The sequence below is a fragment of the Enterobacter cloacae complex sp. IR5412 genome (assembly GCF_049237385.1).
Lineage (GTDB): Bacteria > Pseudomonadota > Gammaproteobacteria > Enterobacterales > Enterobacteriaceae > Enterobacter > Enterobacter intestinihominis.
Window position 1 is genome coordinate 138904 of the sequence record NZ_JBMKHQ010000006.1, and the last position, 113885, is coordinate 252788.

General features: G+C 57.2%; 106 protein-coding genes and 6 tRNA genes (1 of these 112 running past the window's edge). 41 read left to right on the plus strand and 71 right to left on the minus strand.

The features are described 5' to 3' along the window. Positions 1 to 35: 35 nt before the first annotated feature. The 11 genes from ACOTX2_RS13090 to mltB all read right to left on the minus strand — a co-directional run bounded on the left by ACOTX2_RS13090 (position 36) and on the right by mltB (position 9855). A tRNA-Arg gene (locus ACOTX2_RS13090) sits at positions 36 to 112 on the minus strand. 4 nt (positions 113 to 116) lie between these two features. Beyond that, positions 117 to 209 (minus strand) — tRNA-Ser (locus tag ACOTX2_RS13095). Positions 210 to 551: 342 nt separating this feature from the next. Further along, a complete protein-coding gene (gene csrA / locus ACOTX2_RS13100; protein WP_000906486.1) occupies positions 552 to 737 on the minus strand; it encodes a carbon storage regulator CsrA in 186 nt (61 codons plus the stop codon). Positions 738 to 978: 241 nt separating this feature from the next. Next, the gene (gene alaS, locus ACOTX2_RS13105; protein ID WP_032676479.1) at positions 979 to 3606 is read right to left on the minus strand and encodes an alanine--tRNA ligase; all 2628 of its coding nucleotides are present in this window, start codon (positions 3604 to 3606) and stop codon (positions 979 to 981) included. Positions 3607 to 3737: 131 nt separating this feature from the next. Further along, the gene (recX, locus tag ACOTX2_RS13110; RefSeq protein WP_017382782.1) at positions 3738 to 4238 is read right to left on the minus strand and encodes a recombination regulator RecX; all 501 of its coding nucleotides are present in this window, start codon (positions 4236 to 4238) and stop codon (positions 3738 to 3740) included. Positions 4239 to 4306: 68 nt separating this feature from the next. Then, a complete protein-coding gene (gene recA / locus ACOTX2_RS13115) occupies positions 4307 to 5365 on the minus strand; it encodes a recombinase RecA (RefSeq protein WP_022649140.1) in 1059 nt (352 codons plus the stop codon). A gap of 89 nt (positions 5366 to 5454) precedes the next feature. Next, complete coding sequence (gene pncC / locus ACOTX2_RS13120) at positions 5455 to 5952, minus strand: nicotinamide-nucleotide amidase (RefSeq protein ID WP_003862172.1); 498 nt, start codon at positions 5950 to 5952, stop codon at positions 5455 to 5457. A 130-nt stretch (positions 5953 to 6082) separates the two neighbouring features. Further along, positions 6083 to 6961 (minus strand): metal ABC transporter substrate-binding protein, encoded by an 879-nt coding sequence (locus ACOTX2_RS13125; RefSeq protein ID WP_063147467.1) that lies wholly within the window; start codon positions 6959 to 6961, stop codon positions 6083 to 6085. 14 nt (positions 6962 to 6975) lie between these two features. Further along, entirely contained in the window at positions 6976 to 7836 is an 861-nt protein-coding gene (locus ACOTX2_RS13130; protein ID WP_045621628.1) for a metal ABC transporter permease, read from the minus strand. Next, entirely contained in the window at positions 7833 to 8486 is a 654-nt protein-coding gene (locus tag ACOTX2_RS13135; protein ID WP_063147466.1) for a metal ABC transporter ATP-binding protein, read from the minus strand. Before ACOTX2_RS13135 ends, ACOTX2_RS13130 begins: the two co-directional genes overlap by 4 nt. 268 nt (positions 8487 to 8754) lie before the next feature. Next, on the minus strand, positions 8755 to 9855 hold the full coding sequence (gene mltB, locus ACOTX2_RS13140; protein ID WP_022649145.1) for a lytic murein transglycosylase B: 1101 nt from the start codon (positions 9853 to 9855) through the stop codon (positions 8755 to 8757). Between the two features lie 251 nt (positions 9856 to 10106). On the opposite strand from mltB, the gene srlA reads away from it, so the two are divergent. The 7 genes from srlA (at position 10107) to gutQ (ending at position 15041) form a co-directional block, all read left to right on the plus strand. Next, positions 10107 to 10670: a PTS glucitol/sorbitol transporter subunit IIC gene (srlA, locus tag ACOTX2_RS13145; protein WP_003862164.1), complete on the plus strand. Its 564-nt coding sequence runs from the start codon at positions 10107 to 10109 to the stop codon at positions 10668 to 10670. Then, positions 10667 to 11626 carry a PTS glucitol/sorbitol transporter subunit IIB gene (gene srlE / locus ACOTX2_RS13150; protein ID WP_063147465.1) on the plus strand — a complete coding sequence of 320 codons (960 nt, stop codon included), beginning with the start codon at positions 10667 to 10669 and terminating at the stop codon, positions 11624 to 11626. Before srlA ends, srlE begins: the two co-directional genes overlap by 4 nt. 12 nt (positions 11627 to 11638) lie before the next feature. Next, positions 11639 to 12001 carry a PTS glucitol/sorbitol transporter subunit IIA gene (srlB, locus tag ACOTX2_RS13155; protein WP_063147464.1) on the plus strand — a complete coding sequence of 121 codons (363 nt, stop codon included), beginning with the start codon at positions 11639 to 11641 and terminating at the stop codon, positions 11999 to 12001. Between the two features lie 14 nt (positions 12002 to 12015). Beyond that, positions 12016 to 12795: a sorbitol-6-phosphate dehydrogenase gene (gene srlD, locus ACOTX2_RS13160; protein WP_023298456.1), complete on the plus strand. Its 780-nt coding sequence runs from the start codon at positions 12016 to 12018 to the stop codon at positions 12793 to 12795. Positions 12796 to 12886: 91 nt separating this feature from the next. Then, positions 12887 to 13246, plus strand: a complete 360-nt coding sequence (gene gutM / locus ACOTX2_RS13165) for a transcriptional regulator GutM (protein WP_063137603.1) — start codon at positions 12887 to 12889, stop codon at positions 13244 to 13246. 63 nt (positions 13247 to 13309) lie between these two features. Then, the gene (gene srlR / locus ACOTX2_RS13170) at positions 13310 to 14083 is read left to right on the plus strand and encodes a glucitol operon DNA-binding transcriptional repressor SrlR (protein WP_015571676.1); all 774 of its coding nucleotides are present in this window, start codon (positions 13310 to 13312) and stop codon (positions 14081 to 14083) included. After that, positions 14076 to 15041: an arabinose-5-phosphate isomerase GutQ gene (gene gutQ, locus ACOTX2_RS13175; RefSeq protein ID WP_023298458.1), complete on the plus strand. Its 966-nt coding sequence runs from the start codon at positions 14076 to 14078 to the stop codon at positions 15039 to 15041. The genes srlR and gutQ overlap by 8 nt, the downstream gene beginning before the upstream one ends. Here gutQ and norR read toward each other — a convergent pair. Beyond that, positions 15038 to 16552, minus strand: coding sequence for a nitric oxide reductase transcriptional regulator NorR (gene norR, locus ACOTX2_RS13180; protein WP_023298459.1), 1515 nt, complete (start codon positions 16550 to 16552; stop codon positions 15038 to 15040). The two genes, gutQ and norR, sit on opposite strands and share 4 nt — an antisense overlap. A gap of 187 nt (positions 16553 to 16739) precedes the next feature. Between norR and norV the strand changes: the two genes are divergently transcribed. Both norV and norW read left to right on the plus strand, forming a co-directional pair. Beyond that, on the plus strand, positions 16740 to 18188 hold the full coding sequence (gene norV, locus ACOTX2_RS13185; protein WP_022649152.1) for an anaerobic nitric oxide reductase flavorubredoxin: 1449 nt from the start codon (positions 16740 to 16742) through the stop codon (positions 18186 to 18188). Then, the gene (gene norW / locus ACOTX2_RS13190; protein WP_063147463.1) at positions 18185 to 19318 is read left to right on the plus strand and encodes an NADH:flavorubredoxin reductase NorW; all 1134 of its coding nucleotides are present in this window, start codon (positions 18185 to 18187) and stop codon (positions 19316 to 19318) included. The genes norV and norW overlap by 4 nt, the downstream gene beginning before the upstream one ends. Positions 19319 to 19431: 113 nt before the next feature. Here the strand turns inward: norW and ACOTX2_RS13195 are convergent, their stop codons facing one another. The 4 genes from ACOTX2_RS13195 to ACOTX2_RS13210 form a co-directional block, all read right to left on the minus strand. Continuing rightward, on the minus strand, positions 19432 to 20454 hold the full coding sequence (locus tag ACOTX2_RS13195) for a HoxN/HupN/NixA family nickel/cobalt transporter (RefSeq protein ID WP_063843668.1): 1023 nt from the start codon (positions 20452 to 20454) through the stop codon (positions 19432 to 19434). A gap of 1 nt (position 20455) precedes the next feature. Continuing rightward, entirely contained in the window at positions 20456 to 22672 is a 2217-nt protein-coding gene (hypF, locus tag ACOTX2_RS13200) for a carbamoyltransferase HypF (protein ID WP_063147461.1), read from the minus strand. 6 nt (positions 22673 to 22678) lie between these two features. Continuing rightward, complete coding sequence (gene hydN / locus ACOTX2_RS13205) at positions 22679 to 23224, minus strand: electron transport protein HydN (RefSeq protein ID WP_017382793.1); 546 nt, start codon at positions 23222 to 23224, stop codon at positions 22679 to 22681. 133 nt (positions 23225 to 23357) lie between these two features. Then, entirely contained in the window at positions 23358 to 24371 is a 1014-nt protein-coding gene (locus ACOTX2_RS13210) for a LacI family DNA-binding transcriptional regulator (RefSeq protein ID WP_063147460.1), read from the minus strand. Between the two features lie 214 nt (positions 24372 to 24585). Here ACOTX2_RS13210 and ascF point away from each other — a divergent pair, with 214 nt between their 5' ends. Both ascF and ACOTX2_RS13220 read left to right on the plus strand, forming a co-directional pair. Continuing rightward, positions 24586 to 26037: a PTS cellobiose/arbutin/salicin transporter subunit IIBC gene (gene ascF / locus ACOTX2_RS13215; protein WP_022649157.1), complete on the plus strand. Its 1452-nt coding sequence runs from the start codon at positions 24586 to 24588 to the stop codon at positions 26035 to 26037. 18 nt (positions 26038 to 26055) lie between these two features. Further along, positions 26056 to 27480 carry a 6-phospho-beta-glucosidase gene (locus tag ACOTX2_RS13220; RefSeq protein ID WP_023298466.1) on the plus strand — a complete coding sequence of 475 codons (1425 nt, stop codon included), beginning with the start codon at positions 26056 to 26058 and terminating at the stop codon, positions 27478 to 27480. A 59-nt stretch (positions 27481 to 27539) separates the two neighbouring features. Here the strand turns inward: ACOTX2_RS13220 and hycI are convergent, their stop codons facing one another. From hycI to hycA, 9 genes are all read right to left on the minus strand, one after another. Then, positions 27540 to 28025, minus strand: a complete 486-nt coding sequence (gene hycI, locus ACOTX2_RS13225; protein ID WP_022649159.1) for a hydrogenase maturation peptidase HycI — start codon at positions 28023 to 28025, stop codon at positions 27540 to 27542. Continuing rightward, entirely contained in the window at positions 28018 to 28428 is a 411-nt protein-coding gene (locus ACOTX2_RS13230) for a formate hydrogenlyase maturation HycH family protein (RefSeq protein WP_063147459.1), read from the minus strand. The genes hycI and ACOTX2_RS13230 overlap by 8 nt, the downstream gene beginning before the upstream one ends. After that, positions 28425 to 29192 carry an NADH-quinone oxidoreductase subunit B family protein gene (locus tag ACOTX2_RS13235; protein WP_022649161.1) on the minus strand — a complete coding sequence of 256 codons (768 nt, stop codon included), beginning with the start codon at positions 29190 to 29192 and terminating at the stop codon, positions 28425 to 28427. The genes ACOTX2_RS13230 and ACOTX2_RS13235 overlap by 4 nt, the downstream gene beginning before the upstream one ends. Further along, positions 29192 to 29734 (minus strand): formate hydrogenlyase complex iron-sulfur subunit, encoded by a 543-nt coding sequence (locus tag ACOTX2_RS13240; RefSeq protein WP_003862138.1) that lies wholly within the window; start codon positions 29732 to 29734, stop codon positions 29192 to 29194. The genes ACOTX2_RS13235 and ACOTX2_RS13240 overlap by 1 nt, the downstream gene beginning before the upstream one ends. A 9-nt stretch (positions 29735 to 29743) precedes the next feature. Next, positions 29744 to 31453: a formate hydrogenlyase subunit HycE gene (gene hycE / locus ACOTX2_RS13245; RefSeq protein ID WP_421625922.1), complete on the minus strand. Its 1710-nt coding sequence runs from the start codon at positions 31451 to 31453 to the stop codon at positions 29744 to 29746. Positions 31454 to 31468: 15 nt separating this feature from the next. Next, complete coding sequence (locus tag ACOTX2_RS13250; protein ID WP_022649164.1) at positions 31469 to 32392, minus strand: respiratory chain complex I subunit 1 family protein; 924 nt, start codon at positions 32390 to 32392, stop codon at positions 31469 to 31471. 1 nt (position 32393) lies between these two features. Continuing rightward, positions 32394 to 34208 carry a formate hydrogenlyase subunit 3 gene (gene hycC / locus ACOTX2_RS13255; RefSeq protein WP_063147458.1) on the minus strand — a complete coding sequence of 605 codons (1815 nt, stop codon included), beginning with the start codon at positions 34206 to 34208 and terminating at the stop codon, positions 32394 to 32396. Beyond that, positions 34205 to 34813: a 4Fe-4S dicluster domain-containing protein gene (locus tag ACOTX2_RS13260; protein ID WP_022649166.1), complete on the minus strand. Its 609-nt coding sequence runs from the start codon at positions 34811 to 34813 to the stop codon at positions 34205 to 34207. Before ACOTX2_RS13260 ends, hycC begins: the two co-directional genes overlap by 4 nt. Before the next feature lie 73 nt (positions 34814 to 34886). Then, positions 34887 to 35351 carry a formate hydrogenlyase regulator HycA gene (gene hycA, locus ACOTX2_RS13265; protein WP_022649167.1) on the minus strand — a complete coding sequence of 155 codons (465 nt, stop codon included), beginning with the start codon at positions 35349 to 35351 and terminating at the stop codon, positions 34887 to 34889. A gap of 210 nt (positions 35352 to 35561) precedes the next feature. Here hycA and hypA point away from each other — a divergent pair, with 210 nt between their 5' ends. From hypA to flhA, 6 genes are all read left to right on the plus strand, one after another. Next, positions 35562 to 35912, plus strand: a complete 351-nt coding sequence (gene hypA, locus ACOTX2_RS13270; protein WP_022649168.1) for a hydrogenase maturation nickel metallochaperone HypA — start codon at positions 35562 to 35564, stop codon at positions 35910 to 35912. A gap of 3 nt (positions 35913 to 35915) precedes the next feature. Continuing rightward, positions 35916 to 36779, plus strand: a complete 864-nt coding sequence (hypB, locus tag ACOTX2_RS13275) for a hydrogenase nickel incorporation protein HypB (RefSeq protein WP_023298470.1) — start codon at positions 35916 to 35918, stop codon at positions 36777 to 36779. After that, positions 36770 to 37042, plus strand: a complete 273-nt coding sequence (locus ACOTX2_RS13280; protein WP_063147457.1) for a HypC/HybG/HupF family hydrogenase formation chaperone — start codon at positions 36770 to 36772, stop codon at positions 37040 to 37042. The genes hypB and ACOTX2_RS13280 overlap by 10 nt, the downstream gene beginning before the upstream one ends. A 3-nt stretch (positions 37043 to 37045) precedes the next feature. Then, complete coding sequence (gene hypD, locus ACOTX2_RS13285; RefSeq protein ID WP_063147456.1) at positions 37046 to 38167, plus strand: hydrogenase formation protein HypD; 1122 nt, start codon at positions 37046 to 37048, stop codon at positions 38165 to 38167. Next, positions 38164 to 39174: a hydrogenase expression/formation protein HypE gene (gene hypE, locus ACOTX2_RS13290; protein ID WP_063147455.1), complete on the plus strand. Its 1011-nt coding sequence runs from the start codon at positions 38164 to 38166 to the stop codon at positions 39172 to 39174. Before hypD ends, hypE begins: the two co-directional genes overlap by 4 nt. A gap of 63 nt (positions 39175 to 39237) precedes the next feature. Further along, complete coding sequence (gene flhA, locus ACOTX2_RS13295; protein WP_023330179.1) at positions 39238 to 41310, plus strand: formate hydrogenlyase transcriptional activator FlhA; 2073 nt, start codon at positions 39238 to 39240, stop codon at positions 41308 to 41310. Positions 41311 to 41440: 130 nt separating this feature from the next. Here the strand turns inward: flhA and ACOTX2_RS13300 are convergent, their stop codons facing one another. Further along, positions 41441 to 41785 carry a nitrous oxide-stimulated promoter family protein gene (locus ACOTX2_RS13300; RefSeq protein ID WP_074134664.1) on the minus strand — a complete coding sequence of 115 codons (345 nt, stop codon included), beginning with the start codon at positions 41783 to 41785 and terminating at the stop codon, positions 41441 to 41443. Positions 41786 to 41950: 165 nt separating this feature from the next. Between ACOTX2_RS13300 and ACOTX2_RS13305 the strand changes: the two genes are divergently transcribed. Beyond that, positions 41951 to 42181 (plus strand): SymE family type I addiction module toxin, encoded by a 231-nt coding sequence (locus ACOTX2_RS13305; RefSeq protein WP_022649175.1) that lies wholly within the window; start codon positions 41951 to 41953, stop codon positions 42179 to 42181. 113 nt (positions 42182 to 42294) lie between these two features. After that, complete coding sequence (gene mutS / locus ACOTX2_RS13310) at positions 42295 to 44856, plus strand: DNA mismatch repair protein MutS (protein WP_022649176.1); 2562 nt, start codon at positions 42295 to 42297, stop codon at positions 44854 to 44856. Between the two features lie 141 nt (positions 44857 to 44997). Here the strand turns inward: mutS and ACOTX2_RS13315 are convergent, their stop codons facing one another. The 3 genes from ACOTX2_RS13315 to ACOTX2_RS13325 are packed head-to-tail and all read right to left on the minus strand — an operon-like array spanning position 44998 to position 47249. Next, a complete protein-coding gene (locus ACOTX2_RS13315; protein WP_038416597.1) occupies positions 44998 to 45219 on the minus strand; it encodes a non-oxidative hydroxyarylic acid decarboxylases subunit D in 222 nt (73 codons plus the stop codon). A 10-nt stretch (positions 45220 to 45229) separates the two neighbouring features. Continuing rightward, positions 45230 to 46657 carry a non-oxidative hydroxyarylic acid decarboxylases subunit C gene (locus tag ACOTX2_RS13320; protein WP_421625924.1) on the minus strand — a complete coding sequence of 476 codons (1428 nt, stop codon included), beginning with the start codon at positions 46655 to 46657 and terminating at the stop codon, positions 45230 to 45232. Next, entirely contained in the window at positions 46647 to 47249 is a 603-nt protein-coding gene (locus ACOTX2_RS13325) for a non-oxidative hydroxyarylic acid decarboxylases subunit B (RefSeq protein ID WP_003862111.1), read from the minus strand. Before ACOTX2_RS13325 ends, ACOTX2_RS13320 begins: the two co-directional genes overlap by 11 nt. 172 nt (positions 47250 to 47421) lie before the next feature. Here ACOTX2_RS13325 and ACOTX2_RS13330 point away from each other — a divergent pair, with 172 nt between their 5' ends. Further along, positions 47422 to 47829 carry a MarR family winged helix-turn-helix transcriptional regulator gene (locus tag ACOTX2_RS13330; protein ID WP_022651767.1) on the plus strand — a complete coding sequence of 136 codons (408 nt, stop codon included), beginning with the start codon at positions 47422 to 47424 and terminating at the stop codon, positions 47827 to 47829. Here the strand turns inward: ACOTX2_RS13330 and ACOTX2_RS13335 are convergent. Next, the gene (locus ACOTX2_RS13335) at positions 47826 to 48713 is read right to left on the minus strand and encodes a LysR family transcriptional regulator (RefSeq protein ID WP_063147453.1); all 888 of its coding nucleotides are present in this window, start codon (positions 48711 to 48713) and stop codon (positions 47826 to 47828) included. The genes ACOTX2_RS13330 and ACOTX2_RS13335 overlap by 4 nt on opposite strands. Before the next feature lie 109 nt (positions 48714 to 48822). On the opposite strand from ACOTX2_RS13335, the gene ACOTX2_RS13340 reads away from it, so the two are divergent. Together ACOTX2_RS13340 and ACOTX2_RS13345 are read left to right on the plus strand one after the other, a co-directional pair. Then, positions 48823 to 50025 (plus strand): MFS transporter, encoded by a 1203-nt coding sequence (locus ACOTX2_RS13340; protein ID WP_063147452.1) that lies wholly within the window; start codon positions 48823 to 48825, stop codon positions 50023 to 50025. Then, on the plus strand, positions 50022 to 50399 hold the full coding sequence (locus tag ACOTX2_RS13345) for a DUF4440 domain-containing protein (RefSeq protein WP_063147451.1): 378 nt from the start codon (positions 50022 to 50024) through the stop codon (positions 50397 to 50399). The genes ACOTX2_RS13340 and ACOTX2_RS13345 overlap by 4 nt, the downstream gene beginning before the upstream one ends. A gap of 50 nt (positions 50400 to 50449) precedes the next feature. On the opposite strand, the gene rpoS is transcribed toward ACOTX2_RS13345, so the two are convergent. Together rpoS and nlpD are read right to left on the minus strand one after the other, a co-directional pair. Next, on the minus strand, positions 50450 to 51442 hold the full coding sequence (gene rpoS / locus ACOTX2_RS13350; RefSeq protein WP_022649182.1) for an RNA polymerase sigma factor RpoS: 993 nt from the start codon (positions 51440 to 51442) through the stop codon (positions 50450 to 50452). A 60-nt stretch (positions 51443 to 51502) separates the two neighbouring features. After that, positions 51503 to 52576 (minus strand): murein hydrolase activator NlpD, encoded by a 1074-nt coding sequence (gene nlpD / locus ACOTX2_RS13355; RefSeq protein WP_306307778.1) that lies wholly within the window; start codon positions 52574 to 52576, stop codon positions 51503 to 51505. Here nlpD and ACOTX2_RS13360 point away from each other — a divergent pair. Then, on the plus strand, positions 52518 to 52649 hold the full coding sequence (locus tag ACOTX2_RS13360; protein ID WP_306173474.1) for a peptidase: 132 nt from the start codon (positions 52518 to 52520) through the stop codon (positions 52647 to 52649). The two genes, nlpD and ACOTX2_RS13360, sit on opposite strands and share 59 nt — an antisense overlap. 94 nt (positions 52650 to 52743) lie before the next feature. On the opposite strand, the gene ACOTX2_RS13365 is transcribed toward ACOTX2_RS13360, so the two are convergent. The 11 genes from ACOTX2_RS13365 to cysG all read right to left on the minus strand — a co-directional run bounded on the left by ACOTX2_RS13365 (position 52744) and on the right by cysG (position 61452). After that, positions 52744 to 53370 (minus strand): protein-L-isoaspartate(D-aspartate) O-methyltransferase, encoded by a 627-nt coding sequence (locus ACOTX2_RS13365; RefSeq protein WP_022649184.1) that lies wholly within the window; start codon positions 53368 to 53370, stop codon positions 52744 to 52746. After that, positions 53364 to 54125 (minus strand): 5'/3'-nucleotidase SurE, encoded by a 762-nt coding sequence (gene surE / locus ACOTX2_RS13370; RefSeq protein ID WP_017382816.1) that lies wholly within the window; start codon positions 54123 to 54125, stop codon positions 53364 to 53366. The genes ACOTX2_RS13365 and surE overlap by 7 nt, the downstream gene beginning before the upstream one ends. Next, positions 54106 to 55155: a tRNA pseudouridine(13) synthase TruD gene (gene truD, locus ACOTX2_RS13375; protein ID WP_100148756.1), complete on the minus strand. Its 1050-nt coding sequence runs from the start codon at positions 55153 to 55155 to the stop codon at positions 54106 to 54108. Before truD ends, surE begins: the two co-directional genes overlap by 20 nt. Next, positions 55152 to 55631 carry a 2-C-methyl-D-erythritol 2,4-cyclodiphosphate synthase gene (ispF, locus tag ACOTX2_RS13380; RefSeq protein ID WP_003862097.1) on the minus strand — a complete coding sequence of 160 codons (480 nt, stop codon included), beginning with the start codon at positions 55629 to 55631 and terminating at the stop codon, positions 55152 to 55154. The genes truD and ispF overlap by 4 nt, the downstream gene beginning before the upstream one ends. Continuing rightward, positions 55631 to 56341 (minus strand): 2-C-methyl-D-erythritol 4-phosphate cytidylyltransferase, encoded by a 711-nt coding sequence (gene ispD / locus ACOTX2_RS13385; protein WP_000741569.1) that lies wholly within the window; start codon positions 56339 to 56341, stop codon positions 55631 to 55633. The genes ispF and ispD overlap by 1 nt, the downstream gene beginning before the upstream one ends. A 19-nt stretch (positions 56342 to 56360) precedes the next feature. Further along, positions 56361 to 56672 carry a cell division protein FtsB gene (gene ftsB, locus ACOTX2_RS13390; protein WP_003862095.1) on the minus strand — a complete coding sequence of 104 codons (312 nt, stop codon included), beginning with the start codon at positions 56670 to 56672 and terminating at the stop codon, positions 56361 to 56363. A 79-nt stretch (positions 56673 to 56751) separates the two neighbouring features. Then, the gene (locus tag ACOTX2_RS13395) at positions 56752 to 57078 is read right to left on the minus strand and encodes a DUF3561 family protein (RefSeq protein ID WP_006811767.1); all 327 of its coding nucleotides are present in this window, start codon (positions 57076 to 57078) and stop codon (positions 56752 to 56754) included. A 58-nt stretch (positions 57079 to 57136) separates the two neighbouring features. Continuing rightward, positions 57137 to 57742, minus strand: coding sequence for an adenylyl-sulfate kinase (cysC, locus tag ACOTX2_RS13400; protein WP_022649188.1), 606 nt, complete (start codon positions 57740 to 57742; stop codon positions 57137 to 57139). Further along, on the minus strand, positions 57742 to 59166 hold the full coding sequence (gene cysN, locus ACOTX2_RS13405; RefSeq protein WP_063147449.1) for a sulfate adenylyltransferase subunit CysN: 1425 nt from the start codon (positions 59164 to 59166) through the stop codon (positions 57742 to 57744). The genes cysC and cysN overlap by 1 nt, the downstream gene beginning before the upstream one ends. 9 nt (positions 59167 to 59175) lie before the next feature. Beyond that, positions 59176 to 60084, minus strand: coding sequence for a sulfate adenylyltransferase subunit CysD (gene cysD, locus ACOTX2_RS13410; RefSeq protein ID WP_006811770.1), 909 nt, complete (start codon positions 60082 to 60084; stop codon positions 59176 to 59178). A gap of 9 nt (positions 60085 to 60093) precedes the next feature. Continuing rightward, positions 60094 to 61452 carry a siroheme synthase CysG gene (gene cysG, locus ACOTX2_RS13415; protein WP_063147448.1) on the minus strand — a complete coding sequence of 453 codons (1359 nt, stop codon included), beginning with the start codon at positions 61450 to 61452 and terminating at the stop codon, positions 60094 to 60096. A gap of 237 nt (positions 61453 to 61689) precedes the next feature. Between cysG and ACOTX2_RS13420 the strand changes: the two genes are divergently transcribed. After that, positions 61690 to 62733, plus strand: a complete 1044-nt coding sequence (locus ACOTX2_RS13420) for an aminopeptidase (protein ID WP_063147447.1) — start codon at positions 61690 to 61692, stop codon at positions 62731 to 62733. A 93-nt stretch (positions 62734 to 62826) separates the two neighbouring features. Here the strand turns inward: ACOTX2_RS13420 and cysH are convergent, their stop codons facing one another. The 3 genes from cysH to cysJ all read right to left on the minus strand — a co-directional run bounded on the left by cysH (position 62827) and on the right by cysJ (position 67178). Further along, positions 62827 to 63561, minus strand: a complete 735-nt coding sequence (cysH, locus tag ACOTX2_RS13425) for a phosphoadenosine phosphosulfate reductase (protein ID WP_063147446.1) — start codon at positions 63559 to 63561, stop codon at positions 62827 to 62829. A gap of 99 nt (positions 63562 to 63660) precedes the next feature. Next, a complete protein-coding gene (cysI, locus tag ACOTX2_RS13430) occupies positions 63661 to 65373 on the minus strand; it encodes an assimilatory sulfite reductase (NADPH) hemoprotein subunit (RefSeq protein ID WP_023298486.1) in 1713 nt (570 codons plus the stop codon). After that, positions 65373 to 67178 carry an NADPH-dependent assimilatory sulfite reductase flavoprotein subunit gene (gene cysJ, locus ACOTX2_RS13435; protein WP_063147445.1) on the minus strand — a complete coding sequence of 602 codons (1806 nt, stop codon included), beginning with the start codon at positions 67176 to 67178 and terminating at the stop codon, positions 65373 to 65375. The genes cysI and cysJ overlap by 1 nt, the downstream gene beginning before the upstream one ends. 303 nt (positions 67179 to 67481) lie before the next feature. Between cysJ and queD the strand changes: the two genes are divergently transcribed. Further along, a complete protein-coding gene (gene queD / locus ACOTX2_RS13440; RefSeq protein WP_006811776.1) occupies positions 67482 to 67847 on the plus strand; it encodes a 6-carboxytetrahydropterin synthase QueD in 366 nt (121 codons plus the stop codon). Here the strand turns inward: queD and ACOTX2_RS13445 are convergent. Further along, positions 67832 to 70186: a helix-turn-helix domain-containing protein gene (locus tag ACOTX2_RS13445; protein WP_063147443.1), complete on the minus strand. Its 2355-nt coding sequence runs from the start codon at positions 70184 to 70186 to the stop codon at positions 67832 to 67834. The genes queD and ACOTX2_RS13445 overlap by 16 nt on opposite strands. A gap of 171 nt (positions 70187 to 70357) precedes the next feature. Between ACOTX2_RS13445 and ACOTX2_RS13450 the strand changes: the two genes are divergently transcribed. Together ACOTX2_RS13450 and ACOTX2_RS13455 are read left to right on the plus strand one after the other, a co-directional pair. Then, positions 70358 to 71527 carry a M20 aminoacylase family protein gene (locus ACOTX2_RS13450; protein WP_022649197.1) on the plus strand — a complete coding sequence of 390 codons (1170 nt, stop codon included), beginning with the start codon at positions 70358 to 70360 and terminating at the stop codon, positions 71525 to 71527. Between the two features lie 27 nt (positions 71528 to 71554). Next, positions 71555 to 72952 (plus strand): MFS transporter, encoded by a 1398-nt coding sequence (locus ACOTX2_RS13455; RefSeq protein WP_063147442.1) that lies wholly within the window; start codon positions 71555 to 71557, stop codon positions 72950 to 72952. A 17-nt stretch (positions 72953 to 72969) separates the two neighbouring features. On the opposite strand, the gene queE is transcribed toward ACOTX2_RS13455, so the two are convergent. Genes queE through ACOTX2_RS13470 form a run of 3 tightly spaced genes read right to left on the minus strand, consistent with a single transcriptional unit; the run spans position 72970 to position 75962 of the window. Further along, entirely contained in the window at positions 72970 to 73641 is a 672-nt protein-coding gene (gene queE / locus ACOTX2_RS13460; RefSeq protein WP_006811780.1) for a 7-carboxy-7-deazaguanine synthase QueE, read from the minus strand. 54 nt (positions 73642 to 73695) lie between these two features. After that, positions 73696 to 74403, minus strand: a complete 708-nt coding sequence (locus ACOTX2_RS13465; protein WP_023298492.1) for an N-acetylmannosamine-6-phosphate 2-epimerase — start codon at positions 74401 to 74403, stop codon at positions 73696 to 73698. Continuing rightward, on the minus strand, positions 74403 to 75962 hold the full coding sequence (locus ACOTX2_RS13470) for a maltose/glucose-specific PTS transporter subunit IIC (RefSeq protein ID WP_063147486.1): 1560 nt from the start codon (positions 75960 to 75962) through the stop codon (positions 74403 to 74405). The genes ACOTX2_RS13465 and ACOTX2_RS13470 overlap by 1 nt, the downstream gene beginning before the upstream one ends. A 166-nt stretch (positions 75963 to 76128) precedes the next feature. Between ACOTX2_RS13470 and ACOTX2_RS13475 the strand changes: the two genes are divergently transcribed. After that, complete coding sequence (locus tag ACOTX2_RS13475; protein ID WP_063147441.1) at positions 76129 to 76953, plus strand: MurR/RpiR family transcriptional regulator; 825 nt, start codon at positions 76129 to 76131, stop codon at positions 76951 to 76953. Between the two features lie 52 nt (positions 76954 to 77005). Here ACOTX2_RS13475 and eno read toward each other — a convergent pair whose 3' ends face one another. From eno to rlmD, 5 genes are all read right to left on the minus strand, one after another. Next, the gene (eno, locus tag ACOTX2_RS13480) at positions 77006 to 78304 is read right to left on the minus strand and encodes a phosphopyruvate hydratase (RefSeq protein WP_022649201.1); all 1299 of its coding nucleotides are present in this window, start codon (positions 78302 to 78304) and stop codon (positions 77006 to 77008) included. A gap of 82 nt (positions 78305 to 78386) precedes the next feature. Continuing rightward, positions 78387 to 80024, minus strand: a complete 1638-nt coding sequence (gene pyrG / locus ACOTX2_RS13485) for a glutamine hydrolyzing CTP synthase (RefSeq protein WP_022649202.1) — start codon at positions 80022 to 80024, stop codon at positions 78387 to 78389. Positions 80025 to 80247: 223 nt separating this feature from the next. After that, positions 80248 to 81039 (minus strand): nucleoside triphosphate pyrophosphohydrolase, encoded by a 792-nt coding sequence (gene mazG / locus ACOTX2_RS13490; RefSeq protein WP_003862720.1) that lies wholly within the window; start codon positions 81037 to 81039, stop codon positions 80248 to 80250. A 66-nt stretch (positions 81040 to 81105) separates the two neighbouring features. Further along, positions 81106 to 83337: a GTP diphosphokinase gene (relA, locus tag ACOTX2_RS13495; RefSeq protein WP_022649204.1), complete on the minus strand. Its 2232-nt coding sequence runs from the start codon at positions 83335 to 83337 to the stop codon at positions 81106 to 81108. Between the two features lie 51 nt (positions 83338 to 83388). Next, positions 83389 to 84687 (minus strand): 23S rRNA (uracil(1939)-C(5))-methyltransferase RlmD, encoded by a 1299-nt coding sequence (rlmD, locus tag ACOTX2_RS13500; protein WP_063147440.1) that lies wholly within the window; start codon positions 84685 to 84687, stop codon positions 83389 to 83391. 57 nt (positions 84688 to 84744) lie between these two features. Between rlmD and barA the strand changes: the two genes are divergently transcribed. Continuing rightward, complete coding sequence (barA, locus tag ACOTX2_RS13505) at positions 84745 to 87504, plus strand: two-component sensor histidine kinase BarA (RefSeq protein ID WP_022649206.1); 2760 nt, start codon at positions 84745 to 84747, stop codon at positions 87502 to 87504. A gap of 49 nt (positions 87505 to 87553) precedes the next feature. Here barA and ACOTX2_RS13510 read toward each other — a convergent pair whose 3' ends face one another. The 8 genes from ACOTX2_RS13510 to syd form a co-directional block, all read right to left on the minus strand. Then, complete coding sequence (locus tag ACOTX2_RS13510; protein ID WP_063147439.1) at positions 87554 to 88699, minus strand: glycerate kinase; 1146 nt, start codon at positions 88697 to 88699, stop codon at positions 87554 to 87556. Between the two features lie 77 nt (positions 88700 to 88776). Further along, positions 88777 to 90114, minus strand: coding sequence for a glucarate dehydratase (gene gudD, locus ACOTX2_RS13515; RefSeq protein ID WP_063147438.1), 1338 nt, complete (start codon positions 90112 to 90114; stop codon positions 88777 to 88779). 15 nt (positions 90115 to 90129) lie between these two features. Beyond that, entirely contained in the window at positions 90130 to 91470 is a 1341-nt protein-coding gene (locus ACOTX2_RS13520; protein ID WP_023298498.1) for an enolase C-terminal domain-like protein, read from the minus strand. After that, entirely contained in the window at positions 91470 to 92825 is a 1356-nt protein-coding gene (gene gudP / locus ACOTX2_RS13525) for a galactarate/glucarate/glycerate transporter GudP (RefSeq protein ID WP_003862734.1), read from the minus strand. Before gudP ends, ACOTX2_RS13520 begins: the two co-directional genes overlap by 1 nt. A 308-nt stretch (positions 92826 to 93133) precedes the next feature. Further along, a complete protein-coding gene (locus ACOTX2_RS13530) occupies positions 93134 to 93583 on the minus strand; it encodes a flavodoxin (RefSeq protein ID WP_022649212.1) in 450 nt (149 codons plus the stop codon). A gap of 15 nt (positions 93584 to 93598) precedes the next feature. Next, on the minus strand, positions 93599 to 94384 hold the full coding sequence (gene truC / locus ACOTX2_RS13535) for a tRNA pseudouridine(65) synthase TruC (protein ID WP_058646255.1): 786 nt from the start codon (positions 94382 to 94384) through the stop codon (positions 93599 to 93601). Further along, complete coding sequence (locus ACOTX2_RS13540; RefSeq protein ID WP_022649214.1) at positions 94381 to 94710, minus strand: YqcC family protein; 330 nt, start codon at positions 94708 to 94710, stop codon at positions 94381 to 94383. The genes truC and ACOTX2_RS13540 overlap by 4 nt, the downstream gene beginning before the upstream one ends. Positions 94711 to 95342: 632 nt before the next feature. After that, positions 95343 to 95888, minus strand: a complete 546-nt coding sequence (syd, locus tag ACOTX2_RS13545; protein ID WP_022649215.1) for a SecY-interacting protein — start codon at positions 95886 to 95888, stop codon at positions 95343 to 95345. Positions 95889 to 95957: 69 nt separating this feature from the next. On the opposite strand from syd, the gene queF reads away from it, so the two are divergent. The 5 genes from queF (at position 95958) to xni (ending at position 102373) form a co-directional block, all read left to right on the plus strand. Next, positions 95958 to 96800: an NADPH-dependent 7-cyano-7-deazaguanine reductase QueF gene (queF, locus tag ACOTX2_RS13550; protein ID WP_023298501.1), complete on the plus strand. Its 843-nt coding sequence runs from the start codon at positions 95958 to 95960 to the stop codon at positions 96798 to 96800. A gap of 116 nt (positions 96801 to 96916) precedes the next feature. Beyond that, entirely contained in the window at positions 96917 to 98281 is a 1365-nt protein-coding gene (ppnN, locus tag ACOTX2_RS13555; protein WP_023298502.1) for a nucleotide 5'-monophosphate nucleosidase PpnN, read from the plus strand. Positions 98282 to 98785: 504 nt separating this feature from the next. Further along, positions 98786 to 100075, plus strand: a complete 1290-nt coding sequence (locus ACOTX2_RS13560; protein WP_022649218.1) for an HAAAP family serine/threonine permease — start codon at positions 98786 to 98788, stop codon at positions 100073 to 100075. A gap of 62 nt (positions 100076 to 100137) precedes the next feature. After that, positions 100138 to 101505, plus strand: coding sequence for an L-serine ammonia-lyase (locus ACOTX2_RS13565; RefSeq protein WP_022649219.1), 1368 nt, complete (start codon positions 100138 to 100140; stop codon positions 101503 to 101505). 112 nt (positions 101506 to 101617) lie between these two features. Beyond that, positions 101618 to 102373 (plus strand): flap endonuclease Xni, encoded by a 756-nt coding sequence (gene xni / locus ACOTX2_RS13570; RefSeq protein ID WP_063147436.1) that lies wholly within the window; start codon positions 101618 to 101620, stop codon positions 102371 to 102373. Positions 102374 to 102430: 57 nt separating this feature from the next. Here xni and rlmM read toward each other — a convergent pair whose 3' ends face one another. The 4 genes from rlmM to ACOTX2_RS13590 all read right to left on the minus strand — a co-directional run bounded on the left by rlmM (position 102431) and on the right by ACOTX2_RS13590 (position 105454). After that, entirely contained in the window at positions 102431 to 103531 is a 1101-nt protein-coding gene (gene rlmM / locus ACOTX2_RS13575; protein WP_022649221.1) for a 23S rRNA (cytidine(2498)-2'-O)-methyltransferase RlmM, read from the minus strand. After that, entirely contained in the window at positions 103524 to 103919 is a 396-nt protein-coding gene (locus ACOTX2_RS13580; protein ID WP_003862756.1) for a DUF423 domain-containing protein, read from the minus strand. The genes rlmM and ACOTX2_RS13580 overlap by 8 nt, the downstream gene beginning before the upstream one ends. 39 nt (positions 103920 to 103958) lie before the next feature. Continuing rightward, entirely contained in the window at positions 103959 to 104876 is a 918-nt protein-coding gene (gene gcvA, locus ACOTX2_RS13585; protein WP_022649222.1) for a glycine cleavage system transcriptional regulator GcvA, read from the minus strand. A gap of 350 nt (positions 104877 to 105226) precedes the next feature. After that, positions 105227 to 105454: a YgdI/YgdR family lipoprotein gene (locus ACOTX2_RS13590; RefSeq protein ID WP_015571738.1), complete on the minus strand. Its 228-nt coding sequence runs from the start codon at positions 105452 to 105454 to the stop codon at positions 105227 to 105229. 192 nt (positions 105455 to 105646) lie between these two features. On the opposite strand from ACOTX2_RS13590, the gene csdA reads away from it, so the two are divergent. Next, a complete protein-coding gene (gene csdA, locus ACOTX2_RS13595) occupies positions 105647 to 106852 on the plus strand; it encodes a cysteine desulfurase CsdA (RefSeq protein ID WP_063147435.1) in 1206 nt (401 codons plus the stop codon). Further along, positions 106852 to 107298, plus strand: a complete 447-nt coding sequence (csdE, locus tag ACOTX2_RS13600) for a cysteine desulfurase sulfur acceptor subunit CsdE (RefSeq protein WP_023298505.1) — start codon at positions 106852 to 106854, stop codon at positions 107296 to 107298. Before csdA ends, csdE begins: the two co-directional genes overlap by 1 nt. On the opposite strand, the gene tcdA is transcribed toward csdE, so the two are convergent. Further along, on the minus strand, positions 107289 to 108095 hold the full coding sequence (gene tcdA / locus ACOTX2_RS13605; RefSeq protein ID WP_006811804.1) for a tRNA cyclic N6-threonylcarbamoyladenosine(37) synthase TcdA: 807 nt from the start codon (positions 108093 to 108095) through the stop codon (positions 107289 to 107291). The two genes, csdE and tcdA, sit on opposite strands and share 10 nt — an antisense overlap. A 75-nt stretch (positions 108096 to 108170) precedes the next feature. Continuing rightward, positions 108171 to 109268 carry a murein transglycosylase A gene (mltA, locus tag ACOTX2_RS13610; RefSeq protein ID WP_022649225.1) on the minus strand — a complete coding sequence of 366 codons (1098 nt, stop codon included), beginning with the start codon at positions 109266 to 109268 and terminating at the stop codon, positions 108171 to 108173. Positions 109269 to 109476: 208 nt separating this feature from the next. Here mltA and ACOTX2_RS13615 point away from each other — a divergent pair. From ACOTX2_RS13615 to ACOTX2_RS13630, 4 genes are all read left to right on the plus strand, one after another. Next, positions 109477 to 109553: transfer RNA gene (locus tag ACOTX2_RS13615), tRNA-Met, on the plus strand. A 44-nt stretch (positions 109554 to 109597) separates the two neighbouring features. After that, positions 109598 to 109674: transfer RNA gene (locus ACOTX2_RS13620), tRNA-Met, on the plus strand. A 44-nt stretch (positions 109675 to 109718) separates the two neighbouring features. Next, positions 109719 to 109795: transfer RNA gene (locus tag ACOTX2_RS13625), tRNA-Met, on the plus strand. Positions 109796 to 109839: 44 nt separating this feature from the next. Continuing rightward, a tRNA-Met gene (locus ACOTX2_RS13630) sits at positions 109840 to 109916 on the plus strand. A gap of 89 nt (positions 109917 to 110005) precedes the next feature. Here ACOTX2_RS13630 and amiC read toward each other — a convergent pair. Next, a complete protein-coding gene (gene amiC, locus ACOTX2_RS13635) occupies positions 110006 to 111259 on the minus strand; it encodes an N-acetylmuramoyl-L-alanine amidase AmiC (RefSeq protein ID WP_022649226.1) in 1254 nt (417 codons plus the stop codon). A gap of 227 nt (positions 111260 to 111486) precedes the next feature. On the opposite strand from amiC, the gene argA reads away from it, so the two are divergent. Further along, entirely contained in the window at positions 111487 to 112818 is a 1332-nt protein-coding gene (argA, locus tag ACOTX2_RS13640) for an amino-acid N-acetyltransferase (RefSeq protein WP_022649227.1), read from the plus strand. Between the two features lie 33 nt (positions 112819 to 112851). Here argA and recD read toward each other — a convergent pair whose 3' ends face one another. Further along, a protein-coding gene (gene recD, locus ACOTX2_RS13645; protein WP_063843666.1) for an exodeoxyribonuclease V subunit alpha crosses the window boundary here: on the minus strand, positions 112852 to 113885 show its 3' portion. It continues 787 nt past the right edge of the window; 1034 of the gene's 1821 nt are visible here — the last part of the coding sequence; the start codon falls outside the window, past its right edge; it ends in the stop codon at positions 112852 to 112854.

Here is a 113885-nt window from a genome sequence, read left to right on the forward strand (position 1 = left end):
TTCATATCACTTCGAAAGCAATATGAAGTAATAGATGGTGCATCCGGGAGGATTCGAACCTCCGACCGCTCGGTTCGTAGCCGAGTACTCTATCCAGCTGAGCTACGGATGCAAAATGGCGGTGAGGCGGGGATTCGAACCCCGGATGCAGCTTTTGACCGCATACTCCCTTAGCAGGGGAGCGCCTTCAGCCTCTCGGCCACCTCACCACACAACGCCTCTTTCGAGTGCTTCGAGCAACTCGTTAAGAGCTTCTCGTCGCTGCGTGGCGCATATATTACTTTCTGGGACTTATAAGTCAAACAATTTTCCACATGCTTTTTTCGTTTGCACAATTCGCACCCAATTCGCATGTAAAAGCCGCAAAGAGAGTGTTTTATAAGCGGATTTTGCAGGCATCTTCACAGAATTGTGTTGAGAGAAGCGCGTCTTTTGGATGAGATAAGATTATGAGAGTGGTCAAAAACGAAGCGTTTGAAATAGAACGGTAACTTTATGCAGGAAAAATAGCAGGAGGGTTGCGTCTCGCCCGACAGCGAGACGCGACAATATCAGTAACTGGACTGCTGGGATTTTTCAGCCTGGATACGCTGGTAGATCTCTTCACGGTGGACAGATACTTCTTTAGGAGCGTTAACACCAATACGTACCTGGTTACCCTTTACCCCTAAAACTGTCACGGTGACCTCATCCCCAATCATGAGGGTCTCACCAACTCGACGAGTCAGAATCAGCATTCTTTGCTCCTTGAAAGATTAAAAGAGTCGGGTCTCTTGTATCCCGGCATTATCCATCATATAACGCCAAAAAGTAAGCGATGACAAACACGTAAAGTGTAAGCAGTCACGGCATCACATTCTGTTAAACGTAAGTTTAGCCGATATACACAAACTCAACCTGACTTTATCGTTATCGATAGCGCAGTGAGCAAGACGCCATAACGTTACCGCTATGGCGTCTGCTTGTGCTTTGTAGTTATTACAGTTTCGCGCTTACCCAGCTTTCAACGCTGGCTAATGCCGCGGGAAGTGCCGCCGCATCCGTACCACCGGCTTGCGCCATGTCCGGACGACCGCCACCTTTGCCACCCACCTGCTGGGCGACCATGCCAATCAGTTCCCCTGCTTTGACACGATCCGTCACATCCTTAGAGACGCCCGCAATCAGAGAAACCTTACCCTCTGCGACCGTTGCCAGCACGATAACCGTCGAACCAAGCTGGTTCTTCAGATCGTCGACCATGGTACGCAGCATCTTAGGCTCAACGCCCGCCAGATCGCTGACCAGCAGTTTGACGCCCTTAATGTCTACCGCTTTGCTGGAGAGGTTTGCGCTCTCCTGCGCCGCAGCCTGTTCTTTCAGCTGCTGGAGTTCTTTTTCCAACTGACGGGTACGATCCAGCGCGACACGCACTTTTTCGCCCAGGTTCTGACTATCGCCTTTCAGCAGCTGCGCGATCTCGTGCAGCTGGTCGCTCTGCGCATGCAGGCTGGCAATCGCGCCTTCCCCGGTCACCGCCTCAATACGACGCACGCCTGCCGCCGTCCCCGACTCGGAAACGATGCGGAACAAGCCGATGTCACCGGTGCGGGATGCGTGAGTACCGCCACACAGTTCGGTAGAGAAGTCGCCCATGCTCAGCACGCGAACGCGGTCGTCATATTTCTCGCCAAACAGCGCCATCGCACCTTTCTTCTTCGCTGCCTCAAGATCCATGATGTGGGTTTCGATTGGCAGGTTACGGCGGATCTGGGCATTCACCAGGTCTTCCACCGCACGAATTTCAGACGGCTTCATCGCTTCAAAATGCGAGAAGTCGAAACGCAGCACTTTGTCGTTAACCAGAGAACCTTTCTGTGCAACGTGCGTACCCAGCACTTCGCGCAGGGCTGCGTGCATCAGGTGGGTTGCCGAGTGGTTCAGACGGATGCGCGCGCGGCGAGCTTCGTCAACGTTGGCCTGAACGCCCTCGCCCACTTTCAGAGAACCGGAAACCAGTTTGCCCTGGTGACCAATTGCCTGACCGTATTTCTGGGTATCGCTTACGCTGAAGCTGAAGCCATTGCCTTTCAGTTCGCCTTTATCGCCAACCTGGCCGCCGGATTCCGCATAGAACGGTGTTTTATCCAGGATAACAACCGCTTCCTGACCTGCGCTAATGCTGTCTACGGCTTTACCGTCAACAAACAGCGCGGTCACGTTGCTGGTCAGAGCCAGCTCTTCGTAGCCTTTAAATTCAGACGCGCTATCAACGCGAATCATCGCGTTGTAGTCCGCGCCAAAACCGCTGGATTCACGCGCACGACGACGCTGCTCTTCCATTGCGGCTTCAAAGCCTGCTTCGTCAACTTTGATGTTGCGCTCGCGGCAAACGTCCGCCGTCAGGTCAACCGGGAAGCCGTAGGTGTCGTACAGGCGGAAAGCGGTTTCGCCATCCAGCGTGTCGCCCTTGAGTTTCGCCAGCTCGTCGTCCAGCAGCGCCAGTCCGCGCTCCAGCGTACGGGCAAACTGCTCTTCTTCGGTTTTCAGAACCTGTTCAACCTGCGCCTGCTGGCGTTTCAGCTCGTCACCGGCAGAACCCATCACGCCAATCAGTGGACCAACGAGTTTATAGAAGAAGGTGTCCTTCGCGCCCAGCATGTTGCCATGACGGATCGCACGACGAATGATACGACGCAGCACATAGCCACGGTTTTCATTCGACGGGATAACGCCGTCAGCAATCAGGAACGCACAGGAACGAATATGGTCTGCGATAACGCGCAGTGATTTGTTGTTCAGATCGGTTGCGCCCGTCACTTCGGCAACGGCTTTGATCAGGGTGCTGAACAGGTCAATCTCATAGTTGGAGTTAACGTGTTGCAGAACGGCCGCGATACGCTCAAGACCCATACCGGTATCTACGGACGGTTTTGGCAGCGGCTCCATGGTGCCGTCGGCCTGACGGTTGAACTGCATGAAGACGATGTTCCAGATCTCAATGTAGCGATCGCCATCTTCTTCCGCGCTTCCCGGAGGGCCGCCCCAGATGTGGTCACCATGATCGTAGAAGATCTCGGTGCACGGACCGCAAGGGCCGGTGTCACCCATCTGCCAGAAGTTATCAGACGCGTAAGGCGCGCCTTTGTTGTCACCGATACGGATGATACGTTCGCGAGGGATACCCACTTCTTTTTCCCAGATGTCGAACGCTTCGTCATCGGTCTCATACACGGTCACCCACAGACGCTCTTTCGGCAGATTAAACCAGTTTTCACCGGTCAGCAGTTCCCACGCATATTGAATGGCGTCGTGTTTGAAGTAGTCGCCGAAGCTGAAGTTACCCAGCATTTCGAAGAAAGTGTGGTGGCGCGCGGTGTAACCGACGTTTTCCAGATCGTTGTGTTTACCGCCCGCACGCACGCAACGCTGTGAGGTTGTGGCGCGGGAATAATTACGCTTGTCGAGACCAAGGAACACATCCTTGAACTGGTTCATCCCGGCGTTGGTAAACAGCAGAGTCGGGTCATTGTTCGGTACCAGGGAGCTGCTGGCAACAACCTGGTGTCCCTTACTATGGAAAAAATCGAGAAACGCCTGACGGATCTCAGCGGTGCTCTTGCTCATAATTATCCTGAAATCAAGCTAACGAAATGTCGCAGCAGATCTGTATCTGTAAACAGTTGGACGGACCAGCTACTGGAAAAAGTGGGAATAAGATAAGTTTTCTTTAGTGGGAAGTAAAATCCCGCATGCGTTCAATCGGTAAAATTACGCCAGATATCCTGAATATCTTCCATCAGGAAGCCGCGGTAGAGCAAAAAGCGCTGGATTTTAACTTTTTCTGAAAATTCACGCGGCAGCGGCTCACCGTACTTTCGTACCGCCTGCTCACGCGCCAGTTCGCACCAGTCGATTTCACTTTCGCGCATTGCTTTTTCAATCGATTCACGGGCTACACCTTTCTGGTTCAGCTCCTGGCGGATACGCGCTGGCCCATAGCCTTTACGACCACGGCTGGCAAGAAAGCGAGCGGCAAAACGGCCATCATCCAGATAGTGATGCTCGTAGCACCAGGCAACCACGCGGTCATAATCTTCCGCGGTGGCATCAATGTCTTCCGGACCGTTTTTGCTCATGACGGGCGCTGACAGTTTCCGCCGCAGCTCCTGTTCACTATGGTCACGCACGGCAAGAATACGCACGGCCCGATCCAGCAAGCGTGAGTAGGCTGGTCGGCGTGATGTCGGTTCACTCATAAAAAACCTGTCGATTCAGAAATGCAAAAAGGGCCGCATCAGCAGCCCTTCATTTTTATCCGAGAGGATTAAAAATCTTCGTTGGTTTCTTCAGCATCCGCGCCGTCGACCACGAAATCAGGTTTAGAGTCCTGGTTGCTCAGCAGGAGTTCACGCACCTTTTTCTCAATCTCTTTCGCCGCCGCCGGGTTCTCTTTCAGCCAGGAGATAGCATTCGCTTTACCCTGACCAATCTTGTCACCGTTGTAGCTGTACCATGCGCCCGCTTTTTCAATCAGCTTCTCTTTCACGCCCAGGTCAACCAGCTCGCCGAGGAAGTTGATACCTTCGCCGTAGAGGATCTGGAATTCAGCCTGTTTGAACGGTGCTGCGATTTTGTTCTTCACAACCTTCACGCGGGTTTCGCTACCGACGACGTTATCCCCCTCTTTCACCGCGCCGATACGGCGGATATCCAGACGGACAGAAGCGTAGAATTTCAGAGCGTTACCGCCGGTGGTGGTTTCCGGGTTACCGAACATTACACCAATTTTCATACGGATCTGGTTGATAAAGATCAGCAGCGTATTGGACTGCTTCAGGTTACCCGCCAGCTTACGCATCGCCTGGCTCATCATACGTGCCGCGAGGCCCATGTGAGAGTCACCGATTTCACCTTCAATTTCCGCTTTTGGCGTCAGCGCCGCAACGGAGTCGACGATGATCACGTCAACCGCACCTGAGCGCGCCAGCGCGTCACAAATTTCCAGGGCCTGCTCGCCGGTGTCCGGCTGTGAGCACAGCAGGTTGTCGATATCAACGCCCAGTTTACGGGCATAGACCGGGTCCAGCGCGTGCTCGGCATCGATAAACGCACAGGTTTTACCTTCGCGCTGTGCCGCCGCAACAACCTGCAACGTCAGGGTGGTTTTACCCGAGGATTCCGGACCGTAGATTTCTACGATACGGCCCATCGGCAAACCGCCAGCGCCCAGTGCGATATCAAGAGAAAGCGAACCAGTGGAGATAGTTTCCACATCCATGGAACGGTCTTCACCCAGGCGCATGATGGAGCCTTTACCGAATTGCTTTTCGATCTGGCCCAGTGCTGCCGCCAACGCTTTCTGTTTGTTTTCGTCGATAGCCATTATTACTCCTGTCATGCCGGGAGAAGCAACTGCGCTTCACCATGGACTTCTGTTCTGTTGAGGCAATTATACTGTATAGTCATACAGTATCAAGTATTTTGTAGAAATTGTTGCCAGAGCGTTTTTAACGCGTATTCCGTTGCCTGACGACGCACGCTTTCGCGATCGCCGCTGAAGCATTCCCGGCGGGTGATCCCTTCACCTTTTGAGGTGGCAAAGCCAAACCAGACGGTGCCGACAGGCTTCACGTCGCTGCCGCCGTCCGGCCCCGCGATACCGCTGATGGAGATAGCGTAATCTGCGCGCGCCTCTTTCAGCGCGCCAATCGCCATTTCGATCACCACCGGCTCGCTGACCGCGCCATGCTGCTCAAGCGTGGCTTCACGCACGCCAATCATCTGCGCTTTAGCCTCGTTACTGTAGGTCACAAAGCCGCGTTCAAACCAGGCGGAACTGCCAGCAATATCGGTAATGGCTTTCGCCACCCAGCCGCCGGTGCAGGATTCTGCGGTCGTAAGAGTCGCGCCGCGCTGTTTCAGCGCCAGCCCCACCACTTCGCTTAGCTGCATCAATTCATGGTCAGTCATTCTCGCTCCAGGCCTTAGAAAAACATGCAGCACAAGATAGCACTTTCTCATCAAATATGGGGATGCGCGTCGGGTTTTACGAGGGGGCTTCAGAAAAAAGCCGATGCGGGCGCATCGGCCAGAGAGACGCTTATTTCATGCTGTTAGCGAGGGTATCCACATTGTGGCGAAACGCCTTGACGTAGGTGTCCGCCACGCCGCCCTTCGCGGACAGCGCTTCCGGGTAAAGTTCACCGCCCGGCTGGGCGCCCGTGGCGGTCGCGATCTGCTTCACCAGGCGCGGATCAAGCTGGTTTTCCATAAACCAGGTTTTCACACCGTCAGCTTTAATCTGATTGATGATCTCCACTACCTGCGCCGCGCTGGCTTCACTCTCAGACGTCAGCCCCTGCGGCGCCATAAACGTCACGCCGTAGGCGCGGCTGAAATAGCCGAAGGCGTCGTGGCTGGTCAGCACTTTGCGCTTCGCCTGTGGGATGTCGCTGAAACGCTTTTTAGCCCAACCGTCCAGCTGAGAGAGCTGCGCAATATAGGGTTTACCGGTAGCTTCAAGCGCCGCCGTATCTTCAGGATCGGCCTTCACCAGCCCAGAGAGAATATTTTGCGCATACAGCGCGCCGTTCGCCGCGCTGTTCCACGCGTGCGGATCGGTCACGGTTTTACCGTCCTCTTCCAGCGTGTGCGTTTTCACGCCGTCCGAAGCAACCACCAGCTGGCCTTTGAATCCGGAGGCTTTCACCAGACGATCGAGCCAGCCCTCCAGCCCCAGCCCATTGACCACCACCACGTCAGCTTTACTCAACGCCGCGCTGTCTTTGGGCGAGGGTTCGAAAGTATGGGGATCACCGTCCGGCCCCACCAGCGTCGTCACCTTCACACGATCGCCGCCAACCTGCTGCGTGATGTCTCCCAGGATGGAAAAGCTGGTCACCACATTAAGCGTTTTCGCCATTACGCCGTGCGTCATCATGCCGAGCGCGAGCGCCACGGCTAACCCTGTACGTTTCATCGTTTCCCCTTGCGTTAAAAAAGCGCCCGCAGGCTATCCGCCAGCCTGCTGCGCGTGCCAAATAAAACGGAAATAAAGAACAATGCGCTGGCGGTCAGCACAATGGATGGCCCGGCGGGCAGACTCACTGCCCAGGAAAGGCTTAAGCCCAGCCACGCGCAAAAAATACCGCTGATACCCGCCATCAAAAGTAACCCTGGCAATGTGCGCACCCAGCAGCGTGCCGCCACGGCGGGTAACATCATCAGCCCGACGGCCATCAACGTGCCGAGCACCTGAAAACCGGCCACCAGGTTGAGCACCAGCAGCGCCAGAAACAGACCGTGTAACATCCCGGGCAGCCAGCGCGCGTTCACCTGCAACCACGCGGTATCGAACGCTTCGCTGACCAGCCCACGATAAAACATCGCCAGCGTGAGGAGCGTGAACATGCAAACGCCCGTCACGAACAGGGCTGACGCGCTATCCACGGCGAGAATGGAGCCAAACAGAAGATGAAGCAGATCGACATTTGAACCGCGCAGCGACACCAGCGTGACGCCCAGCGCCAGGGAACCCAGGTAAAACCCCGCGAAGCTGGCATCCTCTTTAAGAGGTGTACGGCGGCTGACCAGCCCGGCCACCAGCGCAACGGCGATACCGGCAATAAACCCGCCGACAGTCATTGCCAGCAGCGACATTCCGCTGAGCAGATAGCCCACCGCGACACCCGGCAAAATGGCGTGAGAAAGGGCGTCCCCCATCAGGCTCATCCGACGCAGCTGAAGGAATACACCCAGCGCAGTGGTACTGACGGAGAGCGCCAGGCAAACCACCAGCGCGCGCCGCATAAAGCCGTACTCAATAAACGGCTGGAAGAAGAGATGCCAGATCATGCCACCCTCACCCGCTCGGTTTTCCAGTGCGGCGTATCAGCATCCAGCCGCAGCGTTTGTGGGAAGTGGCGCGAGACGCGTTCGCTGTCGTGCAGTACCGCCAGCAGGGTCTGCCCCTGCATATACATCTCCAGCATCAGATCCATCAGCACGTTGCAGGTCGCTTCATCGACGCCGGAGAAGGGTTCGTCCAGCATCACCAGCGGTGCCTGCTGCACTAAAACGCGGGCAAACAGCATGCGCTGAAATTGCCCGCCGGAGAGTTCATCGATGGTGGATAACGCCATGGACGCCAGCCCCACGCGCTCAAGCGCGCCGGCAATGCGCATGCGGGTATCCCGACGAAAACCGGCAAATAGCGAGATTTCTGGCCAGCAGCCCATGCTCACCACGTCCTGCACGGTCAGAGGAAATTGCGCCTCCAGCGCGTGACGCTGCGCCAGCCAGCCCACCACCGGACGTCTCCCCTGCCAGCGAAACGTACCGCTGACGGGCGGAAGAAAGCCAGCGAGCGTTTTCAGCAGCGTGGATTTGCCGCAGCCGTTGGCCCCGACGATGGCGGTCATGCTCCCTCGTTCAATCACGCCGGACAGTGCGCGCGTAACGGGCTGGCGATCGTAACCCGCCACCAGATCGTTCATCACGATCATGGCAACGCCACCGCCCAGCGCACGGCCAGGCCGAGAAACAGAATGAGCACCAGCGCCAGCAGCAGCCGAACCGGGGATGAGAGAGAAAACAGGGACATGGGCATCTCAATTCAAAATTATGTTATAACATAACAATAATGAAAGACGATTAAGATGTAAACGGCGGGAGTGAAATGGGAATGTGGCGAAATGTTTCTGCGGGAAACAGGTGCGGGCGGGTGCCCTCACCCCAGCCCTCTCCCACAGGGAGAGGGAGGCATAAGGGGACTTACTGGCTAAACGGTGACGCTGCCGGCACACGCGCCTGAGACACCGCCAGCCCCAGCTGCCACACCGCCATCGCATAGTGCGTGCTGTGGTTGTAGCGGGTAATGGTGTAGAAGTTCGGCAGCCCGAACCAGTACTGATAACCGGTTCCGACATCCAGGCGCAGCAGGCTCACCTGGTCAACATTGCCCAGCGGCTGAGACGGCGTTAAGCCTGCCGCTGCCAGCTGCGCCACGCTGTATTTGGTTTTAAATCCGTTTTCCAGACCAAACGCTTCGCCGTTCGCCTGTACCGCCACCTGGCCGCCCGGCGTCCAGCCGTGCGCTTTGAAGTAGTTGGCCACGCTGCCAATGGCGTCTTCGGGATCCCACAGGTTGATGTGACCATCCCCGTTAAAATCTACCGCGTACTGCTTATAGGAGGACGGCATAAACTGGCCGTAGCCCATCGCACCGGCGAATGACCCTTTCAGATCTAACGGATCGTCCTGTTCGTCTCGCGCCATCAGCAGGAAGGTTTCCAGTTCAGAGGAGAAATACTCGGCGCGGCGCGGGTAGTTGAAGGAGAGCGTCGCCAGCGCATCGAGGATGCGGGTTTTACCCATAATGCGTCCCCAGCGAGTCTCGACCCCAATAATACCGACGATGATCTCCGGCGGCACGCCATAGACCTGCCACGCGCGGTTCAGGGCGTCTTCATACTGATTCCAGAACACCACGCCATTTTGCACGTTGTCCGGGGTAATAAACTGTTTGCGATAGCGCAGCCACGCCCCGTTTGGCCCGGTCGGCACCTGGGCCGTCGGCGCCTGCCTGTCCATCAGGCGCAGCACGTAGTCCAGACGCTTCGCCTGAGACAAAATGGCATGCAGCTGCTGGCGATCAAAACCGTGCTTGCTCACCATTTTATCGATGAACTGTTCGGCCGCAGGGTTATTCGCGAAGTCGCCGCCCATCTGCATCATATTGTGCTGCGGCTCAAGCAGGAACCCGCCGGAAGGCGCGCCCGCCGTTTGTTGAACAGCTTCAGTCCTGGGTTTGCTACTACAGGCGGACAGGAGAATAAGCGCAGGTAACAGCGCTGCATAACGACGCTTGAACATGTGGCATCCATTTAACGAGTTCGGTAAGAACCCAGTATGGTAAAGCATCCGCAACACCTCAAGGAAGCGGTACACACCTCCCCAACGCAAATCCGCGCTTTTTTCCATCGAAAATCATTCGCCCCACCAATTACCTTTCAAATTAATCCATTTTTCTTTCATTGTGAGATCTAATTAACACTTTAAAAGCTTTCAATTTGATTATTATTAGCCCCGAACAGACAAAAACAAACGCCCTACAGGAGAGAAGAATGATAGAAACCATCACCCACGGCGCCGAGTGGTTCATCGGGCTTTTTCAGAAAGGCGGCGAGGTATTCACCGGCATGGTGACCGGGATCCTGCCCCTGCTGATCAGCCTGCTGGTGATCATGAACGCGCTGATTAACTTTATCGGCCAGCAGCGTATTGAACGCTTCGCCCAGCGCTGCGCCGGAAACCCGCTGTCCCGCTACCTGATCCTGCCCTTCATCGGCACCTTTGTGTTCTGCAACCCGATGACCTTAAGCCTCGGCCGCTTTATGCCAGAGAAGTACAAGCCGAGCTATTACGCCGCCGCCTCCTACAGTTGCCATTCCATGAACGGCCTGTTCCCGCACATCAACCCCGGCGAGCTGTTCGTTTATCTCGGGATCGCCAGCGGCCTTACCACGCTTGGCCTGCCGCTCGGCCCGCTGGCGGTGAGCTACCTGCTGGTCGGTCTGGTCACCAACTTCTTCCGCGGCTGGGTGACGGATCTCACCACCGCCATTTTTGAGAAAAAAATGGGCATCCAGCTTGAACAGAAAGTCCATCTTTCAGGAGCTACAGCATGAACCGGATCCGCATTGAGAAAGGCACGGGGGGCTGGGGCGGCCCGCTGGAGTTCGACGCCACCGAAGGCAAAAAGATTGTGTACATCACCGCGGGCACGCGCCCGGCGATCGTCGACAGGCTGTACGAGCTGACGGGCTGGGAAGCGGTCGACGGCTTCAAGGAAGGCGAACCGCCGGAAGCGGAAATCGGCGTGGCGGTGATCGACTGCGGCGGCACGCTGCGCTGCGGCATCTATCCGAAGCGCCGGATTCCGACGGTAAATATTCACTCCACCGGGAAATCCGGCCCGCTGGCGCAGTACATCCTTGAGGATATTTATGTCTCTGGGGTGAAGGAGGACAACATCACGCTGGTGAATGGCACATCCGCGCCGCAAAAAGCGGCCCCGCGCGAGTACGACACCAGCAAAAAAATCACCGAGCAGAGCGATGGCCTGCTGGCGAAGGTCGGGATGGGGATGGGGTCCGCCGTGGCGGTGCTGTTCCAGTCCGGGCGCGACACCATCGACACGGTGCTGAAAACCATTCTGCCGTTTATGGCGTTCGTCTCGGCGCTGATCGGTATCATCATGGCCTCCGGCCTCGGCGACTGGATTGCCCACGGCCTCGCCCCGCTCGCCAGCCACCCGCTCGGCCTGGTGACGCTGGCGCTGATCTGCTCCTTCCCGCTGCTGTCGCCGTTTCTCGGCCCGGGCGCGGTGATTGCCCAGGTCATCGGCGTGCTGATTGGCGTACAGATTGGTCTGGGCAACATTCCCCCGCACCTCGCTCTGCCAGCCCTTTTCGCCATTAACGCTCAGGCGGCGTGCGACTTCATCCCCGTCGGGCTGTCGCTGGCCGAAGCACGTCAGGACACCGTGCGCGTGGGCGTCCCCTCCGTGCTGGTGAGCCGCTTCCTGACGGGCGCGCCAACGGTGCTGATTGCCTGGTTTGTCTCCGGCTTTATTTATCAATAAGAGGTTCCTGCCATGACCGTGATTTACCAGACCACCATTACCCGCATCGGCCAGAGCGCGGCCGATGCGCTGAGCGACCAGATGCTGATCACCTTCCGCGAAGGGGCGCCTGCGGATATCGAAGAGTTTTGCTTTATCCACTGCCACGGCGAGCTAAACGGCGAGCTGAAGGCCGGGAGCCAGCTTGAGCTGGGCGAGGTGCGCTATGCCGTGACCGCCGTCGGCGACGTCGCTGAACAAAACCTGCGCGAGCTGGGGCATATCACCCTGCGTTTTGACGGGCAGCCGCAGGCGGAGTATCCCGGCACGGTTCACGTTGAGGGGCCGGTTCCGCAGGCTGTCACACCAGGCTGTACGTTAAAATTTGTTGCGTAATTAAGGAGAAACACATGAGTCAGGTTGCCGTTGTCATTGGTGGGGGACAAACCTTAGGCGAGTTCCTCTGCCGTGGGCTTGCCGCAGAGGGTTACCGCGTGGCGGTTGTGGACATTCAGAGTGAAAAAGCCGCCCGCGTGGCGGACGCCATCAACACCGAGTTTGGCGAAGGGATGGCGTACGGATTTGGTGCCGACGCCACCAGCGAGCAGAGCGTGATGGCGCTGGCCCGCGGCGTAGATGAGATATTTGGGCGTATCGACCTGCTGGTCTACAGCGCGGGGATCGCGAAAGCGGCCTTTATCAGCGATTTCGAACTGGGGGATTTTGACCGCTCGTTGCAGGTGAATCTGGTGGGCTATTTCCTCTGCGCCCGTGAGTTTTCCCGGCTGATGATCCGCGATGGTATTCAGGGGCGCATCATTCAGATCAACTCGAAATCCGGGAAAGTGGGCAGCAAGCACAACTCCGGCTACAGCGCGGCGAAGTTTGGCGGCGTGGGGCTGACGCAGTCTCTGGCGCTGGATCTGGCCGAATACGGCATCACCGTTCACTCGCTGATGCTGGGTAACCTGTTGAAATCGCCGATGTTCCAGTCCCTGCTGCCGCAGTACGCCTCCAAGCTCGGCATCAAAGCTGAAGAAGTGGAGCAGTACTACATCGACAAAGTGCCGCTCAAGCGCGGATGTGATTATCAGGACGTGCTGAACATGCTGCTGTTTTACGCCAGCCCGAAAGCCTCGTACTGCACCGGGCAGTCGATTAACGTCACCGGTGGGCAGGTGATGTTCTGAGTTTAATCCCCGGTGGCGCTGCACTTACCGGGGCTACAACACCCGTAGGCCGGGTAAGGCGCAGCCGCCACCCGGCAATTAAGGAGCCGATATGGTAACCGCATTAATCACCTTCGCCGCCCTCGCCTGGATCTGCCAGATGGCGTTTGGCGGCTGGCAGATCCATCAGTTTAACCGCGCGTTTGACGCCCTGTGCCAGAAAGGCCGTGTGGGCGTCGGGCGTTCCGGCGGACGCTTCAAACCGCGGGTTGTCGTCGCTGTTGCGCTGGATGAAAACAATAAGGTCTGCGATTCCCTCATCATGCGCGGCACGACCGTCTTTGCCCGCCCGGTGAAAATCCAGGCGATCAACGGCATTTTGCTGCATGAATTACAACCTGATGTGATCTTCCCCCATGATTCACTCTGTCAGAATGCACTATCATTAGCGCTTAATCTGAAACATGGATAATTTCGTTGTGAAAGTTATAAACTTGCGGAATTATCATTTCGCAACGTAAGGAACGAAGCGCCTATGAAACCACGTCAGCGGCAGGCGGCCATACTTGAGCATCTGCAAAAGCAGGGAAAGTGCTCGGTAGAGGATCTGGCCCACTACTTTGACACCACCGGCACGACAATACGCAAGGACCTGGTGTTGCTCGAAAACTCCGGCGCCGTCATTCGTACCTACGGCGGCGTGGTGCTCAATAAAGACGAAGCCGACCCGCCTATCGATCACAAGACGCTGATTAATACGCACCAGAAAGCGTTGATTGCCGAAGCTGCTGTCAAATTTATCCAGGACGGCGATTCCATCATCCTCGACGCTGGCAGTACCGTCCTACAGATGATCCCGCTGCTCAGCCGCTTTAATAACATCACCGTGATGACCAACAGCTTGCACATCGTCAATGCCCTGTCAGAGTTCGACAGCGAGCAGACCATCCTGATGCCCGGTGGCACCTTCCGTAAAAAATCCGCGTCGTTTCACGGGCAGCTGGCGGAGAATGCCTTCGACCACTTCAGCTTCGATAAATTGTTTATGGGCACGGACGGCATCGACCTCAACGCGGGCGTGACCACCTTCAACGAGGTGTTCAGCGTCAGCAAAGCGATGTGCAACGCCGCGCGGGAAGTGATTTTGATGGCGGACTCGTCGAAGTTTGGCCGTAAAAGCCCCAACATTGTCTGTAGCCTTGAAAGCGTCGATAAGCTGATTACCGACGCAGGTATCGATCCGGCATTTAAAAAAGCGCTGGAAGCGAAGGGCATCGACGTGATCGTAACCGGAGAGAAAAATGAGTGATTTTCTGTTAAACGCAGGCCGCCAGACTCTGCTGCTGGAGCTACAGGAAGCCAGCCGCCTGCCGGAGCGTCTGGGTGAGGATTTTGTTCGTGCAGCCAACACCATTATCCACTGCGAGGGCAAAGTGATCGTGGCGGGTATCGGTAAATCCGGTCATATCGGCAAGAAGATTGCCGCGACGCTTGCCAGCACCGGCACTCCGGCGTTCTTCGTGCATCCTGCCGAAGCGCTGCACGGCGATCTGGGGATGATCGAAAGCCGCGACGTGATGCTGTTTATCTCCTACTCCGGTTCAGCCAAAGAGCTGGATCTCATCATCCCTCGCCTGCAAGAAAAATCGGTAGCCCTGTTAGCGATGACCGGCAAATCCCGTTCGCCGCTGGCGCTGGCCGCGAAAGCAACGCTGGATATTTCCGTTGAGCGCGAAGCCTGCCCGATGCACCTGGCACCGACCTCCAGCACCGTCAACACGCTGATGATGGGCGACGCGCTGGCGATGGCGGTGATGCAGGCGCGCGGTTTTAATGAGGAAGATTTCGCCCGTTCCCATCCTGCTGGCGCGCTTGGGGCACGTCTGCTCAACAAGGTTCACCACCTGATGCGCACGGACGATGCCATTCCTCAGGTCAAACTCGACACCAGCGTGATGGACGCCATGCTGGAGCTGAGCCGCACCGGGCTGGGGCTGGTTGCGGTATGCGACAACGACCGTCAGGTGAAGGGCGTCTTCACCGACGGCGACCTGCGCCGCTGGCTGGTGGGCGGCGGCAAGCTGGAGGCGCGGGTATCCGAAGCAATGACCCGGGGCGGGCTGACGCTGAATGCCGACAGCCGCGCCATTGAAGCCAAAGAGGTGCTGATGAAGCGCAAAATCACCGCTGCGCCGGTGGTGGACGAGCACGGCAGGCTGTGCGGCGCGATCAACCTGCAAGACTTCTACCAGGCGGGGATTATTTAACCCTTAAGCCCCAGACGTTTCGCCAGCCTGTGAAGGTTGGCGACGTCCATCTCCAGCGCCCGCGCGCATGCCGCCCAGCTGCGGTTATTCTGCTCCAGGGCGCGGGTGATCATCTGACGCTGGAACGCATCCGTCGCCTCGCGCAGGTTTTCGTTCACGCTCTCAGGTATCACTGGCTTCACGGACGGCGTCGTTTCCTCATGCAGCGCGAAATGGCGCGCATGGATAACCACTTCATCCCCCGAACGCGTAGCCCGCGCCAGCACCACCGCGCGGTGAATCGCATGTTCCAGTTCACGCACGTTACCCGGCCAGCCGTAGCTCAGCAGGTGCGTCCTCGCGCCGGGGCTTAGCACCACGCGGGAAAGCCCCATTTTGAGCCGACACTGTTCGCAGAAAAAGCCCGCCAGCAGCACCACATCATCGCCCCGCTCGCGCAGCGGCGGCACCGTGAGCGGGAACACGCTCAGACGGTGGAACAGATCGGCGCGGAAATTCCCCGCCAGCACCTCTTCGCGCAGATCGCGGTTCGTCGCCGCCAGCACGCGCACATCCACGCGTAAGCTGCGATCGTCACCCACGCGTTGAATATCGCCATACTGCAACACCCGCAGCAGTTTGGCCTGGAGCGAAAGGGAGAGTTCGCCAATTTCATCGAGGAACAGCGTGCCGTTATCAGCCATTTCGAACTTGCCGCTGCGGTTGCTGATCGCCCCGGTAAAGGCTCCTTTGACGTGTCCGAACAGCTCGCTTTCCGCCACGCTTTCCGGCAGCGCCGCGCAGTTGAGATACACCAGCGGGTTCACCGCACGGGGCGAGGCTTCGTGGATCGCTTTCGCCACCAGCTCTTTACCGGTGCCGGTCTCCCCGAAGATCAGCACGTTCAAATCAGACGCGGCGACAATCTCAATCTCTTTTTTAAGCTGCGCCATGCCCGGCGAAAGTCCGATCATTTCGGTGTGCGCCACCTGCTCAAACGCCGTCGGGCTACCCGGAAGAATATTCTGGCTCTCCAGCTGTTCTATCAGCAGGGCGTTGTTCAGCGCCCCGGCCGCCAGCGCGGCAATCAGCCGTAGCTCTTCGTCGCTGAAGGTATCGAACTGATCCGGCGACATGCCGTCGAGGGTTAACGCGCCAATCAGGTTCTGCCCGGCAAACAGCGGCAGGCCGATACAGGCGTGCACCTTCAGGCTCTCCTGGCCGGGGATCAGGCCGTCGTACGGATCGGGCAGATCGCTGTCTGCCGGGAAACGCACCACATCACCCGCACGGGCGATGGTTTCCAGACGCGGGTGGCCCTCCAGGGTAAAGCGCCGCCCGAGTACGTCCTTCGCCAGACCGTCGATAGCCAGCGGAATAAACTGCCGCCCTTCGTAACGCAGCAGCGCCGAGGCATCGCAATCCAGCACGTGGCGCAACGTGGAGATCAGCCGTTGAAAGCGGTCCTGATGACCAATACCAGTTTGCAGTTCTATGGCGATCTTCGCCAGCACATCTACGGAAAAGCTCATCTCTGCCTCACTGTCATTTTGACAACACATAGTGTCATATTGACAATTTTTAAGATAGTCAAAATGACTACCCATTAGGGAGAATCAAAACACAAATACATTATTTTCAATAAGTTAAAAAACTGGTACGCAACTTGATATATGACAGTCATCTTATTTGAAAACGCCGTATTAAGTTGAGGTTGCTATGTCTATTCTGGTTAAAAATAACATTCATTGGGTGGGTCAACGTGACTGGGAAGTACGTGATTTTCACGGGACGGAATACAAAACGCTGCGCGGCAGCAGCTACAACAGCTACCTCATTCGCGAAGGTAAAAACGTCCTGATCGATACCGTCGATCACAAATTCAGCCGCGAGTTCGTGCAGAACCTGCGCAGCGAAATCGATTTGAATGACATCGACTACATCATCATCAACCACGCGGAAGAGGATCACGCCGGGGCGCTGACCGAGCTGATGTCCCACATTCCGGATACCCCGATCTACTGCACCACCAATGCCATTGACTCCATCAACGGCCACCACCACCATCCAGAGTGGAACTTCCACACTGTAAAAACCGGCGACACGCTGGATATCGGCAACGGCAAACAGCTGATCTTCGTGGAAACCCCAATGCTGCACTGGCCGGACAGCATGATGACCTACATGACCGGTGACGCGGTGCTGTTCAGCAACGACGCCTTCGGCCAGCACTACTGCGACGAACGTCTGTTCAACGACGAAGTGGATCAGACCGAGCTGTTCGAACAGTGCCAGCGCTATTACGCCAACATCCTGACGCCGTTCAGCCGTCTGGTCACGCCAAAAATCACCGAGATCCTCGGCTTCAACCTGCCGGTGGATATGATTGCCACCTCCCACGGCGTGGTATGGCGTGAAAATCCAACCCAGATCGTCGAGCTGTACCTGAAGTGGGCGGCGGACTATCAGGAAGACCGCATCACCATCTTCTACGACACCATGTCCAACAACACCCGCATGATGGCGGACGCCATTGCCCAGGGCATCAACGAAGTGGACCCGAACGTGGCAGTGAAAATCTTCAACGTGGCGCGCAGCGATAAGAATGAGGTATTGACCAACGTCTTCCGCTCCAAAGGCGTGCTGGTGGGTACCTCCACCATGAATAACGTGATGATGCCGAAAATTGCCGGACTGGTGGAAGAGATGACCGGCCTGCGCTTCCGTAACAAACGCGCCAGCGCCTTTGGTTCACACGGCTGGAGCGGCGGCGCGGTAGACCGTCTCTCCACCCGTTTACAGGATGCCGGTTTTGAGATGTCCCTGAGCCTGAAGGCGAAATGGCGTCCGGATCTCGACGCGCTGGAAATCTGTCGCCAGCACGGTCGCGACATTGCCCGCCAGTGGGCGCTTGCGCCGCTGCCGGAAACCGCACCCGCCGCGGCTGCTGCGCCGGAAGCCGTAGCAGAAGCCGCTCCTGCCGCTGCCGACCTCGGCCCCTGCATGCAGTGCAGCGTCTGCCAGTGGATTTACGATCCCGAGCTGGGCGAGCCGTTGCAGGATGTCGCGCCGGGTACACCGTGGAGCGAGGTGCCGGACAACTTCCTCTGCCCGGAATGTTCCCTCGGAAAAGACGTCTTTGATGAACTGGCAACGGAGGCAAAATGAGCCACGGCATCGTCATTATCGGCTCGGGCTTTGCCGCCCGCCAGCTGGTGAAAAATATCCGCAAACAGGATGCTAACGTGCCGTTGACGGTGATCGCCGCCGACAGCATGGATGAGTACAACAAGCCTGATTTAAGCCACGTCATTAGCCAAAATCAGCGCGCCGACGATCTCACCCGCCAGACGGCGGGGGAGTTTGCAGAACAATTTAATCTGCGTCTGTTTCCGTACACCTGGGTCACCGATATCGACGCCGACGCCCACGTGGTGAACGCGAAAGATAAAACCTGGCAGTACGACAAGCTGGTGCTGGCGACGGGGGCATCTGCGTTTGTGCCGCCGGTTGAGGGCCGCGAGTTGATGGTCACGCTCAACAGTCAGCAGGAGTATCAGGCCAGCGAGACCCTGTTACGCGACGCCATGCGGGTGATGATTGTCGGCGGCGGGCTGATTGGCACCGAGCTGGCGATGGACTTCTGCCGGGCGGGAAAATCCGTCACCCTGGTTGACCACGCGGCCAGCATTCTGTCAGCGCTGATGCCGGCAGAAGTAAGCAGTCGCTTACAGCATCGTCTGACCGACATGGGCGTGCATCTGCTGCTGAAATCGCAGTTGCAGAGCCTGAGCAAAACCGAAACCGGCATTTGTGCGACGCTCGACCGCACCCGCAGGGTGGAAGTGGATGTGGTTATTGCGGCGACGGGGCTGCGCCCGGAAACCGCGCTGGCGCACCGCGCAGGCGCAGAGATCAATCGCGGCGTGAAGGTAGACAGCTACCTGCAAACCACCCAGCCGGACATTTATGCCCTGGGCGACTGCGCGGAAATTAACGGCCAGGTGCTGCCGTTCCTGCAACCGATTCAGTTGAGCGCCATGTTCCTGGCGAAAAACCTGCTCGGCGGCAACGCCCCGGTGAGATTACCCGCCATGCTGGTGAAGGTAAAAACGCCGGAACTACCGCTGCATCTCGCAGGTGAAACGCAGCGTCAGGATCTGAACTGGGAGATTGTCCTTTCGCCTCAGGGCATGGTGGCGCGCGGCACCGATACTGACGGACAGATGCGCGCCTTTGTCGTCAGCGAAGACAGAATGAAGGAGGCCTTCGCGCTGTTGAAATCGTTACCTGCTTAACCCTCGTCATGCCGGGTGGCGCTCCGCTTACCCGGCCTACTTAACACCATAACGGTAAACCTTGTAGGCCCGCGCAAGCGTAGCGCCGCCGGGCAAAAACAGGGCTGCGTGGTTCAGGACCGCACCACCAGCGCGTCATAACCGCGCCAGCGGTAGTTCGCCATTGAGATCAGCCAGCAGGCGACAAACAGCCCGACCACCACAAACCCGGCGTCGCCCAGGTTATCGTTCACCGCACCAATCAGATCCCACACGCCGCCGCTGAGGGCGAACTTGTCCATCAGCAGACCCAGCGCTTCCAGCCCGCCGATAAACAGCGCCACCACCACCGAAGTGCCGGTGATGGTCATGTTGTAGTACAGCTTGCGCTGCGGCTTGTTGAATGCCCAGCCGTAGGCACCCACCATAAGCAGGTTATCGAGCGTATCCACCAGCGCCATGCCGCTGGCGAAGAGCGCCGGGAAGATCATGATCGACCACACCGACATCCCGCTGGAGGCGCTGGCGGCGGAGATCCCCAGCACGCCGATTTCGGTGGCAGTGTCAAAGCCGAGGCCAAACAGGAAGCCCACCAGATACATCTGCCAGCTCCTGTTGACGAGGCGGAAGGTTTTGCCGAACAGCCAGTTCATGATGCCACCCTGGGCAGGCAGCGTGATGTCGCCCTGCACGGGCCTGCCGTGTTTCAGTGCCTGAAAACTGCGCCAGACGCCGCGCAGGATCACCATATTCACCAGCGCCATCGCCAGCAGGAAGGTGGCGGAGACGGCGGTGCCAATCAGGCTGCCGGTTTCGTGGAACCATTCCATATTTTTCTGAAACGCCGTGGCGGTGGCGGCGATGGCAATGGAGGCCAGCACCACGATGGTGGAGTGTCCGAGGGAAAACCATGCGCCCACGCCGGACGGGCGCTTACCCTGCTGCATCATCTTACGCGTCACGGTATCAATCGCGGCGATATGGTCGGCATCCACCGCATGACGCAGTCCGTAACACCAGGCCAGCAGGCTGGCCGCCATCAGCGCCGTACTGCCGCTAAAGGTGTGCCACGCCAGCCCCCAGGCCAGCAGGTTAGCCATCACCAGAGCCAGCAGCAGGCACGCTGCACGAGGTTCATTGCGTAAAAGTCGTAACATTTTAAATCCTTTGTGAACATGATCGGGCGGCAGCAACCACCGCCTGCCCGAAGGAGATCGCTCCGTCGCCTGCGGGCAGGCGCGAAGGAAAAAGAAGCGTGAAATCAGAAAGGTAATGACGAAAGCGCGCGCGTAGCAGGCGGTTGTGAAGGACACCTCCGCTGAAGCACACCGTAGAGAGCGACCGTCGGCGGGCATGCGTTGCCGCCAGTTCGCTCAGCCCTTTTGCCAGCGCATCGTGAAAGGCCCAGGCGCGCTCGCCGGGCTCCGCCCGCCAGGCCAGCCACTGCTGCCAGAACAGCGCAAGGTTATCCGTCTTGAGCGTCACCGGATGATCAACCCCTGCACAGCGTTCGGCCAGCGCCTCCAGCCGGCACGCGGCTTCGCCCTCATAGCGTTGCGTTTCAATGCCCAGCGCACAGGCCACGGCGTCGAACAGACGACCACAGGAGGAGGCCCTCGGCGCATTGATACCGCGCGACACCGCCGTTGCCAGCAGCGGCCAGTTTTGACGCTGTACCGCCTCTGTTTCCGGGTACTGCTGCCAGTCAGGTACGAACGCCAGACAGTGGGCGAGCAAATTGCGCCACGGCTGTTTTGCCGCCAGATCGCCCCCCGGCAGCGCAACGGCTGGCAGACCGCCCAGCCGTTCGCAGTCGCGATAGTTCACCCGCAGGCACTCGCCGCCCCACAGCGCGCCGTTCTCGCCCATGCCGATCCCGTCCAGCGTCAGGGCAATAACATCCCCGCCGTCGAGCGGCCAGCCATTCTCCGCCAGACACGCTGCTGCATGCGCATGATGATGCAGCACGGTCTCAACGGGCAGCGTCTGCGCCCGGGCCCACTGTCGGGCGTGATATCCCGGATGGGCATCGCACACCACGCGCTCTGGCTGGAAGGCGTAGATGTCCTGCATCGTCGAGAGCGCACTGCGCCACTGCGCCTCTACGCCCTCGTCGCTCAGATCGCCAAAATGCTGGCTCAGCACCGCCTGGTTGCCACGTACCAGGCAGAAGGTATTTTTCATCTCCGCGCCGGTGCATAACATGGGCGGGATGTCGCGGAATCCGGCGGGCAATGTGATGGCATCCGGCACAAAACCGCGTGCGCGACGCAGCATCGTGCCCTCCCGGTCCATTACTGAATCATCCATCCGTTGCAGGATGTCGCGGTCGTGCAGCAGGAAGCCGTCAGCGACGTCACTGAGTTCTTCCAGCGCCTGCTGGTTGCTTATGGCGGGTGGATGGCCGCTGAGGTTGCCGGAGGTCATCACCAGCGGGCGCTGGCAGTCCAACATCAGCAAATGCTGGAGCGGGTTCGCAGGCAACATCACGCCAATTGTATTCAGCCCCGGCGAAATCTCCTCAGGAAACGCAGGAAGGCAGGCTTTTGGCGTCAGCACAATCGGCGCAGCGGGTGAACGTAACAGCGTCTGGATGGCCTCCGGCAGATCGTTCGCATGCGGGATCATCACTGCCAGCGGCTTGGTCGGGCGCTGCTTGCGTGCCCGCAATTTCCGAATCGCCTGTGGGTTAAGCGCGTCGCAGACCAGGTGAAATCCGCCCAGCCCTTTGACCGCCACAATCCCGCCGTTTTTCAATCTCTCCACCGCCGCGCTTAACGCCGATTCGCGGGTGGTGGCAGCATCCCCGGCTTGCCACTCCAGCTGCGGCCCGCAGTCCGGGCAGGCCACCGGCTGGGCGTGAAAACGCCGGTCAGCCGGGTTGCGGTACTCCGTTTCACAGGGCACACAGAGCGGGAAAGGCGCCATTGACGTGGCCGGGCGGTCATAGGGCATGGCGCGGATAATGGTAAACCGCGGCCCGCAGTGGGTGCAGTTGATAAACGGGTAGCGATAACGGCGCTCGCGCGGATCGCGCATCTCCGCCAGGCATGCGGGACAGGTGGCGGCATCCGGGACGATTTGCGTGTCCATCGCCCCGCTCTCGCTGTGGCGGATGACAAACTCGTCCGGCAGCGTATTCCAGCTGTACGGCTGCGTTTCAACGCGATCGATGCGCGCCAGCGGTGGGCAGTCCTGGCGCAGTCTCGCGGTAAAGTCACCCCCACTACCCGCGAGACGCACCAGGACACCCTCTCCGTCGTTGCACACGTCGCCCGCCAGCCCCAGCTGGTGTGCAAGCTGCCAGACGAAGGGACGAAATCCTACCCCCTGCACCTTGCCGCGCACCCGAAACTGTACGCCGTTAACGCGCATTGCAGCTTAAAACAGCAGCGATGACGAGGTGTCGAACGCCGCACGGCGGCGTTTTTCGGCACTCATCTGTTCGAGCTTATCGCGATCGACGCAGACCAGCGCATGCGTCGGACAGGCTTCCATACACGCCGGACCGGCGTCGCGGTGGTAGCAGAGGTCACATTTATTGGCTTCGGCTTTCTCCGCGCGCACGCTCAGCCCGATACCGCTGTTGCGCACCACCGGGCGAACGACCACCTCCATCGCGCCATACGGACACGCCACCACACAGGTTTTGCACCCGATGCAGCGCTCCTGCATCACATGCACGAAGCCTTTCTCGCGCTTAATCGCCCCGTTCGGACAGACGTTGGCGCACGGCGCGTCTTCGCACTGGCGACAGATAGCGGCGGTGGAAATATTCACGCCTTTAATGACGTGGATGCGCGGCAGGAAGGTGTCGGGGGTCAGGGAGGCGCAATCCTGCTCCGCCTGATGGGACACCACGCACGCCACTTCACAGGTACGGCAACCAATGCATTTGCTGGCATCGGCCATAATAAAACGGTTCATCTGCTTCTCCGGCATAACTGTTATGCGCGAAGCTATTCATAAACCGTGCCAATATTTAATACATTGATTTTAAAGAGAAATAAAAAAGAAGAGGATCTGTCATCGTCATTTGTGACGATGACAGATGTCGACGTCAGCGATGCGGGCCGTCAATGACGGAGCCGCGCAGGATAAGCTCGCCGGAAAAAGTTTGCTGAGGCTTAAACTCACCGCCGTCGAGCATGAAGATCAGGCGGCTGATGGTCTCCTGGATCATCTCCGTTACCGGAATACGCACGCTGGAGAGGGACGGCACGATATAGGGCGCGATTGCCACGTCGTCAAAGCCGATGACGGACACCGCGCCCGGCGTGGCGACGCCGCTCTCGTGCAACTGCCTGATGGCGCCAATCGCCATATCGTCGTTACTCGCCACCAGGGCGGTAAACGTCTCGCCGCGGGTGAGCAGCTGAGAGACCGCCGCCGCGCCGCTGGCCGGGCTCCACTTCCCTTCGGCGATCAGCGCGTCACGCAGGGCAATGCCGTGCTGCGCCAGCGCGTCCTTGTAGCCGGAAAGACGCTCCACGCCGGTGGGGGAATCCAGCGAACCGGTGATAAACGCAATCTCCCGGTGGCCTTTCTCAATCAGCTGCGATACTGCGTCCTGACACGACGCTTTATGATCGGACCAGACGCTGTGGCTGCTGTTTTTCCGCAAACGGCGGTTGAGCACCATAATCGGCTGCTCGCATTTCTCAATAATTTCGTCCAGCGCTTCCACGCTCAGGAAACGCGGGTAGATGATTACCGCGTCGCAGCGCATGTCGAGCAGGTACTGGATCGCCTCGCGCTCCTCTTCGGCGCTGTGCTTGCCGTCCGCCAGGATCAGCTGACGCCCCTTCTCTTCCGTCATCCGCGCGGCGTTAAACAGCAGCTCGCTAAAGTAGACCCCATGGTACAGGGTGTTTGTCACCACCAGCCCCAGGGTCTGGGTGCGTTTGGTCGCCAGGTTTCGCGCCAGCAGATTGGGGCGATACCCGCTCTCTTCGATGGCCTGAAACACGCGGTCTTTCGTCTCCTGGCTGACGTAACCGTTCCCCGACAGCACCCGGGAGACCGTCGCTTTCGACACGCCTGCCCGCTTCGCCACTTCCAGCATCGTGGTCATAGTGTTATTCCATTCAAATCTGATGAGCCGCAGTGTACTTCACCGCAGAAAAATTGTCGCAGCGGCGTTATCACGCTTTTTACGGCCACGAGTGATCGTCATCACGAAACGAAAAAATGCATAAAAAGTGGTCTTGTTTCATTAAAAGAAACTCATGATGATTATGTGAAACCGGTTTCCTACACTTCTCACAACGATAACAGGATCACATCCGATGGCAAAAAATTACGCTGCGCTGGCAAATGACGTGGTTAGCGCGCTGGGCGGTAAAGAGAACATCGTCGCCGTCACCCACTGCATGACGCGCCTGCGCTTCGTTCTGAAAGACGAAAGCCTTACCGACGCCGCGCGTCTGAAAAGCATCAGCGGCGTGCTCGGCGTGGTGCGCAACGACAATCAGTGCCAGGTGATCATCGGCAACACCGTGTCCCAGGCATACCGTGAAGTGGTGAGCCTGCTGCCCGCCAACCTGCAACCTGCCGTAGCGGAAGGTCCACAGAAGCTTACGCTGCGCCGGATTGGCGCCGGGATCCTCGACGCGCTGATCGGCACCATGTCTCCGCTGATCCCGGCGATCATCGGCGGGTCGATGGTCAAGCTGCTGGCGATGATCCTTGAGATGACCGGCGTGCTGGGCAAAGGTGACCCGACGCTGACGATCCTGACCGTTATCGGCGATGGCGCGTTCTTCTTCCTGCCGCTGATGGTGGCGGCTTCCGCAGCGGTGAAGTTCAAAACCAACATGTCCCTGGCGATAGCCATTGCGGGCGTACTGGTTCACCCGAGCTTTATCGAGCTGATGGCGAAAGCGGCGCAGGGCGAGCATGTAGAATTTGCCTTAATTCCGGTGACGGCGGTGAAATACACCTATACCGTTATCCCGGCCCTGGTGATGACCTGGTGCCTGTCGTATATCGAACGCTGGGTGGATCGCATCACCCCGGCGGTGACCAAAAACTTCCTCAAGCCGATGCTGATCGTGCTGATTGCCGCCCCGCTCGCCATCGTACTGATTGGCCCGCTCGGGATCTGGATCGGTAGCGCCATCTCCGCGCTGGTCTACACCATTCACGGCTATCTGGGCTGGCTCTCCGTTGCCATTATGGGCGCGCTGTGGCCGCTGCTGGTGATGACCGGGATGCACCGCGTGTTTACGCCGACCATCATCCAGACCATTGCCGAAACGGGCAAAGAAGGGATGGTGATGCCGTCGGAAATCGGCGCCAACCTGTCGCTCGGCGGTTCGTCGCTGGCGGTGGCGTGGAAAACGAAAAACCCGGAGCTGCGCCAGACGGCGCTGGCGGCGGCGGCCTCCGCCATCATGGCGGGGATCTCTGAACCGGCGCTGTACGGCGTGGCGGTACGCCTGAAGCGTCCGCTGATTGCGAGCCTGATCAGCGGCTTTATCTGCGGCGCGGTGGCCGGCATGGCCGGTCTCGCCAGCCACTCCATGGCGGCGCCGGGGCTGTTCACCAGCGTGCAGTTCTTCGACCCGGCCAACCCGATGACCATCGTCTGGGTGTTTGGTGTGATGGGTCTGGCGGTGGTGCTGTCGTTCGTGCTGACCCTGCTGTTAGGGTTTGAAGATATCCCGGTAGAAGACGAAGCCGAAAAAGCACGCGCCCTGCAAACCGCACCGGTACAGAACAAAGCAGCAGAAGCATAAACTGAAAGCGAGGTAAGAATGTCTGTTTTTCCACAAGGATTTTTATGGGGCGGCGCGCTTGCCGCCAACCAGAGTGAAGGGGCTTACCGTGAAGGCGGCAAAGGACTGACAACGGTCGATATGATCCCCCACGGCGCAAACCGTCTGGCGGTAAAAGTCGGCAAGGAAAAACGGTTTTCGTTGCGTGACGACGAATTTTACCCGAGCCACGAGGCGATTGATTTTTACCATCGTTACAAAGAAGACATTGCCCTGATGGCGGAGATGGGCTTTACGGTGTTCCGCACCTCGATTGCCTGGAGCCGCCTCTACCCGAACGGCGACGAACCGTTGCCAAATCAGGAGGGCATTGCCTTCTACCGCGCGGTGTTCGAGGAGTGCAAAAAGTACAACATCGAGCCGCTGGTGACGCTCTGCCATTTCGACGTGCCGATGCACCTGGTGACGGAGTACGGCTCCTGGCGCAACCGTAAGATGGTGGATTTCTTCGCCCGCTACGCCCGCACCTGCTTCGAGGCGTTTAACGGGCTGGTGAAATACTGGCTGACCTTCAACGAAATCAACATTATGCTGCACAGCCCGTTCTCCGGCGCGGGGCTGGTGTTTGAGGAAGGGGAAAACGAAGACCAGGTGAAATACCAGGCCGCGCACCACGAGCTGGTGGCGAGCGCGCTGGCGACCAAAATCGCCCACGAGGTGAACCCGGAAAACCAGGTCGGCTGCATGCTGGCGGGCGGCAATTTTTACCCCTACTCGTGCAAGCCGGAAGACGTGTGGATGGCACTGGAGAAAGATCGCGAGAACCTGTTCTTTATCGACGTGCAGGCGCGCGGCAGCTATCCGGCCTACTCCGCCCGCGTGTTCCGCGAGAAAGGGGTGGTGATTGTGAAAGACCCCGGCGACGACGACCTGCTGAAAAACACCGTCGACTTTGTCTCGTTCAGTTATTACGCCTCGCGCTGCGCGTCGGCGGATATGAACGCGGGCAACACCAGCGCGGCGAACATCGTGAAGTCCCTGCGCAACCCGCATATTCAGGTGAGCGAGTGGGGCTGGGGCATCGACCCGCTCGGGCTGCGCATCACCATGAACATGATGTATGACCGCTACCAGAAGCCGCTGTTCCTGGTGGAAAACGGCCTCGGGGCGAAGGACGTCATTGATGAAAACGGCGAGATCAACGACGACTACCGCATCAGCTACCTGCGCGAGCATATCCGTGCGATGGGTGACGCGATTGAGGACGGCGTCCCGCTGATGGGCTACACCACCTGGGGCTGCATTGACCTGGTCTCGGCCTCAACAGGCGAGATGAGCAAGCGCTATGGATTTGTCTACGTCGACCGCGACGACGCCGGGAACGGCACGCTGGACCGCAAGCGCAAGAAATCGTTCTGGTGGTATAAGAAGGTGATTGCGAGTAACGGGGCGGATCTGGCGTAGCCTGTTTTGCCGGGTGGCGGCGTTGCCTTACCCGGCCTACAAACTGCTCGATGCGGTTTTCACCCTCTCCCCTCTGGGGAGAGGGCCGGGGTGAGGGGCTGAAAACCCCCGTCCCCAACCCACCCGGCAAGCCGTGAATACACCACGTCCACCGCCTCTTTCACCGGCGGCGTCATCGGATAATAAAACCCGACGATGTCCGGCTGAATGCCCAGAAACAGCACCTCACCCACGTCGTCTTTAATCTGATCCACCAGGTAGTTCAGCGGCATGTTGTGGGTGGTCATCATAAACATCTCGGCGATGTCGTCCGGGTCAATCAGGCGGATCTCGCCGGGGTTGAGCCCCATATCGGTGGCATCGACGATTAACAACCTGTCCGGGCGCAGCTCGCGAATGGCCACCACGTCGTTTTCCGGCGCGCTGCCGCCGTCAATCACCACCCAGTTGCCCGGCGGGTTCGCGGCGCACATCTCCGCCAGCAGCGGGCCCGCGCCGTCGTCGCCCATCATGCTGTTGCCGACACACAGTAAAACGTCAGTCACGTAATCTCCTCACCATCAGGTAGATGGCGCTCTCCTGATGAATATCGTGCAGCATGCCGAGCAGCGTTTTGCTCCACGCCTGCTGCGCCGGGGTTTGTACGCTCAGCGCCGCGTCAAAGGCGTTGGCGAGCATCGCAATGTGGTTGGCGTCGATAACGATCTCACCGTACTTCGGCACGCCCTCCATTTTGCGCCGCGCCGTGCTGCCCTCCTCCAGCGTGGCGATCCACGCCAGGTACTCGGACCACGGGCAGCTTAGCGCCGTTTCAAGGCAGTCGATCACCCCGAGGTGGTGCCCAATCGCCAGGCTGTAATAGACCACCTGCTGCGCCGCATCCGGCGTGGCATCGTTCTCATCAATAAACTTACGGCTCAGCTGGCTGAACACCACCGTTTCACTCATCGGATACGCGCCTCATCCACAATACTGTTCAGGTTTGCCACGATCTCATTGAGACGCGGATCGTTTTCCGCCTCCAGCCAGCGCGCCACCTGATGGTCGCCCTGGCTCAGCAGGCGCAGATAATCGTCGGCAATCTGACGGCCATAGCGGTAACCCGCCAGCCTGCGCGCCGTGCGGTCGATCTTCACACGCAGCGGCTGCACCATATCCGGGTGCAGGAGAGTGGCTGGCTGGTTGTCCAGCTCGCCCGGCTCGCGGGCGTGGATCTTCTGCTCCAGCAGGCCGAGCGCCATGGCAAAACCGTACAGCGTGGCGGCGGGCGTCGGCGGGCAGCCCGGAATGTAAACGTCCACCGGCACGATTTTGTCGGTGCCGCCCCAGACGCAGTAAAGATCGTGGAAGATGCCGCCGCTGTTGCCGCAGGCGCCGTAGGAGATGCAGATTTTCGGATCCGGCGCAGACTGCCAGGCGCGCAGCGCAGGCGAGCGCATCGCGCGGGTGACCGCGCCGGTGAACAGCAGGATATCCGCGTGGCGCGGGGACGGCACCACTTTGATGCCGAAGCGTTCGGCGTCAAACAGCGGCGACAGGGTGGCGAAGATTTCGATCTCACAGCCGTTGCAGCCGCCGCAGTCCACGCGATAGACGTAGGCCGAGCGTTTGATTTTTTTCAGCAGCGACGCCTTCATGCTGGCGATGGACTCCTCCACCGTCAGCGGTACCGGAATGCCGTTAGCGTCGCGCGGGCCGAGTAAGTTTTCCATCAGCTGGCCTCTCTCATATGACGGGTTAAATCGATGCGGTCAGACGGCAGCAGGCATTTCTGACGTTTGCACTCCGGGCAGGTTTCGAAGCTTTCACGGTGATGCTCCGCACGCACGTCGCCGTTGTGCTTCAGCAGCGCGATGGCGTAGTCGATCTCTTTTTGCACGGCGAACGGACGCTTGCAGACGCGGCAGTTGCACAGCGCAAAGCGCGACTGCTGGAGGAAATCCTCTTTTTTCCACACCGCCAGCTCGTACTCCTGAGACAGGCGAATGGCTACCGTCGGGCAGACCTCCTCGCAGCGGCCGCAGAAGATGCAGCGCCCGAGGTTAAACTGCCAGGCCAGCTCGCCGGTTTTCAGGTCCGTTTCCACCGTTAAGGCATTCGACGGGCAGGCGTTGACGCAGGCCGCGCAGCCGATGCACTGCTGCGGGTTGTGCTCCGGCTTGCCGCGAAAGTTTTTATCCACCGGGATCGGCTCCAGCGGATAACTGCTGGTCTGCGCGCCGGTTTTGATCACTTTTTTGATAAAGGTAAACATCACGAGTCCTTATTTCAGCGGCGAGTTCTTACGCTCGATGCTGTAGCGCTCAAGCTCTTTGTACGGCACCACCTGGCTTTTCTTCTTGCGCACGTCCACGACGGTCATGCGGTCGGTGCAGGAGTAGCACGGATCGAGGCTGCCGATGATCAGCGGCGCGTCAGAGACGGTGTTACCGCGCAGCATGTAGCGCAGGGTTGGCCAGTTGGCGTAGGTCGCCGCACGGCAGCGCCAGCGGTAGAGCTTCTGGTTGTCGCCGGTCATGCTCCAGTGAATGTCATCCCCGCGCGGCGCTTCGGCGAATCCGAGGGCAAAGCGGTTTGGAATGTAGGTGAAGCCTTCCACCATCAGCGGGCCGCCCGGCAGGTTATCAAGGCCGTAGTCGATCATGTTCAGCGCGGTAAACACCTCGTTGATGCGCACCTTCAGGCGGGAGATGACGTCGCAGCCCTGCTCGCTGTGCACGGTCATCGGCAGCAGGCCGTAGCCGACGAACGGGTGATCGGCGCGGGTGTCGCGGGCGTGGCCGCTGGCGCGCACCATCGGGCCGACGTTGCTGAAGTCGCGGGCGATTTCAGGGTCAAGACGACCAATCCCGACGGTGCGCTGCTCGATGTTTGGCGTGCTGAGCAGCATGTCCACCAGCTCCTGCACGTCGCGGCGCATCTGCTGCGCCAGCTGGCGGGTCTGGATCATGTCGTCTTTCAGCAGGTCGCGGCGGATCCCGCCGATCAGGTTCAGGCCGTAGGTTTTACGCGCCCCGGTGAGGATCTCCGCCATCTTCATTGATGCCTCACGCACGCGGGAGAACTGCATAAACCCGGAGTCAAAGCCGACGAAGTGGCAGGCCAGGCCGAGGTTCAGCAGGTGTGAGTGCAGGCGTTCCACCTCCAGCAGAATGGCGCGGATCATCTGCGCGCGTTCCGGCACCACGATCCCCATGCCGTTCTCCACCGAGGTGGTGTAGGCGGTGCTGTGGGCAAAGCCGCAGATGCCGCACACGCGGTCAGAAAGAAACGTGACTTCGTTGTAGCCCATGCGGGTCTCCGCCAGCTTCTCCATGCCGCGGTGGACGTAGAACAGGCGGTAGTCGGCGTCGATAATGTTTTCGCCGTCGACGAACAGGCGGAAGTGGCCCGGTTCGTCGGAGGTGACGTGCAGCGGGCCGATCGGCACCACATTATTCTTCTTGCTGCCCAGCTCGTTGATGAACTCGTAGGTTTCGCTGTCGGTTGTCGGGGCCGGACGCTGGCGGTAGTCCATGCTGTCCTTGCGCAGCGGATAGAGTTCATCCGGCCAGTCGTCCGGCAGCACCAGACGACGCTCGTCAGGCAGACCAACCGGCACCAGGCCGTACATGTCGCGCACTTCGCGCTCGCCCCAGACGGCGGCGGGTACGCGCGGCGTGACGGACGGGTACTCCGGCTTGTTCGGGTCAACTTCGACGCGCACGGTGAGCCAGCACTTCTCGCCCTGCTCCATCGACATCACGTAGTACACCGCATAGTTGCCGCACAGCTGACGCTCGTCGTTGCCGAACAGCACCGACAGCCAGCCGCCCTGCTGGTAGTAAAGAAACTCCACCACTTCCGGCAGGTAGTTCACCTTAATGGTGACGGTTACCTGGTCTTTGGTTTGCCATGACTCCTCCAGCACCACGCCCGGGAAAGCCTGATGCAACGCGGCGAGATACTGCTGACCTTTCTTTTCTTCAGACATAAACACTCTCTTTAATCACGCCACCAGCAAGGAGACGAACGCTAAAAATGCAAAACCAAAACCAGCCCAGGTAATGCGTGACGTTTCGACAAAACGCAGGCGCGCCATGCTGTTTTCAAACAGTGCAATCACCAGCACGCCGATAAGCAGCTTGAGCGCAGCCACCACAACGGCCAGCAGCAGGCCGCCCGCAGAGAAGTGCGTCATCTGCCCCCACGGGAAGAAAACGCCGACGAACATCTGCAACACCACCAGCTGCTTGAGGCTGATGCCCCACTTCAGCACCGCAAAGCCGTAGCCGCTGTACTCGGTGAGTGGCCCCTCCTGCAATTCCTGCTCCGCTTCCGCGAGATCGAACGGCAGCTTGCCCATCTCGATAAAGGTGGCGAACGCGCAGGCGCAGAGCGCCAGCACCAGCGGGAGCGAACGTGAAACCGGCCAGTGGTAAACGGTGTCGGTGATGAAACTGATGTGGGTCGAGCCAGCAACCTGCGCGGCGACCCACAGCCCCAGCAGCAGAATTGGCTCAACCAGCACGCCGAGCATCGCCTCGCGACTGGCGCCGATACCCGTAAACGGGCTGCCGGTGTCCAGGCCCGCAATCGCAAAGAAGAAACGCGCGATGGCGAAGAGGTAGATCAGCGTAATCAGATCGCCAAGCACGGGCAGCGGCGAGCCCACCGTCACTACCGGCAGCGCGGTGGCGATGGTCAGCATCACGCCGACCATCACGAACGGCGTCAGGCGGAACACCCAACCTGAGGCATCCGGCGCGACGCTCTGACGGGAGAGCAGCTTGAAGAGATCGCGGTACTCCTGGAGCACGCCAGGCCCGCGACGGTTGTGTAGCCGGGCGCGCGCCACGCGCGTGATGCCCGACAGCAGCGGCGCGGCGGCAAACAGCACCAGCGCCTGAAGTATTGCCAGTAACAAACTCATGTCAGGCTCCTCGTGAAATGACAATCACCACCAGCACCGCCAGCTCGATCAGCGCCAGGCGGCGGAACAGCACGGGCACGGCGGCGCTCTGCCAGCCCGGCACCCAGCCCACCGGGTTCAGCCAGTGGCGCAGCTTCAGCACGGCGGCGAAGTTCTCCTTCACCGGCATGGCGAAACCGTGGGCGGTGATGACCATCGACTGCTCGTGTTCGTAGCCGCAGGCCCACGCCGCGCCGCGCGAGCGGGAGGCGAGACGGTCGCGTCTGAAGAACAGCATCAGCACGAACGGCAGGAGCGGCGCGGCAATCAGCAGCAGCGCCATCATCGGCTGGGACACGACGGTATGCGCCGTAGCCAGCGGCAGCGGAATGGCGTGGCCCAGAAGCGGCAGCAGCCACGGCGCGGCAACCCCACCTGCGATACAGCACAGCGCCAGCGCGACCACGCTGGTGGCCATCAGCACCGGGGCGCAACAGGCGTTTTCCGCTTCGCGGGTGCGCGGCGCGCCCAGGAAGGTGACGCCGTAAACCTTCGCCATACACATCACCGCCAGCGCCCCGGTAATCGCCAGCCCAACCGCCAGCAGCGGGCCGAGCAGCCGCGCGATAAACGCGTCGCTCTGGCCGAGCGCGAAGAAGGATTGATAGATCACCCACTCCCCGGCAAAGCCGTTCAGCGGCGGAAGCGCGGCCATCGCCATCAGCCCGACCAGCATCGCCAGCGAAATGACGGGCATTTTTTTGCCAATCCCGCCGAGCTTTTCAATATCGCGGTGCCCGGTGCGAAACCAGACGCTGCCCGCGCCGAGGAACAGGGTGCTTTTAAACAGGCTGTGGTTGATAAGGTGATACAGACCGCCAATAAACCCGGCGGCAATCAGCGCCGGCTGGTTGAGCGCCAGCCCGCTGACACCCGCGCCCATGCCGAGCAGGATGATGCCGATATTCTCCAGGGTGTGGTACGCCAGCAGGCGCTGGATGTTATGCTCCATCAGGGCGTAAAGCCCGCCGACAAATGCGGTGATCATCCCGGCAATCAGCAGCGCCACGCCCCACCACAGCGGCGGCTGGCCGCCCGTCAGGGTTATCGTCAGGATGCCGAACAGACCGACCTTCATCACCACGGTGGAGAACAGCGCGGCAGCCGGGGCCGAGGCATTGGCATGCGCCTGCGGCACCCAGCCGTGCAGCGGGATAATCCCGGCCAGCAGGCCAAAACCGATTACGCCCAACAGCCAGACGTCATTCCCCAGCGGCTGGCCGTTAAGCACGGCAAAGTCCAGCGTGCCGAAACGCTGCCACACCAGCCAGCAGGCCAGCGCCAGCAGCAGCGTGCCGAGTCGTCCGAGCGCAAACCACAGCTTGCCGGAGGCGCTGCATCCGGTCAGGAACACGCCGCACAGGGCCATGATTTCAGCCATCACCACCAGCGCGCCGAGGTTGCTGGCGACAACAGTGCAGACCGCGGCGGCCATCAACAGGTTGACCAGCAGGCCGTTGGCGTTGGTGTGCTGATGGCGGTGCCAGTCGATATTAAACAGGCTGATAAACAGCCCACACAGACCAAAGGTGACCAGCCAGATGGCATTTAGCGGCGTAAGCTCAACGGCGTGGTGAATCAGCGGGATGAGGGTGTCGACGGATTGGCCGTCGATCAGGACAACGCCGCCCGCCGCCAGCGTCATCAGGCTGCCGACCGCCCCGCCGATACCGGCGATCCAGCCGCTCAGCGTTTTATGGAAGGAGAGAAGCAGCGCCAGGACAGCGGCGGCGGCAAACCAGGCCACGCCGCTGGTCATCATAACTATCGCGTTCATTTCGCCCCCTCGTTAAGCGCCCGCAGCAGCGAAAGATCGCCGACGTCAGTATTGATGGTCAGCTCGCGCTTGCGTTTGCTGGTGCGGGCGATGTCGCGAATATTAACCAGAATTAACGCTTTGGTCGGACAGGTGCGCACGCAGGCCGGACCTTGTTCATCGAAGCTGCACAGGTCGCACTTCACCGCGACGGCACGAATGCCCGGCACCCAGTCGAGCAGCGTGCTCACGCGTGCCGGAGCCGGTGGCGCAGGCGGCGCTTTCGGGGTGTTGGCATTCGCCGGAATATGCAGCGGACGGCTGCCGGAAAACTCAATGGCGCCAAACGGACAGGCGATGCCGCACAGCTTGCAACTCACGCACAGGCTTTCGTTCAGCTGTACCGCGCCGTCAACGCGGGTGATGGCATTGACGGGACAGACGCCCGCGCATGGCGCGTCTTCACAGTGGTGACAGAGCTGCGGGGCAGACTCTTTCTCATTACGCATGACGCGCAGGCGCGGCATGGACTGTAGCCCGTGCAGGCGGTGCGTTTCCGAGCACGCCGCCTCACAGGTTCGACAGCCAATACAGACCGTCGAGTCAGCAATTACAAAACGGTTCACCGGGTCATCCTCTGGTGATGGTCATTTTTGACGAAAAAAAACTGTCTTATCGACACTTCTCGACACTCGCTTTTCAGGCCACGTTCGCGGAGGATTTTCCGTCGATCAGCTGTTTCAGGTTGATCGGCTGATCGTGCTCAACGGCAGCGTAGAGGCCGTTATAAACCGGCGCGATTTTCTCCAGATAGTGCTCCAGCACCTGCTGGCGATCGCGGGTGCTGACGTGACCGTCCACCATGCCGTCGGCCATCAGTTGGGCTTTCGCAATACACTGTTTTTCACCCTCTTTTGTCTCAACGTAATACTCAATGGTGTGGCTGTTGAAGCTCTCTGCCAGGGTGACAAAAATCGTGAAGTGACCAAACAACACAAAGCGCATATCCCCCTGCGCCGCGCAGCTCATGGCATGGTGCAGACGGGCTTTTGACAGGGTGATCCCCTGAATCAGAGAGTTGCAGTAGAGGTGCCACTGATCCTGAAGCTGCTGATGACGTTGCGCGATGTAATCCGCTTTTTCGCTAATTTCCCAAATAGTCATAAAAGGTATCCGGTTAATGGAGTTAGCGGCTGTTAAGCAGATTTCGTGCCAGTTTTTAATTTATTGATTTAAATGGATTTTAAAGAGATGCGCACTGTCACCGCTGCGGTGTCGACGTGTCATTTCGACAGCGTTGACATCGTCACGCCGTAACGCAAATCAAGCTGGCACTGTTATTGCATTAAAGGGGCAATTCATTAAGGAGGCGTCATGCACGAAATCACCCTCTGCCAGCGGGCACTGGAACTTATCGAACAGCAGGCTGTGCAGAACCATGCGAAGCGCGTGACCGGCGTCTGGCTGAAGGTCGGGGCGTTTTCCTGCGTCGAGACCAGCGCCCTCACCTTCTGTTTTGAGCTGGTGTGCCGCGGCACGCTGGCGGAGGGTTGCGCACTGCATATCGAGGAGCAGCAGGCGGAGTGCTGGTGCGAGCAGTGTCAGCAGTACGTCACGCTGCTGTCATCGAAGGTACAGCGCTGTCCGCAGTGCCAGAGCAGCGGGCTGCGCATCGTGGCGGATGACGGTATGCAGATCCAACGCCTCGAAATCGAGAAGGAGTAATGTATGTGTAGTACCTGCGGTTGCGCTGAAGGCAACCTGTATATAGAAGGGGATGAACACCGCCCCCACTCCGCGTTTCGCTCCGCGCCCTTTTCCCCTGCCCCACGTCCCGCGGCGGCACTGACCGGCATCACCTTTGCGCCGCAGCGTTCAGACGCGGGCGACCTGCATTACGGCCACGGCGAAGCAGGCACCCACGCGCCGGGCATCAGCCAGCGCGAGATGCTGGAGGTGGAGATTAACGTGCTGGACAAAAATAACCAGCTCGCCGCCCGCAATCGCGCCCGCTTCGCCGCCCGTCAACAGCTGGTACTGAACCTGGTCTCCAGCCCCGGCTCCGGTAAAACCACCCTGCTGACCGAAACCCTCAAACGACTGAATAAACGTGTCTCCTGCGCCGTTATCGAAGGCGATCAGCAAACGGTAAACGACGCGGCGCGCATCCGCGAAACCGGTACGCCCGCGATTCAGGTCAACACCGGCAAGGGCTGCCACCTGGATGCGCAGATGATTGCCGACGCCGCCCCGCGCCTGCCGCTGGCGAACAACGGCATCCTGTTTATTGAAAACGTCGGCAACCTGGTCTGCCCGGCAAGCTTCGACCTCGGCGAGCGGCATAAAGTGGCGGTGCTCTCCGTGACCGAAGGGGAAGACAAGCCGCTGAAGTATCCACATATGTTTGCCGCCGCCTCCCTCATGCTGCTGAACAAAGTCGACCTGCTGCCGTACCTGAATTTCGACGTGGATAAGTGCCTGGCTTACGCCCGGGAAGTGAACCCGGACATTGAGATCCTGCTGGTTTCCGCCACGCGCGGCGACGGGATGGATGCCTGGCTGAACTGGCTGGAGAGCGAACGATGTGCATAGGCGTCCCCGGACAAATTCATTCGATCGACGGCAATCAGGCCAAAGTGGAGGTCTGCGGCATCCTGCGCGATGTCGATCTGACGCTGGTGGGCAGCCACGATGAGACCGGCGCATCGCGTCTCGGCCAGTGGGTGCTGGTCCACGTGGGGTTTGCCATGAGCGTGATTAATGAGGTAGAAGCACGCGACACGCTGGACGCGCTACAGAATATGTTCGACGTTGAGCCGGACGTGGGTGCCCTGCTGTATGGTGAGGAACGATAACACATGCGTTACGTTGATGAATATCGCGCGCCTGAGCAGGTGTTGCAGCTTATCGATCGCCTGAAAACCCGCGCGTCCCTGCTGGACTACACGAAAGAAAAACCGCTGCGGATCATGGAGGTGTGCGGCGGACACACCCACGCCATCTTTAAATTTGGCCTCGACCAGCTGCTGCCGGAGAACATCGAATTTATCCACGGCCCCGGCTGCCCGGTGTGCGTGCTGCCCATGGGGCGCATCGACAGCTGTCTCGACATCGCCAGCCGCCCCGGTGTGATTTTTTGCACCTTTGGCGACGCCATGCGCGTACCGGGAAAAAATGGCTCGCTGCTCCAGGCGAAGGCGCGCGGCGCGGACGTGCGGATCGTCTACTCACCGATGGATGCCCTGACGCTGGCGATGGCTAATCCTGAGCGTAAGGTGGTCTTTTTCGGGCTGGGTTTTGAAACCACCATGCCCGCCACCGCTATCACTCTCCAGCAGGCGAAAGCCCGCAACGCCATTAACTTTTACTTTTTCTGCCAGCACATCACGCTTATTCCCACGCTGCGTAGCCTGCTTGAAGCGCCGGACAACGGCATCGACGCCTTCCTGGCACCAGGACACGTCAGCATGGTGATCGGCACAGAAGCCTACGGTTTTATCGCTGAACAGTACAATCGTCCGTTAGTGGTGGCTGGTTTCGAGCCACTTGATCTACTGCAAGGCGTGACCATGCTGGTTGAGCAGAAAATAGCGGCCCTGAGTGTGGTGGAAAATCAGTATCGCCGCGTGGTGCCCGATGCAGGTAACAGACGGGCACAGCAGGCGATAGCCGACGTGTTTAGCGTCGAAGGCGACAGCGAGTGGCGCGGACTGGGGCTGATTGCCGAATCCGGCGTACACCTGACGCCCGCGTATCGCGCCTTCGACGCCGAAGCGCATTTCCGCCCGCAGCCGCAGAAGGTGTGCGACGATCCCCGCGCCCGCTGTGGCGACGTACTCACCGGCAAATGCAAACCTCATCACTGCCCGTTATTTGGCAACGCCTGTAACCCGCAAACCGCGTTTGGCGCGCTGATGGTCTCTTCCGAAGGGGCATGCGCCGCGTGGTACCACTATCGCAACCAGGAGTGTGAAGCATGAACACGGTGGAAATGGCGCACGGAAGCGGTGGACAGGCGATGCAGCAGTTGATTAACAGGCTGTTCATGGAAGCCTTTAACAACCCCTGGCTCGCCGAGCAGGAAGATCAGGCGCGTATTGACCTCGCGGCCCTGACCGCCCACGGCGACAGGCTGGCGTTCTCTACCGACAGCTACGTGATTGACCCGCTGTTCTTCCCGGGCGGCGATATCGGCAAGCTCGCCGTCTGCGGCACGGCAAACGACGTGGCCGTCAGCGGCGCGATCCCCCGCTACCTCTCCTGCGGGTTTATCCTCGAAGAAGGGTTACCCATGGAGACGCTCACGGCGGTGGTCAACAGCATGGCGCACACCGCCCGCGAGGCGGGGATCGCCATCGTGACCGGGGATACCAAGGTGGTGCAGCGCGGCGCGGCGGATAAGCTCTTCATTAACACCGCCGGAATGGGGGCGATCCCCGCCGACATTCACTGGGGCGCGCAGCAGCTTTGCGCAGGCGACGTGCTGATTGTCAGCGGCACGCTGGGCTGCCACGGGGCAACCATCCTGAACCTGCGCGAAGGCTTAGGGCTGAATGGCGAACTGCACAGTGACTGCGCGGTACTCACGCCGCTGATCCAGACGCTGCGCGACATGCCGGGTGTAAAAGCCCTGCGCGACGCCACGCGAGGCGGCGTGAATGCCGTCGTACACGAATTTGCCGCAAGCAGCGGCTGCGGAATTGAACTGACCGAGCGCGGCCTGCCCGTTAAGCCTGCTGTACGCGGGCTGTGCGAGCTATTAGGGCTAGACCCGCTTAACTTTGCCAACGAAGGCAAGCTGGTGATCGGCGTGGAACGCACGGCGGCGGAAGCCGTACTTGAACAACTGCGCGCACATCCCTTAGGGAAAGACGCGGCCATCATCGGCGACGTGGTTGAGCGCAAAGGGGTGCGCCTGACCGGGCTTTACGGCGTGAAGCGCACGCTGGATCTGCCGCACGCTGAACCGTTACCCCGAATTTGCTAGACCGCGCCAAAAGCGGTCAGCGCTGAATGTCTCTTTTTTGCCAGTTTCTATTGGAAAGCAATAATGCCGTATACACCGATGAGCGATCTTGGACAGCAGGGCCTGTTTGACATCACGCGCACACTTTTACAACAGCCCGACCTCGGCGCGCTGAGCGATGCCCTGACGCGGCTGGTCAGGCAATCAGCGCTGGCGGACAGCGCCGCCATTGTGCTCTGGCATAGCGCAACCCACCGCGCGAGCTATTTCTCAACGCGTGATAACGGCAAAATCTTCGAATATGAAGATGAAACGTTTCTGGCCCACGGTCCGGTGCGACGTATTCTCTCCCGCCCGGAAGCGCTGCACTGCAATTTTGACCAGTTTCGCCAGGCCTGGCCGAAGCTGGCAGAGAGCAACCTTTACCACCCGTTCGGCCACTACAGCATGCTGCCGCTGGCGGTGGAAGGGCAAATTTTTGGCGGCTGCGAGTTTATCCGTAATAACGACCAGCCCTGGACCGAGGCGGAGTACGAGCGGTTGCATACCTTCACGCAGATTGTGGCCGTCGTGGCAGAGCAGATCCAAAGCCGCGTCACCAATAACGTGGATTACGACCTGTTGAGCCGCGAGCGCGATAATTTCCGCATACTGGTCGCCATCACCAATGCCGTGCTGTCGCGTCTCGATATGGACGAACTGGTGAGCGAAGTCGCCAAAGAGATCCATCACTATTTCAGGATCGATGCCATCAGCATTGCGCTGCGCGGCAACCGTAAGGGCAAGCTGAACATCTACTCCACCCACTACCTCGACGAAGCTAACCCGGCGCACGAGCAAAGCGAAGTGGACGAAGCGGGAACCCTGTCTGAACGGGTATTTAAAAGCAAAGAGATCCTGCTGTTAAACCTCAGCGAGCAGGATCCGGTAGCGCCCTACGAGCGGATGCTGTTTAACACCTGGGGCAACAAGATCCAGACCCTGTGCCTGCTGCCGCTGATGTCCGGCAACACCATGCTCGGCGTGCTTAAACTGGCGCAGTGCGATGAAGCCGTATTTACCACCGCCAACCTGAAGCTGCTGCGCCAGATCGCCGAACGTATCTCCATTGCGCTGGATAACGCCCTCGCCTATCAGGAGATCCACCGTCTGAAAGAACGGCTGGTGGACGAAAACCTGGCGCTGACCGAGCAGCTCAACAATGTGGACAGCGAGTTTGGCGAAATCATCGGACGCAGCGATGCCATGTACAACATCCTCAAGCAGGTGGAGATGGTGGCGCAGAGCGACAGCACGGTGCTGATCCTCGGTGAAACCGGCACAGGGAAAGAGCTGATTGCCCGGGCGATCCACAACCTGAGCAACCGCAACAGCCGCCGGATGGTGAAGATGAACTGCGCGGCGATGCCTGCGGGCTTACTGGAAAGCGACCTGTTCGGCCACGAGCGCGGCGCGTTTACCGGCGCCAGCAGCCAGCGGCTGGGCCGTTTTGAACTGGCGGATAAAAGCTCGTTGTTCCTCGACGAAGTGGGCGATATGCCGCTGGAGCTTCAGCCTAAGCTGCTGCGCGTTTTGCAGGAGCAGGAGTTCGAGCGTCTCGGCAGCAACAAGCTGATCCAGACCGACGTGCGTCTGATTGCCGCCACCAACCGCGATCTGAAAAAAATGGTCGCCGACCGCGAGTTTCGCAGCGATCTTTACTATCGTCTGAACGTCTTCCCGATCTGCCTGCCGCCGCTGCGCGAACGCCCGGAAGATATTCCGCTGTTGGTGAAAGCCTTTACCGCGAAGATTGCCCGCCGGATGGGGCGAAATATCGACAGTATTCCTGCCGAAACGCTACGCACCCTTTCGGCGATGGAGTGGCCGGGGAACGTGCGCGAGCTGGAAAACGTCATTGAGCGCGCGGTCCTGCTGACGCGCGGGAACGTGCTCCAGCTCTCCCTGCCAGAGGTTACTCTCTCTGAAACGACCGTGGCCGCAAGCGAGCTTGCGAAAGAGGGAGAAGATGAATATCAGCTCATTATGCGAGTGCTGAAGGAGACCAACGGCGTGGTAGCCGGACCGAAAGGTGCGGCGCAACGGCTGGGGCTGAAGCGTACTACCCTGCTCTCGCGTATGAAGCGTCTGGGAATCGATAAAGAGAGCCTGAAATAACCCGTCATTCCGTCAGCGGGTACATATTGCTCCCGCGCTGGCGCAGGGATATTTGGTGCTCTTTTTCTGTCTGCCTGCGCCGCGCCGTAGCCCTGAGCGTGATTTGTCGTCCACTGCGGCGCTGAGACGATTATTTTTTAGGCCGATACTTTTCCGGTAATTCCGGAACCGGACGACGATCGTCGATCAGATGTCGGATGGTCAGAATCGGATGACGCCATAACATACGTGGCCCTGCCCAGCGCATCACCTGCTTCATCTCTGCCCGTCGGGCGGGCTGATAACAGTGCACCGGGCACTGTTTGCAGGCAGGTTTTTCCTCACCAAATACGCATTTATCCAGCCGCTTATCGGCATAAGCCTTAAGCGCCGAATAGTGCCCCTCTTTCTTTATGGCGTGTGGACACCTGTTTTCGTACAGGGCGATCATTCTGGCGATCGTCTTTTTTTCTCGTGAAATACGTTTACCGGACATAACGTCGTCCTCAACAATAAAGTGCATTTATAATACCTTTTTATCCGCACATTTTCAGTTATTGCATTCCGTTTTCTGAAGCGTCCTTCCAGAATTACCCCTCCCCTCGCTGCGTTTTACTGGTATTTTATACAGGTGTAAATAACCGCATTCACCGGAGAGCCTATGCAACAGATCGCGATCGCCAAACCCTATCGGCACTTAAAAGTGGGTTACTTCAGAAAACGTCATGAAGACCGTAAAACGAAAATTCCAAAACGCTACAGCGTACACGCAGCGCTAAGCCTGAAAGGCGACTGGCTTGAACAAGCGGGATTTACTACCAACTCGCAGGTTCGGGTGGGCGTCGAGCACGGAAAAATCATCATTGAATTAATAGCGGAAGATGCCTCGTAAAGTCGTGACTTTTTTCTGCGCCGCACCTTTTTTTCATGCGACAATAGAAGGAACAATCGGCCATTGAGCCGCTCAAAGCGTAATATTTTCAAAGAAATGGATATAATAACTCCATGAGCACAATCGACAATTTCGACGCGCATACGCCAATGATGCAGCAGTACCTGAAGCTGAAGGCACAGCATCCGGAAATTCTGCTGTTTTACCGTATGGGCGATTTTTACGAGCTTTTTTATGACGATGCGAAACGTGCGTCTCAGCTGCTCGACATTTCTCTGACGAAACGTGGCGCGTCGGCAGGCGAGCCCATCCCGATGGCGGGTATCCCGCATCACGCGGTTGAAAACTATCTGGCGAAGCTGGTGAACCAGGGCGAGTCTGTCGCTATCTGCGAACAAATTGGCGACCCGGCCACGTCGAAAGGCCCCGTTGAGCGCAAGGTCGTACGCATCGTGACGCCGGGAACAATCAGCGATGAAGCCCTGCTTCAGGAGCGCCAGGATAACCTGCTGGCGGCGATCTGGCAGGACGGTAAAGGGTTTGGCTACGCCACGCTGGATATCAGCTCCGGTCGTTTTCGCCTGAGTGAACCGGCTGACCGTGAAACCATGGCGGCTGAACTACAGCGCACCAATCCGGCAGAACTGCTTTATGCAGAGGATTTCGCCGAGATGGCGCTGATTGAAGGTCGCCGCGGACTGCGTCGTCGTCCACTGTGGGAGTTCGAAATTGATACCGCGCGCCAGCAGTTGAACCTGCAATTTGGCACGCGCGATTTGATTGGCTTTGGTGTGGAAAATGCCCCGCGCGGGCTATGTGCCGCAGGCTGTCTGTTGCAGTACGTGAAGGATACGCAGCGTACCGCCCTGCCCCATATCCGTTCAATTACCATGGAGCGTCAGCAGGACAGCATCATCATGGATGCCGCCACGCGCCGCAACCTGGAGATCACGCAGAACCTCGCTGGCGGCATGGAAAATACGCTGGCGTCGGTTCTTGACAGCACGGTTACCCCCATGGGCAGCCGTATGCTCAAACGCTGGCTGCATATGCCGATCCGCAACACCGAAACGCTGATTGGCCGTCAGCAAACCATTGCCGCATTGCAGGATCGTTACACCGAATTGCAGCCGGTGCTGCGTCAGGTGGGTGATCTTGAGCGTATCCTGGCGCGCCTGGCATTGCGTACCGCGCGTCCACGCGATCTCGCCCGTATGCGTCACGCTTTCCAGCAGTTGCCGGAACTGCGCGCTCAGCTGGGAGAGATTGACAGCGCGCCAGTGCAAAAGCTGCGCGAAACCATGGGCGAATTTACCGAGCTTCGCGAACTGCTGGAACGCGCCATCATTGATGCGCCGCCTGTTCTGGTGCGGGATGGCGGGGTTATTGCTCCGGGTTATAACGAAGAGCTGGACGAATGGCGTGCGCTGGCCGATGGCGCGACGGATTATCTGGATAAGCTGGAAATCCGCGAGCGTGAACGTCTGGGGCTCGACACCCTGAAAGTCGGCTACAACGCCGTACACGGTTACTATATCCAGATCAGTCGTGGGCAGAGCCACCTGGCACCGATTCACTACGTTCGCCGCCAGACGCTGAAAAATGCCGAGCGCTACATTATTCCCGAGCTGAAAGAGTACGAAGACAAAGTGCTCACGTCGAAAGGTAAAGCGCTGGCGCTGGAGAAACAGCTGTATGACGAGCTGTTCGACATCCTGATGCCGCATCTGGCTGACCTTCAAATGAGCGCCGCTGCGCTGGCCGAGCTGGATGTGCTGGTAAACCTGGCCGAGCGCGCCGAAACGCTGAACTACACCTGTCCTACCTTTACTGACAAACCCGGTATTCGCATTACCGAAGGTCGCCATCCGGTGGTTGAGCAGGTGCTGAACGAGCCGTTTATTGCCAACCCGTTGAATCTGTCACCGCAGCGAAGAATGCTGATCATTACCGGCCCCAATATGGGCGGTAAAAGTACCTATATGCGCCAGACAGCCCTTATCGCGCTGCTCGCCTACATCGGCAGCTACGTTCCGGCGCAGAAGGTTGAGATTGGCCCTGTCGACCGTATCTTCACCCGTGTGGGTGCGGCTGACGATCTGGCGAGCGGTCGCTCTACCTTTATGGTCGAGATGACCGAAACCGCCAACATTCTGCATAACGCGACAGAGAACAGTCTGGTGTTGATGGACGAAGTAGGACGCGGTACCTCCACCTATGACGGCCTGTCCCTGGCCTGGGCGTGCGCGGAAAGTCTGGCGAATAAAATCAAGGCGCTGACGCTGTTCGCGACGCACTATTTCGAACTGACACAGCTGCCAGAGAAAATGGAAGGCGTGGCTAACGTCCACCTTGATGCGCTTGAGCACGGCGACACCATCGCCTTTATGCACACGGTGCAGGACGGCGCGGCAAGCAAGAGCTATGGCCTGGCCGTCGCCGCGCTGGCGGGTGTGCCGAAAGAGGTGATTAAGCGCGCGCGTCAGAAATTGCGTGAGCTGGAAAGTTTGTCACCGAATGCGGCAGCTACGCAGATAGATGGTACGCAGATGTCACTGCTGGCGGTGCCGGAAGAGACCTCTCCGGCTGTGGAAGCGCTGGAAAATCTCGATCCGGATTCGCTGACGCCGCGTCAGGCGCTGGAGTGGATTTATCGGTTGAAGAGTCTGGTTTAGTTCTCTGCGGTCTTTTTTGCCGGGTGGCGGCTTCGCCTTACCCGGCCTACAAAACCCGTAGGCCCGGTAAGCGTAGCGCCACCGGGCAAAAGACCGCACAATATTAACGCCCGGTAAGCACAGCCGCCTCCGGGCTTTTTATTACAGCAGCGGCGGGATCGTCGGCACCTGCGGTGCCTCATCAATATCCTTCTGCGTCATGCGGAACGCTTCCGGGTAATGCTCACGGCTGGTACGGCGCAGCGGTTCGGTATCGCGCCAGGTATACAGACAGTGCTGACACTGGTATACCGTCCAGACACCTTTCACCGGTGATGTTGCCATCACTTCAATTTGTTCATCGGCACAACGTGGACAAATCATCTTTTCCTCCTTATTGACGTGCCGCCAGCATCGCGGTCAGTTTTTCGGCCCAGGCTTTGGTTTCAGGGAGATCCTGTACCGGCTGGCTGTAGTGACCACGGTTGTCCGGAGCGACTGGGGTGGTGGCATCAATGATCAGCTTGTCAGTGATCCCCGCCGGGCTGGAGCCGGGGTCAAGCTCCAGCACAGACATATTCGGTAGCTGCACCAGATCGCCAGCCGGATTGACCTTCGATGACAGCGCCCACATCACCTGCGGCAGGTTAAACGGATCGACGTCCTCATCCACCATAATCACCATTTTCACGTAACCCAGACCGTGTGGCGTGGTCATGGCGCGGAGCCCGACCGCACGGGCAAAACCGCCGTATCGTTTTTTGGTGGAGATAATCGCCAGCAGGCCGTGGGTGTACATGGCGTTTACCGCCTGCACTTCCGGGAATTCCGCCTTCAGCTGCTGATAGAGCGGCACGCAGGTAGCGGGCCCCATCAGATAATCAATCTCGGTCCACGGCATCCCCAGGTAGAGAGATTCGAAAATGGGTTTTGTGCGGTAAGAGACTTTATCAATGCGCACGACCGTCATGTTGCGCCCGCCGGAGTAGTGTCCGGTAAACTCACCGAATGGCCCTTCAATCTCACGTTTTCGGCCTTCAATCACCCCTTCCAGGATCACTTCCGACCCCCACGGCACATCAAAACCGGTCAGCGGAGCCGTCGCAATCGGATACGGGCTTTCGCGTAGCGCACCGGCCATCTCATACTCGGATTGATCGTATTTCAGCGGCGTGGCGCCCATCAGGGTGATGATCGGATCGTTACCCAGCGTAATGGCAATAGGCAGGTCTTCGCCGCGCTCTTCGGCCTTATGCAGATGCAGCGCAATATCATGCATCGGCACCGGTTGCAGGCCGAGCTTACGCTTGCCCTTCACTTCCATACGGTAAATCCCGACGTTCTGCTTGCCGAAGTGTTTGGGGTCGAGCGGATCGCGGGAGACAACGCACGCTTTATCGAGATAAAAGCCCCCGTCACCGTCGTTCAGGCGGAACAGCGGCAGAATGTCGAACAGGTTGATGTCTTCCCCGTCCACCGTGTTCTGCGCCCAGGCCGGATTTGCACGACGCTCTGGCGAGACGGGGAATTTGTCCCAGCGACGAATAAACTCGTCGATCTGTTTTTTCACCGGGGTATTTGCTGGCAGCCCCATCGAAATAGCGTGGTTTTGCCACGAGCCGATAGTGTTCATCACCACACGGGCATCGGTGAAGCCGCGAATATTATCGAACCACAGCGCAGGCGCACCATCGCCAATGCGTCCGGTAGCGTTGGCGGCGGCCGCTAAATCCGGCTCAGCGTTTACCTCTTCCTCAATTTTCAGCAGCTGCCCTTGCTCATCGAGCGCCTGCAAGAAGCTTCTCAAATCATCAAATGCCATCTTTATTCTCCTGTGAAAAATGTTTCGCTGCCTGCAAACCTTCCCAGCGTCGGGCTTTTTTATGCTCCAGACCAAACTGGTCGAGAACGCGGGTCACGATATGCTGGGTTATGTCATCGGCGGTTTGTGGGTGGTTGTAGTACGCAGGCATAGGCGGCACCATCGCCACGCCCATGCGGGAAAGGGCAAGCATGTTCTCAAGATGGATGGTGCTGAGCGGCGTCTCACGCGGAACCAGCACCAGCTTGCGTCCCTCTTTCAGCACCACGTCTGCCGCACGCCCTACCAGCCCTTCGGCGTAGCCCGCGCGGATACCCGCCAGCGTTTTCATGCTGCACGGAATGACGATCATGCCGTCGGTGCGAAACGAGCCGGAGGAAATGGTGGCAGCCTGATCGGCCGGGCTATGGACGACATCCGCCAGTGCAGCAACGTCATGCGCAGTGAAGGGCGTTTCCAGCTCAATCGTGGTTTTTGCCCACTTCGACATCACCAGATGCGTTTCCACCTCCGGCATTTCCCGCAGCGCCTGCAACAACGCCACGCCTAATGGCGCACCCGTCGCGCCCGTCATTCCCACAATCAATCTCATTCAGCACCTCAATTAGTTTGTTCGTATACGAACATGTTAACTAAACTACGCCTCGATCCTGCTGCTGACAAGATCGTTCGCATACGATCACACTATTCGCTAAAAACTCTCGCGTTAAAATTCAGCCCGAGAGCGGCTATCATAGAGGGAATATTTTTCCGTCGGAGTGTCCATGGAGTTAAGACAAGAAGCTTTTCACCTGCTACGTCAGCTTTTTCAACAGCATACCGCCCAGTGGCAACACGCATTGCCCGAACTGACCAAACCACAATATGCGGTGATGCGGTCAATTGCTGAAAATCCTGGCATTGAGCAGGTTGCCCTGACTGAAGTCGCGGTGAGCACCAAAGCGACGCTGGCAGAAATGCTGAGCCGCATGGAAGCACGCGGCCTGGTCAGGCGCGAGCACGATCCGGCGGACAAACGCCGTCGGTTTGTCTTTCTGACGGCCGAAGGTGAGGCCCTGCTTGAGAGCAGTAAACCGATTGGAAATGAGGTGGATGAGGCGTTTTTAGGGCGCCTTAACGGCGCGGAACGAGAGCAATTTTCAGCGCTCATTAAAAAGATGATGCAGGGTTAAGTAACCCTGACGCGCATAAAATCAATAAATGTTCGCACTTTCGCGGGCACATGCCGGGCATCGGGATAAACAGCATAGATGCCCTGCTGAGCAAACGTGTACTCCGGTAACAGCGAGACCAGCTTCCCTGTATCCAGTGCGTTACGCACCAGCCACTCCGGCAACAGCGCCACGCCACATCCCGCGAGGGCAAAAGCCATCAATGCCTGGGCACTGTCTGCATACAGGCGCGGCGCTTTTCTGATCTCAAAGGAAACCGGATGCCGATCAACGCCTCTCACCTGCCAGCGCAGCGGCGACGTTAAACGCTCGTGAATGATCCAGTCCGCTTCCGCCAGCTGCTCCAGCGAGTCAACCGGATGGTTTGCCAGCCAGCATGGCGTCGCCACGGGCAGGATGGTGAAGGAGGTCATCAACGCGGCATGGTAGCGCGAATCTGCAAGCGTGCCGAGCCGGATAGCGACATCGAAGCGCTCGGCGATAAGATCGGCATGCAAAGAGGACGAGACATGCCGCACGCGGAGATCAGGGTGCAGCTGGCTAAACTCAGCCAGCAAAGGCACCACCACCTGCGAGCCATACTCGGGCGTGGTGGTGATCCGCAGTTCTCCCGTCAGCCCGGCGTGGTTGGCGCGAACATCATCCTGCAATCGCTCTGCATCCCGTAACAGCATCACGCTTCGTTGATGAAAGAGCTTCCCCGCTTCGGTCAGCGTCAGGCGTCGGGTGGTTCGCAGCAACAGGGTGACGCCCAGCTCCTCTTCAAGCTGACGAATATGAAAGCTGACCACCGCTTTTGTCAGCCCCATCGCCTCCGCCGCGGCGGTGAAACTGCCGGTGTCCGCTACGGCGATAAACATCGCCGTACGCTGTAAATTAAGCATCGCTTGCCTGGTTAACTGTCAAAATAATGTTGACAGTATATCGTCCTTTGTCGCGTTTATCCGTAACGCGCGGGCCGATACGATACGCCACCTCACCGGAGGAACTTCCATGACGTATCGCAGCAAAATCGCCGTCGTCTTTCTGCTCGGCTTTTTCCTTGATTTGATAAACATGTTTATTGCCAGCGTCGCCTTTCCGGCGATGGCTCACGCATTCAATACCACACCTTCCGCGCTTGCCTGGGTAAGTAACGGATACATTGCCGGGCTGACGTTAGTCATCCCATTCAGCAGTATTCTGACGCGCCGCGTCGGGCCGAAGCGCGTTATTCTGCTCTCACTGCTTCTCTTTAGCGCGGCCTCCGTTGCGGCGGGTCTCTCATCTTCGCTGGAAAGTTTGATTGCCTGGCGCGTCGTGCAGGGCGCCGGAGGGGGTTTACTGATCCCGGTTGGTCAGGCGCTGACCTGGCAACAGTTTAAGCCTCATGAGCGGGCCAGACTCACCTCGGCGGTGATGCTGGTCGCGCTGCTTGCCCCCGCCTGCTCACCGGCTGTGGGCGGCATGCTGGTTCAGACATTCAGCTGGCGCTGGATATTTTTTGCCACCCTGCCCGTCGCCATTGTCACCTTTGTTTTGGCCTGCGCGTGGCTTAAAACAGAACCGTCACCGATAAACACCACCAGAATAGTAAACCTGTCTTTGCTGACGGATCCGCTGTTGCGCTTATCCATGCTTATCTATGTATGCGTACCCGGCATCTTTATTGGCGTGAACGTAACGGGCATGTATTACCTTCAGAGCGAGGCCAATATGACGCCCACCGCAACGGGCATGCTTATGCTGCCGTGGTCTGTGGCATCGTTTTTGGCTATCACCGCGACAGGACGCTATTTCAACCGTATCGGCCCGCGGCCGCTGGTGGTCATCGGTTGCCTTTTGCAGGCAACGGGCATTCTGCTTTTAATTAACGTCGGCCCGGCTATGCTGTTACCTGCCGTTGCGTTTGCGTTAATGGGTGCGGGGGGAAGCCTTTGCAGCAGTACGGCTCAGAGCAGCGCGTTTTTGACAACGCGGCGGGAAGATATGCCTGATGCCAGTGCGCTATGGAATCTGAATCGTCAGTTGAGCTTTTTTGCGGGTACCCTGCTGCTGGCGCAGGCGCTGAGCTTCATGCAAGCTTATTTTACGCCGCTGGCCGCCTGGCACGGGATGTTTATTTTTGCCGCAGTTATCACTCTGCTGCCCGTACTGTACGTCTACCGTCTTAATAACACGCAGTTACTTGCGCAACTGCAACAGGAGCAACCATGACCCATTTCGAACAAGAGATCCTCGACATCCACGTCGCCCTTGAAAACTGGTTAGGTGCAGGCGAAGGCGATCGGGACACCCTGCACGCCCGTTTCCGTCCGGATTTTCTGATGGTTCCACCGAGTGGCACACATTTAGATCATCACGCTCTGGCCCAATTTTTATATGCGCAGCGGGGAACCCGACCCGGGCTCAGGATCGGCATTGATGCGCTAACGACGCTTCAGACATGGGACAACGGCGCGGTGCTCCATTACCGGGAGACGCAAACCCGGCCTGGCCAGCCCGTCAACGTGCGCTGGTCAACCGCGGTGCTTAATCAGGAAGGGGATAACATCACCTGGCGTTTGCTGCACGAAACGGCGCAATCGTAAGGCATAAAAAAGGCCCGTCTCACGACGGGCCTTTTCTGACGAATGGTTGCTTACTCGCGGAACAGCGCTTCGATATTCAGACCTTGCCCTTGCAGGATTTCACGCAGGCGGCGTAGCCCTTCAACCTGAATCTGACGAACACGTTCACGGGTCAGGCCAATCTCACGGCCGACATCTTCCAGTGTCGCAGCTTCATACCCCAGTAAACCGAAACGACGTGCCAGCACTTCACGCTGTTTGGCGTTCAGTTCGAACAGCCATTTGACGATGCTCTGTTTCATGTCATCGTCCTGCGTGGTGTCTTCCGGGCCGTTGTCTTTTTCATCGGCCAGAATGTCCAGCAGCGCTTTTTCGGAGTCACCACCCAGCGGGGTGTCAACCGAGGTAATGCGCTCGTTGAGACGCAGCATACGGCTTACGTCATCAACCGGTTTGTCGAGTTGCTCTGCAATCTCTTCCGCACTTGGCTCGTGGTCCAGTTTATGGGACAACTCGCGCGCGGTACGCAGATAAACATTCAACTCTTTGACGATGTGGATCGGCAGTCGAATCGTACGGGTCTGGTTCATAATAGCCCGTTCGATGGTCTGACGAATCCACCAGGTCGCGTAGGTTGAGAAACGGAACCCACGTTCCGGGTCAAACTTCTCAACTGCGCGGATGAGACCTAAGTTGCCCTCTTCAATCAGATCCAGCAGAGCCAGACCACGATTGCCGTAACGGCGGGCAATTTTCACGACCAGTCGCAGGTTACTTTCGATCATGCGACGACGCGAGGCAACATCACCACGCAAAGCACGACGTGCGAAATAGACTTCTTCTTCGGCCGTTAGCAGTGGGGAGTAACCAATCTCCCCAAGGTAAAGCTGAGTCGCGTCCAGCACACGCTGTGTGGCACCCTGCGATAACAGCTCTTCTTCAGCCAAATCGTTATCACTGGGTTCCTCTTCTACTAAGGCTTTTTCGTCAAAAGCCTCTGATCCGTTCTCATCAAATTCCGCGTCTTCATTTAAATCATGAACTTTCAGCGTATTCTGACTCATAAAGGTGGCTCCTACCCGTGATCCCTGGACGAGACACCCTGGCTGGCATGCCCCGTCAATTTATCGCTGCGGTAAATATTGCAGCGGGTTTACGGATTTCCCCTTGTAACGAATTTCAAAATGCAAGCGTGTAGAACTGGTTCCGGTGCTACCCATGGTAGCGATTTTTTGCCCCGCCTTAACTTCTTGTTGTTCCCGGACCAGCATAGTGTCGTTATGGGCGTAGGCACTCAGGTAATCATCGTTATGTTTGATGATAATAAGATTACCGTAACCGCGCAGTGCGTTACCGGCATAGACAACGCGTCCGTCTGCGGTCGCGATGATTGCCTGTCCTTTACTGCCTGCGATATCGATCCCTTTGTTGCCCCCCTCAGAGGTAGCGAAGTTCTCGATAATCTTGCCGTCAGTTGGCCAGCGCCAGGTGGTGATTGACGAGCTGGCATTCTGACTGCTTGCAGTCGGTACAGTAGAGCTAACCACAGGTGCCGTAGTCGGTGCTGTGACAACAGTCGCAGTACCTTTATTATTCGGCAACATTTTGTTAGCACTCTGATCACCTGAATCCTCAGAATACGTAATTACAGGTTGTGAAGCAACCACCGTGGTGGTTTTTTGTGCAGGAGTAACGCTGTTATTTTGCGCAGTTACGTCGGCCGCTGAAACGGTGTTGCCTGGCGTAAGCGGTGTCCCCGTCGCGTTGCCAACCTGAAGCGTTTGCCCGACTTCCAGAGCATACGGGGCCTGGACGTTGTTTCGCTGTGCCAGATCGCGGAAATCGTTCCCGGTGATCCAGGCAATATAGAACAGCGTATCGCCGCGCTTCACGGTATAGGTGCTGCCGCCGGTATAGCTACCTTTCGGAATGTTCCCATACTTACGGTTATACACTATACGGCCATTTTCAGTCTGAACAGGCTGTTCCACTGCCTGAATCTGCGTAGGCTGCGTAACTGGACGCTGAACCGGCTGGATCTGCGGAGTTTGCTGCGCCGTTGAGGTGCCCATTTTAGGCGGAGGGGTGATCAACATTCCGCTGGACGTGTTACCCGAGCCGCTGGTTCCATTAACGGAACTGACGGGCGCAGGCGCGTTATTTGAACTTGTACAGCCTGCCAGCCAGAGCGAAACCAGTGATAATGCCGCAACACGGCTGATGGTGAATTTTGGGCTTCCCGCGCTCATTTATCCCCCAGGAATGTGTTAACTACTAGTGACTTAAAAATAACCGTGATGGCACGAATCTATCGCGCCACACCATACGCTGAATTTGCCTTAATAACCCTGGAAAAATCCGAGTCTCAGGCCAGTTCGCCCTTAACCAGGGGCACAAAGCGCACGGCTTCCACGGTATCGATAATAAACTCGCCGCCGCGTCGACGAACGCGCTTCAAAAGCTGCTGCTCATCGCCGACGGGCAATACAAGAATGCCACCCTCGTCCAGCTGCGAAAGAAGCGCAGTGGGGATTTCAGGTGGCGCTGCCGTGACAATGATGGCGTCAAACGGGGCGCGAGCCTGCCAACCCTGCCATCCATCGCCGTGGCGTGTCGATACATTATGTAAATCAAGCTGTTTCAGGCGACGGCGCGCCTGCCACTGCAACCCTTTAATCCGTTCCACCGAACAGACATGGTGCACAAGGTGAGCCAGGATCGCGGTTTGATACCCTGAACCGGTGCCAATTTCCAGCACCCGGGACTCTGGCGTTAGCTCCAGAAGCTCCGTCATACGCGCCACCATGTAGGGCTGCGAAATCGTCTGGCCTTGCCCAATGGGCAGCGCCACGTTTTCCCACGCTTTGTGTTCAAACGCCTCATCTACAAACTTCTCACGGGGAACCTGGGCAAGCGCGTTCAGCACCTGCTCGTTGGCGATCCCCTGTGCGCGTAATTGTTCCAGAAGAGTTTGTACACGTTTACTTACCATTGCGCGTTCACTCCGACCCGATCTAACCAGTCCGACACCACATCATGCGCGCTATAAGCGGTTAAATCTACGTGCAACGGCGTAACGGAAACGTACCCTTCATCCACCGCAGCGAAGTCGGTGTCTGGCCCGGCATCGCATTTATCTCCCGGCGGGCCGATCCAGTACAGAGTATTGCCGCGCGGATCCTGCTGGGGAATAACCTGATCGGCAGGATGGCGACTGCCACAGCGCGTCACGCGGATCCCTTTGATCTCGTCCAGCGGGAGGTCCGGCACGTTAATATTGAGGATACGTCCGGTACGCAGCGGCTCGCGGCCAAGCGCACGGAGAATGGAGCAGGTCACCGCGGCGGCTGTGTCATAGTGGGTGTGACCGTTTAACGAGACCGCCAGCGCCGGAAACCCCAGGTGACGCCCTTCCATCGCCGCAGCCACGGTGCCGGAGTAAATCACATCATCGCCAAGATTTGGCCCGGCATTGATGCCGGAGACCACAACGTCTGGCCGCGGGCGCATCAGCGCGTTCACGCCCAGAAACACGCAGTCGGTCGGCGTCCCCATCTGGACGGCAATATCGCCATTCTCAAAGGTAAAGGTGCGAAGTGAAGATTCCAGCGTCAATGAGTTAGACGCGCCACTGCGGTTACGATCGGGAGCCACGACCTGCACATCCGCAAATTCGCGGAGGTGTTTCGCCAGCGTCTGAATACCTGGCGCATGGATCCCGTCATCGTTACTCAGCAATATTCGCATAATCACCCGACGTGTTGATAAGTTCCCTGACAACACTGGTGGCAAAGCTACCTGCCGGCAGCCAGAAGCGTAACTCGACGGTTACGTCATCCCACCAGTTCCAGCTCAGTTGTTGCGGGTAGAGGAGCATCGCACGGCGTGCCGCCTCGACCTTTTCCCGCACCAGCAACGATTGTAATTCTGGCGCATCCGCCACCGCTGACTGCTCAGCGGCCAGCGCCTCGCCCTGGGTTCCCCAGTCGCCTGAACCCGGCAAGGCGGCGGTAATCATCAGCGTTTTACCGTCCACGCGCGACTGGACATCGGCCATCTCTTCGGCCGTTGCCACAAACCAGCTTCCGCGTCCCGCTAATTGTAGCGCATCGCCGACAACAACTTGATTCGCGTCCGGTTTTTTCAGCCGTTCGCTCACAATCTGATTAAACAACGCACTGCGGGCCGCCGACAACCAAAAACTGCGTTTATTACGATCGCGCACCGGTGCACCGCTTTGCGCCCAGCGCAGCGCGCCCAGCAGGTTGCTACCACCGATACCAAAGCGCTGAGCACCGAAATAGTTTGGTACGCCGCGTTCGTTTATGGCCTTTAGGCGTTTTTCAACGTCCTCGCGTTCGGTCACTTCGCGCAACACTAGGGTAAAGGCATTGCCTTTCAGTGCGCCCAGACGCAATTTGCGTTTATGGCGGGCGTACTCCAGTACCTTACAGCCCTCAAGCTCAAATTTGCTTAAATCGGGCATGGCATTGCCGGGCACGCGGGCGCAAAGCCACTGTTCGGTCACGGCATGTTTATCTTTTTGACCGGCAAAGCTCACTTCGCGGGCGTGAATATTGAGGAATTTTGCCAGCGCGTCCGCCACGAAGCGGGTGTTGCAGCCGTTTTTCAGAATGCGCGCCAGGATGTGCTCGCCTTCGCCGTCCGGCTCAAAACCCAGATCTTCCACTACCACGAAATCTTCAGGGTTGGCTTTCAGCAGACCCTTGCCCTGCGGTTTACCGTGCAGATACGTCAGATTGTCGAAATCCGTCATTTGGCCGCCTTCACCAGCAGCGCCACGGCTTCACAGGCAATGCCTTCGCCACGACCGGTAAAGCCCAGCTTCTCCGTGGTGGTCGCTTTGACGTTGACGTCGTCCATATGGCAACCCAGATCTTCAGCGATAAACACGCGCATCTGAGGGATGTGCGGCAGCATCTTTGGTGCCTGAGCAATGATCGTCACATCAACGTTGCCGAGGGTGTAGCCTTTGGCCTGAATACGACGCCAGGCTTCGCGCAGCAGTTCGCGGCTGTCTGCGCCTTTAAAAGCAGGATCGGTGTCCGGGAACAGTTTGCCAATGTCGCCCAGCGCGGCGGCACCCAGCAGCGCGTCGGTCAGCGCATGCAGCGCCACGTCGCCATCAGAATGCGCCAGCAGACCTTTTTCGTAAGGAATGCGCACGCCGCCAATGATAATTGGGCCAACGCCACCAAAGGCGTGTACATCAAAACCGTGTCCAATACGCATTATGCCTTCTCCTGAGGGGTCGTACGGGTAAGATAAAATTCCGCGAGCTGTAAGTCTTCCGGGCGCGTCACTTTTATATTATCAGCGCGTCCTTCAACAAGCGTGGGGTGGAAACCGCAATACTCCAGCGCCGAGGCTTCGTCCGTAATGGTCGCACCTTCTTTAAGCGCTCGCGTTAAGCAGTCGTGGAGTAATTCGCGGGGAAAAAATTGTGGCGTCAGCGCGTGCCATAGATCGACGCGCTCGACGGTGTGGGCAATCGCCGGTTTACCCGGTTCGGCACGCTTCATGGTGTCACGCACCGGGGCGGCCAGAATGCCGCCCACTTTACTGGTTTCACTCAGGGCCAGCAGACGCGACAGATCGTCGTGATGCAGACACGGACGCGCGGCATCGTGCACCAGCACCCACTGCGCGTTCCCGGCAGCCTGAATGCCCGCCAGAACGGAGTCAGCCCGCTCTGCGCCGCCGTCAACGACGGTAATCTGAGGATGATTCGCCAGCGGGAGCTGCGCAAAACGTGCATCGCCGGGGCTGATGGCAATAACAACGCGTTTCACCCGGGCATGCGCCAGCAGCGCCGCCACGGCGTGCTCGAGGATCGTTTTATCGCCAATTGAGAGATACTGCTTAGGACATTCTGTCTGCATACGCCGGCCAAAACCTGCGGCCGGCACCACGGCACAGACGTCCGAAAAAGTTGCTGCCATGTCGTAATCCTGGGCCTGATTATCGATTGTTTTGTGCGGAGCCCTGATTGCGTTTAGACGCATCCGGAACCAGGCGATAAAACGTTTCGCCCGGCTTAGTCATACTAAGTTCATTGCGTGCGCGCTCCTCAATCGCCTCCTGGCCGCCATTGAGGTCATCAATTTCAGCAAAAAGTTGATCGTTACGCGCTTTAAGTTTGGCGTTTGTCGCCTGCTGTGCCGCGACGTCATCGCTCACCCGGCTGTAGTCGTGCAGTCCGTTTTTGCCGAACCACAGCGAATATTGCAGCCAGACCAGCAAAGCCAGCAACAGCAGCGTTAGTTTACCCATCCTGCCCCCTGAAAAAACGGCATCATCATCCCATAACTTTCCGCTGGACTCTACTGCGGGGTTTTAATTATGCCGTAAGTTAGCCCATCAGCCATAAAAACAGCAGGCCAAAGATGACCACAACGGTGGCGATAGTGATGAGCGTACTATACAGGAGCTTGCCGTTGAAAAGGGAGTGCAGCGCCACGCCCACCACAACCGCAACGGGCATCAGCGCGAGGAAGAAAGGCCAGGTATAGAGGAAGAAAAAGAGGGTGTTTCCACCGTAGATCAAGAACGGGATACCCAGCGCCAGTAGCCACGACACAAAGCCGACAATCGCCCCAGGGAAGGACCAGGTCGTCTCGTCGTCGGTCGTTAACGGTTCCGACCCGGTGGTAATCATGTAGTTTTCACTGTTGCGCATAGCTAATCCTGTGACCGTGACTCATCGCTCGGGAAGACAGCTCCCGAACGATACCGTCTCAGGATCTGATAATATCGTCCCGTCTGAGCAGGTCTAATAATTGGCTTACTAAATTTGTTACCAATTGTTGACCTTCCAGATGAATCTCAGGGGATTCAGGCGCTTCGTAAACCGAGTCAATACCGGTGAAGTTTCGCAGCTCTCCCGCGCGGGCTTTTTTATACAGCCCTTTCGGATCGCGCGCTTCGCAGATTGCCAGCGGCGTATCCACAAACACTTCAATGAAGCGATTCCGGCCCACGCGCTCACGCACCATCTGACGTTCGGCGCGGTGCGGTGAGATAAACGCCGTCAGCACCACCAGCCCGGCATCCGCCATCAGGCTGGCGACTTCTCCCACCCGGCGAATGTTCTCTTTACGGTCTTCATCGCTGAACCCTAAATCGCTACACAGGCCGTGACGCACGTTGTCGCCGTCCAGCAGGTAGGTGCTCACTCCCTGCTGATGCAGCGCCTCTTCCAGCGCGCCTGCCACCGTGGATTTACCGGAGCCAGACAGCCCGGTAAACCACAGCACAACCCCACGGTGACCGTGGAGCTGTTCGCGCTGGGCGACGGTGACCGGATGAGGATGCCAGACGACGTTCTCATCATGGGCAGCCATTACTTGCCTCCCAGCAAATCGCGTGCGCCCCAGTGCGGGAAGTGTTTACGCACCAGCGCATTCAGCTCAAGTTCAAACGCGCTGAACTCAGAGGCCACGGTAGCCTGCGCGTTTGGCTCACGGACCATCCCGGCGCCGACGGTGACGTTGGTCAGGCGGTCGATAAAGATCAGCCCGCCCGTCACCGGATTCTGCTGATATGGATCCAGCACCAGCGGCTCGTCGAAGGTCAGATCCACCAGACCGATGCCATTCAGCGGCAGCTCGCTCACGTCACGGTGGGTCAGGTTGTTGATGTCCACCTGGAACTGAATGCCGTCCACGCGGGCGCGGGTTTTCTTGCCGGCAATTTTAATGTCATAGCTCTGGCCTGCGGTCAGGGGCTGTTCCGCCATCCACACCACGTCCACGGATGCGCCCTGCACCGCCGCCAGCGTTTCCTGCGCGTCGACCAGCAGATCGCCGCGGCTGATGTCAATCTCGTTTTTTAGCACCAGGGTTACCGCTTCACCTGCCCCTGCTTCGTCCAGATCGCCATCAAAGGTGACGATACGGGCAATGGTCGATTCCACGCCGGACGGCAGCACCTTCACGCGCTGGCCCACGTTGACCGAGCCGGACGCAAGGGTGCCGGAGAAGCCGCGGAAATCGAGGTTCGGACGGTTTACGTACTGCACCGGGAAGCGCATCGGCTGGGTCTCAACCACGCGCTGAATTTCAACGGTTTCCAGCACCTCCAGCAGCGTCGGGCCGCTGTACCACGGCATGTTCGCGCTCTGAGAGGCGACGTTATCCCCTTCCAGCGCCGACAGCGGCACAAAGCGAATATCGAGGTTGCCCGGCAGCTGTTCAGCAAAGGTCAGGTAGCTCTGGCGGATCTCGTCGAATCGCGCTTCGCTGTAGTCCACCAGATCCATTTTGTTCACCGCCACCACCAGGTGTTTGATCCCCAGCAGCGTAGAGATAAAGCTGTGACGACGCGTCTGATCCAGCACGCCTTTACGGGCGTCCATCAGCAGGATCGCCAGGTCACAGGTGGACGCGCCGGTCGCCATGTTACGGGTGTACTGCTCATGCCCCGGGGTGTCGGCGATAATAAATTTGCGCTTTTCGGTAGAGAAGTAGCGATAGGCGACATCAATGGTAATGCCCTGCTCGCGCTCCGCCTGCAAGCCGTCCACCAGCAGCGCCAGGTCGAGTTTTTCGCCCTGGGTGCCGTGGCGTTTACTGTCATTGTGCAGGGAAGAGAGCTGATCTTCGTAAATTTGTCGCGTGTCGTGCAGCAGACGACCAATCAGGGTACTTTTCCCGTCATCAACGCTGCCGCAGGTCAGGAAACGCAACAGACTTTTGTACTGTTGGGCGTGCAGATAAGCTTCTACGCCGCCTTCATCGGCAATTTGTTGGGCAATAGTCGTATTCATGGCGGCTCCTTAGAAATAACCCTGACGTTTCTTCAGCTCCATGGAGCCTGCCTGGTCGCGGTCAATCACGCGGCCCTGTCGCTCACTGGTGGTCGACACCAGCATCTCCTCGATGATCTCCGGCAGCGTCTGCGCACTGGATTCCACCGCGCCGGTCAACGGCCAGCAGCCGAGAGTACGGAAACGGACCATCTGTTTTTTGATCACTTCACCCGGCTGTAAATCAATGCGATCGTCGTCGATCATCATCAGCATGCCGTCGCGCTCCAGGACCGGGCGCTCTGCTGCCAGATACAGCGGAACGATCTCAATATTTTCCAGATAGATGTACTGCCAGATATCCAGCTCGGTCCAGTTGGAGAGCGGGAAGACGCGAATGCTTTCGCCCTTGTTGATCTGGCCGTTGTAGTTGTGCCACAGCTCCGGACGCTGGTTTTTCGGGTCCCAGCGGTGGAAGCGGTCGCGGAAAGAGTAGATACGCTCTTTGGCGCGGGATTTCTCTTCGTCACGCCGTGCGCCGCCGAAGGCCGCATCAAAACCGTATTTATTCAGCGCCTGCTTCAGCCCTTCAGTTTTCATGATATCGGTATGCTTGGCGCTGCCGTGCACGAACGGGTTGATGCCCATCGCCACCCCTTCCGGGTTTTTGTGCACCAGCAGCTCGCAGCCGTAGGCTTTGGCGGTACGGTCACGAAACTCGTACATCTCGCGGAATTTCCAGCCGGTATCCACATGCAGCAGCGGGAACGGCAGCGTCCCCGGATAAAACGCTTTACGCGCCAGGTGCAGCATGACGCTGGAATCTTTACCGATGGAGTACATCATCACCGGGTTAGAGAACTCGGCGGCCACTTCGCGGATAATGTGGATACTTTCCGCTTCGAGCTGCCGCAGGTGAGTAAGTCGTTTTTGGTCCATAACCGTTCCTTAAGCCAAATTTACAACAGAAGCGCCGAAGCCTTCTGTGTCGGTTGTGTGTTGGAACCAGGCGAGCGAGCTGTGCAACTGCACCACTTCTCCCACCACGATCAGGGCGGGCATCGGGGCGTCTTTCGCCAGGGTTGCAAGGTCTTGTAAAGTGCCGATGGCGACATGCTGATCGACGCGTGTCCCGCGGGAGATCACTGCTACCGGCGTCGTCGCATCGCGACCGTGCTGAATAAGCTGTTCGCTGATGTCTGCCGCTTTCATCGTGCCCATATAAATCGCCAGCGTTTGTCGGCTCTGGGCGAGATGCGACCAGTCAAACGGCGTGCTGTCGGCTTTATAATGCCCGGTCACAAAGGTCACGCTCTGGGCGTAATCGCGATGGGTCAGCGGAATACCGGCGTAGGCCGTGACGGCAGACGCCGCCGTAATGCCGGGGACCACCTGGAACGGGACGCCCGCTTCGGCTGCCGCCTGCAACTCCTCGCCACCACGGCCGAAGATAAACGGGTCGCCCCCTTTCAGGCGCACCACGGTCTTGCCCGCTTTCGCGGCGGCAATCAGCATTTGATTGGTGTCGTGCTGCGGTACGGAGTGCTCGCCGGCACGTTTACCAACGCAGATTTGCTCCGCGTCACGGCGGATCAGTTCGCGAATACCGTCGGTGACCAGATGGTCGTAGAACACGACATCCGCATCCTGAAGAACCTGGAGGCCACGCAGCGTGAGCAGCCCGGCATCGCCCGGCCCGGCGCCCACCAGAATGATCTCCCCGCCCGTACTGCCGGGGTTATCCAGTTCGTCTTCGAGTATTTGTTGCGCCGCCGTCTCGTTACCGGCATGCATCAGGCTGGCAAAGCGGCCGCGAAACACACGCTCCCAGAAGCGACGGCGTTCCGTCACGCTGGTCAGACGCGTTTTAAGGTGGTTGCGCCAGTAGCTGGCCTTCTCCGCCATGCGCCCGAGGCTGGTCGGCAGCAGCGCTTCGATTTTTTCCCGCAGCACGCGCGCCAGCACCGGTGCGGTGCCGCCGGAGGAGATCGCCACCAGCAGCGGCGAGCGGTCAACAATCGACGGGAAGATAAACGAGCACAGCGGCTGGTCGTCTACCACGTTCACCAGACGGTGACGGTCCTGAGCTGCGTCGGAGATTCGGCGGTTGAGCGCCCGATCTTCGGTTGCCGCAATCACCAGCACCACGCTGTCGATCTGAGACTCTTCAAAATCCGCCTCTGCAACGACCTGCATCTGCGCCCCGGCGCGTTGCAGGAACGCGATTTTGCGATCGGCAATTTCACCCGTCCCGACAACCAGTACCGGTCGGTCTTTCAAGGCGGCAAAAAGGGGGAGATAGTCCACAGGCAACAACTCACTAACAACCAGGAATAAAGGGACTATAGGGGGCGGCTTAGATCGAATGAAATTACGAATTGGAATGAGTAGTTACTCAATGGAATAACGCCGTGGAAAAGCAAATATCAAAAAGTGCTTAACACGCGAAATTTCGGGCATTTAAGCGCAATTCAAATTGTGTCTACCCGATCACAGTTTCATACTATGCGGGTTAAAATTTTGCTCTGTTTTTAAGGACTCACTATGTTTTCCGCAATGCGCCACCGATTCGTTGCCCTGGCGCTCGGCGTTTGCTTTATCCTTCCGGCTCAGGCAAAAAATCAATCTTACGGTGAAATAGCCAGTATGCAGGCGCGGCATATTGCGACGGTCTTTCCGGGCCGCATGACCGGAACCCCAGCCGAAATGCTCTCGGCAGACTATATTCGTCAGCAGTTTGCGGATATGGGCTATGAGAGCGACATTCGCGCTTTCCACAGCCGCTACATCTATACCTCACGCAATAAAACGCAGAACTGGCATAACGTAACCGGCAGCACGGTCATTGCGGCGCACGAAGGAAAGGCGGCTGAGCAGATTATTATTATGGCGCACCTTGATACCTACACGCCGATGAGCGACGCTGATGTCGATAATAACCTCGGCGGGCTGACGCTTCAGGGACTGGATGACAATGCGGCGGGGCTGGGCGTGATGCTTGAGCTGGCCGAACGCCTGAAGAATATTCCGACGAAATACAGCATTCGCTTTGTTGCGACCAGCGGCGAAGAAGAAGGAAAACTCGGCGCTGAGAATCTCCTTAAGCGCATGAGCGCTGAGGAGAAGAAAAATACGTTGCTGGTGATTAACCTCGATAATCTGATCGTGGGGGATAAGCTCTATTTTAATAGCGGACAGAGCACGCCGAGCAGCGTACGTAAACTCACCCGCGACCGCGCGCTGGCGCTTGCCCGCACGCATGGCGTCTATGCCGCGACAAATCCGGGCGGTAACCCCGATTATCCCAAAGGCACAGGCTGCTGTAATGACGGTGAAGTGTTTGATAAGGCGGGCATTCCGGTGCTGTACGTCGAGGCGACGAACTGGGCGCTGGGCAAAAAAGATGGCTATCAGCAGCGCAGCAAATCGAAAGCCTTCCCGGACGGGACCAGCTGGCATGATGTGCGGCTGGATAATCAGCAGCACATTGATAAAGCGCTGCCGCAGCGGATTGAGCACCGCAGCCGGGATGTCGTGAAAGTGATGCTGCCGCTGGTGAAGGAGCTGGCGAAAGCGGGGAAAGCCTGATGCAATTAAGCCCGGTGGCGCTGCGCTTACCGGGCCTACAACGGCACGAAACGTAGGCCCGGTAAGGCGTAGCCGCCACCGGGCGAAAAAACATTACCCTTCGTGCAGCCCGCACTCGCGCTTCAGCCCAAAGAATCGCGTCTCTTCTTCCGCCATTCCCGGTTCCCATTTACGCGTGGTATGGGTGTCGCCTACCGACAGGTAGCCCTGATCCCACAGCGGATGGTACTTCAGCCCGTGCTTTTGCAGATACTGGTACACCGTGCGGTTATCCCAGTCGATGATCGGCAGCACTTTGAACACGCCACGCTGCACCGCCAGCACCGGCAGCGTTGCCCGGCTCCCGGACTGCTCGCGGCGGAGCCCAGCAAACCACGTCTGCGCATGAAGTTCTTTCAGCGCGCGGTTCATCGGCTCGACCTTGTTGATCTCATTGTATTTCTCGATGCCCTCAACGCCCTGCTCCCACAGCTTGCCGTAACGCGCCTCCTGCCAGGCCGCGCTTTCGGTTGCGCGATAAACCTTCAGGTTCAGCTTGAGCTTGTCCGTCAGCTCGTCGATAAACTGATAGGTCTCCGGGAACAGATAACCGGTATCGGTGAGGATCACCGGAATGTCCGGACGGATCTGATTCACCAGATGCAGACTGACCGCCGCCTGAATGCCAAAGCTCGACGAAAGCACATAGTCTCCCGGCAGGTTTTCCAGCGCCCACGCCACGCGCCCTTCGGCGTCGAGCTTTTCCAGTTGGGCGTTAGTTTCTGCCAGGGCCAGAATGCGTTCAACTTTTGGCAGGTCATTAAGGGCGTTTAGATCGAGTACGGACATAAGAACCTCGTTTGCCTGTTTCGCCGGGCGGCACTGCGTTTGCCCGGCCTACAAAACCCGTAGGCCCGGTAAGCGAAGCGCCACCGGGCAAAGGATGGATTACTCCCAGAAATCCCTTGCGGGATCGAGCACCGGGCGAATGATACCCGCACGTACCGTAAAGTCGCCGAAGCCTTCACCCGCTTCGCGCTCTTTCGCCCAGCGTCCGATAAGCACGTCGAGGGAATCGAGAATTTCCGGCTCGGTGATGTTCTCGCGGAACATACGCGGAATACGTGTCCCGATACGGTTACCGCCCAGGTGCAGGTTATAGCGACCCGGCGCTTTCCCTACCAGACCGATTTCGGCCAGCATCGCGCGGCCGCAGCCGTTCGGACAGCCCGTCACGCGCATAACAATATGCTCGTCCGGAATACCGTGTTTTTCCAGAATCGCTTCCACTTTATCAGTGAAGGACGGCAGGAATCGCTCGGCTTCGGCCATCGCCAGCGGACAGGTCGGGAACGACACGCAGGCCATTGAGTTTTCACGCTGCGCGCTCACCGCATTCATCAACCCGTGCTCGCGGGCCAGCTCTTCAATTCTCGCCTTATCGCTTTCCGGCACGCTGGCGACGATCAGGTTCTGGTTGGCGGTAATACGGAACTCGCCTTTGTGGATCTTTGCGATTTCCAGCAGGCCGGTTTTCAGCGGGCGGCCCGGATAATCAAGAATACGGCCGTTTTCGATAAACAGCGTCAGGTGCCAGTTATTGTCGATGCCTTTCACCCAGCCGATGCGATCGCCGCGACCGGTGAATTCGTAAGGGCGGATCGGCTCAAATTTGATCCCCGCACGACGCTCCACTTCCTCTTTGAACGTCTCCACGCCGACGCGTTCGAGCGTGTATTTGGTTTTCGCGTTTTTACGATCGGTACGGTTCCCCCAGTCGCGCTGGGTCGTGACCACCGCCTCTGCCACGGCCAGCGTGTGCTCCAGCGGCAGGAAGCCGAACTCGCTCGCGGTGCGGGCGTAGGTTTTCTTATTACCGTGCTCGATGGACAAACCGCCGCCCACCAGCAGGTTAAAGCCGACCAGCTTGCCGTTTTCGGCAATCGCCACGAAGTTCATGTCGTTGGCGTGCAGGTCGATATCGTTCTGCGGCGGGATCACCACCGTGGTTTTAAACTTACGTGGCAGGTAGGTCTGGCCGAGGATCGGCTCTTCATCGGTGGTGGCGACTTTCTCCTGATCGAGCCAGATCTCCGCATAGGCGCGGGTACGTGGCAGCAGATGTTCGGAGATTTTTTTCGCCCACTCGTACGCTTCGGCGTGCAGCTCAGATTCGTACGGGTTCGAGGTGCAGAGCACGTTACGGTTCATGTCGTTGGCGGTCGCCAGCGCGTCCAGACCCACGGAGTGCAGCATCTGGTGCACCGGCTTGACGTTCTTCTTCAGAATGCCGTGGAACTGGAAGGTCTGACGGTTGGTCAGACGAATGCTGCCGTAGATTGTGTTTTCACCGGCAAACTTGTCGATCGCCTGCCACTGTTTCGTGGTGATTACCCCGCCCGGCAGACGACAGCGCAGCAGCATCGCGTGACGCGGCTCCAGCTTCTGTTCGGCACGCTCGGCGCGGATATCGCGGTCGTCCTGTTGGTACATACCGTGGAAACGGATCAGCAGGAAGTTGTCGCCTTTGAAACCGCCGGTCAGGCCGTCATTTAAATCTTCGGCAATGGTACCGCGCAGGTAGTTGCTCTCTACCTTCATGCGCTCGGCATCAGTCAGTTTGCCTTCGACCACCAGTGGGCCAGGATGTTTTTCGCTCATTAGTAGACATCTCGCTGATAACGGCGCTCTACGCGCAGCTCACTTAAAAATTCATCCGCCGTTTCGGCATCCATACCGCCGAATTCGGCAATCACTTCCAGCAGTGCCTGCTCAACGTCTTTCGCCATGCGATTGGCGTCGCCGCAGACATAAATGTGGGCGCCGTCATTGATCCAGCGCCACAGCTCTGCGCCCTGTTCGCGCAGTTTGTCTTGTACGTATACTTTTTCTTTCTGATCGCGGGACCAGGCCAGATCGATGCGGGTCAGCACGCCCTCTTTGACGTAGCGCTGCCACTCAACCTGGTAGAGGAAATCTTCAGTAAAGTGCGGGTTGCCGAAGAACAGCCAGTTTTTACCCGCCGCGTCGTCTGCTGCACGCTGCTGCATAAAGGCGCGGAATGGCGCAATACCGGTGCCCGGGCCAATCATAATCACCGGCGTTTCGGGGTTCGCCGGCAGGCGGAAGTTGTCGTTGTGCTCGATAAAGACGCGAACTTCACCCTCTTCTTCCACGCGGTCTGCCAGGAAGCCTGACGCCCCACCCGCGCGCGCGCGGCCTTCGATGTCGTAACGCACCACGCTAACGGTGATGTGGACTTCGTTTTCCACTTCCGCCTGCGAGGAGGCGATGGAGTACAGGCGCGGGGTCAGCGGACGCAGCAGGCCGACCAGCGCGTCAGCATCCAGCTGTGCCGGAGAGAAACGCACCATATCGACAATCGGCGTTGTCGCCGCGTATTGCTGTAACTTCGCCTTGTCCCCGACCAGCGGAAGGAGCGATTCGCTGCGGGTTAAGGTGGCGTAGTTTTCAACGATGTTGGCGGTGTTCACCGTCAGTTCGAAATGCCACTGGAGCGCCTCGGAGATCGAGAGCGTTTTGCCATCCACGGTAACCGGTTCATCGCCTTTCAACCACAGCAGCTCGACCAGCTCTTTCACCAGCGCCGGATCGTTCTGATACCAGACGCCCAGCGCATCGCCAGGCTGGTAACGCAGGCCAGAGTCACCGAGATCGATTTCGATATGGCGCACGTCTTTTTCTGAATCACGGCCCGTGATTTTCTGGTTTACCGACAGGCTCGCCGTCAGCGGCGCCTCTTTCGTGTAAGGGCTGGTGTGGATTTCGTTAACGGTGCCGGCTACGGTAACGGCGGCCTGCGCTGGCGTCTCTTTCGGGACGCGGGCCTTCAGCACCTCAACGATGCGCGCCCGCCATTCGGCGGCGGCGGCCTGGTATTCCACGTCAGCGTCTACGCGATCCAGCAGGCGCTCTGCGCCCAGCTCCGCCAGCTTGCTGTCGAAATCTTTACCGGACTGGCAGAAAAATTCATAGGACGTATCACCGAGGCCGAAGACGGCAAAGGCGGTGCCCTCGAGCTTTGGCGCTTTTTTCGAGAACAGGAACTTATGCAGCGCGACGGCTTCTTCAGCAGGCTCACCTTCCCCCTGCGTTGACGCCACCACCACCAGCAGTTTTTCTGACGCGATCTGTTTGAATTTATAATCCCCGGCGTTGACCAAGTTAACGTTCAGCTTCGCGGCGAGCAGGTCATCACGCAGCGCTTCGGCCACACGACGGGCATTACCCGTTTGCGAAGCGGAGATAAGCGTGATGGCAGGAATTTCAACGGCCGTTGGCGGGACGCCTGCCACAGCACCCGGCTGCTGGTTCAGCATTCCCCAGAAATAGCCGGAGACCCAGGCAAGCTGGGTGGGTGAAAAATCGGAAGTCGCGGCCTGGAGGCGCGCCAGTTGCTCCGGGTTAAGGGGAAGCAAATTTGAAGGTGGGGCCTGTGTTGTCATGCGTCGTTATGTTCCAGTAGCAAAGCGGACTTTAAGCGAATAAATCCAAACTGAAGATAAGGTTAACGGCGGGGATAATAACAATTAAAGAAGGGATGGAAATAATAAATAACCAAATGGACTAACCTGTTTTAGTTATCGTTCTTAACGATAAAAGCGATTAAATAACTACATGAAATAAAACAACAAAAGTCGATAAACACCATGAATACGAGGCGGTGACCGTTCAGAGCCGTTTTAGTTAATGATAAAAATTGTGCTTTCCGGTACTATGCGGCGGTTTTTTCCGCATTCCTGAGAGCTATGATGTCCACCACACTGTTTAAAGATTTCACCTTCGAAGCCGCACACCACCTTCCACACGTTCCTGCCGGGCACAAATGTGGCCGCCTGCATGGACACTCGTTTATGGTGCGTCTTGAAATCACCGGTGAAGTCGATCCCCATACGGGCTGGATCATGGACTTTGCCGAACTGAAGGCCGCGTTTAAGCCGACCTACGATCGTCTCGATCACTACTATCTGAATGATATTCCGGGCCTTGAAAACCCGACCAGCGAAGTGCTGGCGAAATGGATTTGGGATCAGATGAAACCGCTTGTGCCGCTGCTGAGCGCGGTGATGATCAAAGAGACCTGCACGGCAGGCTGCGTCTACCGCGGGGAGTGAATCTCCTCCGTTTCGGCCTCAAGAGGCACGAGCGGCGTAAACTCATAGAGCACCAGCGCATTACTCTCCAGTGATTCTGTCAGTTGCCAGCCGTCATCAATGCGTTCATCGTACAGGGAAAGCGTTGGACGCGCTTTGTGCGCTATCCAGCGCCACATCTCTTCGTCAGGGCCGCTTTCGCTGCCTACCCCTTCAAGCAACGGATAGAGCGCGCCGTTATGCTGATCGAAAAGATGGCGTTTAATTCGCCAAATACCGCGCATTCCCTTCAGGTGTAAATGATACTGCTGGTGAAAACGCTGGATGAATGCTTCTTCACTGGAAAGGAGCGGATTAAAAACCACCACATTACGCAGCAGCAACTGGTAACCATTGTGATGGCGCATGAGCAGAACACGCCCGTCGTTTACCAGCACCTCGCCCCGCAGGCGTTGCCAGAGCCAGAGTACCCAATAAACCGGCCGTGGGAGACCATGGTTGTACTGTAGCGCAAGGCTTGACGTATCGATGGTATTGTTCGCACGAGCTTCACCCTGAAGGCCCGAATTGAGCCAGAATCCCCCTAGCCAGACCTGCTCCGATAGCCCGAGCAGGCTTTGCATCAGCAGCGCCCCACGAAAAAACCAGCCGTTTGTCGCCCGCGTGTTCCCGGTGAGGGTATTCCAGGAGAGAAGCCAGACGGGAAGCGAACATTTGCGCAGACGAAGGGCGGCGATAATCTGGCGGATCTTCTGTACCGGATAATTTTCTGTAGAAGAGAGTTGGGCTGGCTCCCGCTGCGCAGGATCGAGAAGTTCATTGGCATCGGCTGAACAGGCAAGAAAATCGGCCTGCATCAGGATGGCTGAGCTGAACAGGGTATTGTCGCTCACGCCCGCGCTGTCGGGTGAAAATCGATGCCATAAACCAAACTTTGCCTGTGGCAGATAGTTGCGTATGACGTTTTGCTGCGCCAGCCAGACCTGCTCCCGGGTCTCCTCACTCGCCTGTGTTGACCAGTGCATGACAAAGTGCCAGCCCGCGGTGATCTCGGGCGAAAAATGATTGACCGACCGTTGTAAAAAACGGGCAAGTAGATCGCGACGGGTCGTTACGCCGGTGTGCAGCAGCACCGTCCATTGCTTTTTTGCCAGCCAGGTGAAGAGCTGATGCAGATTGTACCAGCAGGCGTAGCCCGCCATCTGGGGGTCATCCCACCCGGTGGCAAACAGACGGCTGCTGAGAAAAGGTTCGGCGATATCAATTCCCTCTATGGGAATGGCCTCATTTATCGCTTCAAGATTCTGACGAACGTCCTCACGCAGTAAATCGTCGAGCTCACGCAGAGTAATGACTACCCGCATACGGCGCAGCGAGGTGGAGAGAGGATTAAGCTGCTCAAGATCCAGTGTCTGCTCCTGCTGCGGGCGATCGATAAGCGGGGAGGCTCCCCAGCCGCGCGCCACCGGTTCATTGAGCAGGCTAAACAGCTTATCCATGGCCACCGGATAGCGCTGCTCACACCTGTCCGTACGAACACGTGTGGCCTCCGGGTGCTGGCGTCGGGACTTACGAAACTCACCCGGGGACATATTGTGAACACGCCGAAACCGATCGGTCATCATACGCGTGCTGGCGAAACCCTGCTCAAGCGCAATCTGATGCAGCGGTCGGTTCGTCAGACGGAGCGCGTCAGCCGCCTTTTCCAGCCGCAGGGTGGTGATGTACTGCATGAAACTGATCCCCACCTCCTTGCGAAAGAGACGAGAGAGCCAGGCTTCAGAGACATATTCACTCGCGGCGATTTCCGCAAGCGTAATACGGCGAGAATAACTGGCATTGATCCGCTCTATCACCCGGGCAATGCGTTTGCTGTGCGCTGGGGAAAGTTCACGGGACAAAAACCGGGCGGGCTGCTGAAAGCGGCTGGTCAGCAACAGCAATATCTCGCTCAGCCAGCGGTACGCCTCCAGCCGGTAGCGGTGTGGGTCGTTGATGAGGGTGACCACAAGAAGCTGGCGCAGCAGATCGCGAAGCGCATCGCATTGGGGCCAGACGCCTCCGGCTTCTGCCGGTATAGCGTAATCATGGACAAAAAAATCATTGCAGAGCTGGACCACCCAGCGCCCGGAAAGGGACACGCGCAGGGTGATATTTGCCGTTTCGCTCGTGAACTGCCAGCACCGATGACGGTTGATGATGGCAAGGGTATTGGCCTCCAGGATGTCACGTCCCACATCGGTATTCAGCTCAGCCCGCCCTTCCAGCACCCAGAGCAACGTTAGCGTATCGCCTTCATCCTCCACGCAGTGGCGAATGTCCTGGATCTCCACCCAAAATTCATCTCCCCGCTGATTCATCTTTCCCCTCATCAAAGACAAATAATGACCGGCTCTTTTTTGTCATAACGGAATTGTATGAAAAACAATCAAAACAAAACCGTCGCTTTACAACAAAAAAATGCATTTTCTGGCAGTGCGATCGTCATAGACTCGAAATTATCACCGTTTGGCATAAAAAGGATAACAAAAATGACACATCCAATTATCGAAGCTCTGCGCGGCAAAGAGGCCCAGTTCACTGAATTACGTCGCTATTTTCATCAGCATCCTGAAATTGGTTTTGAGGAGCACAATACGAGCGATCGCGTTGCGGCGTTGCTTGAGGAATGGGGATATGAGGTTCATCGCGGCCTGGCGAAAACCGGTGTGGTCGGCACGCTGAAGGTGGGTAACGGGCCTAAACGCCTGGGTCTGCGCGCCGACATGGATGCGCTGCCTATGCAGGAAAACAGCGGCAAGGCCTGGAGCAGTACCGTTGAGGGTAAATTCCACGGCTGCGGTCATGACGGCCACACCACAACGCTCCTGTATGCAGCGGAGTACCTGGCACGCACCCGCAATTTTAACGGCACGCTGCACCTTATTTTTCAGCCTGCGGAAGAACTTCTGTATGGCGGACGCGTTATGGTAGAGGACGGTTTGTTTGACCTGTTCCCCTGCGACCACATTTTTGGTCTGCACAATATGCCGTCACAGCCCGTCGGAAAAATTGGTCTGCGCGATGGCGCCATGATGGCCTCTTCTGACACCCTTCATATTGAGGTTAACGGCGTGGGGGGTCACGGTGCGGTGCCAGAACATACCGTAGATGCCACCCTGGTTGCCTGTCATATCACTATCGCTTTGCAGTCCATTGTTTCGCGCAATATCACCCCTTTTCAGCCTGCCGTCGTTACCGTAGGCAGCATTCAGGCTGGACATGCCCCCAACATCATCAACGACAAAGTATTGATGAAACTTACCGTGCGCACGCTGGATGAAAGCGTGCGGCAAACCGTGCTACAGCGCATCCATGATATCGCCGTTGCGCAGGCGGAAAGTTTCAATGCCACGGCTACCATTCGACACATTAATGGCAGCCCGGTACTGAAAAACAATCCGCAAGCCAATGAGATGGTGCGCAGCGTCGCCACCGATCTGTTCGGTCAGGATTCCGTCGCGGAGGTGAATGCGTTTATGGGCAGCGAGGACTTTGCGTTCATGCTCGAGAAAAATCCCAATGGCTGTTATTTCACCCTTGGCGCTGGCGATGAGCCTGACCGCTGCATGGTGCATAACCCGGGCTACGACTTTAACGACACTATTCTCCTCACCGGCGCGGCGCTGTGGGCCGCACTGACCGAACACTATCTGCGCTGATTCGCACCTTCCCGGGAGGGCTGCATTATGAGTACCGTTTCCCTGACAGACGCATCCGCCTACGCCGGTAACGATCGGCTGCTGGCGGGTATCGTCATGAGCGTTCTGACCTTCTGGCTGTTTGCCCAGTCGGTTATCAACGTGGTTCCGGCCATGCAGAATAGCCTCGACATTGCCCTCGAAACCCTTACGCTGGCCGTCAGCCTGAGCGCGTTGTTTAGCGGCTGTTTTGTCGTAGCCTGCGGTGGGTTTGCCGATAAGTTTGGGCGCATGCGCCTGACCATGACAGGCCTGATTTTGAGCATAATCGGAAGCGGTCTGCTGTTCATTTCATGGGAGCCCGTCCTGTTTCTGTTGGGAAGAGCGATACAGGGGCTATCCGCGGCCTGCATCATGCCCGCCACGCTGGCGCTGATTAAGACCTGGTATGAAGGGAAAGCACGCCAGCGCGCAATCAGCTTCTGGGTTATTGGTTCATGGGGAGGGAGTGGCCTGAGCTCGTTTGTGGGAGGCGCCATCGCCACCACGCTGGGCTGGCGCTGGATTTTTATTTTGTCGATAGTGGTGGCTCTGGTCGCGCTATTGCTTATCCGCGCCACGCCGGAAAGCCGCAGCCCTGATGCGTGTCGACACAAACTGGATATCAGCGGCCTGGTGAGTTTTGTCCTTATGCTGGTGCTGTTCAATCTGTTTATCAGCAAAGGACACAGCTGGGGCTGGAGCAGCAGTTTATCGCTTCTTGTACTGTGTGGAGCCGTGATTGCACTGATGTGCTTTGTCGTTACCGGGCGGCGGAAGGGCGATGCGGCATTGATCGATTTCGCCCTGTTTAAAAACCGTGCCTATAGCGCCTCGGTATTCTCAAATTTCCTGCTCAACGGCTGCATTGGCACCATGATGATCGCCAGCATCTGGTTGCAGCAAGGCCATCATCTGTCACCGCTACAGACCGGTATGATGACGCTGGGGTATCTGGTTACCGTACTGGCGATGATCCGGGTGGGTGAAAAACTGCTTCAGCGCTATGGCGCCAGGCTGCCGATGATGACCGGCCCGCTGCTGACCGCAACAGGTATTACGCTGATTTCATGCACCTTCTTAAGCAAAGAGGTCTACATTGTCACCGTCTTTCTGAGCAATATTTTATTCGGGCTGGGGCTCGGATGTTACGCCACGCCCTCAACGGACACGGCGGTAATGAATGCCCCTGAAAACAAAGTGGGGGTGGCTTCAGGGATCTATAAGATGGGCAGTTCCCTGGGCGGCGCAATGGGGATCGCGGTCACCGCATCGCTGTACGCCCTATGGCTGCCGATGGGAACGGCCAGTGCCGCGCAGTATGCCTTGCTGTTCAACAGTGCGATTTGCCTTGGGTCGGCAGTCGTGACCTGGGCTTTACTGCCAACAACAAAAGCCCCGCGTTAAGCGGGGCCACACAAGTATCAGGCAATGTTCAGATATTTGTGCGTCTGCATCGACAGGCGCCAGTTGCGGGCGATACAGGTTTCAATGCACAGACGGGTTGCATCGTCTTTCTGGCTGATAGGCTGTAGCGCGATCACGCGCTGCTTTTCGTCCGTCAGCGTCGCCAGCAGTTCGTCCAGCGCTTCGATGTCACGCACGCGCCCCACCGGATGTTTGATCTCATCCGCACGCTCAAGCGCCTGCGACAACACGTCATAACCGCCACGCATATTCACTTTCGGTGAAACCGTTACCCACGTTGAATGGGAGCAGCGCACTTCATGGGTACCGCTGGTTTCGATCTGACAGCTATAGCCGTTCTTCTCGAGCAGTTCGGTGAGGGGCATCAGATCGTGAATGCAGGGTTCCCCGCCGGTGATCACCACATGCCGCGCCGTCCAGCCCTGACGACCAATAATGGCAAGCAGATCTTCCGCGCTGCCCGCGCCCCATTTATCGCTCTCTTTGGTTTTCGCCAGAATGCTGAACAGCGACACTTCCCGATCTGCGAGCTTATCCCACGTATGTTTGGTATCACACCAGGCGCAGCCAACCGGGCATCCCTGTAAACGAATAAAGATAGCGGGAACGCCGGTAAAGTAACCCTCGCCTTGCAGGGTCTGGAACATCTCGTTAATCGGGTACTGCATAGTCAACTCTGTTAAGGGAATAAACGATAAGTATCGCAGATCCCCGTCAGATGATCATGCTCCATCGGTGCTTTGCGCGCCAATTGCCGCCATAAACCGTTCCGTAATTTGCTGCGGTCGGGTGATCGCCCCGCCGACGACAACCGTATGCGCCCCCAACTCCAGACACCTGGCCGCGCGATCGGGGGTATCCACGTTACCTTCGGCAATCACGGGGATCGTGACGGCAGACAGCACCTCTTTCAAAAACGCGCAGTCATTTTCCGGTAGCGAATGGCCCGCGGTCTCTGCCGTATAACCGTAAAGGGTGGTTCCGACACAATCAAACCCCAGCGCCTGCGCGGTCACGGCCTCCTGCACGGTGGCAATATCCGCCATCAGCAGCAGCGAAGGGTAACGGGTGCGGATCTGCGCGATCAGCATGTCCAGCGATACGCCACCGGGCCGTTTCCGGGCGGTTGCATCCAGCGCAACGATGTCCGGGGCGACCGCCATCAGCTCATCCACTTCTTTGAGCGTCGCGGTGATAAACACCTCGCTATCCGGATAGTCCCGTTTGATGATGCCGATGACCGGCAGTGAGACCAGCCCTTTGATAGCCTTGATATCCACCACGCTATTGGCGCGGATCGCAGCGGCACCGCCCTGGGCTGCCGCCAGCGCCATTCGCGACATAATAAACGGGCTGTGCAGCGGTTCATTTTCCAGCGCCTGGCAGGAGACGACCAGTTTTCCTTTCAGGTTATCCAGTACAGTTTTCATTACGATAAGATCTCTTCCACTTCGTTTTTGATAAGGGTGACGTGCGGGCCATAGATGACCTGGACACCGTTGCCGCGGACGATAACGCCGCGCGCGCCGGTCGCTTTCAGTGCTGCTTCATTGACTTTGCTACCGTCTTTCACCGTGACGCGAAGACGCGTGGCGCAGCAGTCAACGTCATCCAGATTGTCTCTTCCACCCAATCCGGCGATCACCGCCGCGGCACGCTCGCTTTGCGGCAGGGTAGCCTCGTCAGCCAACGCCTCCTTTTCACGGCCCGGCGTGGCAAAATCAAAACGTTTAATCAGATAGCGGAAAGTACAGTAGTAAAGGAAGAACCACGGTACGCCTACCAGCGGGACGAACATCCAGTTAGTTTTCGCTTCACCCTGCAAAATGCCGAACAGCACGAAATCAATAAACCCGCCGGAGAAAGTTTGCCCGATGGTGATATGCAGCATGTGCGCGAGCATAAACGCCAGCCCGTCAAACAGCGCATGAATGACGTACAGCACCGGCGCAATAAACAGGAATGAGAACTCGATGGGCTCGGTAATGCCCGTCAGGAAAGAGGTTAACGCCGCTGACAGCAGCAGCCCGGCTACGCGCTTCTTGTTCTCGGGTTTAGCCGTGTGGTACATCGCCAGGCAGGCGCCCAGCAGGCCAAACATCATCGTAATAAAGCGCCCGGACATGAAGCGCGACGTGCCCTCATAGAAGTGCTGGGTGTTCGGGTCCGCGAGCTGAGCAAAGAAGATCCGCTGCGTGCCCTCAACCAGGTGACCGTTAACAATTTCACTGCCGCCAAGCGCGGTAGTCCAGAACGGCAGATAAAAGATGTGGTGCAGGCCAAACGGGCCAAGCATGCGCAGGATAAAACCGTACAGCAATGTCCCCAGATAGCCGGTGGCATCCACCAACCCGCCAAGGCCAAAGATCAGCTTCTGAAAATGCGGCCAGACCACGGTCATCAGCGCGCCGACAAGTATCGCCGCCAGCGAGCTGATAATGGGAACGAAGCGCGAGCCGCCAAAAAAGCCCAGAAATTGCGGAAGCGCGATTTTATTAAACCGATGATGCAGTGCGCAGGTCACAAGCCCAATAACGACCCCACCAAACACGCCCGTTTCAAGCGTCTGAATACCCAGCGTCATGCCCTGCCCTACGGCGCCCGGGTTCTCATACGCCAGTTTTCCGGTCAGGATCAGCAGCGCATTGATAGTGGCATTCATCACCAGATAAGCGAGTAATGCCGCCAGCCCTGCCGTACCTTTATCATTTTTTGCCAGCCCAACGGCGACCCCAACAGCAAACAGTACCGACAGGTTTGCGAACACAATCGAGCCTGCACTGCTCATGATGGTAAATATGGCCTGTAGCCAGCCAACGTCTAAAAATGGATACGCGGTTAGCGTATTCGGATTCGATAGCGCCCCGCCGATCCCCAACAACAGACCTGCTGCGGGCAGTATGGCGATAGGTAACATAAAGGATTTGCCAAAGCGCTGCGCTTTTTCAAACCATCCGCCGGAAGACGCTCCGCTGAACATTTGCATCATTTTTTTATCCCCCTAGTTGTTGATGAAAATTTTTACCACATATAATTTTAATTGTGAAAATTACCACCAAAAACCAGGACGCCGATCATACTTTTTCGAAATGACTGGCATCTCTCCCCCGCTTTCCGCCACACTAGTTGGCAGAGAAACGCATTAAGGATCTAGCATGTCGGACCATGAAAACCTGCTGCTGAAGCTACGCCAGGAGGCTTCCGGGTACAGCCCAACGCAACAAAAACTGGGGGAGTTTGTTCTCAACGATCCTGCCAGGGTGCTCTACCTGACGATCACCGAGCTGGCGCGTGAAAGCGGCACCAGCGAGGCCAGCGTCACACGCCTTTGCCGCACGCTGGGCTGTAAGGGATATAACGAATTTAAAATGGCGCTTGCGCTGGATATTCCGCAGGGTTTGCCAGAGCGTCAGGCAGGAGATGCGATAGATAACGTGGTGGATGAGTCTGTCCAGGCGCTGCAAGATACCGCAAAACTCCTCGACCGGGCCCAGCTTGAACAGGCGACACTGGCCCTGCATCAGGCGCAATCAGTGCAAATTTACGGGGTGGCAGCCAGCGCGATTCTGGGGGAGTATTTGCATTACAAGCTGCTGCGACTCGGCAAACCTGCACAGCTGTTTAGCGATATGCATCGCGCCGCCATGAATGCGACGACGCTCTCGAAAGAGACGCTGGTGGTGGCCATCTCAAGTTCTGGCTCTACACGGGATCTGCTTCACGTGGTGAAACTCGCCCGCAAGCGTGGCGTTAAGGTACTGGCGCTCAGCAATACACCCCGCAGCCCGCTGGCCTCCCTGAGCGATTTACAGCTGGTTGCAGCCAAGCCCGAGGGACCGCTGAGCGCGGGTGCGCTCAATGCCAAGGTTGGCGTGATGCTGCTGGTTGAACTGCTTACCACTTCCCTTATTGCAGTAGACAGCCATTACGGTGACGTAAGCCAGCAAACGGCCAGCGCCACGCTGCCGCTTCTGCTATAGAAAACAAAAAACCCGCCGAAGCGGGTTTTTTCATAAGAACGAAAGTTCAGGCTTATGCCTGGCCTTTGATCTCTTTACGACCGTTGTAAGGTGCTTTTTCGCCCAGCGCTTCTTCGATACGAATCAGCTGGTTGTATTTAGCAACACGGTCAGAACGGCTCATAGAACCGGTTTTGATCTGGCCAGCAGCGGTACCCACAGCCAGGTCAGCGATGGTAGCGTCTTCAGTTTCGCCAGAACGGTGAGAGATAACAGCGGTGTAGCCAGCGTCTTTCGCCATTTTGATCGCAGCCAGCGTTTCGGTCAGAGAACCGATCTGGTTGAATTTGATCAGGATGGAGTTAACGATGCCTTTCTCGATGCCTTCTTTCAGGATCTTGGTGTTGGTTACGAACAGATCGTCACCAACCAGCTGGATTTTGTCGCCCAGTACTTTGGTCTGGTATGCGAAACCATCCCAGTCAGACTCGTCCAGACCGTCTTCGATAGAAACGATTGGGTACTGTTTGGTCAGGTCTTCCAGGAAGTGGGTGAACTCTTCGGAGGTGAATGCTTTGTTGCCTTCGCCAGCCAGAACGTATTTTCCGTCTTTGTAGAATTCAGATGCTGCACAGTCCATCGCCAGGGTGATGTCTTTGCCCAGCTCGTAGCCTGCTGCTTTAACCGCTTCAGCGATAACAGCCAGCGCTTCTGCGTTAGAACCCAGGTTCGGCGCGTAGCCACCTTCGTCACCAACAGCAGTGTTCATACCTTTAGCTTTCAGAACTTTAGCCAGGTTGTGGAACACTTCAGAACCCATACGCACCGCTTCTTTCAGGGATTTCGCGCCAACAGGCTGAATCATGAATTCCTGAATATCAACGTTGTTGTCTGCGTGCTCACCACCGTTGATGATGTTCATCATTGGTACAGGCATGGAGTATTTGCCTGGGGTGCCGTTCAGTTCAGCGATGTGCTCGAACAGTGGCATACCTTTAGCAGCTGCTGCTGCTTTGGCGTTCGCCAGGGAAACTGCCAGGATTGCGTTCGCACCGAAGTTAGATTTGTTTTCAGTACCGTCCAGATCGATCATGATCTTGTCGATGCCAGCCTGATCTTTGGCATCTTTGCCAACGATAGCCTGAGCAATAGGACCGTTAACAGCGCCAACCGCTTTCAGTACGCCTTTGCCCATGAAACGGGATTTGTCGCCATCACGCAGTTCCAGCGCTTCGCGGGAACCTGTAGATGCGCCTGATGGAGCAGCAGCCATACCGACGAAACCACCTTCCAGATGAACTTCGGCTTCAACGGTCGGGTTACCACGGGAGTCGATGATTTCACGACCGATGACTTTAACGATTTTGGACATTAGATTTTCCTCAGTACAAGTTAAACTAAAACTCCAGACAAACAACGCGTACCAGGGGTACGCGTTGCCGTTCTAACTTTTTTTACTTCGCCTGACGCTTCTGGTACTCGCTGGCGGCTTTCACGAAGCCTGCAAACAGCGGATGCCCGTCACGCGGCGTTGAAGTAAATTCCGGGTGGAATTGGCAGGCCACGAACCACGGATGGTTTGGCACTTCGATGATCTCGACTAACTGATCATCCCCGGAACGGCCCGCAACACGCAGACCCGCAGCTTCAATTTGTTTCAACAACATGTTGTTGACTTCATAGCGGTGACGATGGCGCTCGGTAATCACCGGCTCGCCGTACAGCTTGCGAACCACGCTATCGTCTGACAGCTGGCAGGCCTGTGCGCCAAGACGCATGGTGCCACCCAGATCGCTCTTCTCGGTACGGACTTCGACGTTACCGTCTTCGTCGCGCCATTCCGTAATCAGCGCCACGACAGGGTACTTACAGTCTGGCACAAATTCCGTAGAGTTCGCGTTTTCCATTCCCGCTACGTTGCGCGCAAATTCAATCAGCGCAACCTGCATACCCAGGCAGATGCCGAGGTATGGAATATTGTTTTCACGCGCATAGCGTGCAGTGGCGATCTTGCCTTCAACACCACGGTAGCCGAAGCCGCCAGGGATGAGAATCGCATCCAGATCTTTTAGAATTTCGACGCCGCGCGTTTCAACATCCTGCGAATCAATCAGCTTGATGTTGACGGAGACGCGATTCTTCAGACCACCGTGCTTCAGCGCCTCGATAACTGACTTATAGGCGTCCGGCAGTTCAATATACTTGCCGACCATACCGATAGTCACTTCGCCGCCCGGATTGGCTTCTTCGTAAATCACCTGCTCCCATTCAGACAGGTTAGCTTCCGGACAGTTCAAGCTGAATCGTTTACAAATATAATCGTCCAGACCCTGTGATTTCAACAGGCCCGGGATTTTATAAATGGAATCGACGTCTTTCATTGAAATAACGGCTTTTTCAGGCACGTTACAGAACAATGCAATTTTCGCGCGTTCGTTCGCCGGAATCGCGCGATCGGAACGGCAAACCAGGATATCAGGCTGAATACCGATGGAGAGCAACTCTTTAACGGAGTGCTGAGTCGGTTTGGTTTTCACTTCACCTGCTGCCGCCATGTAAGGCACCAGCGTCAGGTGCATGAACAGCGCGTTCTCACGACCAATATCTACCGCCAGCTGACGAATCGCTTCGAGGAACGGCAGGGATTCGATATCCCCTACGGTACCGCCGATTTCAACCAGCACAACGTCATGCCCTTCGCCACCGGCAAGGACACGCTCTTTAATGGCGTTAGTGATGTGTGGGATGACCTGCACGGTCGCGCCCAGGTAGTCACCACGGCGCTCTTTACGCAGAACGTCAGAGTAGATACGGCCAGTCGTAAAGTTGTTACGACGGGTCATTTTGGTACGGATGAAACGCTCGTAGTGGCCAAGATCCAGATCGGTTTCAGCGCCGTCTTCAGTAACGAACACTTCCCCGTGTTGGGTTGGGCTCATGGTGCCTGGATCGACGTTGATGTACGGATCCAGTTTCATCATGGTCACATTGAGGCCACGGGCTTCAAGAATGGCTGCGAGGGAGGCTGCGGCAATGCCTTTACCCAGAGAGGATACGACCCCGCCGGTCACAAAAATATAGTTCGTTGTCATGCTGAACCTGAGAAGTTAGGGTGAAACGATGGAATAACCAGGACGGGAAAGTAGTATACCCGAACACGACGAGCGCCACAAACTTTCATTCTCCGTCTCCTTCCCAGGCCATGACAAACATAAGGAGTGAGAAAATAGCCCCTTTTGGGTAAATGTTTTTGACGCAAATCAAGCGCTTGTCATTTAAAAAATCACACAAATTGCGCTTGATCGCAAAATTTCGTTAGAGATCATGTTCCTGGCGTTTTACTTCCTGCCAGACTTCCTCCATCGCGTCGAGGTCAATGCCGCTCATTTCCAGGCCACGCGAGGCCACAATGCGCTCAACTTCGCGGAAACGACGTTCGAATTTAATGTTCGCTTTTTGCAGGGCGGTTTCCGCTTTTACACCGAGGTGGCGAGAAAGGTTGACGGTCGCGAACAGCAGATCGCCCATCTCCTCTTCCAGCTTTGCTTCATCCACAACGGCCTGCTGCGCTTCATGCATCACTTCGTCGATCTCTTCGTGCACTTTTTCCAGCACTGGGCCGAGAGAGGTCCAGTCAAACCCTACCGCCGAGCAGCGCTTTTGAATTTTGTGCGCGCGCATCAGCGCAGGAAGGTTCAGGGGAATGTCGTCCAGCGCCGAGTGCTGGGATTTTTCAGCGCGTTCGGCGCTTTTGATCTGCTCCCAGCGCGCCAGCACTTCCGCACTGTTGCCTGCGGAGGCATCGCCAAAGATATGCGGATGACGGCGCTCCAGCTTGTCGCTGATAGCGGCGCAGATGTCGTCAAAGTTAAAGCGCCCCTCTTCCTGCGCCATCTGTGCGTAGAACACCACCTGGAACAGCAGGTCGCCCAGCTCACCGCGCAGGTCGTCGAAATCTTCGCGCGAAATCGCATCCAGCACTTCGTAGGTTTCTTCCAGCGTGTAAGGCGCAATGGTGGCGAAAGTCTGCTCTTTATCCCACGGGCAGCCGTTTTCCGGGTCGCGCAGGCGTTTCATGATGCCAAGCAGGCGGTCGATTTGAGTCATAGTTCTGTCCTGATGTCAAAATGCCGGGTGGCAGCGTTGCCTTACCCGGCCTACAGAAGAGGATGTTCAGCCGCCGTGCAGACGACGCGCGTCAATCACATCCGGCACCTGGTTCAGTTTACCGAGCACCCGGCCCAGCACCTGCAGGTTATAGATTTCGATGGTCATATCGATGGTGGCAAGCTGCTCGCGGGTATCGCTGCGGCTGGCAACGCCCAGCACGTTGACCTTCTCGTTGGCGAGAATGGTGGTGATGTCGCGCAGCAGGCCACTGCGGTCGTTGGCAGTGACGCGCACCACCAGCGAGTAGCCAGCGGAGTAGCTTTCACCCCAGACGGCTTCCACGATACGTTCCGGCGCATGCGATTGCAGCTCAGCAAGCTGATCACAGTCGGAGCGGTGAATTGAGATCCCGCGCCCCTGGGTGATAAAGCCGACAATATCGTCACCCGGTATCGGCTGGCAGCAGCGGGCAATATGGTGCATGAGGTTACCCACCCCTTCAACCACCACGCGGCCATTGTCCTTGCTGCGCTGCTGCGGAGCGTAGGTTTTCTGCTGGAGCTGTTTCAGCGCTGCCGCATCCTGCTCTGCCGCGCTTGGCTTGTTGAACTGCGCTTGCAGGAAGTTCACCATCTGGTTCAGGCGGATATCGCCGCCGCCAATCGCCGCTAACAGTTCGTCGAGCTCGTTGAAGTTGTAGCGCGGCAGCAGGAACTTCTCCGCCTCTTTCAGGTTTATCCCGATATGCTCCAGCTCGTCGTCAAGGATCTGACGACCGGCAAGGATATTCTTGTCACGATCCTGCTTGCGGAACCAGGCGTGAATTTTAGAGCGCCCGCGGCTGGTGGTCACGTAACCGAGGTTTGGATTCAGCCAGTCGCGGCTTGGGTTTGGCTGCTTCTGGGTGATGATTTCAATCTGGTCACCCATCTGTAGCTGGTAGGTAAACGGTACGATACGTCCGCCGATCTTCGCCCCGATGCAACGGTGCCCCACGTCGCTGTGAATGTGGTAGGCGAAATCGAGCGGCGTAGAGCCTGCCGGCAGATCAACCACATCCCCTTTCGGGGTAAAGACGTAGACGCGATCGTCGAAGACCTGACTGCGCACTTCGTCGAGCATTTCGCCGGAGTCGGCCATCTCTTCCTGCCACGCAATCAGCTTACGCAGCCAGGCGATACGGTCCTCGTGTCCGGAGCGCGCGCCGCCGGAAGTGCCTTCTTTGTACTTCCAGTGCGCGGCGACGCCCAGCTCGGCGTCTTCGTGCATCTGTTTAGTACGGATCTGAATTTCCACAGTTTTGCCGCCGGGGCCAAGCACCACAGTGTGGATGGACTGATAGCCATTCGGTTTGGGGTTCGCGACGTAGTCATCGAACTCATCCGGCAGATGGCGGAAGTGAGTATGTACTATCCCCAGCGCGGCGTAGCAGTCCTGGAGACGCTCCGCCACGATACGCACGGCGCGCACGTCAAACAGCTCGTCAAAGGCGAGGTGTTTCTTCTGCATTTTGCGCCAGATGCTGTAGATGTGCTTCGGACGCCCGTAGACCTCGGCGCGCACATTCTCCTCTTTCATCGACTGGCGCAGCCCGCTGACAAATTCCTCGATATAGTGTTCGCGGTCGATGCGGCGTTCGTGCAGCAATTTTGCAATGCGTTTGTATTCCGCCGGATGCAGATAGCGGAAGCAGTAATCTTCCAGCTCCCACTTCAGTTGCCCGATACCCAGACGGTTCGCCAGCGGCGCATAGATATTCGTACACTCTTTGGCGGCCAGGACGCGCTCGTCTTCCGGCGCATCCTTCACTTCGCGCAGATGGGCAACCCGTTCGGCCAGCTTGATCACCACGCAGCGAAAATCATCCACCATCGCCAGCAGCATGCGGCGGACGTTATCCACCTGCTCGGAAGAGACAGAATCCGTTTGCGCGGCTTTCAGTTGACGGATGGCGGCCATATCACGCACGCCGTGGATGAGCGCCACGACGGACTGGCCGACGCTTTCACGCAGCACGTCTTCCGTCACCACGTTAGCATCTGCCAGTGGGAACAGCAGCGCGGCCTGTAGCGTTTCGATATCCATGTTAAGCATGGAGAGAATTTCAACCATCTCCACGCCGCGCCACAACAGCAGTTCGGCGTCCGGATGCCCCTGAGTTGTGCGTAAACAATAGGCCCAGGTTTCGGTTAAGCGTTCACACGACTGCTGGCTGGAAATCCCCAGACTTGCGATCCATTTTTGAGGGTCAAACTCACCAGCTTTATTTAAATGTGCACTTCTTACCGCAACCATCGTCCTCTCCTTTAGGGACAAGGGCCTGTCGAAGTCGACAAGCCAAACTCATTAGATGTGCTCGAACAACACCATTGATTCCAGATGTCCAGTGTGCGGGAACATGTCCAGCATTGCCAGACGCCGAATCTGGTAACCCCCGCTCAATAATGCTTCGCTGTCACGGGCCAGCGTCGCCGGGTTACAGGAAACATAGACCACGCGTTCAGGCGCGAGTTTAATTATATGCTGCATCACGCCCGGCGCACCTGCGCGCGCCGGATCGAGCAGGATCTTATCAAAGCCCTGCTTAGCCCACGGTTGCTGAGTAACATCATCCTCAAGATTTTGATGAAAGAATGTCACATTTTGCAAGCCGTTCTGTTGGGCGTTCTCCTGGCCTTTCGCCACCAGCGCCTCAACGCCTTCCACCCCGACCACGCTTGCTGCTTTGCGGGCCAGCGGCAGGGTAAAGTTACCCATACCGCAGAACAGATCGAGCACCCGATCGGTGGGCTGGACGTCAAGCCACGCCAGCGCGTTCGCCACCATCTGCTGGTTCACGCCGTCATTGACCTGGATAAAATCCCGCGGGCTAAACGTTAAGCGTAGCCCGTCTGACGCATACCAGGGCGCGTCTCCGCTAACCTGCTCAAGTATCTCGCTTTGCGGCGCGAGGAAAAGCGCAAGCTCATGAGAATGCGAAAAGCGTCCCAGTTTTTCGCGATCTGCCCTGGACAGCGGTGCGGTGTGGCGCAGCACCATCAGCGGGCCGCCGTTTGCCAGCACCAGTTCGACATGGCCCAGCGAACGCACACCATCCAGCGATGCAAGACAGTGGTGCACGGCCGGGAGCAGTGCCTCAAGTTGGGGCACCAAAACAGGGCATTGCGTGATGGAGACGATATCGCTGGAGCTGGCTTTGCGAAAACCCATCTCCAGCCGTTCAGTTTTTGGCTGGTAGCTTAGACTCAGGCGAGCGCGGCGACGGTAGCCCCACGGCTGGTCAGCAACGATGTCACTGACGTCATGTTTTAGCAGGCGGGCCAGCGCGTTGCTTTTACTTTTTTGCTGTAATTCTGTGCTGGCATGCTGTTGCTGACAGCCTCCGCAAACGCCAAAATGGGGGCAGCGAGGCGTCACGCGCTCCGGGCTATCATTAAGACGGCGCTTGACCTGGCCGCGCGCATACTGGCGTTTGTCTTCCGTCAGCGTAATATCTGCGCGTTCTCCTGGCAGCAAACCTGTGATAAACAGTGTCTTACCCTTGTGACGCGCTACCCCCTGTCCAAAAGGATCGAGGTCAGAGGCTTCAACAGTTATGATCTGACGCGTCGTCACGCGTCGTTTTGCAGAGTAGAATTGCGCCATCGCCGAGATTGTTCTCAAATAAACATAATTAGCCTGATTGTCCCATAACGGAACTCCATGACCAACTACAGCCTGCGCGCGCGCATGATGATTTTGATCCTCGCTCCTACCGTTCTCATCGGTTTGCTGCTGAGCATTTTCTTTGTGGTGCATCGCTATAACGATTTGCAGAGACAACTTGAAGATGCCGGGGCCAGCATTATCGAACCGCTGGCCGTCTCCAGCGAGTACGGTATGAACCTGCAAAACCGTGAATCCATTGGTCAGTTAATCAGCGTGCTGCACCGCCGTCATTCAGAGATTGTGCGCGCCATTTCCGTTTACGATGAGCATAACCGTCTTTTCGTCACCTCGAATTTCCATCTGGATCCCACGTCGCTTAAAATCCCGGAAGGTACCCCTTTCCCGCGTCATCTCACGGTCCTGCGGCGCGGCGATATCATGATCCTGCGCACGCCGATTATCTCAGAAAGCTATTCACCCGACGAATCCGCCCAGTCCGATGCGAAGTCCAGCAATAATATGCTGGGATATGTGGCGCTGGAGCTGGATCTCAAGTCGGTGCGGCTCCAGCAGTACAAAGAAATATTCATCTCCGGCGTGATGATGCTGTTCTGTATCGGCATCGCGTTGATCTTCGGCTGGCGGCTGATGCGCGACGTCACGGGGCCTATCCGTAACATGGTGAATACCGTTGACCGGATCCGCCGGGGTCAGCTGGACAGCCGCGTGGAAGGCTTCATGCTCGGCGAGCTGGATATGCTGAAAAACGGCATCAACTCAATGGCGATGTCGCTGGCGGCTTATCACGAAGAGATGCAGCACAACGTTGACCAGGCCACCTCTGACCTGCGCGAAACGCTGGAGCAGATGGAGATCCAGAACGTGGAGCTGGATCTGGCGAAAAAACGCGCTCAGGAGGCGGCCCGTATTAAGTCTGAGTTTCTGGCGAACATGTCGCATGAGCTGCGCACGCCGCTGAACGGGGTGATTGGCTTCACCCGTCTGACGCTCAAAAGCGAGCTCAACCCGACCCAGCGTGACCACCTGCATACCATTGAACGCTCAGCCAACAACCTGCTGACCATTATTAACGACGTACTGGACTTCTCGAAGCTGGAAGCGGGCAAGTTGATTCTGGAGAGTATCCCCTTCCCGCTGCGCAGCACACTGGATGACGTGGTCACGCTTCTCGCCCACTCCTCGCATGATAAGGGGCTGGAACTGACGCTCAATATCAAAAATGACGTACCGGATAATGTCATTGGCGACCCGCTGCGCCTGCAACAGGTCATCACCAATCTGGTGGGCAACGCGATTAAGTTCACCGAGAGCGGCAACATCGACATTCTGGTCGAAAAAAGGGCGCTCAGTAATAATAAGGTCCAGATTGAAGTTCAGATCCGGGATACCGGCATCGGCATTCCGGAGCGCGATCAGTCGCGTCTGTTCCAGGCGTTCCGCCAGGCCGATGCGAGCATTTCCCGTCGTCACGGCGGAACGGGCCTGGGTCTGGTGATCACCCAAAAGCTGGTGAAAGAGATGGGAGGCGATATCTCCTTCCACAGCCAGCCTAACCGGGGCTCGACCTTCTGGTTCCATATCAATCTTGATCTTAATCCGAACGTGCAAACCGACGGTCCGGTCACCGACTGCCTGAAAGGGATGCGTCTGGCCTATGTGGAACCGAACGCCGCCGCGGCGCAGTGTACGCTGGATGTATTAAGCAGCACACCGCTGGAGGTGGTCTACAGCCCGACCTTCTCCGCGCTGGCGAACGATCATTACGATATTCTTTTGCTGGGGATTCCGGTGACATTTACCGGAGAACTGACCATGCAGCAGGAACGGCTGGCAAAGGCTGCCTCAATGACGGACTACCTGCTGCTGGCTCTGCCGTGCCACGCCCAAATCAACGCCGAAGAGCTTAAAAACGACGGGGCGGCGGCATGTCTGCTGAAACCCCTCACCGCCACACGGCTGTTACCTGCGTTGACCGAATATTGCCGTCTGACGCATCAGTCCCTGCCGCTGGAAAACGACGAACATAAGCTGCCGATGACGGTGATGGCCGTGGATGATAACCCGGCAAACCTTAAGCTGATTGGCGTGCTGCTTGAGGATCAGGTTCAGCACGTTGAGCTGTGTACCAGCGGCGCCGAAGCCGTAGAACAAGCCAAACAGATGCAGTTTGACCTGATCCTGATGGATATTCAGATGCCGGGCATGGATGGCATCCGCGCCTGCGAATTAATTCGTCAGCTTCCGCACCAGCAACAGACGCCGGTGATTGCCGTGACGGCGCACGCGATGGCGGGACAAAAAGAGAAACTGCTGGGTGCGGGCATGAACGATTATCTGGCGAAACCGATTGATGAAGAGAAGCTGCACAGCCTGCTGCTGCGCTACAAACCGGGGCACATTGGCGGGACGTACACCATTTCAGCTGAATCGCCGGAAATCAGCGTTAACCAGAATGCCACGTTTGACTGGCAACTGGCGCTGCGCCAGGCAGCAGGCAAAGCCGATCTGGCCCGCGATATGCTGCAAATGCTGGTGGACTTCCTGCCTGAGATCCGTAACAAGGTTGAAGAACAGCTGGTGGGCGAAAACCCTGAAGGGCTGCTGGAGGCCATCCATAAACTGCACGGTAGCTGCGGCTACAGTGGCGTGCCGCGGTTGAAAAATCTCTGCCAACTGCTTGAACAGCAGCTCCGCGCGGGTACGCCAGAGTCCGATCTTGAGCCGGAGTTTCTGGAGCTGCTGGACGAGATGGACAACGTGACGCGGGAAGCGATGAAGGTGTTAGGAAGCTAAGACAAAGCCCGGTGGCGCTTCGCTTACCGGGCCTACAGGAGCACGAACGTTAACGCGACATCCCCTGCCCCACCTTTATGGCCGCCGCAATATTCCTTGCGGCCATCTGTACATTCTGTTGCGCATTTTCCAGCGCATCCTCCAGCGAGCAGATGGTGTAAATCACGCTGAATACCGCATCCAGTCCGTGCTCGTGCACCACGCCAACATCCGCCGTCAGGCTGCCGGCAATGCCGATAACCGGTTTGTTATAGCGTTTCGCGACTCTCGCCACGCCAACGGGCACTTTGCCGTGGATCGTCTGGCTGTCGATACGCCCTTCGCCCGTGATCACCAGATCGGCGTCCGCGACCTGTTCATCGAGATGCAGGGCATCGGTGACAATCTCAATCCCCCGACGAAGCTGCGCCCCGCAAAATGCATACAGCGCCGCCCCCATTCCGCCAGCTGCTCCGCCCCCCGCCAGGTTTAAGACGTCAATGTCCAGATCCCTGGCGATAATGTTTGCGTAATGCGCAAGCGCGTTGTCCAGCGTCCTGACCATCTCCGGCGTCGCCCCTTTCTGCGGACCGAATACCGCAGAAGCGCCAGTCTCGCCGATCAGGGGGTTGGTCACATCGCAGGCCACTTCAATTCGACAGTTTGCCAGCCGCTCATCCAGCCCACTAAGATCGATATGCGCAAGGCTTGCCAGTTCGCCGCCGCCCGGCCCAACGGGCTGTGCTTTCGCATCCAGCAGTTTTACGCCCAGCGCCTGCACCATGCCTGCGCCACCGTCATTGGTCGCGCTGCCTCCAATGCCAATAATGATATGCTTAACGCCCGCATCCAGCGCATGACGAATCAGTTCCCCGGTCCCCCACGAGGTGGTGATTAACGGGTTACGCTTTGCAGGAGCAACAAGCTCCAGACCGCTCGCGGCCGCCATCTCGATAAACGCGCTTTTCCCGTCTCCGGATAACCCGAAAAACCCTTCCACGTGTTCTCCCAAAGGCCCGGTAACGGGAACATGGACAAGACGCCCATGGGTGGCTGCCACCATCGCTTCCACCGTCCCTTCGCCGCCATCGGCAACCGGTAATTTGACGTACTCCGCTGAGGGGAAAATTTCGCGAAAACCGACCTCTATCGCTGTCGCCACCTCCAGCGCGCTCAAGCTTTCCTTATACGAGTCCGGAGCGATAACAATTTTCATAAGCCATCCTTACGCATGTTAGTTACGTTAAGCATACACCACGTAAGGGACCACTCATGGGAGCGGTCCCAGTTGGCTTATCGTACCATGCACGGACGTTTATTGTCGAATGACCACTCTGGGATCAGGTACTGCATCGCCAGCGCATCATCACGTGCGCCCAGCCCGTGTTTCTGGTAAAGCTCGTGCGCTTTCATGACCTGATCCATATCCAGTTCAACGCCCAGCCCCGGCGTAGCTGGAACCTGCACCATCCCCCCCTTGATCTCAAACGGCTGTTTAGTCAGGCGCTGATTGCCCTCCTGCCAGATCCAGTGGGTGTCGATAGCGGTAATGTTGCCCGGCGCAGCAGCCGCTACGTGGGTGAACATCGCCAGCGAGATGTCGAAGTGGTTGTTGGAGTGCGAGCCCCAGGTCAGGCCGAACTCATGGCACATCTGCGCCACGCGAACCGAGCCCTGCATCGTCCAGAAGTGCGGGTCTGCCAGCGGAATATCCACCGATTGCAGCGAGAGCGTGTGCCCCATCTGGCGCCAGTCGGTCGCGATCATGTTGGTGGCGGTTGGCAGCCCGGTGGCACGACGGAACTCCGCCATCACTTCACGTCCAGAGAACCCCTGCTCTGCGCCGCACGGATCTTCCGCGTAGGCCAGCACGCCTTTGAGCTGCTTACCGATTTTGATCGCCTCATCAAGGGACCAGGCACCGTTCGGATCCAGCGTGACGCGCGCCTGCGGGAAGCGCTTCGCCAGCGCGGAAATCGCCTCAGCTTCTTCTTCACCCGCCAGTACGCCGCCTTTCAGCTTGAAGTCATTAAAGCCATATTTTTCATACGCGGCTTCAGCCAGGCGCACCACCGCATCCGGGGTCATCGCTTCATCGTGACGCACACGATACCAGTCGCATTTTTCGTCCGGCTGGCTCTGGTACGGCAGCGGGGTGAGTTTGCGGTTGCCGATAAAGAACAGGTAGCCGAGCATTTCCACTTCGCTGCGCTGTTGGCCGTCCCCCAGCAGGGAGGCGACATTGACGCCCAGATGCTGGCCTAACAGATCCAGCATCGCGGCTTCAATGCCCGTGACCACGTGGATAGTGGTACGCAGATCAAACGTTTGCAGACCACGGCCACCCGCATCACGATCGGCAAAGGTCGTACGCACGCTGGTCAGCACATTTTTGTACTCGCCCAGCGTTTTACCTACCACCAGCGGAATGGCGTCCTCCAGCGTTTTACGGATCTTCTCCCCGCCCGGGATTTCACCGACACCGGTATGCCCTGAGTTGTCCTTGATCACCACAATATTACGGGTGAAGAACGGCGCATGGGCGCCGCTCAGGTTCATCAGCATGCTGTCATGTCCCGCGACAGGAATGATCTGCATGGAGGTGACTACAGGGGTAGAAAATGTGCTCATCGTTAGATCCTTTTATCAGTGACGTCCAAATACAGGGCGCTTACGGTCAAATGTCCAGCCGGGGATAAGGTACTGCATCGGGCCTGCGTCGTTGCGCGCGCCGCCCGGCAGTTTTTTATACGCTTCATGCGCCTTGTGGATCTGATCCCAGTCAAGCTCCACGCCCAGCCCCGGCGCATCCGGTACGGCAATGGTGCCGTTTTTGATTTCAAGTGGATTTTTGGTCAGGCGCGCTTCGCCTTCCTGCCAGATCCAGTGCGTATCGATGGCGGTCGGGTTACCCGGCGCCGCCGCGCCAACGTGGGTAAACATCGCCAGCGAAATGTCGAAATGGTTATTGGAGTGGCAGCCCCAGGTGAGCCCCCAGTCATCGCACAGCTGCGCCACGCGCACCGCGCCGGAAAGGGTCCAGAAGTGCGGATCAGCCAGCGGTATGTCCACCGCATTCAGCATCACCGCGTGGCCCATTTCGCGCCAGTTAGTGGCGATCATGTTGGTCGCAACCGGCAGCCCGGTAGCGCGGCGGAATTCGGCCATCACCTCGCGGCCAGAAAAGCCCTGCTCGGCGCCGCACGGATCTTCCGCGTAGGTCAGCACGTCGCCCAGTCCTTTGCACAGCGCGATAGCTTCATCCAGCCGCCAGGCGCCGTTCGGATCGACGGTGATGCGTGCCTCCGGGAAGCGTTTTTTCAACGCGCGCACGCTGTCAATCTCCTGTTCGCCCGGCAGAACGCCGCCTTTCAGCTTGAAGTCTTTAAAGCCGTAGCGATCCTGCGCCGCCTCTGCCAGGCGTACCACCGCCTCGCCAGAGAGCGCTTCCTGATGACGCAGGTGATACCACGCGTGGCTGCCCGGCGAGCGTTCCAGATACGGCAGATCGGTTTTCGTCCGGTCGCCAACGTAGAACAGATAGCCCAGCACCGTTACCGCATCACGCTGTTTGCCTGGCCCCAGCAGTTCGCAGACCGGCACATTCAGCGCCTTGCCCAGTAAATCAAGGAGAGCCGCCTCCAGCGCCGCCACCGCGTTAACGCGCAGTTCAAACGTCCAGGCGCCTTTGCCGAAGGTATCAAAATCAGCCGACTGGTTGCCCTTATGCACCCGCTGAACCACCTTGTTCAGGCGGGCGACCTCCTGCCCAACCACCTGCGGGATGGCGTCGACCAGCGTCTGGTAAATCACCTCTCCGCCAGGCGCTTCCCCGACGCCGGTATTCCCTGCGCTGTCGGTCAGCACCACGATGTTGCGGGTGAACCAGGCGTTATGCGCGCCGCCAATGTTGAGCAGCATGCTGTCCTGACCCGCCACCGGGATGACTTTCATCTCCGTCACAATCGGGCTTGATTGCGTTGTCATCATCCGCGCTCCCCAACAGGTTTCAGTTCGATTCGTTTGATGTCCCCCACCAGCACCAGGTAACTGAGTACCGCCACCAGCGCATGGACGCCTACATAAATCAGCGCACCATTGAAGGAGCCGGTGGTGCCGACGATGTAACCGATAGCGATTGGGGTGACAATGCCGGAAATGTTGCCAAACATGTTGAACAGACCGCCGCTCAGGCCGCTGATCTCTTTCGGCGCGGTATCTGCCATCACCGCCCAGCCCAGCGCGCCAATGCCTTTACCGAAGAAGGCCATCGCCATAAAGCCGATAATCATCCACTCCGCGCTGACGTAGTTACAGAACACCATGGTCATGGAGAGCAGCATGCCGAGCACGATTGGCGTTTTACGCGCAATATTCAGCGAACCGGTGCGACGCATCAGCCAGTCGGAGATGACCCCGCCGAGCACCCCGCCCACGAAGCCGCAGATGGCTGGCACAGAGGCGACAAAACCCGCCTTCAGAATCGACATCCCGCGCGCCTGCACCAGGTAAACCGGGAACCAGGTGATGAAGAAGTAGGTTAAGGCGTTAATACAGTACTGGCCGAGATAGATACCGATCATCATCCGTGAGCCGACGAGCTGTTTGATCTGCCCCCATTTCTGGCTGAACGGGACTTTTGCTTTCTGGGTTTTCTGATCCATGTTGATCAGCGCCCCGCCTTCAGCAATGTAGTCCAGCTCTTTCTTGTTCACGCCCGGGTGCTGGTTTGGTTCGTGGATCACTTTCAGCCAGATAAAGCTGATGACGATCCCCAGCCCGCCCATGAAGAAGAAGACGTGCGACCAGCCCACTTCGTGCGTCAGCCAGCCCATAATTGGCGCGAAAATAACCGTCGCAAAGTATTGCGCCGAGTTAAAGATTGCTACCGCCGTTCCCCTCTCCTGCGCCGGGAACCAGGCGGCCACAATGCGGCTGTTGCCCGGGAAAGATGGCGCTTCCGCTAAACCCACCAGGAAGCGGAGGGTAAAGAGCGCAATGATAATGCCGAAGCCGCTGAAGATATCCACGAAGCCCTGTAACAGGGTAAACATCGACCAGATGAAAATGGACCAGAAATAGACCCGTTTTGAGCCAAAGCGGTCCAGCAGCCAGCCGCCAGGGATTTGGCCGATTACGTAGGCCCATGAAAATGCGGAGAAAACATAACCCATACCCACCGGATCAAGTCCGATGTCCTTTGCCATCTCAGAGCCGGCAATGGATAACGTGGCACGGTCGCCGTAGTTGAAAGAGGTGACGATAAACAGCATCACCACTATCCAGTATCGGGCGTTGGTGCGCTTCTCAGCGCTGCTCGCCGCGTGGCTTAATGTACTCATTGTTGCACTCCTGAAACATAGCTTTCGCCTGGTTCATTCTGTACAGCACCTGTAGGGTAATCAGAATGAGAGATTTGTGTTTGGTTTTGGTACGGCCCGAAGCCGTTTTATAGTGACGGGAAAAGTATATGAAGGAGTGACCGGTTCTCTCACCGTGCAGAAACACAACATTGACGGGCGTGGGGAACATGGTTTGGGGCATAAGCCCAAAGTGGTGGAAGATACTTCACGGAATTGAGGATATGGTGCAGCTTCGTTGCCGGGTGGCGGCTACGCCCTACCCGGCCTACAGCTCGTATAGTACAGGGTTAGTTCAGGAGCGTGGCCCAATGTTCAACCCAGGGATTTGACTCGCTTTCCGGTTCGGGGTGCTCGCCAGCATCAATCAGTAACATCTCGCCGACCCGCTGAGCGTGCTGTTCCTGCAACAGCGCGTCGAACTGCTTACCGCCGCCGCAGAAATTGGCGTAAGAGCTATCGCCGAGGGCGATGATGCCATAGTGAACATCTGGCTGATAGCCAAGCTGGTCTTTAATGCCCTGGAAAAGCGGGACGATGCTGTCCGGGAGATCGCCCTGCCCGGTGGTGGAGGTCACCACCAGAATGTATTTATCTTTATACTTTTCCCAGTCCGCCAGCTCCGGGTCTTCATAGACCGTTGCTTTATGGCCCTGATTGACGAGGATTGCTTCTGCTTCCTCCGCAACCAGCAGCGAGTTGCCGTACATCGTGCCGACAAAAATACCTACTTCAGCCATGCTTTGCTCCCGTAATTATTGCGCTTGCTGTTCATCCTGAACGTTGCCTGCGGCAAACTCAACCCTTTCATTTTCGGGGAGTTGTCCCAGCCAGCCAAACTGTGACAGCGCCTGCATCCAGACCTCGTCCAGCCCCGCGCGAATAGTCAGCGGTTCGCCGGTAAACGGGTGCGTCAGGCTTAGCTCGCTGGCGTGCAGCATCAGTCGGTTACAGCCAAAGTGCTCTGCCGCGCTGCGGTTCTGCCGCAGATCGCCGTGCTTGCTGTCGCCGATAATTGGGTGGCGCAGATGTGCAAGGTGGCGGCGAAGCTGGTGCTTGCGCCCGGTTTTGGGCAAAAGCTCAACCAGACTGTATCGCGTGGTCGAAAATTTGCTGGTCGCCACCGGCAGTTCTGTGGTCGCCATACCGCGATAGTCGGTCACCGCAGGCTGCGGACCTTTATCTTCGCGGGCAAATTTATCGGCGATTTTATCCAGTTCCTCCACCAGCGGATAATCCAGCGTGGCGGAATCCGTCAGCCAGCCGCGCACAATGGCGTGGTAGCGCTTCTGGATCTGGTGCTGTTCAAACTGCTGCGACAGCAGGCGCCCGGCCTCACTGGAAAGCCCCATCAGCAGAACGCCAGAGGTTGGCCGATCCAGACGGTGGGCAGTAAAGACGTGCTGACCGATTTGGTCGCGCACGGTTTGCATAACAACCACTTTCTCATCGCGATCGAGCCAGCTTCGGTGTACCAGCCAGCCGGACGGTTTATTCACCGCCACCAGCCACTCATCCTGATACAGGATCTCAAGCGTCATGCATCGTCACCGGCGAAAAGCGTATCCAGCTTTTCCAGCTCAACCAACATAACGTCGCGCGCCGGGTGAGTCGCCTCCAGCGCCATTTCGTAATAGGGAGAGACGGCAAACGCCTGGGGCAACGCGTGTCCCCCTTCCAGCAGCGCGTGCATGCGCGGAATTAATACCCACTGGAGCCATTCAAATGGAGACAGCGTATCCAGACAAAACGGCTGGGTGCTGGCGAACGCGTCTGGCTGCGGCGCACTTTCCTGCCACAGCTGATGCTGGCGCATAAGGGCTTCGATGGCGTGCAACTGCGCACGAACGCTATCGTGATGCGTCATAGTAACCTCAACTGAAAAACGGAATGGCGCGAAGCATAGCATTGCGGAAGACAGAAATAAAAAAAGGGAGCACTGTAAAAACAGTGCTCCCGGTTCGTTTCGCAGCATTCCAGCTACAATACGTGCTCCCTGCTCATCCGTGACAACTTTTCCTGATGCCCGAAGGCCTGGTCATCCCTTTACCTTTTGCTTCCTGCTCACATCATCCTGACGTGTAGGTTTCGTCCTGAAACGTCCTGGCCATCCTGACCCACCGACCATCCTGACCGGCTCACGTTCTCCTTCCTGGAGGTGTCCCTTACGCATCCTGCGTGATCCACTTTGCTTCATCCTGAAGCCTTCCTGCGGCGTCGTCCTGACGTGTTCCTGGTGAGAAACGCCATCATCCTGATATTCGTTTCTCGCGTCGGCATCCTGTCGACACAGATAGAATCCGCTATTCTGCCTCGTCTTACAACCCACCCTGTGAGCAAGGTAAGCCTGGCGAAACGGGGATAATCGTTTCAGGAAATCGCTAACCCGTTGAAAGGGAAGTTGATATTAATCTGAAATCCCTAAGACAATGCTAATTGTTTCGGCGATGTCTCACAGTGCGTGTGAGAGATCTCTCACACGTCCAGTAGCATCATGGATTACAGAAGCGGCTCAAGTCGGGTAAGAAAATCCGCAAGAGAAGGCGCGAGAACGTCGCGATTGCGGGTGCCGAGCGTCTCTTTAATGACCTCGCCAGACAGGTTGCAGACTGAAATGACGTCCAGTTCACTGTCGAGCGTCGCAATAAAGAGAGTCGGGGAGAGCTTAAGGCGTTTTTGCGTGACCAGGTGACCAATGAGGTTTTCCTGAACGCGTTGAAGATCGTCTTCGCTCCAGGTTTGCAGCAGCGTCAGCGGCTGTCCTGCAAAACATGCAGTCATATCCCCGGCAAACTGCGTGGTATAAATTGCATGAAGCGCAGGTTGTATCACAATGTCCATTGCGCGTTCAACCGCATTTACATTCTGCTCGCCCGTGAACGGTTTCGGTTGCCAGATAACGTAATCATCCTGCGAAGCGATAATGCACGGTGACGGCACGCCATATAAGTCAGTACTTTGCGGCCACGTCCCCCGCTTTTCATGCCAGGCATCGCAATAGCGGGTCGTGAAGGACGTCAGGGCATTTGCAGTTTCGATATCCACCGATTTCTCTCTTCTTGTAAGACAGGATAAACTCAGCCCCTAAGTGTACCTGTAAAGTGGCTATGAAACATGTCTTACGAAAATCATCAGGCGTTAACGGGCTTAACGCTGGGTAAATCGACCGATTACCGCGACACCTACGACGCAAGCCTGCTTCAGGGTGTGCCGCGCAGCCTGAACCGCGATCCGCTTGGCCTTCATGCCGACGCGCTGCCGTTCGTCGGCGGCGACATCTGGACGCTGTACGAACTCTCCTGGCTGAATGCGCGCGGTCTGCCGCAGGTGGCCGTGGGCCATGTCGAGCTGGATTACGCCAGCGTAAACCTGGTTGAATCCAAGAGCTTTAAGCTCTATCTCAACAGCTTTAACCAGACCAAATTTAACAGCTGGGACGAGGTACAACAGACGCTTGAACGTGATTTAAGCGCGTGCGCGCAGGGGAACGTAACCGTCTCGTTATACCGTCTGCATGAGCTGGAAGGTCAGCCCATCGCCCATTTCCACGGCACCTGCATCGACGATCAGGACATTGATGTGGAGAGCTACGAATTTAGCACCGACTATCTGGAAAACGCGGCGGGCGGAAAAGTGGTCGACGAAACGCTGGTAAGCCATCTGCTGAAATCCAACTGCCTTATCACCCATCAGCCGGACTGGGGCTCGGTACAGATCCAGTATCGCGGCCCGCAGATTGACCGGGAAAAGTTGCTTCGTTACCTGGTGTCATTCCGTCATCACAACGAATTCCACGAGCAGTGCGTGGAACGCATCTTCAATGACATCCAGCGTTTCTGCCAGCCCGAAAAGCTGAGCGTTTATGCCCGCTATACCCGTCGCGGCGGCCTGGACATTAACCCATGGCGCACCAATACCGATTTTGTGCCTGCCACCGGACGGCTGGTGCGCCAGTAAGATAAATATTTTCACAATATGCGGGCGGTATTCCGCCCGAAGTGTTGTGAAACGTCATAAGCCAGGGCTATTGTAATCAACAGGGAAAGACGATAATCGTCCCATAAGGAGCTCACTTGATTACACATATTAGCCCGCTTGGCTCTATGGATATGTTGTCGCAACTGGAAGTGGACATGCTTAAACGCACCGCCAGTAGCGACCTGTATCAACTGTTTCGTAACTGTTCACTTGCTGTACTGAACTCCGGAAGCCTGACCGACAACAGTAAAGAGCTGCTGTCCCGCTTCGAAAGTTTTGATATCAATGTGCTGCGCCGCGAGCGCGGGGTGAAGCTGGAAGTGATCAACCCGCCGGAAGAGGCGTTTGTCGATGGGCGTATTATTCGCTCACTTCAGGCCAACCTTTTTGCCGTGCTGCGCGACATCCTGTTTGTTAACGGACAGATCAGCAACGCTGGTCGTTTCCAGCATCTCGATCTGGAAAGCTCCGTTCATATCACCAACCTGGTTTTCTCCATTCTGCGTAACGCCCGCGCCCTGCACGTTGGCGAAGCGCCGAACATGGTCGTCTGCTGGGGTGGTCACTCTATTAACGAAACCGAATACCTGTACGCCCGCCGCGTGGGTAATCAGCTCGGCCTGCGCGAGCTGAACATCTGTACCGGCTGCGGTCCTGGCGCGATGGAAGCGCCGATGAAAGGCGCGGCAGTAGGACACGCGCAGCAACGCTATAAAGAAGGCCGTTTTATCGGCATGACCGAGCCGTCAATCATCGCCGCTGAGCCGCCTAACCCGCTAGTTAACGAACTGATTATTATGCCGGATATCGAAAAACGTCTTGAGGCGTTTGTCCGTATCGCGCACGGCATTATCATCTTCCCGGGCGGCGTAGGTACGGCGGAAGAACTGCTTTATCTGCTCGGGATCCTGATGAACCCGGCCAACAAAAATCAGGTTCTGCCGCTGATCCTGACCGGCCCGAAAGAGAGCGCCGACTACTTCCGCGTGCTGGACGAATTTATCGTGCATACGCTGGGGGAAGACGCGCGCCGTCACTACCGCATTATTATTGACGATGCCGCAGAAGTGGCCCGTCAGATGAAAAAAGCGATGCCGCTGGTGAAAGAGAACCGTCGTGATACCGGGGATGCCTACAGCTTTAACTGGTCCATCCGTATCGCACCGGATCTCCAGATCCCCTTCGAGCCGTCGCATGAGAACATGGCGAACCTCAAACTCTATCCGGATCAGCCGGTGGAAGTACTGGCAGCTGACCTGCGTCGCGCCTTCTCTGGCATCGTGGCGGGGAACGTGAAGGAGGTGGGGATCCGCGCGATTGAGGAGTTCGGGCCGTATAAAATCCACGGTGACCCGGAGATGATGCGCCGCATGGATGACATGCTGCAGGGCTTTGTGGCTCAGCACCGCATGAAACTTCCGGGATCTGCCTATATTCCCTGTTACGAAATCATCAAATAAAGCGTCCTTTCCCTCCTCTCAAGCCGGATTGTCATCCGGCTTTTTTATTAGTGATGTAATTCATAGCGATCTTCAATGTTATTAACAAATCTGGCGCCCGCGCAAACGATTACCTCGTTTTTGAAACCGTAAATAATCAGCCTTAATCGAAATTACCTGCCAGAAAATCCTAAAATCCTATTTCTTTACAGCGAAAGACACCTATCTCGCGGGTCAGCCTTTTCGAAAACATGTCGTTAATGGTAGCCTTCGCGCCCGTAAATCCTCTTTGATGTTTTTTTAACAGATAAATGGTCTAAATATGCCCACATCATAAGTGGATTATTGCATTTGGGATCGCGATCACTGATAGATTCATAACGAGAATGTATCTTTCCGCCCGCCAATAGTTACGGGCAAAAATTATTAAAAAACCGTCACTGAACGAATTTCATATTACCGTCAGGCACTTTTTCATCGGATTTGACTAAAAACCTGACAATTTGCTTCCTCCAGGAGATACAGATGGAAACCACTCAAACCAGCACCGTTGCTTCGATTGAATCCCGAAGCGGTTGGCGCAAAACGGATACCATGTGGATGCTTGGCCTGTACGGCACGGCAATCGGCGCTGGTGTACTGTTCCTTCCTATCAACGCAGGTGTCGGCGGTCTGATCCCGCTGATCATCATGGCCATCATCGCCTTTCCGATGACCTTCTTTGCACACCGCGGCCTGACCCGCTTCGTGCTGTCCGGTAAAAACCCGGGCGAAGACATTACTGAAGTCGTTGAAGAACACTTCGGCGTCGGCGCAGGTAAGCTGATTACCCTGCTCTACTTCTTCGCGATTTACCCGATTCTGCTGGTGTATAGCGTTGCTATCACCAACACCGTTGAAAGCTTCATGATGCACCAGCTGCAGATGACCCCGCCGCCGCGTGCGATCCTGTCCCTGATCCTGATCGTCGGTATGATGACCATCGTGCGCTTTGGCGAGCAGATGATTGTCAAAGCGATGAGCGTGCTGGTATTCCCGTTTGTTGCAGCCCTGATGGTGCTGGCGCTGTACCTGATCCCACAGTGGAACGGCGCTGCGCTGGAAACTCTGTCTCTGAGCAGCGCATCCGCAACCGGTAACGGCCTGCTACTGACCCTGTGGCTGGCGATCCCGGTAATGGTGTTCTCCTTCAACCACTCGCCAATCATCTCCTCCTTCGCGGTGGCGAAGCGTGAAGAGTACGGCAATGGCGCAGAGAAGAAGTGCTCCAGCATCCTGGCTCGCGCACACATCATGATGGTACTGACAGTTATGTTCTTCGTGTTCAGCTGCGTGCTGAGCCTTTCCCCGGCGGATCTGGCGGCGGCGAAAGAGCAGAACATCTCTATTCTGTCCTACCTGGCAAACCACTTTAACGCACCGCTGATTGCGTGGATGGCACCGATCATCGCGATTATCGCCATCACCAAATCCTTCCTGGGCCACTACCTGGGCGCACGTGAAGGCTTCAACGGTATGGTGATTAAATCTCTGCGCGGTAAAGGCAAGAGCATTGAAATCAACCGTCTGAACAAAATCACCGCGCTGTTCATGCTGGTGACCACCTGGGCGGTAGCCACCCTGAACCCAAGCATTCTGGGCATGATTGAAACCCTGGGCGGCCCGATTATCGCGATGATTCTGTTCCTGATGCCGATGTACGCGATTCAGAAAGTGCCAGCGATGCGTAAATACAGCGGCCATATCAGCAACGTGTTCGTTGTTGTGATGGGTCTGATTGCCATCTCCGCTATTTTCTACTCGCTGTTCAGCTAATACCTCCTGCGCCGTCTGCGGATGGCGCACTCCTCCCCTCTGACTGAAGCAATGGACGCATCATGATTAGCGTATTCGATATCTTCAAAATCGGTATTGGTCCTTCCAGCTCTCACACCGTCGGACCAATGAAAGCCGGTAAACAATTCACGGATGACTTGATTGCACGCGGCATTTTGCACGACATCACCCGCGTGGTTGTCGATGTATACGGTTCCCTTTCCCTGACCGGTAAAGGCCACCATACCGATATTGCCATTATCATGGGGCTGGCGGGTAACCTGCCGGATACCGTTGATATTGACTCCATTCCTGGCTTTATCCAGGACGTGAACACCCACGGTCGTTTGCTGCTGGCCAACGGCGAGCATGAGGTTGAATTTCCGGTTGACCACTGCATGAATTTCCATGCGGATAACCTGTCGCTGCACGAAAACGGCATGCGCATTACCGCGCTGGTCGGCGATAAAGCGGTTTACAGCCAGACGTATTACTCCATCGGCGGCGGGTTTATCGTCGACGAAGACCATTTTGGTCAAACCAACGGCTCCGCCGTTGAGGTGCCGTACCCGTACAAAAACGCGGCCGATTTACAGCGTCACTGCCAGGAGACAGGCCTTTCTCTCTCCGGCCTGATGATGAAAAACGAGCTGGCCCTGCACAGCAAAGAGGAGCTGGAACAGCACTTCGCAAACGTCTGGGAAGTGATGCGCAGCGGCATTGAGCGCGGGATCACCACCGAAGGCGTACTGCCGGGGAAACTGCGTGTTCCACGTCGTGCGGCTGCGCTGCGCCGCATGCTGGTCAGCACCGACAAAACCACCACCGACCCGATGGCCGTTGTCGACTGGATCAACATGTTCGCGCTGGCGGTGAACGAAGAGAACGCCGCGGGTGGCCGCGTCGTCACCGCGCCAACCAACGGGGCGTGCGGCATTGTTCCGGCGGTCCTGGCGTATTACGACAAGTTTATCCGTGAAGTGAATGCAAACTCACTCGCGCGGTATATGCTGGTCGCCAGTGCGATTGGCTCACTGTACAAGATGAACGCCTCGATTTCCGGCGCGGAAGTGGGCTGTCAGGGTGAAGTGGGCGTAGCCTGCTCTATGGCGGCGGCGGGTCTGGCCGAATTGCTGGGCGCAAGTCCTGCGCAGGTTTGTATTGCGGCGGAAATCGGCATGGAACATAACCTGGGGCTGACCTGCGATCCGGTCGGCGGTCAGGTCCAGGTGCCATGCATCGAGCGTAACGCCATCGCCTCTGTGAAAGCGGTGAACGCGGCCCGTATGGCGCTGCGCCGCACCAGTGAACCGCGCGTGTGTCTCGACAAGGTTATCGAAACCATGTACGAAACCGGTAAAGATATGAACGCCAAATACCGCGAAACCTCCCGCGGTGGCCTGGCGATGAAGATCGTTACCTGCGATTAAGCCTCTCAGGAAGCCTCGTTTTGCGAGGCTTCTTCCTGTTTTCTCCACCATTCATAGTTTCATGCTGCGCTCAGTGTTACCCTTCCCCCATTAGACAGAAGGGAGATTATCTGTGGCCGTTCATTTGCTTATCGTCGATGCACTTAACCTGATTCGCCGTATTCACGCGGTACAGGGCACCCCCTGCAAGGACACCTGTTTACACGCGCTGGAGCAGCTCATCCGCCATAGCGAACCCACCCACGCTGTTGCCGTATTCGACGATGAAGCACGCAATACCGGCTGGCGGCACCAGCGCCTGCCGGACTACAAAGCCGGGCGTGCGCCGATGCCGGACGATCTGCACGCCGAAATGCCCGTTATACGCACGGCCTTTGAACAGCGCGGCGTTCCGTGCTGGGGCGCACACGGTAATGAGGCTGACGATTTAGCCGCAACGCTGGCGGTTAAAGTCGCGAGCGCCGGGCATCAGGCGACTATCGTTTCAACCGACAAAGGCTACTGCCAGCTGCTCTCTCCAACGGTCCGCATCCGCGACTACTTTCAAAAACGCTGGCTGGACGCGCCATTTATTGCCAGCGAGTTTGGCGTATCGCCTGAGCAATTGCCGGATTACTGGGGGCTGGCGGGGATCAGCAGCTCCAGAGTGCCGGGTGTCGCCGGTATTGGACCCAAAAGTGCCGCACAGCTGCTGACGGAGTTTCAGAATCTGGAAGGGATTTACGCAAGGCTTGAGGAAGTGCCGGAAAAATGGCGCAAGAAGCTGGAGGCGAATAAAGAGATGGCGTTTATCTGCCGGGAAATCGCAACGCTACAGACGGATTTACAGCTGGACGGGAATTTACAGCAGTTAAGGTTAGAACGTTAAAACAACTACACGATTTTGTAGGCCCGGTAAGCGCAGCGCCACCGGGCGTTACAAACGTTATCGCTCGTCGCGTCGCCCACCCACGGCCGCCCACCAGCGACGGATATGCACCGTCACTTCTTCACGGTCGTGATACAGCTGACGCGCCTGGATTTCCGCGTTAATCCCGTGTTCGTCCAGTTGCTGCTGAATATAAGCCAGGTTCTGCGACACCTCTTCGTAACGCTTTTTCATCGGCAGCTTGAGGTTGAAAATCGTCTCACGACACCAGCCGTTCACCAGCCAGGAGGCCATCAGCGCCGCGACTTTCGCCGGTTTTTCTACCATGTCGCACACCATCCAGGAGATGTTGTTACGGGTAGGACGGTAGCGGAAACCATCTTCACGCAGCCAGGTGACCTGCCCGGTGTCCATCAGGCTTTGCGCCATCGGGCCGTTATCCACAGACGAAACCCACATGTTGCGTTTCACCAGCTGATAGGTCCAGCCGCCCGGGCACGCGCCAAGATCGACGGCATACATGCCGTTTGCCAGACGTTCGTCCCACTCGTCCGCCGGGATAAAGACGTGGAACGCCTCTTCCAGCTTCAGGGTTGAACGGCTCGGCGCGTCTGACGGGAAGCGCAGACGCGGGATCCCCATAAAGAACGGCGAGTTATTGGTGGTATACGAGTAGCCGGTGTAGCAACATCCTGGCGCAATAAAGAAGATATGCACGACTGGACGCTTTGGCGTTTCGTAGTTTGTCAGCACACCCGCATCACGCAGTGCCGCGCGGAGCGGCACGGTAAACTTACGGCAGAACTTCATCAGCTCTTTGCTTTCATTGGTGTCAGCCACTTCCACGCGCAAATCGCCGCCCTTCTCCACCACGCCCTGCAACAGGCCAACAATCGGCGTGATGCGATCCTCCGGCGGAAGATCTTTCAGCAGTTCGCCCGCGACAAACATCTGACGGGCGAAAATCAGCGAGCTGAACGGCAGTTCGCGCGCCAGCTTGTCGGCATCATCAGGCTGATAGCATTCAAATACCACATAGCCCGCGTTCTCTTTGACGCGAGCGAATCCGAAGACTTCACGCTTCGCCGCTTTATCGGTGATTTCCGCGGCGCACTCTTTCTCAAACCCCGGGCGACAATATAAAACAACCTTATTCATGAACAACGCCCTTGCGTTTCAGACGGATAGCTCCGATAAACATTAAAACCCAACCCGCCAGGAAGCTGACGCCGCCGACAGGTGTAACAAACGCCCACAGGCGTAAATGCGACAGCGCCAGACAGTAGAGACTGCCGCTGAACAGTACGGTACCCAGCGCCAGAAAGACGCTGCTCCAGTAAAACCAGATGCTGATACGGCGCTGCATCGCCACCGCCAGCCCAAAAATTGCCAGCGTGTGGAACGCCTGATATTCAAGGCCGGTCTGGATCCAGCCCATCTCCACAACGCCCAAAGACTTGCTTAAGACATGCGCGCCAAACGCGCCCAGAGCTACAAAAATAAAGCCACTCACCGCGGCGAAAATCAGCATGAATCGGCTGGTCATGTTTAAGTCCTGAATTAATGCGTGCCCGGCACACAAACGTTATTGTTCATATCTGAAGCGGAATTTTTCTTGCTCGCTTGCCGCTTTCGCCAGTATCCACTGCCGGAAAGCGGCTATTTTACCCAGTTCTGCCTGACTGTCATGACAAACCAGATAAAATGCATTCTTGCTGACCAGTACATCGTTAAATGGGCAAACCAGACGGCCTGCCTCAATTTCGGACTGCGCCATGACGTTATTCGCTAATGCCACGCCCTGCCCGTGAATGGCAGCCTGTAACACCATCGCGCTGTGGCTAAAAATGGGCCCCTGCTGCACGTTTATATGATTAAGACCTAACTGGCGGGTATAAGTTTGCCAGTCGCGACGCGAGGCATCGTGCAAAAGCGTGTGTTGCGCCAGATCGGCGGGCGTTTTGAGCGCTTTCTCCCCCGTCAGCAGCAGTGGTGAACAGACCGGCAGCAGATATTCTGCGTATAATTTTTCAACACGCAAGCCCGGCCAGTTACCGCGACCGTAAAAAATCGCCACATCCACATCGTCTGCAAGCTTGTCTTCCTGACGGTCCACCGCCTGGATTCGGACATCGATTCCCGGATAAGTTGAGTTAAAGCTTGAGAGTCGCGGCACCAGCCACTGAATGGCAAAACTGGGCAATAAACTCACAGTCAGGGCGCCTTTTGCGCTCCGTGCCTGAAGCTTACGGGTGGCTTCCGTCAGCTGGGAGAAAATCTCTTTAATATCCTGAAAATAGCTCTGCCCTTCTTCGGTCAACAGCAACGAACGGTTGCGGCGACGGAACAGCTTAAGCCCCAGAAAATCCTCCAGAGACTTGATTTGATGACTTACTGCGGCCTGTGTCACAAAAAGCTCATCGGCTGCGCGGGTGAAGCTGAGGTGGCGTGCTGCTGCATCAAAAACACGTAATGCATTTAGGGGTGGCAATCGCTTGGACATGGTTATCTGGCTTAGATGTTAACGAGATTTAACATATAGGAAACAACGTTTAACCTATTAGTTTTTTTTATCTGAGCCATTATAATTTGTCCGTTGAGGAACTACCAGCAAATACCTATAGTGGCGGCACTTCCTGAGCCGGAACGAAAAGCTTTTTTTGGAATGCGTGTTCTGAAGGGCTTTTGGCTTACGGTTGTGATGTTGTGTTGTTGTGTTTGCAATTGGTCTGCGATTCAGACCACGGTAGCAACGCTACCAATTTTTCACTTCCTGTACATTTACCCTGTCTGTCCATAGTGATTAATGTAGCACCGCCAACTTGCGGTGCTTTTTTTTCGCTTATCTAACTGTTAATGCTCGATTTCCTTCATCTCTTTCACGTCACTGCGATTGATCTGCTGTTTGTTCCCGTTAGCATCTTTGTATGAAATCATCCCGGTATCATTATCGGTTGTCGGTTTCCCTTCAGAGACGATAGATCGACCATCGTTGGTATGCATTACGTAGTTATTACCAGAACATGCGCTCAGGGCAAAGGTCAACGCACAGGCAGAAATGATTGCAGCTGTCTTTTTCATGATTATTCTCCTTTAGCAATTAATGCTATTCAAACCTCGATTTATAACAGGCTAAAACATCCGCCTAACACTATTTAGCATAACCTGCTTTTTCAGACTCGCCAGGATAAGCAGACAAATCTGATAGATATCAACTTCCTTGCCCTGCCGATGAATTTGCGCGACGATCGTAGAATCGATATGAGGAATTCCATGAACGCTTTCAGTCCTGCGCAGTTTCGCGCACAGTTTCCTGCGCTGGCCGATGCCGGCATTTATCTTGATAGCGCCGCCACGGCCCTTAAGCCGCAAGCGGTGATTGAGGCAACCCGCCAGTTTTACAGCCTGAGCGCCGGGAACGTGCACCGCAGCCAGTATGCCGACGCGCAGCGCTTAACGGCGCAATACGAAGCCGCACGGGATCAGGTCGCGCGCCTGATCAATGCTGACAGCGGTAAGAACATCGTCTGGACGCGGGGCACTACCGAGGCCATTAACATGGTGGCGCAATGTTACGCGCGTCCGCTGTTGCAGCCCGGGGATGAGATCATCGTCAGCGAGGCGGAACACCACGCCAACCTGGTGCCCTGGCTGATGGTGGCCGAACAAACCGGGGCACGGGTTGTAAAACTCCCGTTGGGTACAGACTTCCTGCCTGACGTGGCGCGTCTGCCTGAGCTGATTACGCCGCGCAGCCGTATTCTGGCGCTGGGGCAGATGTCCAACGTCACCGGCGGCTGTCCGGATCTGGCGCGCGCCATTGAGATTGCCCATGCCAGCGGCGTGGTGGTAATGGTCGACGGTGCGCAGGGTGTGGTGCATTTTCCGGCTAACGTTCAGGCGCTGGATATCGACTTCTATGCCTTCTCAGGGCATAAATTGTACGGGCCAACCGGTATCGGCGCGCTGTACGGCAAACCTGAACTGCTGGCCCGGATGACGCCGTGGCTCGGCGGCGGCAAGATGATTACCGAAGTCACCTTCGACGGTTTCAAAACGCAGGATGTGCCTTACCGCCTGGAAGCCGGTACGCCGAACGTGGCAGGGGTTATCGGTCTGAGCGCAGCGCTCGAATTTCTCGCAGATACGGACGTGGCTCAGGCTGAAAGCTGGAGCCGGGGCCTGGCGACGCTGGCAGAAGAAGAGCTTAAGAAACGCCCCGGGTTTCGCTCGTTCCGCGTCCAGGACTCCAGCCTGCTCGCCTTTGATTTTGCGGGCGTACACCATAGCGACATGGTGACGCTGCTTGCCGGATACGGCATTGCCCTGCGCGCAGGACAGCACTGCGCCCAGCCGCTGCTGGCAACCATGGGGGTGAGCGGTACCCTGCGCGCCTCGTTTGCACCGTACAACACAAAAAGTGACGTCGACGCGCTGGTTTCCGCCGTCGACCGCGCCCTGGAATTACTGGTGGATTAATGACAAGTTCAGCCTTAGCCGGGCATCCGTTCGGCACCGTTATCACTGAAGAGACGTTAAAACAGACCTTCGTCCCGCTCACGCAGTGGGAAGATAAATATCGTCAGTTGATCCTGCTGGGCAAACAGTTGCCCACGCTGTCAGACGAACTGAAATCGCAGGCGAAGGAGATAGCTGGCTGCGAGAACCGCGTCTGGCTTGGGTTTAGCATATCCGGTGAGAAACTGCATTTCTTCGGCGACAGCGAGGGACGTATTGTTCGCGGTCTGCTGGCGGTGCTGTTGACCGCAATCGAAGGGAAAAGCGCCGCAGAGCTGCTGGTGCATTCTCCGCTGGCGCTGTTTGATGAGCTGGGACTTCGCACGCAGCTTAGCGCCTCGCGCGGTCAGGGACTGATTGCGCTAAACGACGCGGTGCTGGATGCCGCCCGTCAGGCTCAGGCCTGACGTTCCGCCTTCGCCATCATCTTCTTCAGGGCGTGAGAGACCGCCACAAAGCCGAAGGAGGCGGTCACCATGGTGGCCGCTCCAAACCCTGAGGCACAATCCATCCGCTTTGGCCCTTCCGCCGTGCTTTTCATTGCACAGACCGAACCATCCGCCTGCGGATAAACCAGCGCTTCTGTCGAGAACACACAGTCCACGCCCAGCTTGCCTTTACTGTTCTTCACCACGTTGAAGTCGCTTTTTAAGCGCTCGCGCAGCTTAGCGGCCAGTGGATCCTGAATGGTTTTCGCCAGATCTGCCACCTGGATCTGCGTCGGATCAATTTGTCCACCCGCGCCGCCCGTTGTCACCAGCGGCACCTTGTAACGACGACAGTAAGCGATCAGCGCCGCTTTTGGCCGCACGCTGTCGATGGCGTCAATCACATAGCTGTAGCCTTTGCTCATGTACTCCGCGACGTTATCTGCCGTCACAAAGTCGTCAATCACCGTTACGCGGCACTCCGGGTTGATGAGACGAATACGCTCCGCCATCACCTCGGACTTCGCCAGACCGACGTTATCACGCAGGGCGTGGATCTGACGGTTAGTGTTAGTGACGCAGACGTCATCCATATCAATCAACGTAATTGCGCCAATGCCGGTTCTCGCCAGCGCTTCTGCCGCCCACGAACCCACGCCACCAATGCCCACCACGCAGACATGCGCATCCGCGAACAGTTGCAGGGCTTTTTCACCGTATAACCGTGCCGTGCCGCCGAAACGCTGGCGCCAGGCATCGCTGATTACCACAGACATAAAACCTCAGATATAAAAAGGGTGAGATATTCCTCACCCTGAACCGTAATCCGTCTTGCGCTCAGAATACCACACTCAGCCGCTAAATACGTTCCCGGTACCCGGCGCTGTCTTCAGCACCCACACGCGCCCGTAGTGGTTATACCAGCCTGCACGGTGGCCGGCATCCGGGCCGATGCCCTGGTAAATATCGAAGTGCTGACCTTTAATCGCCCCGCCCACGTCCAGCGCCACCATCAGGCGTAATTCATACTTGCCGTTGAATTTGCCGTTGTTGTCGAGGAGAGGGACTTCCGCCAGCAGCGTAGTACCCGCCGGGATAATCGAACGATCCGATGCCACAGAAGCGCGGCCAATCAGCGGGACGGCGCTCGCCCCTTTCACCGGCGCAAAGTTCTGCGGTTTGAAGAAGACAAACGATGGATTCTGCTCAAGCAGCTCACGCACTTCCGCTTCGCTGTGTTTTTCGCCCCACTCGCGGATCGCCTGCATCGACATATCTTCTCGTTTCACTTCACCACGGTCGATGAGCACCTTACCGATGCTGCGATAGGCATGGCCGTTTTTCCCGGCATAGCTAAAGAAGTTCAGCGGCGAGCCGTCGCCAAAATCAATATAGCCGCTGCCCTGCACGTCCATGATGAAGTTATCCATCAGCGAGTTGCTGTAGGCCAGCACGTAATTTTCGCTAAGCGCACCGGCATAGATTTCAGCGCGGGACGGGAGACGACCGCGTTTTGGCGGCATGCGGTAAATCGGATACTGGAATTCGCCCTGACGCGTGTGTCGTGCCTGGACAACCGGGGTGTAGTAGCCGGTAAACTGAACGTTACCGTAGTTATCCGCCCCTTCCATCTGCCACGCGTCAATACCAAACTGGCGCATATTGCGCGTATCACCGCCAGCGCGCAGCCAGTCCTGCACTGCACTATAAACGTTGTTCTGTGAGCCATACAGGCGCGGCGACGCTTTGCGGATCTGGTACACCTGCTCGGAGAAATCCCCGGCATTGATTGGAGCACCCACGGCATCTGGCTGGTTAACTAAAGAGAAAGGCTGGGATAACTTCCCGTCTTTATACTGTTGACCGCGATCGGTCGGTTTGGAAGAGCAGGCCGCAAGAATCGCTACCATTGCGCCTGTCATCAGATACTTCACCCAACGTCCTTTCATTATATCTCGTCTTTTAGTTGCCCAATTCCGCGTGATGAAGATAACAAACCCACCGTGGTAATGAAATGCGATCGCCTTCCCTTTGGCAAATTCTGGACAAAAAATAGTCCAAAGTGGCTATTCCCGTTCATTTTGCATACAAAATAATGAATTATGCGAAAAAGGGGTTGCATCACAAACCTATCCGAGTATAGTGCGCTTCCACGGACGCGGGGTGGAGCAGCCTGGTAGCTCGTCGGGCTCATAACCCGAAGGTCGTCGGTTCAAATCCGGCCCCCGCAACCAATTAAAATTTGATGAAGTATCTTCTACGACTGTAGAAAGACGGACGCGGGGTGGAGCAGCCTGGTAGCTCGTCGGGCTCATAACCCGAAGGTCGTCGGTTCAAATCCGGCCCCCGCAACCAATCAAATTTGAAGAAGTAAGTTTCTACAAGTGTAGAAAGACGGACGCGGGGTGGAGCAGCCTGGTAGCTCGTCGGGCTCATAACCCGAAGGTCGTCGGTTCAAATCCGGCCCCCGCAACCAATCAAATTTGAAGAAGTAAGTTTCTACAAGTGTAGAAAGACGGACGCGGGGTGGAGCAGCCTGGTAGCTCGTCGGGCTCATAACCCGAAGGTCGTCGGTTCAAATCCGGCCCCCGCAACCAACACTTCTTAAAACAATAAACACCCTTAAGGGTGTTTTTTTGTATCTGCCGTTTGTGAAAGTGCCGGGCGAGATACCCGGCGTAATACCCTATCCCCGCCGCGCCAGCGTTTCCCCGTCTGAGAAATAGGCCCGAATACCCGCCAGAATCGACTCCGCCACTTCCTGCTGGAATTTAGCCGTCTTGAGCTTGCGTTCCTCTTGCACGTTACTGATAAACGCGGTTTCGACCAGAATGGACGGAATATCTGGCGCTTTCAGTACTGCAAATCCGGCCTGCTCGACGCTGTTTTTGTGCAGCTTGTTGACCCGGCCCAGTTTGCCCAGCACCGCTTTACCAAACTTCAGACTGTCGGTAATGGTCAGCGACTGCACCATATCAAACAGCGTATGGTCGACGTAACGATCCCCGCTTTTACTCACGCCACCGATTAAATCCGAGGCGTTCTGCGTGTCCGCCAGGTATCTCGCGGCGGTACTGGTCGCCCCTTTCGTTGACAGGGCAAACACCGACGATCCGCTCGGCTGGCGGCTGGTGAAGGCGTCCGCATGAATAGAGACAAACAGATCCGCGCGCTGCTTCTGCGCTTTCGCCACGCGGACCTTCAGCGGGATAAAGACATCTTCGTTGCGCGTCATGTAGGCGCGCATATTGCCCTCTTTGTCGATTAACGCCTTCAGACGACGGGCAATTTGCAGCACCACATCTTTTTCACGGGTGTGATATTTCCCAACGGCGCCGGAATCTTCTCCGCCGTGGCCAGGATCGAGCATGATCACAATCGGACGATCGCGCCCCGCCCTGCCCGGCTTAGGACCACTTTGCGCAGGTGGGACCTGCCGCTGGAGATCGCCTTTGTTGTAATCTTCAAGTAACGCCAGGAGCGGATCCTGAATATCCGTTGCATTCGCCGGATAGAGATCCATTACCAGGCGCTCCTTAAAGGCGGCAACAGGCGCAAGGGCAAAGAGCTGCGGTTTCACGTTCTGCTTGAGCTCAAACACCATGCGCACGGTTTGCGGATCGAACTGCCCGACGCGCGCCGATTTGATAAAAGGATCGTCGCCACGGATCTGCGCCGCCATGCCTTTAAGCACGGAGTTGAGATTCACACCTTCGAGATCAACCACCACACGTTCAGGATTGCTGAGGGCAAATTGTTTGTATTTCAGCACGCGGTTGGACTCGACCGTCACGCGCGTATAGGTCGACGACGGCCAGACGCGCACCGCGACTACCTGGCTTGTGGCGGCAAGACCCACCTGGCTGACGCTAAGCAACCACATCGCCCCGGCCCCTTTTAACAGGCGGCGGCGGCTTATTGCTGAATTGGATCCCGACATGCTTCTCCCGAGCAAGAAATCTGATTGATGAACAAAACGCCCAAATTGACCGAAAACTTTAACGAATGACGCATAAACTGTCATCTATAAAAGGGTAAACAATCATACGTTAACGCACGGATTACTTATTATTTTCTGTGGGTCGCAGAAAATTTTGGCTTGCACACGCGGCCATAATCGAATAAAAATACATAAATAACGAATAAACATTCACTAAGGGTTGTGTCATGGTTAAGGAACGCAGAACCGAACTGGTCCAGGGATTCCGCCATTCTGTTCCCTATATCAACACCCATCGGGGGAAAACCTTTGTCATCATGCTTGGCGGCGAAGCCATTGAGCATGAGAACTTTTCCAGTATCGTCAATGATATCGGCCTGCTGCACAGCCTCGGCATCCGTCTGGTGGTGGTGTATGGCGCACGTCCGCAAATCGAAGCCAACCTGGCCGCCCATCACCATGAGCCGATCTACCACAAACATACCCGCGTGACGGATGCGAAAACCCTCGAACTGGTCAAACAGGCGGCGGGTCTGTTGCAGCTCGATATCACCGCCCGCCTGTCGATGAGCCTGAGTAATACGCCGCTGCAGGGCGCGCACATCAACGTGGTGAGCGGCAACTTTATCATCGCTCAGCCGCTCGGCGTGGACGATGGCGTGGATTACTGCCACAGCGGCCGCATCCGGCGCATTGATGAAGAAGCCATTCACCGCCAGTTAGACAATGGCGCGATCGTCCTGATGGGACCCGTTGCCGTTTCCGTAACGGGTGAAAGTTTTAATCTGACCTCAGAAGAGATTGCCACCCAGCTGGCCATCAAGCTGAAAGCGGAAAAAATGATCGGCTTTTGCTCCTCACAGGGTGTCGTGAACGATGAGGGCGTGATTGTGCCAGAACTTTTTCCGAATGAAGCCCAGGCGCGCGTCGAAGCGCTGGAAGCACAAGGCGATTACTATTCCGGTACCGTGCGTTTTCTGCGCGGCGCCGTCAAAGCGTGCCGCAGCGGGGTACGCCGCAGCCACCTGATCAGCTATCAGGAAGACGGCGCGCTGTTGCAGGAACTGTTCTCCCGGGACGGGATCGGTACGCAGATCGTAATGGAGAGCGCCGAGCAGATCCGCCGTGCCACCATCAATGACATCGGCGGCATTCTGGAGCTGATCCGTCCGCTGGAACAACAGGGCATTCTGGTTCGCCGCTCCCGCGAGCAGCTGGAGATGGAGATCGACAAGTTCACCATCATCCAGCGAGATAACCTGACCATTGCCTGTGCGGCGCTTTATCCGTTCCCGGAAGAGCAGATTGGCGAAATGGCGTGCGTTGCCGTGCACCCGGATTACCGTAGCTCCTCGCGGGGGGAACTGCTGCTTGAACGCGTGGCGGCACAGGCGCGCCAGATGGGTCTGAGCAAGCTGTTCGTGCTCACCACGCGCAGCATTCACTGGTTCCAGGAGCGCGGCTTCACGCCGGTGGATATTGATTCTCTGCCGGAAAGTAAGAAAGAGATGTACAACTACCAGCGCCGCTCGAAGGTGTTAATGGCGGACCTGGGATAACAATCACCCTCTCCTGTCGGAGAGGGTGATTACTCAGACAGATTCAAAAATCGCGCTTAATCCGCTTCTGCGCTCGGTGCGAGTGGCAATCGCCTGTCCCAGCACGCGTTCATCCGCATACAGCGACAGACGCTGGCGCGCACGGGTAACGGCGGTGTAGACCAACTCACGGGTTACGACCGGCGAAAGCTGTGTCGGCAGGATCAGCGCCGCATGGTTGAACTCTGAGCCCTGAGACTTGTGTACCGTCATCGCCCATGCCGTTTCATGCTCTGGCAGACGGCTGGGCTGGACGGACTTCACGCTGCCGTCCGGTAGCTGGAACCAGACGCGCAAACCGTTACCGCGATCGAGCGCAATACCGATATCCCCGTTGAACAGCCCCAGCGTACTGTCGTTGCGGGAGATCATCACTGGCCGGCCTTCATACCATCGCGAATGCTGCTGACGGTTAATTTTGCGTTTCTGCACGAGCAGCTGCTCCAGCCTGTCGTTCAGGCCCGCAACGCCGAACGGCCCTTCCCGCAATGCGCACAGAAGCTGGTATTCGCCAAATGCGGCAATGACCTGCCCGGGCTGACTGCGCTGCTGCACGCAGCTCAGAAAACGCTGGTATCCCTGGAGAGCCTCCTCAAGCATAGCCTGATACTCTTCCCCGCTTTGCAGCGATTTCTTTTCAATGTCAGTGAAAGAGCCGTCAAACACCGTGCGCGTGGCATGCCGATCGCCACGGTTGACCGCCGCAGCCAGCTGGCCGATGCCGGAGTCGCTACCGAAACGGTAGCTTTTTTGCAGCAGGCACAGGCTGTCACGCAGTGCGCCTGCGACCGGCGAGTGATCGGGTTCAAGCGAGCAGCCGGTCAGGCGGGCAAGCTCCTGCGCCCGCGCGGCGGTATAACCGTAGCTGGCGTAGGTACAGATATCCCCCAGTACCGCCCCGGCTTCCACGGAGGCGAGCTGGTCGCGATCGCCCAGGAAAACCACGCGCGCATGCAGCGGCAGAGCATCGATCAGGCGCGACATCATGGTCAGGTCAATCATGGAGGCTTCATCCACCACCAGCACGT

Excerpts from the sequence above, each read along its gene's own strand:
- csrA (WP_000906486.1), bottom strand. The coding sequence starts at position 737 with ATGCTGATTCTGACTCGTCGAGTTGGTGAGACCCTCATGATTGGGGAT.
- alaS (WP_032676479.1), bottom strand. The coding sequence starts at position 3,606 with ATGAGCAAGAGCACCGCTGAGATCCGTCAGGCGTTTCTCGATTTTTTC.
- recX (WP_017382782.1), bottom strand. The coding sequence starts at position 4,238 with ATGAGTGAACCGACATCACGCCGACCAGCCTACTCACGCTTGCTGGAT.
- recA (WP_022649140.1), bottom strand. The coding sequence starts at position 5,365 with ATGGCTATCGACGAAAACAAACAGAAAGCGTTGGCGGCAGCACTGGGC.
- pncC (WP_003862172.1), bottom strand. The coding sequence starts at position 5,952 with ATGACTGACCATGAATTGATGCAGCTAAGCGAAGTGGTGGGGCTGGCG.
- ACOTX2_RS13125 (WP_063147467.1), bottom strand. The coding sequence starts at position 6,961 with ATGAAACGTACAGGGTTAGCCGTGGCGCTCGCGCTCGGCATGATGACG.
- ACOTX2_RS13130 (WP_045621628.1), bottom strand. The coding sequence starts at position 7,836 with ATGATCTGGCATCTCTTCTTCCAGCCGTTTATTGAGTACGGCTTTATG.
- ACOTX2_RS13135 (WP_063147466.1), bottom strand. The coding sequence starts at position 8,486 with ATGATCGTGATGAACGATCTGGTGGCGGGTTACGATCGCCAGCCCGTT.
- mltB (WP_022649145.1), bottom strand. The coding sequence starts at position 9,855 with ATGTTCAAGCGTCGTTATGCAGCGCTGTTACCTGCGCTTATTCTCCTG.
- srlA (WP_003862164.1), top strand. The coding sequence starts at position 10,107 with ATGATAGAAACCATCACCCACGGCGCCGAGTGGTTCATCGGGCTTTTT.
- srlE (WP_063147465.1), top strand. The coding sequence starts at position 10,667 with ATGAACCGGATCCGCATTGAGAAAGGCACGGGGGGCTGGGGCGGCCCG.
- srlB (WP_063147464.1), top strand. The coding sequence starts at position 11,639 with ATGACCGTGATTTACCAGACCACCATTACCCGCATCGGCCAGAGCGCG.
- srlD (WP_023298456.1), top strand. The coding sequence starts at position 12,016 with ATGAGTCAGGTTGCCGTTGTCATTGGTGGGGGACAAACCTTAGGCGAG.
- gutM (WP_063137603.1), top strand. The coding sequence starts at position 12,887 with ATGGTAACCGCATTAATCACCTTCGCCGCCCTCGCCTGGATCTGCCAG.
- srlR (WP_015571676.1), top strand. The coding sequence starts at position 13,310 with ATGAAACCACGTCAGCGGCAGGCGGCCATACTTGAGCATCTGCAAAAG.
- gutQ (WP_023298458.1), top strand. The coding sequence starts at position 14,076 with ATGAGTGATTTTCTGTTAAACGCAGGCCGCCAGACTCTGCTGCTGGAG.
- norR (WP_023298459.1), bottom strand. The coding sequence starts at position 16,552 with ATGAGCTTTTCCGTAGATGTGCTGGCGAAGATCGCCATAGAACTGCAA.
- norV (WP_022649152.1), top strand. The coding sequence starts at position 16,740 with ATGTCTATTCTGGTTAAAAATAACATTCATTGGGTGGGTCAACGTGAC.
- norW (WP_063147463.1), top strand. The coding sequence starts at position 18,185 with ATGAGCCACGGCATCGTCATTATCGGCTCGGGCTTTGCCGCCCGCCAG.
- ACOTX2_RS13195 (WP_063843668.1), bottom strand. The coding sequence starts at position 20,454 with ATGTTACGACTTTTACGCAATGAACCTCGTGCAGCGTGCCTGCTGCTG.
- hypF (WP_063147461.1), bottom strand. The coding sequence starts at position 22,672 with ATGCGCGTTAACGGCGTACAGTTTCGGGTGCGCGGCAAGGTGCAGGGG.
- hydN (WP_017382793.1), bottom strand. The coding sequence starts at position 23,224 with ATGAACCGTTTTATTATGGCCGATGCCAGCAAATGCATTGGTTGCCGT.
- ACOTX2_RS13210 (WP_063147460.1), bottom strand. The coding sequence starts at position 24,371 with ATGACCACGATGCTGGAAGTGGCGAAGCGGGCAGGCGTGTCGAAAGCG.
- ascF (WP_022649157.1), top strand. The coding sequence starts at position 24,586 with ATGGCAAAAAATTACGCTGCGCTGGCAAATGACGTGGTTAGCGCGCTG.
- ACOTX2_RS13220 (WP_023298466.1), top strand. The coding sequence starts at position 26,056 with ATGTCTGTTTTTCCACAAGGATTTTTATGGGGCGGCGCGCTTGCCGCC.
- ACOTX2_RS13230 (WP_063147459.1), bottom strand. The coding sequence starts at position 28,428 with ATGAGTGAAACGGTGGTGTTCAGCCAGCTGAGCCGTAAGTTTATTGAT.
- ACOTX2_RS13235 (WP_022649161.1), bottom strand. The coding sequence starts at position 29,192 with ATGGAAAACTTACTCGGCCCGCGCGACGCTAACGGCATTCCGGTACCG.
- ACOTX2_RS13240 (WP_003862138.1), bottom strand. The coding sequence starts at position 29,734 with ATGTTTACCTTTATCAAAAAAGTGATCAAAACCGGCGCGCAGACCAGC.
- hycE (WP_421625922.1), bottom strand. The coding sequence starts at position 31,453 with ATGTCTGAAGAAAAGAAAGGTCAGCAGTATCTCGCCGCGTTGCATCAG.
- ACOTX2_RS13250 (WP_022649164.1), bottom strand. The coding sequence starts at position 32,392 with ATGAGTTTGTTACTGGCAATACTTCAGGCGCTGGTGCTGTTTGCCGCC.
- hycC (WP_063147458.1), bottom strand. The coding sequence starts at position 34,208 with ATGAACGCGATAGTTATGATGACCAGCGGCGTGGCCTGGTTTGCCGCC.
- hycA (WP_022649167.1), bottom strand. The coding sequence starts at position 35,351 with ATGACTATTTGGGAAATTAGCGAAAAAGCGGATTACATCGCGCAACGT.
- hypA (WP_022649168.1), top strand. The coding sequence starts at position 35,562 with ATGCACGAAATCACCCTCTGCCAGCGGGCACTGGAACTTATCGAACAG.
- hypB (WP_023298470.1), top strand. The coding sequence starts at position 35,916 with ATGTGTAGTACCTGCGGTTGCGCTGAAGGCAACCTGTATATAGAAGGG.
- ACOTX2_RS13280 (WP_063147457.1), top strand. The coding sequence starts at position 36,770 with ATGTGCATAGGCGTCCCCGGACAAATTCATTCGATCGACGGCAATCAG.
- hypD (WP_063147456.1), top strand. The coding sequence starts at position 37,046 with ATGCGTTACGTTGATGAATATCGCGCGCCTGAGCAGGTGTTGCAGCTT.
- hypE (WP_063147455.1), top strand. The coding sequence starts at position 38,164 with ATGAACACGGTGGAAATGGCGCACGGAAGCGGTGGACAGGCGATGCAG.
- flhA (WP_023330179.1), top strand. The coding sequence starts at position 39,238 with ATGCCGTATACACCGATGAGCGATCTTGGACAGCAGGGCCTGTTTGAC.
- ACOTX2_RS13300 (WP_074134664.1), bottom strand. The coding sequence starts at position 41,785 with ATGTCCGGTAAACGTATTTCACGAGAAAAAAAGACGATCGCCAGAATG.
- ACOTX2_RS13305 (WP_022649175.1), top strand. The coding sequence starts at position 41,951 with ATGCAACAGATCGCGATCGCCAAACCCTATCGGCACTTAAAAGTGGGT.
- mutS (WP_022649176.1), top strand. The coding sequence starts at position 42,295 with ATGAGCACAATCGACAATTTCGACGCGCATACGCCAATGATGCAGCAG.
- ACOTX2_RS13315 (WP_038416597.1), bottom strand. The coding sequence starts at position 45,219 with ATGATTTGTCCACGTTGTGCCGATGAACAAATTGAAGTGATGGCAACA.
- ACOTX2_RS13320 (WP_421625924.1), bottom strand. The coding sequence starts at position 46,657 with ATGGCATTTGATGATTTGAGAAGCTTCTTGCAGGCGCTCGATGAGCAA.
- ACOTX2_RS13325 (WP_003862111.1), bottom strand. The coding sequence starts at position 47,249 with ATGAGATTGATTGTGGGAATGACGGGCGCGACGGGTGCGCCATTAGGC.
- ACOTX2_RS13330 (WP_022651767.1), top strand. The coding sequence starts at position 47,422 with ATGGAGTTAAGACAAGAAGCTTTTCACCTGCTACGTCAGCTTTTTCAA.
- ACOTX2_RS13335 (WP_063147453.1), bottom strand. The coding sequence starts at position 48,713 with ATGCTTAATTTACAGCGTACGGCGATGTTTATCGCCGTAGCGGACACC.
- ACOTX2_RS13340 (WP_063147452.1), top strand. The coding sequence starts at position 48,823 with ATGACGTATCGCAGCAAAATCGCCGTCGTCTTTCTGCTCGGCTTTTTC.
- ACOTX2_RS13345 (WP_063147451.1), top strand. The coding sequence starts at position 50,022 with ATGACCCATTTCGAACAAGAGATCCTCGACATCCACGTCGCCCTTGAA.
- rpoS (WP_022649182.1), bottom strand. The coding sequence starts at position 51,442 with ATGAGTCAGAATACGCTGAAAGTTCATGATTTAAATGAAGACGCGGAA.
- ACOTX2_RS13365 (WP_022649184.1), bottom strand. The coding sequence starts at position 53,370 with ATGGTAAGTAAACGTGTACAAACTCTTCTGGAACAATTACGCGCACAG.
- surE (WP_017382816.1), bottom strand. The coding sequence starts at position 54,125 with ATGCGAATATTGCTGAGTAACGATGACGGGATCCATGCGCCAGGTATT.
- truD (WP_100148756.1), bottom strand. The coding sequence starts at position 55,155 with ATGACGGATTTCGACAATCTGACGTATCTGCACGGTAAACCGCAGGGC.
- ispF (WP_003862097.1), bottom strand. The coding sequence starts at position 55,631 with ATGCGTATTGGACACGGTTTTGATGTACACGCCTTTGGTGGCGTTGGC.
- ispD (WP_000741569.1), bottom strand. The coding sequence starts at position 56,341 with ATGGCAGCAACTTTTTCGGACGTCTGTGCCGTGGTGCCGGCCGCAGGT.
- ftsB (WP_003862095.1), bottom strand. The coding sequence starts at position 56,672 with ATGGGTAAACTAACGCTGCTGTTGCTGGCTTTGCTGGTCTGGCTGCAA.
- ACOTX2_RS13395 (WP_006811767.1), bottom strand. The coding sequence starts at position 57,078 with ATGCGCAACAGTGAAAACTACATGATTACCACCGGGTCGGAACCGTTA.
- cysC (WP_022649188.1), bottom strand. The coding sequence starts at position 57,742 with ATGGCTGCCCATGATGAGAACGTCGTCTGGCATCCTCATCCGGTCACC.
- cysN (WP_063147449.1), bottom strand. The coding sequence starts at position 59,166 with ATGAATACGACTATTGCCCAACAAATTGCCGATGAAGGCGGCGTAGAA.
- cysD (WP_006811770.1), bottom strand. The coding sequence starts at position 60,084 with ATGGACCAAAAACGACTTACTCACCTGCGGCAGCTCGAAGCGGAAAGT.
- ACOTX2_RS13420 (WP_063147447.1), top strand. The coding sequence starts at position 61,690 with ATGTTTTCCGCAATGCGCCACCGATTCGTTGCCCTGGCGCTCGGCGTT.
- cysH (WP_063147446.1), bottom strand. The coding sequence starts at position 63,561 with ATGTCCGTACTCGATCTAAACGCCCTTAATGACCTGCCAAAAGTTGAA.
- cysI (WP_023298486.1), bottom strand. The coding sequence starts at position 65,373 with ATGAGCGAAAAACATCCTGGCCCACTGGTGGTCGAAGGCAAACTGACT.
- cysJ (WP_063147445.1), bottom strand. The coding sequence starts at position 67,178 with ATGACAACACAGGCCCCACCTTCAAATTTGCTTCCCCTTAACCCGGAG.
- queD (WP_006811776.1), top strand. The coding sequence starts at position 67,482 with ATGATGTCCACCACACTGTTTAAAGATTTCACCTTCGAAGCCGCACAC.
- ACOTX2_RS13445 (WP_063147443.1), bottom strand. The coding sequence starts at position 70,186 with ATGAATCAGCGGGGAGATGAATTTTGGGTGGAGATCCAGGACATTCGC.
- ACOTX2_RS13450 (WP_022649197.1), top strand. The coding sequence starts at position 70,358 with ATGACACATCCAATTATCGAAGCTCTGCGCGGCAAAGAGGCCCAGTTC.
- ACOTX2_RS13455 (WP_063147442.1), top strand. The coding sequence starts at position 71,555 with ATGAGTACCGTTTCCCTGACAGACGCATCCGCCTACGCCGGTAACGAT.
- queE (WP_006811780.1), bottom strand. The coding sequence starts at position 73,641 with ATGCAGTACCCGATTAACGAGATGTTCCAGACCCTGCAAGGCGAGGGT.
- ACOTX2_RS13465 (WP_023298492.1), bottom strand. The coding sequence starts at position 74,403 with ATGAAAACTGTACTGGATAACCTGAAAGGAAAACTGGTCGTCTCCTGC.
- ACOTX2_RS13470 (WP_063147486.1), bottom strand. The coding sequence starts at position 75,962 with ATGATGCAAATGTTCAGCGGAGCGTCTTCCGGCGGATGGTTTGAAAAA.
- ACOTX2_RS13475 (WP_063147441.1), top strand. The coding sequence starts at position 76,129 with ATGTCGGACCATGAAAACCTGCTGCTGAAGCTACGCCAGGAGGCTTCC.
- eno (WP_022649201.1), bottom strand. The coding sequence starts at position 78,304 with ATGTCCAAAATCGTTAAAGTCATCGGTCGTGAAATCATCGACTCCCGT.
- pyrG (WP_022649202.1), bottom strand. The coding sequence starts at position 80,024 with ATGACAACGAACTATATTTTTGTGACCGGCGGGGTCGTATCCTCTCTG.
- mazG (WP_003862720.1), bottom strand. The coding sequence starts at position 81,039 with ATGACTCAAATCGACCGCCTGCTTGGCATCATGAAACGCCTGCGCGAC.
- relA (WP_022649204.1), bottom strand. The coding sequence starts at position 83,337 with ATGGTTGCGGTAAGAAGTGCACATTTAAATAAAGCTGGTGAGTTTGAC.
- rlmD (WP_063147440.1), bottom strand. The coding sequence starts at position 84,687 with ATGGCGCAATTCTACTCTGCAAAACGACGCGTGACGACGCGTCAGATC.
- barA (WP_022649206.1), top strand. The coding sequence starts at position 84,745 with ATGACCAACTACAGCCTGCGCGCGCGCATGATGATTTTGATCCTCGCT.
- ACOTX2_RS13510 (WP_063147439.1), bottom strand. The coding sequence starts at position 88,699 with ATGAAAATTGTTATCGCTCCGGACTCGTATAAGGAAAGCTTGAGCGCG.
- gudD (WP_063147438.1), bottom strand. The coding sequence starts at position 90,114 with ATGAGCACATTTTCTACCCCTGTAGTCACCTCCATGCAGATCATTCCT.
- ACOTX2_RS13520 (WP_023298498.1), bottom strand. The coding sequence starts at position 91,470 with ATGACAACGCAATCAAGCCCGATTGTGACGGAGATGAAAGTCATCCCG.
- gudP (WP_003862734.1), bottom strand. The coding sequence starts at position 92,825 with ATGAGTACATTAAGCCACGCGGCGAGCAGCGCTGAGAAGCGCACCAAC.
- ACOTX2_RS13530 (WP_022649212.1), bottom strand. The coding sequence starts at position 93,583 with ATGGCTGAAGTAGGTATTTTTGTCGGCACGATGTACGGCAACTCGCTG.
- truC (WP_058646255.1), bottom strand. The coding sequence starts at position 94,384 with ATGACGCTTGAGATCCTGTATCAGGATGAGTGGCTGGTGGCGGTGAAT.
- ACOTX2_RS13540 (WP_022649214.1), bottom strand. The coding sequence starts at position 94,710 with ATGACGCATCACGATAGCGTTCGTGCGCAGTTGCACGCCATCGAAGCC.
- queF (WP_023298501.1), top strand. The coding sequence starts at position 95,958 with ATGTCTTACGAAAATCATCAGGCGTTAACGGGCTTAACGCTGGGTAAA.
- ACOTX2_RS13560 (WP_022649218.1), top strand. The coding sequence starts at position 98,786 with ATGGAAACCACTCAAACCAGCACCGTTGCTTCGATTGAATCCCGAAGC.
- ACOTX2_RS13565 (WP_022649219.1), top strand. The coding sequence starts at position 100,138 with ATGATTAGCGTATTCGATATCTTCAAAATCGGTATTGGTCCTTCCAGC.
- rlmM (WP_022649221.1), bottom strand. The coding sequence starts at position 103,531 with ATGAATAAGGTTGTTTTATATTGTCGCCCGGGGTTTGAGAAAGAGTGC.
- ACOTX2_RS13580 (WP_003862756.1), bottom strand. The coding sequence starts at position 103,919 with ATGACCAGCCGATTCATGCTGATTTTCGCCGCGGTGAGTGGCTTTATT.
- gcvA (WP_022649222.1), bottom strand. The coding sequence starts at position 104,876 with ATGTCCAAGCGATTGCCACCCCTAAATGCATTACGTGTTTTTGATGCA.
- ACOTX2_RS13590 (WP_015571738.1), bottom strand. The coding sequence starts at position 105,454 with ATGAAAAAGACAGCTGCAATCATTTCTGCCTGTGCGTTGACCTTTGCC.
- csdA (WP_063147435.1), top strand. The coding sequence starts at position 105,647 with ATGAACGCTTTCAGTCCTGCGCAGTTTCGCGCACAGTTTCCTGCGCTG.
- csdE (WP_023298505.1), top strand. The coding sequence starts at position 106,852 with ATGACAAGTTCAGCCTTAGCCGGGCATCCGTTCGGCACCGTTATCACT.
- tcdA (WP_006811804.1), bottom strand. The coding sequence starts at position 108,095 with ATGTCTGTGGTAATCAGCGATGCCTGGCGCCAGCGTTTCGGCGGCACG.
- mltA (WP_022649225.1), bottom strand. The coding sequence starts at position 109,268 with ATGAAAGGACGTTGGGTGAAGTATCTGATGACAGGCGCAATGGTAGCG.
- amiC (WP_022649226.1), bottom strand. The coding sequence starts at position 111,259 with ATGTCGGGATCCAATTCAGCAATAAGCCGCCGCCGCCTGTTAAAAGGG.
- argA (WP_022649227.1), top strand. The coding sequence starts at position 111,487 with ATGGTTAAGGAACGCAGAACCGAACTGGTCCAGGGATTCCGCCATTCT.